At 63.2% G+C, this 112760-nt stretch carries 104 protein-coding genes (2 of these 104 running past the window's edge); 35 read left to right on the top strand and 69 right to left on the bottom strand.

The window, feature by feature from the left end; genetic code table 11:
* Positions 1 to 716 carry the 3' portion of an O-succinylhomoserine sulfhydrylase gene (locus AC1D05_RS13535; RefSeq protein WP_477441187.1) on the top strand. It extends 475 nt beyond the left edge of the window, so the window shows 716 of its 1191 coding nt (coding positions 476-1191); its start codon lies beyond the left edge, outside the window; it ends in the stop codon at positions 714 to 716.
* Between the two features lie 15 nt (positions 717 to 731).
* On the opposite strand, the gene AC1D05_RS13530 is transcribed toward AC1D05_RS13535, so the two are convergent.
* Positions 732 to 1883, bottom strand: coding sequence for a ceramide glucosyltransferase (locus AC1D05_RS13530; RefSeq protein WP_477441186.1), 1152 nt, complete (start codon positions 1881 to 1883; stop codon positions 732 to 734).
* Positions 1884 to 2104: 221 nt separating this feature from the next.
* Here AC1D05_RS13530 and apaG point away from each other — a divergent pair, with 221 nt between their 5' ends.
* Positions 2105 to 2497 carry a Co2+/Mg2+ efflux protein ApaG gene (gene apaG, locus AC1D05_RS13525; protein ID WP_027146773.1) on the top strand — a complete coding sequence of 131 codons (393 nt, stop codon included), beginning with the start codon at positions 2105 to 2107 and terminating at the stop codon, positions 2495 to 2497.
* An 86-nt stretch (positions 2498 to 2583) separates the two neighbouring features.
* Here apaG and AC1D05_RS13520 read toward each other — a convergent pair whose 3' ends face one another.
* The 3 genes from AC1D05_RS13520 to AC1D05_RS13510 all read right to left on the bottom strand — a co-directional run bounded on the left by AC1D05_RS13520 (position 2584) and on the right by AC1D05_RS13510 (position 5889).
* A complete protein-coding gene (locus tag AC1D05_RS13520; protein ID WP_477441185.1) occupies positions 2584 to 3615 on the bottom strand; it encodes an Hsp33 family molecular chaperone in 1032 nt (343 codons plus the stop codon).
* Positions 3616 to 3761: 146 nt separating this feature from the next.
* On the bottom strand, positions 3762 to 4673 hold the full coding sequence (gene argF, locus AC1D05_RS13515; protein WP_477441184.1) for an ornithine carbamoyltransferase: 912 nt from the start codon (positions 4671 to 4673) through the stop codon (positions 3762 to 3764).
* Between the two features lie 16 nt (positions 4674 to 4689).
* Entirely contained in the window at positions 4690 to 5889 is a 1200-nt protein-coding gene (locus tag AC1D05_RS13510) for an acetylornithine transaminase (RefSeq protein ID WP_477441183.1), read from the bottom strand.
* Between the two features lie 357 nt (positions 5890 to 6246).
* On the opposite strand from AC1D05_RS13510, the gene AC1D05_RS13505 reads away from it, so the two are divergent.
* On the top strand, positions 6247 to 6768 hold the full coding sequence (locus tag AC1D05_RS13505; RefSeq protein WP_027043472.1) for a GcrA family cell cycle regulator: 522 nt from the start codon (positions 6247 to 6249) through the stop codon (positions 6766 to 6768).
* Between the two features lie 91 nt (positions 6769 to 6859).
* Here AC1D05_RS13505 and AC1D05_RS13500 read toward each other — a convergent pair whose 3' ends face one another.
* From AC1D05_RS13500 to AC1D05_RS13490, 3 genes are all read right to left on the bottom strand, one after another.
* Positions 6860 to 7867 (bottom strand): magnesium and cobalt transport protein CorA, encoded by a 1008-nt coding sequence (locus AC1D05_RS13500; protein ID WP_477441182.1) that lies wholly within the window; start codon positions 7865 to 7867, stop codon positions 6860 to 6862.
* Positions 7868 to 7961: 94 nt separating this feature from the next.
* Positions 7962 to 8687, bottom strand: coding sequence for a phosphate signaling complex protein PhoU (gene phoU, locus AC1D05_RS13495; protein ID WP_477441181.1), 726 nt, complete (start codon positions 8685 to 8687; stop codon positions 7962 to 7964).
* A gap of 113 nt (positions 8688 to 8800) precedes the next feature.
* Positions 8801 to 10066 carry an ATP-binding protein gene (locus AC1D05_RS13490; protein ID WP_477441180.1) on the bottom strand — a complete coding sequence of 422 codons (1266 nt, stop codon included), beginning with the start codon at positions 10064 to 10066 and terminating at the stop codon, positions 8801 to 8803.
* Between the two features lie 120 nt (positions 10067 to 10186).
* Between AC1D05_RS13490 and ppk2 the strand changes: the two genes are divergently transcribed.
* Complete coding sequence (gene ppk2, locus AC1D05_RS13485) at positions 10187 to 11095, top strand: polyphosphate kinase 2 (RefSeq protein WP_477441179.1); 909 nt, start codon at positions 10187 to 10189, stop codon at positions 11093 to 11095.
* Between the two features lie 54 nt (positions 11096 to 11149).
* Here the strand turns inward: ppk2 and AC1D05_RS13480 are convergent, their stop codons facing one another.
* The 3 genes from AC1D05_RS13480 to AC1D05_RS13470 all read right to left on the bottom strand — a co-directional run bounded on the left by AC1D05_RS13480 (position 11150) and on the right by AC1D05_RS13470 (position 13373).
* The gene (locus AC1D05_RS13480; protein ID WP_477441196.1) at positions 11150 to 11896 is read right to left on the bottom strand and encodes an enoyl-CoA hydratase-related protein; all 747 of its coding nucleotides are present in this window, start codon (positions 11894 to 11896) and stop codon (positions 11150 to 11152) included.
* An 8-nt stretch (positions 11897 to 11904) separates the two neighbouring features.
* Complete coding sequence (locus tag AC1D05_RS13475) at positions 11905 to 12543, bottom strand: acyl-homoserine-lactone synthase (RefSeq protein ID WP_477441178.1); 639 nt, start codon at positions 12541 to 12543, stop codon at positions 11905 to 11907.
* A 98-nt stretch (positions 12544 to 12641) separates the two neighbouring features.
* Positions 12642 to 13373, bottom strand: coding sequence for a helix-turn-helix transcriptional regulator (locus AC1D05_RS13470; RefSeq protein WP_172234531.1), 732 nt, complete (start codon positions 13371 to 13373; stop codon positions 12642 to 12644).
* Between the two features lie 260 nt (positions 13374 to 13633).
* On the opposite strand from AC1D05_RS13470, the gene AC1D05_RS13465 reads away from it, so the two are divergent.
* Positions 13634 to 14482, top strand: a complete 849-nt coding sequence (locus tag AC1D05_RS13465; RefSeq protein WP_477441177.1) for a transporter substrate-binding domain-containing protein — start codon at positions 13634 to 13636, stop codon at positions 14480 to 14482.
* 43 nt (positions 14483 to 14525) lie between these two features.
* Here AC1D05_RS13465 and AC1D05_RS13460 read toward each other — a convergent pair whose 3' ends face one another.
* Positions 14526 to 14939, bottom strand: a complete 414-nt coding sequence (locus tag AC1D05_RS13460) for a tellurite resistance TerB family protein (RefSeq protein ID WP_477222971.1) — start codon at positions 14937 to 14939, stop codon at positions 14526 to 14528.
* Between the two features lie 169 nt (positions 14940 to 15108).
* Here AC1D05_RS13460 and AC1D05_RS13455 point away from each other — a divergent pair, with 169 nt between their 5' ends.
* Positions 15109 to 16755, top strand: a complete 1647-nt coding sequence (locus AC1D05_RS13455) for a lysine--tRNA ligase (protein ID WP_477441176.1) — start codon at positions 15109 to 15111, stop codon at positions 16753 to 16755.
* Here AC1D05_RS13455 and AC1D05_RS13450 read toward each other — a convergent pair.
* From AC1D05_RS13450 to AC1D05_RS13410, 9 genes are all read right to left on the bottom strand, one after another.
* The gene (locus AC1D05_RS13450; protein WP_477441175.1) at positions 16721 to 17596 is read right to left on the bottom strand and encodes a thermonuclease family protein; all 876 of its coding nucleotides are present in this window, start codon (positions 17594 to 17596) and stop codon (positions 16721 to 16723) included. The genes AC1D05_RS13455 and AC1D05_RS13450 overlap by 35 nt on opposite strands.
* Positions 17597 to 18235: a S24 family peptidase gene (locus AC1D05_RS13445; RefSeq protein WP_477441174.1), complete on the bottom strand. Its 639-nt coding sequence runs from the start codon at positions 18233 to 18235 to the stop codon at positions 17597 to 17599.
* Between the two features lie 124 nt (positions 18236 to 18359).
* Positions 18360 to 18905 carry a thioesterase family protein gene (locus tag AC1D05_RS13440; RefSeq protein WP_477441173.1) on the bottom strand — a complete coding sequence of 182 codons (546 nt, stop codon included), beginning with the start codon at positions 18903 to 18905 and terminating at the stop codon, positions 18360 to 18362.
* A 9-nt stretch (positions 18906 to 18914) separates the two neighbouring features.
* The gene (locus AC1D05_RS13435) at positions 18915 to 21134 is read right to left on the bottom strand and encodes a 3-hydroxyacyl-CoA dehydrogenase NAD-binding domain-containing protein (RefSeq protein ID WP_477441172.1); all 2220 of its coding nucleotides are present in this window, start codon (positions 21132 to 21134) and stop codon (positions 18915 to 18917) included.
* Between the two features lie 14 nt (positions 21135 to 21148).
* On the bottom strand, positions 21149 to 22357 hold the full coding sequence (locus tag AC1D05_RS13430; RefSeq protein WP_477441171.1) for an acetyl-CoA C-acetyltransferase: 1209 nt from the start codon (positions 22355 to 22357) through the stop codon (positions 21149 to 21151).
* Positions 22358 to 22395: 38 nt separating this feature from the next.
* On the bottom strand, positions 22396 to 22797 hold the full coding sequence (locus AC1D05_RS13425) for a DUF4259 domain-containing protein (RefSeq protein ID WP_477441170.1): 402 nt from the start codon (positions 22795 to 22797) through the stop codon (positions 22396 to 22398).
* A 10-nt stretch (positions 22798 to 22807) separates the two neighbouring features.
* Positions 22808 to 23980: an acyl-CoA dehydrogenase family protein gene (locus tag AC1D05_RS13420; protein WP_477441169.1), complete on the bottom strand. Its 1173-nt coding sequence runs from the start codon at positions 23978 to 23980 to the stop codon at positions 22808 to 22810.
* A gap of 51 nt (positions 23981 to 24031) precedes the next feature.
* Entirely contained in the window at positions 24032 to 25822 is a 1791-nt protein-coding gene (locus AC1D05_RS13415; RefSeq protein ID WP_477441168.1) for an acyl-CoA dehydrogenase, read from the bottom strand.
* 292 nt (positions 25823 to 26114) lie between these two features.
* The gene (locus AC1D05_RS13410; protein WP_172234990.1) at positions 26115 to 26576 is read right to left on the bottom strand and encodes a MerR family transcriptional regulator; all 462 of its coding nucleotides are present in this window, start codon (positions 26574 to 26576) and stop codon (positions 26115 to 26117) included.
* A 458-nt stretch (positions 26577 to 27034) separates the two neighbouring features.
* Between AC1D05_RS13410 and AC1D05_RS13405 the strand changes: the two genes are divergently transcribed.
* The 4 genes from AC1D05_RS13405 to AC1D05_RS13390 all read left to right on the top strand — a co-directional run bounded on the left by AC1D05_RS13405 (position 27035) and on the right by AC1D05_RS13390 (position 34520).
* Entirely contained in the window at positions 27035 to 31183 is a 4149-nt protein-coding gene (locus AC1D05_RS13405) for a peptidoglycan-binding protein (protein ID WP_477441167.1), read from the top strand.
* Between the two features lie 191 nt (positions 31184 to 31374).
* Entirely contained in the window at positions 31375 to 32298 is a 924-nt protein-coding gene (locus tag AC1D05_RS13400) for a sulfite exporter TauE/SafE family protein (RefSeq protein WP_027043492.1), read from the top strand.
* On the top strand, positions 32298 to 33089 hold the full coding sequence (locus AC1D05_RS13395) for a TIGR02186 family protein (RefSeq protein ID WP_477441166.1): 792 nt from the start codon (positions 32298 to 32300) through the stop codon (positions 33087 to 33089). The genes AC1D05_RS13400 and AC1D05_RS13395 overlap by 1 nt, the downstream gene beginning before the upstream one ends.
* Positions 33090 to 33263: 174 nt before the next feature.
* Positions 33264 to 34520 (top strand): Hsp70 family protein, encoded by a 1257-nt coding sequence (locus tag AC1D05_RS13390; protein ID WP_477441165.1) that lies wholly within the window; start codon positions 33264 to 33266, stop codon positions 34518 to 34520.
* Here the strand turns inward: AC1D05_RS13390 and AC1D05_RS13385 are convergent, their stop codons facing one another.
* Entirely contained in the window at positions 34521 to 35423 is a 903-nt protein-coding gene (locus AC1D05_RS13385; RefSeq protein ID WP_477441164.1) for a LysR substrate-binding domain-containing protein, read from the bottom strand.
* A 278-nt stretch (positions 35424 to 35701) separates the two neighbouring features.
* Between AC1D05_RS13385 and AC1D05_RS13380 the strand changes: the two genes are divergently transcribed.
* From AC1D05_RS13380 to AC1D05_RS13370, 3 genes are read left to right on the top strand one after another with little or no spacing between them, the layout of a single operon-like run.
* Positions 35702 to 38632: a molybdopterin oxidoreductase family protein gene (locus AC1D05_RS13380; protein ID WP_477441163.1), complete on the top strand. Its 2931-nt coding sequence runs from the start codon at positions 35702 to 35704 to the stop codon at positions 38630 to 38632.
* Entirely contained in the window at positions 38629 to 39363 is a 735-nt protein-coding gene (locus AC1D05_RS13375; RefSeq protein ID WP_027043497.1) for a 4Fe-4S dicluster domain-containing protein, read from the top strand. Before AC1D05_RS13380 ends, AC1D05_RS13375 begins: the two co-directional genes overlap by 4 nt.
* Positions 39364 to 39366: 3 nt before the next feature.
* Positions 39367 to 40302, top strand: coding sequence for a dimethyl sulfoxide reductase anchor subunit family protein (locus AC1D05_RS13370; RefSeq protein WP_477441162.1), 936 nt, complete (start codon positions 39367 to 39369; stop codon positions 40300 to 40302).
* A gap of 6 nt (positions 40303 to 40308) precedes the next feature.
* Here AC1D05_RS13370 and pdeM read toward each other — a convergent pair whose 3' ends face one another.
* The 5 genes from pdeM to AC1D05_RS13345 form a co-directional block, all read right to left on the bottom strand.
* Positions 40309 to 41025 (bottom strand): ligase-associated DNA damage response endonuclease PdeM, encoded by a 717-nt coding sequence (gene pdeM, locus AC1D05_RS13365; RefSeq protein WP_477441161.1) that lies wholly within the window; start codon positions 41023 to 41025, stop codon positions 40309 to 40311.
* A gap of 17 nt (positions 41026 to 41042) precedes the next feature.
* Positions 41043 to 43577 carry a ligase-associated DNA damage response DEXH box helicase gene (locus AC1D05_RS13360; RefSeq protein ID WP_477441160.1) on the bottom strand — a complete coding sequence of 845 codons (2535 nt, stop codon included), beginning with the start codon at positions 43575 to 43577 and terminating at the stop codon, positions 41043 to 41045.
* Positions 43578 to 43687: 110 nt separating this feature from the next.
* Complete coding sequence (locus AC1D05_RS13355; protein WP_477441159.1) at positions 43688 to 44548, bottom strand: C40 family peptidase; 861 nt, start codon at positions 44546 to 44548, stop codon at positions 43688 to 43690.
* A 29-nt stretch (positions 44549 to 44577) separates the two neighbouring features.
* The gene (locus AC1D05_RS13350) at positions 44578 to 44928 is read right to left on the bottom strand and encodes a MarR family winged helix-turn-helix transcriptional regulator (RefSeq protein WP_010913361.1); all 351 of its coding nucleotides are present in this window, start codon (positions 44926 to 44928) and stop codon (positions 44578 to 44580) included.
* 75 nt (positions 44929 to 45003) lie between these two features.
* Positions 45004 to 46368, bottom strand: a complete 1365-nt coding sequence (locus AC1D05_RS13345; protein WP_477441158.1) for a leucyl aminopeptidase family protein — start codon at positions 46366 to 46368, stop codon at positions 45004 to 45006.
* Between the two features lie 130 nt (positions 46369 to 46498).
* Between AC1D05_RS13345 and AC1D05_RS13340 the strand changes: the two genes are divergently transcribed.
* Positions 46499 to 47320 carry a tetratricopeptide repeat protein gene (locus AC1D05_RS13340; RefSeq protein ID WP_477441157.1) on the top strand — a complete coding sequence of 274 codons (822 nt, stop codon included), beginning with the start codon at positions 46499 to 46501 and terminating at the stop codon, positions 47318 to 47320.
* Positions 47321 to 47399: 79 nt separating this feature from the next.
* Here AC1D05_RS13340 and AC1D05_RS13335 read toward each other — a convergent pair whose 3' ends face one another.
* From AC1D05_RS13335 to AC1D05_RS13295, 9 genes are all read right to left on the bottom strand, one after another.
* Complete coding sequence (locus tag AC1D05_RS13335) at positions 47400 to 48425, bottom strand: type II secretion system F family protein (RefSeq protein ID WP_477441156.1); 1026 nt, start codon at positions 48423 to 48425, stop codon at positions 47400 to 47402.
* 9 nt (positions 48426 to 48434) lie between these two features.
* The gene (locus AC1D05_RS13330) at positions 48435 to 49448 is read right to left on the bottom strand and encodes a type II secretion system F family protein (RefSeq protein ID WP_477441155.1); all 1014 of its coding nucleotides are present in this window, start codon (positions 49446 to 49448) and stop codon (positions 48435 to 48437) included.
* A 29-nt stretch (positions 49449 to 49477) separates the two neighbouring features.
* Positions 49478 to 50986 (bottom strand): CpaF family protein, encoded by a 1509-nt coding sequence (locus tag AC1D05_RS13325; RefSeq protein ID WP_477441154.1) that lies wholly within the window; start codon positions 50984 to 50986, stop codon positions 49478 to 49480.
* Between the two features lie 23 nt (positions 50987 to 51009).
* On the bottom strand, positions 51010 to 52299 hold the full coding sequence (locus tag AC1D05_RS13320) for a CpaE/TadZ family protein (RefSeq protein WP_477441153.1): 1290 nt from the start codon (positions 52297 to 52299) through the stop codon (positions 51010 to 51012).
* A gap of 35 nt (positions 52300 to 52334) precedes the next feature.
* On the bottom strand, positions 52335 to 53045 hold the full coding sequence (locus tag AC1D05_RS13315) for a CpaD family pilus assembly protein (RefSeq protein WP_477441152.1): 711 nt from the start codon (positions 53043 to 53045) through the stop codon (positions 52335 to 52337).
* A gap of 14 nt (positions 53046 to 53059) precedes the next feature.
* Positions 53060 to 54577, bottom strand: a complete 1518-nt coding sequence (locus tag AC1D05_RS13310; RefSeq protein WP_477441151.1) for a type II and III secretion system protein family protein — start codon at positions 54575 to 54577, stop codon at positions 53060 to 53062.
* Positions 54574 to 55389 carry a Flp pilus assembly protein CpaB gene (gene cpaB, locus AC1D05_RS13305; protein ID WP_477441150.1) on the bottom strand — a complete coding sequence of 272 codons (816 nt, stop codon included), beginning with the start codon at positions 55387 to 55389 and terminating at the stop codon, positions 54574 to 54576. Before cpaB ends, AC1D05_RS13310 begins: the two co-directional genes overlap by 4 nt.
* Before the next feature lie 217 nt (positions 55390 to 55606).
* Positions 55607 to 56125, bottom strand: a complete 519-nt coding sequence (locus AC1D05_RS13300) for an A24 family peptidase (RefSeq protein WP_475453607.1) — start codon at positions 56123 to 56125, stop codon at positions 55607 to 55609.
* A 183-nt stretch (positions 56126 to 56308) separates the two neighbouring features.
* Positions 56309 to 56485, bottom strand: a complete 177-nt coding sequence (locus AC1D05_RS13295; RefSeq protein WP_208697455.1) for a Flp family type IVb pilin — start codon at positions 56483 to 56485, stop codon at positions 56309 to 56311.
* Between the two features lie 357 nt (positions 56486 to 56842).
* On the opposite strand from AC1D05_RS13295, the gene AC1D05_RS13290 reads away from it, so the two are divergent.
* From AC1D05_RS13290 to AC1D05_RS13280, 3 genes are all read left to right on the top strand, one after another.
* The gene (locus AC1D05_RS13290) at positions 56843 to 57265 is read left to right on the top strand and encodes a pilus assembly protein N-terminal domain-containing protein (RefSeq protein ID WP_477441149.1); all 423 of its coding nucleotides are present in this window, start codon (positions 56843 to 56845) and stop codon (positions 57263 to 57265) included.
* Positions 57266 to 57404: 139 nt separating this feature from the next.
* On the top strand, positions 57405 to 57995 hold the full coding sequence (locus tag AC1D05_RS13285) for a TadE/TadG family type IV pilus assembly protein (RefSeq protein WP_477441195.1): 591 nt from the start codon (positions 57405 to 57407) through the stop codon (positions 57993 to 57995).
* 34 nt (positions 57996 to 58029) lie between these two features.
* Positions 58030 to 58653: a TadE/TadG family type IV pilus assembly protein gene (locus AC1D05_RS13280; protein ID WP_477441148.1), complete on the top strand. Its 624-nt coding sequence runs from the start codon at positions 58030 to 58032 to the stop codon at positions 58651 to 58653.
* A gap of 6 nt (positions 58654 to 58659) precedes the next feature.
* Here AC1D05_RS13280 and AC1D05_RS13275 read toward each other — a convergent pair whose 3' ends face one another.
* A complete protein-coding gene (locus tag AC1D05_RS13275) occupies positions 58660 to 59583 on the bottom strand; it encodes a phosphate/phosphite/phosphonate ABC transporter substrate-binding protein (protein ID WP_477441147.1) in 924 nt (307 codons plus the stop codon).
* A gap of 130 nt (positions 59584 to 59713) precedes the next feature.
* Here AC1D05_RS13275 and AC1D05_RS13270 point away from each other — a divergent pair, with 130 nt between their 5' ends.
* The 5 genes from AC1D05_RS13270 (at position 59714) to dnaA (ending at position 65495) form a co-directional block, all read left to right on the top strand.
* The gene (locus AC1D05_RS13270; protein ID WP_477441146.1) at positions 59714 to 60955 is read left to right on the top strand and encodes a phosphopentomutase; all 1242 of its coding nucleotides are present in this window, start codon (positions 59714 to 59716) and stop codon (positions 60953 to 60955) included.
* The gene (mutM, locus tag AC1D05_RS13265) at positions 60948 to 61838 is read left to right on the top strand and encodes a bifunctional DNA-formamidopyrimidine glycosylase/DNA-(apurinic or apyrimidinic site) lyase (RefSeq protein ID WP_477441145.1); all 891 of its coding nucleotides are present in this window, start codon (positions 60948 to 60950) and stop codon (positions 61836 to 61838) included. Before AC1D05_RS13270 ends, mutM begins: the two co-directional genes overlap by 8 nt.
* A 32-nt stretch (positions 61839 to 61870) precedes the next feature.
* Positions 61871 to 62644 carry an enoyl-CoA hydratase gene (locus AC1D05_RS13260; protein ID WP_477441144.1) on the top strand — a complete coding sequence of 258 codons (774 nt, stop codon included), beginning with the start codon at positions 61871 to 61873 and terminating at the stop codon, positions 62642 to 62644.
* Between the two features lie 181 nt (positions 62645 to 62825).
* Positions 62826 to 63092 (top strand): 30S ribosomal protein S20, encoded by a 267-nt coding sequence (gene rpsT / locus AC1D05_RS13255; RefSeq protein WP_027043520.1) that lies wholly within the window; start codon positions 62826 to 62828, stop codon positions 63090 to 63092.
* A gap of 858 nt (positions 63093 to 63950) precedes the next feature.
* A complete protein-coding gene (dnaA, locus tag AC1D05_RS13250) occupies positions 63951 to 65495 on the top strand; it encodes a chromosomal replication initiator protein DnaA (RefSeq protein WP_477441143.1) in 1545 nt (514 codons plus the stop codon).
* 5 nt (positions 65496 to 65500) lie between these two features.
* Here the strand turns inward: dnaA and AC1D05_RS13245 are convergent, their stop codons facing one another.
* Positions 65501 to 65710 (bottom strand): hypothetical protein, encoded by a 210-nt coding sequence (locus AC1D05_RS13245; protein ID WP_477441142.1) that lies wholly within the window; start codon positions 65708 to 65710, stop codon positions 65501 to 65503.
* Between the two features lie 170 nt (positions 65711 to 65880).
* Between AC1D05_RS13245 and dnaN the strand changes: the two genes are divergently transcribed.
* From dnaN to AC1D05_RS13225, 4 genes are all read left to right on the top strand, one after another.
* Positions 65881 to 66999, top strand: a complete 1119-nt coding sequence (gene dnaN / locus AC1D05_RS13240) for a DNA polymerase III subunit beta (RefSeq protein WP_477441141.1) — start codon at positions 65881 to 65883, stop codon at positions 66997 to 66999.
* A 79-nt stretch (positions 67000 to 67078) separates the two neighbouring features.
* Entirely contained in the window at positions 67079 to 68218 is a 1140-nt protein-coding gene (gene recF / locus AC1D05_RS13235; protein WP_477441140.1) for a DNA replication/repair protein RecF, read from the top strand.
* A gap of 31 nt (positions 68219 to 68249) precedes the next feature.
* Positions 68250 to 69002 (top strand): molybdopterin-synthase adenylyltransferase MoeB, encoded by a 753-nt coding sequence (locus AC1D05_RS13230; RefSeq protein WP_477441139.1) that lies wholly within the window; start codon positions 68250 to 68252, stop codon positions 69000 to 69002.
* Between the two features lie 14 nt (positions 69003 to 69016).
* Complete coding sequence (locus AC1D05_RS13225) at positions 69017 to 69493, top strand: GNAT family N-acetyltransferase (RefSeq protein WP_477441138.1); 477 nt, start codon at positions 69017 to 69019, stop codon at positions 69491 to 69493.
* Between the two features lie 27 nt (positions 69494 to 69520).
* Here AC1D05_RS13225 and AC1D05_RS13220 read toward each other — a convergent pair whose 3' ends face one another.
* Positions 69521 to 70522: a 2-hydroxyacid dehydrogenase gene (locus AC1D05_RS13220; protein WP_019863085.1), complete on the bottom strand. Its 1002-nt coding sequence runs from the start codon at positions 70520 to 70522 to the stop codon at positions 69521 to 69523.
* A gap of 148 nt (positions 70523 to 70670) precedes the next feature.
* Between AC1D05_RS13220 and AC1D05_RS13215 the strand changes: the two genes are divergently transcribed.
* Positions 70671 to 71231, top strand: coding sequence for an SH3 domain-containing protein (locus AC1D05_RS13215; protein WP_477441137.1), 561 nt, complete (start codon positions 70671 to 70673; stop codon positions 71229 to 71231).
* Here the strand turns inward: AC1D05_RS13215 and AC1D05_RS13210 are convergent.
* On the bottom strand, positions 71221 to 71601 hold the full coding sequence (locus tag AC1D05_RS13210) for a DUF4260 domain-containing protein (protein ID WP_477441136.1): 381 nt from the start codon (positions 71599 to 71601) through the stop codon (positions 71221 to 71223). The genes AC1D05_RS13215 and AC1D05_RS13210 overlap by 11 nt on opposite strands.
* A 10-nt stretch (positions 71602 to 71611) precedes the next feature.
* Positions 71612 to 72061 (bottom strand): iron response transcriptional regulator IrrA, encoded by a 450-nt coding sequence (gene irrA, locus AC1D05_RS13205; RefSeq protein WP_477441135.1) that lies wholly within the window; start codon positions 72059 to 72061, stop codon positions 71612 to 71614.
* Between the two features lie 242 nt (positions 72062 to 72303).
* On the opposite strand from irrA, the gene fabA reads away from it, so the two are divergent.
* From fabA to AC1D05_RS13185, 4 genes are all read left to right on the top strand, one after another.
* Complete coding sequence (gene fabA, locus AC1D05_RS13200) at positions 72304 to 72819, top strand: 3-hydroxyacyl-[acyl-carrier-protein] dehydratase FabA (RefSeq protein WP_477441134.1); 516 nt, start codon at positions 72304 to 72306, stop codon at positions 72817 to 72819.
* Between the two features lie 49 nt (positions 72820 to 72868).
* Positions 72869 to 74089 carry a beta-ketoacyl-ACP synthase I gene (fabB, locus tag AC1D05_RS13195; RefSeq protein ID WP_477441133.1) on the top strand — a complete coding sequence of 407 codons (1221 nt, stop codon included), beginning with the start codon at positions 72869 to 72871 and terminating at the stop codon, positions 74087 to 74089.
* A 32-nt stretch (positions 74090 to 74121) separates the two neighbouring features.
* Positions 74122 to 74925 carry an enoyl-ACP reductase FabI gene (fabI, locus tag AC1D05_RS13190; RefSeq protein ID WP_477441132.1) on the top strand — a complete coding sequence of 268 codons (804 nt, stop codon included), beginning with the start codon at positions 74122 to 74124 and terminating at the stop codon, positions 74923 to 74925.
* A 164-nt stretch (positions 74926 to 75089) separates the two neighbouring features.
* A complete protein-coding gene (locus AC1D05_RS13185) occupies positions 75090 to 76634 on the top strand; it encodes a putative bifunctional diguanylate cyclase/phosphodiesterase (protein ID WP_477441131.1) in 1545 nt (514 codons plus the stop codon).
* A 17-nt stretch (positions 76635 to 76651) separates the two neighbouring features.
* On the opposite strand, the gene AC1D05_RS13180 is transcribed toward AC1D05_RS13185, so the two are convergent.
* From AC1D05_RS13180 to rimP, 10 genes are all read right to left on the bottom strand, one after another.
* A complete protein-coding gene (locus AC1D05_RS13180) occupies positions 76652 to 77662 on the bottom strand; it encodes a class I SAM-dependent methyltransferase (protein ID WP_477441130.1) in 1011 nt (336 codons plus the stop codon).
* Between the two features lie 69 nt (positions 77663 to 77731).
* Complete coding sequence (gene pnp / locus AC1D05_RS13175; protein WP_172219814.1) at positions 77732 to 79879, bottom strand: polyribonucleotide nucleotidyltransferase; 2148 nt, start codon at positions 79877 to 79879, stop codon at positions 77732 to 77734.
* A 408-nt stretch (positions 79880 to 80287) separates the two neighbouring features.
* Positions 80288 to 80662 carry a 30S ribosomal protein S15 gene (gene rpsO / locus AC1D05_RS13170; protein WP_272481095.1) on the bottom strand — a complete coding sequence of 125 codons (375 nt, stop codon included), beginning with the start codon at positions 80660 to 80662 and terminating at the stop codon, positions 80288 to 80290.
* A 77-nt stretch (positions 80663 to 80739) separates the two neighbouring features.
* Complete coding sequence (corA, locus tag AC1D05_RS13165) at positions 80740 to 81834, bottom strand: magnesium/cobalt transporter CorA (protein ID WP_477441129.1); 1095 nt, start codon at positions 81832 to 81834, stop codon at positions 80740 to 80742.
* Between the two features lie 44 nt (positions 81835 to 81878).
* The gene (gene truB / locus AC1D05_RS13160) at positions 81879 to 82856 is read right to left on the bottom strand and encodes a tRNA pseudouridine(55) synthase TruB (protein WP_477441128.1); all 978 of its coding nucleotides are present in this window, start codon (positions 82854 to 82856) and stop codon (positions 81879 to 81881) included.
* The gene (gene rbfA, locus AC1D05_RS13155) at positions 82856 to 83308 is read right to left on the bottom strand and encodes a 30S ribosome-binding factor RbfA (protein ID WP_477441127.1); all 453 of its coding nucleotides are present in this window, start codon (positions 83306 to 83308) and stop codon (positions 82856 to 82858) included. The genes truB and rbfA overlap by 1 nt, the downstream gene beginning before the upstream one ends.
* A 110-nt stretch (positions 83309 to 83418) precedes the next feature.
* Complete coding sequence (gene infB / locus AC1D05_RS13150) at positions 83419 to 86001, bottom strand: translation initiation factor IF-2 (RefSeq protein ID WP_477441126.1); 2583 nt, start codon at positions 85999 to 86001, stop codon at positions 83419 to 83421.
* Positions 85998 to 86648 carry an RNA-binding protein gene (locus AC1D05_RS13145; protein WP_027043540.1) on the bottom strand — a complete coding sequence of 217 codons (651 nt, stop codon included), beginning with the start codon at positions 86646 to 86648 and terminating at the stop codon, positions 85998 to 86000. The genes infB and AC1D05_RS13145 overlap by 4 nt, the downstream gene beginning before the upstream one ends.
* 38 nt (positions 86649 to 86686) lie before the next feature.
* Positions 86687 to 88282, bottom strand: coding sequence for a transcription termination factor NusA (gene nusA / locus AC1D05_RS13140; protein ID WP_477441125.1), 1596 nt, complete (start codon positions 88280 to 88282; stop codon positions 86687 to 86689).
* A gap of 48 nt (positions 88283 to 88330) precedes the next feature.
* The gene (gene rimP, locus AC1D05_RS13135) at positions 88331 to 88975 is read right to left on the bottom strand and encodes a ribosome maturation factor RimP (RefSeq protein ID WP_477441124.1); all 645 of its coding nucleotides are present in this window, start codon (positions 88973 to 88975) and stop codon (positions 88331 to 88333) included.
* A gap of 290 nt (positions 88976 to 89265) precedes the next feature.
* Here rimP and AC1D05_RS13130 point away from each other — a divergent pair, with 290 nt between their 5' ends.
* Positions 89266 to 89430, top strand: a complete 165-nt coding sequence (locus AC1D05_RS13130; protein WP_477441123.1) for a hypothetical protein — start codon at positions 89266 to 89268, stop codon at positions 89428 to 89430.
* Between the two features lie 28 nt (positions 89431 to 89458).
* On the opposite strand, the gene trmB is transcribed toward AC1D05_RS13130, so the two are convergent.
* The 18 genes from trmB to AC1D05_RS13040 all read right to left on the bottom strand — a co-directional run bounded on the left by trmB (position 89459) and on the right by AC1D05_RS13040 (position 106720).
* Entirely contained in the window at positions 89459 to 90160 is a 702-nt protein-coding gene (gene trmB / locus AC1D05_RS13125) for a tRNA (guanine(46)-N(7))-methyltransferase TrmB (protein ID WP_477441122.1), read from the bottom strand.
* Positions 90161 to 90184: 24 nt separating this feature from the next.
* Positions 90185 to 91450 carry a methionine adenosyltransferase gene (gene metK, locus AC1D05_RS13120; protein ID WP_477223028.1) on the bottom strand — a complete coding sequence of 422 codons (1266 nt, stop codon included), beginning with the start codon at positions 91448 to 91450 and terminating at the stop codon, positions 90185 to 90187.
* Positions 91451 to 91618: 168 nt separating this feature from the next.
* The gene (locus AC1D05_RS13115) at positions 91619 to 92038 is read right to left on the bottom strand and encodes a helix-turn-helix domain-containing protein (RefSeq protein WP_027032979.1); all 420 of its coding nucleotides are present in this window, start codon (positions 92036 to 92038) and stop codon (positions 91619 to 91621) included.
* A 138-nt stretch (positions 92039 to 92176) separates the two neighbouring features.
* The gene (gene lnt / locus AC1D05_RS13110; protein WP_477441121.1) at positions 92177 to 93766 is read right to left on the bottom strand and encodes an apolipoprotein N-acyltransferase; all 1590 of its coding nucleotides are present in this window, start codon (positions 93764 to 93766) and stop codon (positions 92177 to 92179) included.
* Positions 93767 to 93851: 85 nt separating this feature from the next.
* Positions 93852 to 94322 carry a VOC family protein gene (locus AC1D05_RS13105; protein ID WP_477441120.1) on the bottom strand — a complete coding sequence of 157 codons (471 nt, stop codon included), beginning with the start codon at positions 94320 to 94322 and terminating at the stop codon, positions 93852 to 93854.
* Positions 94323 to 94338: 16 nt separating this feature from the next.
* Entirely contained in the window at positions 94339 to 95433 is a 1095-nt protein-coding gene (locus AC1D05_RS13100; protein WP_477441119.1) for a hemolysin family protein, read from the bottom strand.
* Positions 95434 to 95460: 27 nt separating this feature from the next.
* Positions 95461 to 95961 (bottom strand): rRNA maturation RNase YbeY, encoded by a 501-nt coding sequence (ybeY, locus tag AC1D05_RS13095; protein WP_477441118.1) that lies wholly within the window; start codon positions 95959 to 95961, stop codon positions 95461 to 95463.
* Between the two features lie 18 nt (positions 95962 to 95979).
* On the bottom strand, positions 95980 to 96972 hold the full coding sequence (locus AC1D05_RS13090) for a PhoH family protein (RefSeq protein ID WP_023766987.1): 993 nt from the start codon (positions 96970 to 96972) through the stop codon (positions 95980 to 95982).
* 83 nt (positions 96973 to 97055) lie between these two features.
* Entirely contained in the window at positions 97056 to 98465 is a 1410-nt protein-coding gene (gene miaB, locus AC1D05_RS13085; RefSeq protein ID WP_477441117.1) for a tRNA (N6-isopentenyl adenosine(37)-C2)-methylthiotransferase MiaB, read from the bottom strand.
* A 74-nt stretch (positions 98466 to 98539) separates the two neighbouring features.
* The gene (olsA, locus tag AC1D05_RS13080) at positions 98540 to 99340 is read right to left on the bottom strand and encodes a lyso-ornithine lipid O-acyltransferase (protein ID WP_477441116.1); all 801 of its coding nucleotides are present in this window, start codon (positions 99338 to 99340) and stop codon (positions 98540 to 98542) included.
* 27 nt (positions 99341 to 99367) lie between these two features.
* Positions 99368 to 99862, bottom strand: a complete 495-nt coding sequence (gene rimI, locus AC1D05_RS13075; RefSeq protein WP_172219864.1) for a ribosomal protein S18-alanine N-acetyltransferase — start codon at positions 99860 to 99862, stop codon at positions 99368 to 99370.
* A 61-nt stretch (positions 99863 to 99923) separates the two neighbouring features.
* Positions 99924 to 100601: a tRNA (adenosine(37)-N6)-threonylcarbamoyltransferase complex dimerization subunit type 1 TsaB gene (tsaB, locus tag AC1D05_RS13070; RefSeq protein ID WP_477441115.1), complete on the bottom strand. Its 678-nt coding sequence runs from the start codon at positions 100599 to 100601 to the stop codon at positions 99924 to 99926.
* A gap of 94 nt (positions 100602 to 100695) precedes the next feature.
* Positions 100696 to 101799 carry a DUF1513 domain-containing protein gene (locus tag AC1D05_RS13065; RefSeq protein ID WP_477441114.1) on the bottom strand — a complete coding sequence of 368 codons (1104 nt, stop codon included), beginning with the start codon at positions 101797 to 101799 and terminating at the stop codon, positions 100696 to 100698.
* A 62-nt stretch (positions 101800 to 101861) separates the two neighbouring features.
* Complete coding sequence (locus tag AC1D05_RS13060) at positions 101862 to 102941, bottom strand: imelysin family protein (protein ID WP_477441113.1); 1080 nt, start codon at positions 102939 to 102941, stop codon at positions 101862 to 101864.
* Entirely contained in the window at positions 102941 to 104542 is a 1602-nt protein-coding gene (locus AC1D05_RS13055) for a di-heme oxidoreductase family protein (RefSeq protein ID WP_477441112.1), read from the bottom strand. Before AC1D05_RS13055 ends, AC1D05_RS13060 begins: the two co-directional genes overlap by 1 nt.
* A 12-nt stretch (positions 104543 to 104554) precedes the next feature.
* Entirely contained in the window at positions 104555 to 105040 is a 486-nt protein-coding gene (gene bfr, locus AC1D05_RS13050) for a bacterioferritin (protein ID WP_477441111.1), read from the bottom strand.
* Entirely contained in the window at positions 105006 to 105317 is a 312-nt protein-coding gene (locus AC1D05_RS13045) for a (2Fe-2S)-binding protein (RefSeq protein ID WP_477441110.1), read from the bottom strand. The genes bfr and AC1D05_RS13045 overlap by 35 nt, the downstream gene beginning before the upstream one ends.
* Before the next feature lie 113 nt (positions 105318 to 105430).
* Entirely contained in the window at positions 105431 to 106720 is a 1290-nt protein-coding gene (locus AC1D05_RS13040; protein WP_477441109.1) for an imelysin family protein, read from the bottom strand.
* A gap of 434 nt (positions 106721 to 107154) precedes the next feature.
* Here AC1D05_RS13040 and AC1D05_RS13035 point away from each other — a divergent pair, with 434 nt between their 5' ends.
* A complete protein-coding gene (locus tag AC1D05_RS13035) occupies positions 107155 to 108408 on the top strand; it encodes an NAD(P)/FAD-dependent oxidoreductase (protein ID WP_477441108.1) in 1254 nt (417 codons plus the stop codon).
* Between the two features lie 805 nt (positions 108409 to 109213).
* Here AC1D05_RS13035 and AC1D05_RS13030 read toward each other — a convergent pair.
* On the bottom strand, positions 109214 to 110491 hold the full coding sequence (locus AC1D05_RS13030; RefSeq protein WP_027043559.1) for a 4-aminobutyrate--2-oxoglutarate transaminase: 1278 nt from the start codon (positions 110489 to 110491) through the stop codon (positions 109214 to 109216).
* Between the two features lie 226 nt (positions 110492 to 110717).
* On the opposite strand from AC1D05_RS13030, the gene AC1D05_RS13025 reads away from it, so the two are divergent.
* Both AC1D05_RS13025 and AC1D05_RS13020 read left to right on the top strand, forming a co-directional pair.
* On the top strand, positions 110718 to 111857 hold the full coding sequence (locus tag AC1D05_RS13025; protein WP_477441107.1) for an efflux RND transporter periplasmic adaptor subunit: 1140 nt from the start codon (positions 110718 to 110720) through the stop codon (positions 111855 to 111857).
* A protein-coding gene (locus AC1D05_RS13020) for an efflux RND transporter periplasmic adaptor subunit (RefSeq protein ID WP_477441106.1) crosses the window boundary here: on the top strand, positions 111854 to 112760 show its 5' portion. 170 nt of this gene lie beyond the right edge of the window; the window shows 907 of its 1077 coding nt (coding positions 1-907); it begins with the start codon at positions 111854 to 111856; its stop codon lies beyond the right edge, outside the window. Before AC1D05_RS13025 ends, AC1D05_RS13020 begins: the two co-directional genes overlap by 4 nt.

The following is a 112760-nucleotide window of genomic DNA, read 5'->3' as shown; positions in this document are numbered from 1 at the left end:
CCAACCCGACGCTGGAAGTGGTCGATATCGCCGCCGTCGCTTCGCTTGCCAACTCGATCGGCGCACGGCTTGTCGTCGACAATGTCTTCGCCACGCCGCTGCAGCAGAAGCCGCTGCAGCTCGGTGCCCACATCGTCGTCTATTCGGCGACCAAACACATCGACGGCCAGGGCCGTTGTCTCGGCGGCGTCATCCTGTCGGACAAGAAGTGGATCGACGAGAATTTGCACGACTATTTCCGCCACACCGGCCCCAGCCTGTCGCCGTTCAATGCCTGGACGCTGCTGAAGGGCCTGGAGACGCTGCCGCTGCGCGTGCGCCAGCAGACGGAAAGCGCCGGCAAGATCGCCGACTTCCTCGCCGAACAGCCGCAGATCGCCCGCATCATCTATCCCGGCCGCGCCGACCACCCGCAGGCCGATATCGTCAAGAAGCAGATGTCGGGCGGCTCGACGCTGATCTGCCTCGACGTCAAGGGCGGCAAGCAGGCGGCCTTCGCCCTGCAGAACGCGCTCGACATCGTGCTGATCTCGAACAATCTCGGCGATGCCAAGAGCCTGATCACCCATCCGGCAACGACGACGCATAAGAATTTGAGCGACGAGGCCCGCGCCGAACTCGGCATCGGACCTGGCACGCTCAGGCTGTCGGTCGGTCTGGAGGATACCGACGATCTTCTGGAAGACATTGCCCAGGCGCTGAAGGCCACGAAATAGCGAGCCTCGGCGGGATCAGGCGCGCGACGGCGTCTCTTCCAGTTCGGCGGCCTTGGTACCGATGATCATGGCGTTGCCGCGCCAGTCGACGGCGCCGCCGAGCCAGCCGCGTGCCCACATCGCTGGAAGCATCAAGTCCCGCGCAATCATCGCCGCGACTGTTCGCGGCGACAGGTGCCAGCCCTTGGACCAGGCCAGGGCGCATTCCGGAAGGTAGAAGGCCGCCAGCACGGCGATGGCCGTAAGCGGCAGGCTGAAGCCGGCACTTGCCGCCGCAACCAGTGCAAGCAGCAGCGGCACCACCGCGCCGGTCAGGATTTCGGGCGCGAAGAACAACGGGAAGGTGACGCGGCGCAGACGCGCCCAGCGGGCCTGGCGCGACCAGATCTCGCCAAGCCTGCGCCGGCCGAGCGGCTGCTCGAAGGGTGCCGCGACGAGATTGACGCGCAGGCCAAGGCTGTTCACCAGCTTGGTCGCGGCGGCGTCCTCGGCGATTTCGGCGGCCAGAGCGCGGATGCCGCCATTGGCATCCAGCATCGGCTTGTTCCACAGCATGCTCTTGCCCTGGGCAAAGCCGAGGCCAAGCGCCTCGCCGGCATACTGCCAGCGGGCCTGCAGCGTGTTGAGGAAGGCGCATTCGACCTCGGCCCAGAAGCCATCCGGCCGCGAACCGATCGGCGTCGAGCAGACAAGGCCGGTATCCGTCCGCCACGCCGCCATCAGATGCTGGATGTAGTCCCTCGGCATCAGCACGTTGGAGTCGGCCAGGACGACCCAGTTGTGCCGCGCGGCTTCCCAGCCCTTGACGCAATTGTTGAGCTTGGGATTGGAACTGACGCGGTCGTCACCGATCAACAGCCGGGCGGGCACTTTTGGAAAGCGGCCGATGGCGGCACGGATCAGCCTGACCACCGGATCGTCGGCATGGGCGACACAGAAGATCAACTCGTAGCGCGGCCAGTCGAGCGAGAAGGCGCGCTCCAGCGTCTCCTGCGTGAACGGCTCGACACCGCGCGACGGTACGATAATCGACACCGGCGGCGATTTGCCGGCTGGCCGTGCGATCGTGGTGCGCCGTTTCAGCTGTGAAGCGGCGAGCAGGATGCTGGCAGCGTTTGACAGGATAAGAGCAGTCGAAAGCGAGGCGGCTATGAGAGTGAGTTCCATCGAGATCTGGTCACTCCAGAAGAGACGGCCCGCAACGTGGCCGTTTTCAACAGTTCGACAGAGCGCCGAGTCGCCCGGTGCGTGCACACCACCATTGTCGTGTGTCACTTAAATGACATTCTTTGCCGGCACCTGCGTTTCAAAGTCAGGCGCGACAAGACGCGCACGTTGACCTGCTCGCCGGGAGCGCCGAAAGGTATCGGATTGTTTTGGAGCCGCTTATGTACCGCGCCGTCACGCGCAACATCGAAGTGCAAGTCAGGCCGTTCTACCTCGAGGACCGCTCTGATCCTTCCGAGAACCGCTATGTCTGGGGCTATCAGATAACGATCGACAACCAGTCGGACGAATTCGTGCAGCTTCTGTCGCGTTATTGGCACATCACCGACGGTGCCGGCCGGGTCGAGGAAGTGCGCGGCCCCGGCGTCGTCGGCGACCAGCCCGAACTCAATCCTGGCGACAGCTATCAATACACGTCCGGCTGTCCGCTCTCGACCCCGTCAGGGATCATGGTCGGGCGCTACACGATGCGCAACAAGCGGGGCGAGACTTTTGATATCGCCATCCCGGCGTTTTCGCTGGACCTGCCGGGGACGAGGCGGACGGTGAACTGAACGGGCAGTAATCGCGGAAAGTTCGTGCTGCCCCTCATCCGCCCTTCGGGCACCTTCTCCCCGTGAACGGGGAGAAGGAAGCTTTGTCATTGCGCCGCGAATTCCGCCGGGTCGAAGTCGTACTGCGTCGAGCAGAATTCGCAGGCGACATGGATGCCGCCATCCTCGGTGCTGTCCTTGATCTCCTGCGCGGAAAAACCCTCGAGGATACCGCGGATCTTGTCGCGCGAGCATGAGCACTGGTCGGCGACAGGAACGCCACCGAAGACGCGCACGCCATGCTCATGGAACAGGCGATAGAGCAGCCGTTCGGCGCCGATCGTCGGATCGATCAGTTCGGTCGGCTCGATGGTGCCGAGCAACGCCAGCAACTCCTGCCAAGAATTGTCGGCCGGATCGTGGATCTCCTCGCGCGGATCGCCATCGCCGCCGGGCAGGTCCGGAATGCGCATGCGCTCAGGCGACTGTGGCAGGAACTGCGCCAGGATGCCACCGGCGCGCCACTGTTCGCGCGCGCCGCCAGGACCCGGCGTCAACAGCTTGGCAACCGAGAGCCGGATATCGGTCGGGATCTGTTCCGACTGGCGGAAATAGGTGCGCGCCGCGTCCTCCAGCGTTTCGCCGTCGAGCTGGACGATGCCCTGATAGCGTTGCGTATGGGCGCCCTGGTCGATGGTCAGCGCCAGCACGCCGCTGCCGAGCAGTGTCTGCTGGGACGTTTCGCCCGCCGCGACCAAAGCCTCCAGCCGGTCGGCGTCAAAGCGCGCATAAGCGCGCAATGCCGAGGGCGTGGAGAAATCCGCCACCAGCATGTCGACCGGCCCGTCGGTGCGGGTCTGTAGGATGAACTTGCCCTCGAATTTGAGCGAGGTGCCGAGCAGCACCGTCAGCACGCAGGCTTCCGCCAGCAGGCGGGCAACCGGCTCGGGATAGTCGTGGCGGCTGAGGATGGCGTCGAGCATCGGCCCGAGCTGCACGGTGCGACCGCGCACGTCGAGCGGGCCGACCTCGAACGGCACGACATGATCGTCGCCGGCATAGCCGAACTCGCCGAGTTTGGGGTGATGTTCAGTCACTTGATGCGTTTCCAACATGACAAAGCTCCAGGGCGCGGCCATGCGACCCGGAGAGGCACATGCGTCCAAACGCGCTTGATTTGCGTGATGCGGCGCAGATAGGCATCGCGCCCCCGCAGATCAAGCGCCCAGACACTTCAAGCGCCCAGACATCTCAAGTACCAAGACATCTCAAGCCCCAAGACATCTCAAGCACCAAGACACCAGGCAAGCACCGCCTTCTGGGCGTGGAGCCGGTTCTCGGCCTCGTCGAAGACCACCGAATGCGGGCCGTCGATGACTTCGTCCGTCACTTCCTCACCGCGATGCGCCGGCAGGCAGTGCATGAACAGCGCATCAGGCTTGGCATGCGCCATCAGCTTGGCATTGACCTGGTAGGGCGAAAACACGTTGTGGCCGCGGGCGCGATGCTCCTGGCCCATCGACACCCAGCAATCGGTGACGATGCAGTCGGCCTGGTCGACGGCTTCCTCGGGCGAGCGGGTGAAATGCAGCTTGCCGCCATTCGCCTTGGACCAGTCGATATGCTTCTGCGCCGGCTCGCTGCCTTCGGGCACGGCGACGTTGAGGTTGAAACGGAACCGCGCCGAGGCCTCGAGCAGCGAATGCAGCACATTGTTGCCGTCGCCGGTCCAGGCGATGGTCTTGCCGGCCACCGGACCGCGATGCTCCTCGAAGGTCATGATGTCGGCCATCAGCTGGCAAGGATGGGTGTCATCCGTCAGTCCGTTGATCACCGGAACGGTGGCATTCTCGGTCAGCTCCAGCAGCCGCTCATGCGAGGTGGTGCGGATCATGATGGCATCGACATAGCGTGACAGCACCTTGGCGGTGTCGGCGATGGTTTCGGAGCGGCCGAGCTGCATTTCGGTGCCGGTCAGCATGATGGTCTCGCCGCCAAGCTGGCGCATGCCGACGTCGAAGGAGACGCGCGTGCGCGTCGACGGCTTGTCGAAGATCATCGCCAGCACCTTGCCTTCGAGCGGCTTGGTCCGCTCGCCGGCTTTGAGGCGTGCCTTTCGCACCACCGCGTCGTCCAGCATGAAGCGCAGGTCGCCCTCGGAAACGGTGGAGAGGTCGGTGAAATGGCGAACTGACATCAGCAATATTCCGGAATTACTTCGCGGCGGCCGCGGCGATGGCGTCCGCCAGGCCTTTGGCACCAGCGCGGATGCGGTTGAGCGCTTCGTGGATCTCGGCGTCGGTGACGGTGAGCGGCGGTAAAAGGCGAATGACGTTGTCGCCGGCCGGAACCGTCAGCAAATGCTGGTCGCGCAGCGCCATGTTCACCTTGGTGTTGGGCATGGCGCATTTGAGGCCAAGCATCAGGCCGGTACCCCTGATGCCTTCGATGACATCGGGAAACTCGTCGGCGACCGCCGCCAAGCCCTGCTTCATCAGCAGCGCCTTGCGCTGGACGTCTTCGAGGAAGCCGTCTTCCAGCACCACATCCAGCACGGCGTTGCCGACCGCCATCGCCAGCGGGTTGCCGCCAAAGGTGGTGCCGTGCACGCCCGACGTCATGCCGACCACGGCCTCGTCGGTGGCCAGGCAGGCGCCCATCGGGAAGCCGCCGCCAATGCCCTTGGCAATCGCCATGATGTCGGGCGTCACGCCCGTCCACTCATGCGCGAACAGCTTGCCGGTGCGGCCGATGCCGCACTGGACCTCGTCGAAGATCAACAGCAGGCCGTGCTGGTCGCAGAGCTGGCGCAGCCGCTTCAGGGACTGCGTCGGCACCGGGCGGATGCCGCCCTCGCCCTGCACCGGCTCGATCAGGATCGCGGCGGTTTCCGGCGTGATCGCCTTTTCGGCGGAATCGATGTCGTCGAAGCCGACCTGGTCGAAGCCTTCGACCTTGGGTCCGAAGCCTTCGAGGTACTTGTACTGGCCGCCGGCCGCGATGGTCGCCAGCGTGCGGCCATGGAAGGCGCCTTCGAAGGTGATGACGCGGAAGCGCTCGGGATGACCTTTGACGAAGTGGTAGCGCCGCGCCGTCTTGATCGCGCATTCCAGCGCCTCGGCGCCGGAATTGGTGAAGAACACCTTGTCGGCGAAGGTGGCGTCGGCCAGACGCTCGCCAAGCCGGCTCTGCCCCGGAATCTCGTAGAGATTGGAGACGTGCCAGAGTTTTCCCGCCTGCTCGGTGAGAGCTGCGACCAGATGCGGATGGCTGTGGCCGAGCGAATTGACCGCGATGCCGCCGGCGAAATCGAGATATCGCTCGCCCTTGTCGGTAACCAGCCAGGTGCCTTCCCCGTGGTCGAAAGCCAGGGGAGCGCGAGCAAAGGTCTCGTAAAGCGCCGAACCGCTCATTATATGCGTCTCCGGTACCGGAAAATCAAAAAAGCCGCCAAAGCGGCGGCCTTGTGCGGCTTATCGTGTTTTTCGGCCATGAAGTCAACGAAAACGTCACGTAGTGGCGCGCGATAAGCCCCCTAACTTGACGCCGGCTCATGAGCGACCGGGCAAGTTGGGGAAAACCGAAAAAACCGATTCGTGTTGCACTTCGGACTCTTGTCACCGAGTCAGCGCATAAGGTAATTGTAGTCGAGAAATAACTAGATTTCGTGCGGCGGACCTAATCACCAGATATATGTGGTGTCTGCCCCAGCAAGGTTGCTGGGTCGGGAAGGGATTCCGATTGCGCACGCTTAGCAGGAGCGCGGTCTCATGAACTGGACTGACGAGCGGGTTGAACTTCTCAGGAAACTGTGGTCGGAGGGTCTGAGCGCAAGCCAGATTGCTGCCCAGCTTGGAGGGGTGAGCCGCAATGCCGTCATCGGCAAGGTGCACCGGCTGAAGCTGTCGGGCCGTGGGCGCGCAACGGCGACGCCGGCACGCCAGAAGAAGACGGCACAGGGATCGACCGTTCAGAAATCGGTGGCGCGCGCCGCAAGCACGGCACGCCACGTCACGACTTCGATCGGCGCAACGGCCCTGCAGACCCAGTTTGATGCCGAGCCAGTTGCACGCCATCATTACATCCGTCCGGTCGAAAATGTCGTGGTACCGATCTCACGGCATCTGCAGCTCGTCGAATTGACCGAGCGCACCTGCAAATGGCCGAACGGCGATCCGCTGTCAGAGGACTTCAATTTCTGCGGCAACGAGGCCGCCGAAACCGGTCCGTATTGCAAATATCACGCCCGTGTGGCTTTCCAGCCGGCAGCGGAGCGGAGGCGCAATCGCTGATGGGGAATAGGGCAGTAAGGCAGTAGGGCAATATGTTTTGAGCTGCGCTGATGAGCGCCTTGTCTTTGCCCTACTGCCCTACTGCCTTCCCTCACAGCCATCCATTCTTGCGGAATCGCCAGTAGAGAAACGAGCAGATCAGCGCGATCGCGGTCAGCACAATCGGGTAGCCATACTCCATCTTCAGTTCGGGCATGTCGGTGAAGTTCATGCCATAGATGCCGGCAAATGCTGTCGGCACCGCCAGGATGGCCGCCCAGGAGGCGAGTTTCTTCGAGATTGCCGTTTCCTGGCTCTGACCGACCAGCAGGCTGGCCTCGAAGGCGAATGCCAGCACTTCGCGCAAACTGTCGATCTTTTCCTGGACGGTGCGGATGTGGTCGGTCACATCACGAAACAGCGGATGCATGGCGGTGTGGATCTGCGGCAGGTCGGCGCTGGTCAGCCGGCGGCAGACCTCCACCAGCGGAAGTGCCGCATTGCGTAGGCGCAGGAGATCGCGGCGCAGCATATAGAGCCGCTCGATGTCGGGACCGGTCATCGGCTTCAAAAGGACCTTGTCCTCGATCGCCTCGACCTCGTCCTCGATCTGTTCGAGCACGGGCATGTAATTGTCGACGATGAAGTCGAGAATGGCATAGAGGACGAAATCCTCGCCCTTGGCCAGCGAATGCGGGCAGCTTTCCCAATGCTGGCGCACCGCGGCGTAGGAGGTCGACGGGCCATGCCTGACGCTGACGATGTAGCCCGAGCCAACGAACAGATGTGTTTCGCCGAAAGTGACGCGGCCCTCGATCAGCTGCGCGGTGCGGGCGACGATGAACAGCGCGTCGCCATATTGCTCGATCTTCGGCCGCTGGTGCGGATGCTCGGCGTCCTCGATCGCCAGTTCATGCAGATGGAACTGCGCCTGGACGCGCAGCAGAAGCTCGCGGTCGGGTTCGAGCAGCCCGATCCAGACGACATGTCCCGATTTCTTGGCCCATTCGCCGGCTTCCTCGATCGGAATGTCGGCGATACGCTTGCCGGCCGTATAGACACTGGAGGCAATGATGCCTGATGTCGGCGCCGCGGGCTTGAACTCTCGGACATATTCCATCGCAGCCTCCGGAAAGCAGGGCCTTTATCAAGGCCTGAGAAGCTTAACGCCTGGATAGTTTAGCGCAATATGATCTGGCGTTCGAGAGGAACGTTCATTTCGCCGTCAGCGTCGCCGACACGCTGATTTTGTCCGTCTTGTCGCCTTTCGGCCGGTCGGCCGGCATCTGGTCGCCGGTGACGATGTAATAGATGGTCTCGGCGATGTTGGTGGCATGATCGCCGATGCGCTCGATGTTCTTGGCGCAGAACAGAAGGTGAGTGCACGGCGTGATGTTGCGCGGATCTTCCATCATGTAGGTCAGCAATTCGCGAAACAGCGACGTGTACATGGCATCGATCTGGTCGTCGCGGTCGCGCACGAAGCCGATCTTGTCGACCGAGCGCGACGCGTAGACGTCGAGCACTTCCTTGAGCTGGGTCAGCGCCAGATTGGCCAGAGCCTCCAGGCCGCGGAACAGGCTGATCGGCTGGCGGCCGTCGGTGACGGCGACCACCCGCTTGGCGACGTTCTTGCCGAGGTCGCCGACCCGTTCGAGGTCGGCGGAAATACGGATGGCGCCGACGATCTCGCGCAGATCCGTTGCCATCGGCTGGCGCTTGGCAATGATGATGATCGCCTTGTCGTCGATCTCGCGCTGCCCTTCGTCGAGCACGGCGTCGTCGCGGATGACCTTCTGGGCCAGTCCCGGATCGGCATTGACGAGAGCCGCGACCGCCTGCTCGACCATGCGCTCGGCATGACCGCCCATCGCGGCGATGCGCTTGGACAGATACTTCAGCTCCTCGTCATAGGCGCTCATGATGTGCACGGACTGCATGGATGAATGCCTTCCCACGGGTTCTTGATCTTGAGTCGTTTCCTCGAATCCCCGCTGATACGCTAGCCGGATGACAGAAAAAAGAAACGGTCCCGTGAAAAACTAGGGCGATATCAGTGCGTCGGCAAATGAACCGAGAAGGCGGCGCCCTTGCCGACCTCCGACTTGATCGTCAGCCTGGCATTGTGACGCGTCAGGATGTGCTTGACGATCGACAGGCCAAGGCCGGTGCCTTTCTGGGTCCGGCTGGTTTCGACGTCGATGCGATAGAAGCGCTCGGTGATGCGCGGAATATGCTCCTCGGGAATGCCGGGGCCGAAATCCCTGATGGTCACGTCGATGCCGGGTTCGGAACCGTCATCGGCGTGCGCGATCGACACCAGGACGCGGCCGCCGGACTGGCCGTATTTGCAGGCGTTTTCCAGAAGGTTCTCGAAAACCTGGAACAGCTCGTCGCGATCGCCCGGCACATTGACAGGCCCCTTGGCGAAATCGCGCTCGATGGCGACGCTGTTTTCGCGGGCAAGCGGGGCCAGCGAGTCGATGACGCTGTCGACGGTCTGGCGCAGATCGACCTCTGTCCCGGGCTTCAGATAGGGCTTCATCTCGAGCCGAGACAGCGACAGCAGATCGTCGATCAGGCGCGCCATGCGGCCGGTCTGGTTCTGCATGATCTGCAGGAATTGCTCGCGCGCCGCCGGATCGTTGCGGGCCGGTCCGCGCAGTGTTTCGATGAAACCGGCGATCGAGGCGAGCGGGGTGCGCAATTCATGGCTGGCATTGGCGATGAAGTCGGCGCGCATGCGGTCGATGCGCCGCGTCTCGCTCTGGTCCTTGAACACCAGCACATAGAGGTCGGTGTCGTGCCCGACCGAGGACGCGCTGACCCGGTAAGCCCGTTCGACCGGCAGCTTCTCGGTATAGTCGACGACATCCGAGGCGATCATGCCGGACAGCACGCTGTCGAGCAGGGTCTGCATTTCCGGCGCCCGGAATTTCAGCGGCAGCGACAGGCCCGGCGCTATCCCGCCAAAGGCGGCAAAGGCGGCGGCGTTGGCGTGGACGATGGTGGCGGCATGGTCGAAGATGATGAGCGGGTCGGCAACAGCCGCCGCCAGATATTCGCCCGACAGGCGCTGCAGGCCGATCGCCTCGATCGCGGCAGCACCCTCGGTGGACTGGCGCAAGCCCGTGGCCGGCAGCATTGCCGCTGCAAGCAACAGGAGCAGCGCCGGCACCAGCACGTAGGCGGAAATACCCGCGAAGGCAAAAGCGATCAGAACCGCGACGACCCCGGCCGCAAGCAGCCAGCGGCTGTTCCAAAGCCGGTTGGCCAAGGCTTGCGCCATGCCATTCTGTTCTGCGTCCAGGTCGGTCATTCGCTTGCGCGCTCGCGTCCCATGCCTTCGCATCCGCCGCCACGGCAACGGAAACTTCCGCTGGACCGCTCCGGAGGCTCCCAATAGCATGAGTCCGCAAGCTGAAAAGGGTTCGTCTCGATGAAAAAAACCAAGGAAAAGTCTGCCGCGCCGACTTCAGGTCCGCTGAAGATCAGGATCGACGGCAAGGAACGGGAGTTCGATATCGAGAATCCCGAGCTTCCGGACTGGGTCGAGGACAACAAGCTGACCGCGGGCGGCTATCCCTACGACAAGAAGATGAAGAGCGAGGAGTATGACGAGACGCTCGAGAAATTGCAGATCGAGCTGGTCAAGGCGCAGGCATGGCTGCAGGCGACCGGCAAGCGGGTGATGGCGCTGTTCGAAGGCCGCGATGCCGCAGGCAAGGGTGGTACGATCTTCGTGCTGCGCCAGTATCTCAACCCGCGCACCGCACGCAACGTGGCGCTGACCAAGCCGACCCCCACCGAACAGGGACAATGGTACTATCAGCGCTATGTCGACCAGTTCCCGACGTCGGGCGAGTTCGTCACCTTCGACCGTTCCTGGTATAACCGCGCCGGCGTCGAACCGGTGATGGGTTTCTGCACGCCCGAACAGCATGAGAAGTTTCTCGACGAGACGCCGCATTTCGAACGGATGATCGTCAACGACGACATCCACTTCTTCAAATTCTGGCTGAACATCGGCCAGGAAACACAGCTCGAGCGCTTTCACGATCGCCGCTACAGCCCGCTGAAGAGCTGGAAGTTCTCGCCGATCGATGTCGCCGGCATCACCAAATGGGACGATTACACAGAGGTGCGCGACACCATGTTCGAGCGCACCCACAAGGAGTTCGCGCCATGGATCATCGTGCGGGCCAATGACAAGCGCCGGTCGCGACTGGCGGTGATGCGTCGCATCCTGTTGTCGCTGCCCTATGACGGGCGCGATCTCGATATCGTCGGCAAGGAAGACAAGAAGATCATCGGCGAAGGGCCGTCATTCCTCGGCAAGGAAGGTTGATGCTTCCGCGCCGCGCGGCCATGGGGCTGCGCGGCGCGGTATCTTCCTAGTTACTCAAGCCGCCAGCCTGGCAATGCGCTGCAGGCGGCGCAGCGTGGTGTCGTCCTGCAGCGCCTGCTGGAACAGCGATATCTCCTGGTCGATGCGGTCGCACAGCGCGCCGGTGTTGCCCTTGAGCAGGCCGCGGGTCTGCAGCAGGGCGGCGACGGGCTTCTTGACGAGCTGCCTGGCCCGGCCGAGCGTCGCCTCCTCGACGCCTTCATGCACGATCTCGGCGACGAGGCCGAGCGCCCTGGCGTCCTCGGCGCGAAGCGTGTCGCCGAGGCAGAAGAAGCGGAAGGCGCCGGCATAGCCGAGCTTCTGCGGTGCCAGGATGCTGGTCGCCGCGTCCGGCACAAGGCCGAAATCGACGAACGGCACCCGGAACGTGCTTTTGTTGGAAGCGATCACCATGTCGCAGTGGAACAGGATGGTGCAGCCGACGCCGACGGCATCGCCATCGACGCAGGCCAGGATGGGCTTGGGGAACGTCGCCAGCGTGCGGAACATGTCGGTGACGGCGGCGATCAGCTTCTGATGCTTGGTGGCGTCGAGGAATTCGGAAAAGTCGCCGCCAAGGCAGAAGCAGCCCGCCAGGCCACGCAGAACGACGACACGCACCTCGTCATTGTCGGCGGCCTCATGGAAGGTCCTGGCCAGGCTTTCATAGGCCCTTCTGTCGAGCACCGGGCGGCCGTCATTCGACGACACGGTAACGATCAGCGTGTGGTTGCGCAGTTCGGGTTGCGGGTGCGCGCCCATCGGCGATCTCATGACGCCCTCCTTTGACCGAACATGTCGGGATATCCCCTGGCCAGAACGGGAGCATGATGATTGCGGCGCGACCGCACCACGTCCAGCGTGTGCTCGTTGAAGGAGAGCAGCGTCGCCACGACCTGCTGGTTGCCGTAGGTGCGCTGATAGCCCAGCGGCGTCGCCAGGAAATGCAGCTGCAAGGCGCGCAACACCCACATCGGTTCGAACTCGATGATCACCTTGTCGACGCCGCGCTTCAGCCCCCACTCGACGAAGCCGGCGATCAATTCGGTACCGACGGTCGAAACGCCGCGACGGCCGTCGCGAAAACCGGCAGCCACCGCATAGCGGGTCAATTCCCAGATGTTTGGGCCTGATGGCGGCGTCCCTTCGGAAAGGTCGGTCAAAACCTCGGTCAAAAGATGGGGCCGCGTGGTCGGCAACATCCTTTGATAGCCCGCGACTTCGTTGCCTCTGATGACGATCTGATGCACGGCCTCGTCATGGTCGAACTGATCGACTTCATATCCGTCCGGGCGCCGCAGGTCCTCCCACCCCATCTCCTCGACAAATATCTGGTAGCGCAGACGATGGACGGCCTCCCAAAGGTCGGGACGTTCCATCAATTCTTGAGTTGTAAGACAAAAAAGCATTCCGTCGTCTCCTGGGTTTAAGAGGAAGATACGGCCGTGCTTTCTTGAGAAAATTGCGTGATCACGTAGGCAAGAAGTTCTAGGTCGGCACGGCCGACCTAACTAATGTAGCCGCGCCTTATCGCTTCGGCGACAGCCTGGACCCGGTTGACGGCACCGAGTTTGCTTTTGGCGTTAAGAAGATGTTTCTCCGACGTGTGCTCGGAGATGCCGAGGATTTGAGAAATCTCCCATTCCGACTTGCCGACGGCGGCCCATTGCAGGCATTCGCGTTCGCGCGGCGTCAATTCGATATGGTCGATGGTCTTGGTCGCCATCGTGTGGAGTTGCATAGCGCGGCCGACTGCATAGGTCGAGACCAGCGACACCAGGCCGAACTCGGCGGCCGACAGTTCCACGGCCTCGCCACCCAGCGACACCATGACGATCTGGCCATCGAGCGTGATCAGCGGAAAGGCTAGCCCGTCGCGCAGCTTGAACGCGCCGGCGTCGCCCATCACTTCGCCGCTGCTCTTGTCGATGCGAATGCCCTGAGCGGCTTCGCGCCACTGGAACGGCGCCTGCAGCTGCTTCATGTGGCTGACCACGGGGTCGTGATCGACATAGTTGCGCGCCACGTAGCGCTCCAGCCATTCGACAGGCCAGTCGCACAACAGCACATGCTGCTTTTGCTGCCCGGTCGGCGTGCCCGGCTGGGGAACGGTTCCGGCCATCAGCGCGGTCAGACCGTAATCCGACGTTATGCCCAACAGCTTGTCGCAAACCGCCGCCGCCGTTCCGGCGTGCTGCAGTTGGTCTATGTATTCCAGCGTGCGATCGAACTGACCCATCGCAACATCAACCCCATGTTGCCTTATGCATTGAGATCAATGGTCCATGCATTGTCTGCACTTTGCCACCGACCGCGGATTGTAACGCGCTCATTTCCGGTTGTGGTTCTCGACCCTGATCCCCCAACCAGAGTGGCCACCGCTGTTTGCAAACGCGCTAAAGCATACCCTGAAATCGGCGCGTTGAAATCAAAAACCATTGTGCCTGTACCATTTTCGTACCAAAACCTGTGCGAATACGAGTGCGGCGGAGTTCTATCTTGGCGTTCCAATGGAGGTCCCTGGTGCTGGCGTCGCTGCTGATCGCGGCGCTGCCATTGGCTGGCGGGCGCGCCGCGGAGCCGCAGGTGCCGGTGTTGTGGGACGCCAAGGAACGGTTGCCGAAGCCCGATCTTTCGGCGCTGCCACGCCTGCGCTTCCTGACGACCACGGATTTTCCGCCCTTCAATTTCCTCGACGGCGCGGGAAAGCTGTCCGGTTTCCACATCGACCTGGCGCGCGCCATCTGCGCCGAACTCGGCATCGTCGACAAATGCCAGATCCAGGCATTGCCCTGGGGCGAGCTCGAAGGGGCACTCGAGAAAGGTGAAGGCGAAGCCATCATCGCCGGCATCGCCGCGACGCCGCAATCGCGCCAGACATACGCCTTTTCGCGCTCCTATCTGCAGTTTCCGGCGCGTTTCATCATGCCGAAGAGCAAGGCGTTTGCAGAACCGATTTTCGACAAGCTACGCAGCAAGCGCGTCGGCGTGCTCGCCGGCTCGGCGCATGAGCGCATGCTGCGCGACTATTTCAACACGGTCCAGATCGTCTCCTTCGACGGACCGGAAGCCCTCTACAGCGATCTCAAGGCGGGCAAGATCGACGCCGCCTTCGGTGACGGCATGCGCTTCGCCTTCTGGTTGGGCGGCTCGGATGCGGGCGGCTGCTGCCGCTTTGCCGGCGGTCCCTACCTGGCGCCCGAATATCTGGGCACGGGCATGGCCATCGCCACAAGGGCGGACAATCCCACGCTGGCCGCCGCGATCGATTACGCGCTGCAGGAGATTTCGATGAAAGGCACCTTCGCGGAATTCTACCTGCGCTATTTCCCGGTCAGTTTCTTCTGATCTGGTTCCGGTCAGCTTTTTCTAGGGCCCCGCCCGCAGGGACTCAGGTCAGCGTGCGCAGCCGCGCTTTGGCCGCGCGGCCGATGGCGGCGACGGTCAGCGTGTCGAGATCGAGCTCACGCCGGATCAGCTGCAGCACCCGAACTTCTTCCAGGCGCATTTCGAGGTCGACGGCGGCCACTTCGAAGGCAGCGGCATAGGCGGTGTCGCGCAGGCGCTCCGGCAGGGCTTCGGCGACCTGCGCCAGCACACCCTCCAGGCCATCCTTTTCATGCAACAGCTTCTGACAAGCCTGGGCGACGGGAACCAGCCGGTCCTGCTTGAAATCCTCGAACACCGGCCATGAACGGACAACGTCGCCGATCCGCGCCAGTTCGACATCGGTCATGTCACGGTCGGAGGCCGAGGTGATGACCATCAGGTAGATCAGGGCTTCATGCGGGGTCGGCGACGGCATTCTCTACTCCTTGAACGGGCCTCGAACGTAGGTAGACGCCGTCTGCGCCGCAAGGAAAAAGCGCCCCCCTCGTTGACGCTCCGGCCACGCACGCCTAGAGACCGGTTGAAAATCGACACTGCGGCCATATCAGGCGAATTTGGCCGGCGCATAATTGGAAAACGTTGACATGGCGGGATCAAACATCATCGATCTCAACCCCGAACTGCTGGCGGCCGCGACCGAGAGCAAGGCGTGGCCGTTCGAGGAAGCCAAAAAGATCATCGAGCGCTACAAGGGCGCCGACTTTCCCGAAACGATCCTGTTCGAGACCGGTTATGGTCCGTCGGGCCTGCCGCATATCGGTACGTTCGGCGAAGTGGCGCGCACCTCGATGGTGCGCCATGCCTTCCGCGTGCTGACACAAGACAAGGTCGCGACCAAGCTCTTATGCTTTTCCGACGACATGGACGGCATGCGCAAGATCCCCGACAGCGTGCCGGATCGCGCCGCGCTCGAGCCGCATCTGCACAAGCCGCTGTCATCGGTTCCCAATCCGTTCGGCGGCGACTATGCGAGCTTCGCCGACCATAACAATGCGATGCTCTGCCGCTTCCTCGACACGTTCGGCTTCGACTACGAATTCGCCAGCGCGACGCAGTACTACAAGTCAGGCCGTTTCGACGCCATGCTGCTGCGCGCCGCCGAACGCTACGACCAGATCATGGCGGTGATGCTGCCGACGCTCGGGCCGGAGCGGCAGGCGACCTACAGCCCGTTCCTGCCGATTTCCCCGAAGAGCGGCCGCGTGCTTTACGTGCCGATGAAGCATGTCGACGCCAAGGCCGGCACCATCACCTTCGACGACGAAGGCACCGAGACCACGCTTTCGATCACCGGCGGCCGCGTGAAGCTGCAGTGGAAGCCCGACTTCGGCATGCGCTGGGCGGCGCTTGGCGTCGATTTCGAGATGTTCGGCAAGGACCACCAGACCAACGCCGTGGTCTATGACCGCATCTGCAACATTCTGGGCGGACGCGCGCCGGAGCATTTCGTCTACGAGCTGTTCCTCGATGAGAACGGCCAGAAGATCTCGAAGTCGAAGGGCAACGGCCTGACCATCGACGAGTGGCTGACCTATGCGCCGACCGAAAGCCTCGGGCTCTACATGTACCAGCGGCCACGGCAGGCCAAGAAGCTCTATTTCGACGTCATCCCGAGGGCGGTGGACGAATATTACACCTTCCTCGCAGCCTACCCCAGGCAGGACTGGAAGGAGCGGCTGGGCAATCCGGTCTGGCATATGCATGACGGCAATCCGCCCGCCATCGACATGCCGGTGCCGTTCTCTCTGCTGCTCAACCTGGTCAGTGCCTCCAACGCACAGAACAAGGATGTGCTGTGGGGCTTCATCTCGCGCCACACCAAGGATGTGACGCCAAAGACCCATCCAGAGCTCGACCAGCTGGTCGGCCATGCGATCCGCTATTTCGACGATTTCGTGCGACCGACGAAAACCTTCCGCCCGGCCGACGCGGTCGAGCGTGAGGCGCTGCAGGCCCTCGACAAGGCGCTCGGCGAATTGCCGGTGGACGCCGGCGGCGAGGCGATCCAGAACGCTTCGCTCAACGTGGCGCGCAAGATCGAACGCTATCAGGATCATTCCAAGCAGAGCCCGGAAGGCGGTCCGGGCGTGTCGGGCGCCTTCTTCCAGATGATCTACCAGGTGCTCATCGGCCAGGAGCGCGGACCGCGCTTCGGCTCGTTCGCCGCGCTCTACGGCGTCGCCGAGACCCGCGCACTCATTCAGCAGGCGCTGGCTGGTCAGCTGGTTTGAGGGCGCCGCCCTCCTCTTTCAGGATTGAGCCCTCTTCCAGGATCGAGCCTGGTGCCTGAGGCGCCGGGGCGGGCGCTGCCGGCACCGCCGAGATGCCGGCCAGATTCGGCGCCGATCCGAAAATGCCCTTCTTGGCGCTTTGTGCCTTTTCGCCGGCCTCGACATAGGGCCCACCCTTGGCGGCACGCGCCCAGCCGTTGTCGACCAGCCATTGGCCGACATCCTGCTTGCCGATCCGGCATTCCGCCGCGATCCGGTCGCGCCCGCCTTCGGGCGGCACCGTGCAGACCACCGCGCGGCCGCGCAGGAAGGCGCGGAATGCCGTGCGCGCACGAATGCCGCACGGCCAGGATTTGCCGTTCGAGGTGCAGCTCTCGTCCTGCCCGACGACATCGATGCCGGAAACCGCGACCGAATAGCCTTTCGCCTCGATCAAGCCGGCAGCCGTCGCGACTGGCTGGAACAGCTTTGTACCATTCCAGTCGTCAGGCATCTTCGGCTTGGGCGGCATGGCGAGCGCCAGCTTGCTCAATGGCTCACGCGGATCGACCCGCTCGAGTTCGCCTGCGGGCAGTTCCGGCGGCGCCACAACACCCGGATCGATCGCCCGCGAATGCACCGCCGGCTTTGGCTGCGCAGCGGCCGGCGCGGGAATGGCTGACGTGGCCGGCTCGTCAGGCCCGGCATCGGCGCCTGCCTGTGAGATCGTGTCCGCGCCGGGATCGATCTGATCCACAGCAACAGTGTTTTCGCTTCCTTTCAGCGCGCGGCCGCCGGCGACGACCAAAGCCGCCATCACCGGGACCATCACAACCGCCAGGACAAGATGAAGAAGCCTCATCTACTGGCTTGCCCAGACAATCCGCGCCACCCATTCGACATCGCGCATGGCAATGTCGCGGTCGGGATGATCGGGATTGAGCGAGACCAGCGCGATCGACTTGACGGTCTGGCGCTCTAGCACCTTGGCCATCACCTCGCCTGATGTGGTCTTGACGACGACGCGATCGCCCTTGCGGGTGACCGCGCCCGGCTCGACGATCAGGACGTCGCCATTGCGGTAGAGCGGCAGCATGGAATCGCCTTGCACCTGCAGCGCATAGGAGCTTTCGGTCGATTGCGCCGGCATTTCGACCAGATCCCAGCCCTGCCCCGCCGGAAAGCCGGCATCGTCGAAGAAGCCGCCGGCGCCGGCCTGGGCAAAGCCAAGCAGTGGCACGGATCGTCTGTGGGCAGGGGCGGCGTCCATGCGGCCTTCGATCAGGCCGGTGAATTCGTCGAGCGACGCACCCGTGGCCTCGATGATCTTGGCCAGTGATTCGGTCGAAGGCCAGCGCGGCCGCCCGTCCGACGACAGGCGTTTCGATTTGTTGAATGCGGTCGAATCGAGCCCCGCGCGCCTTGCCAGACCTGACGCCGAAAGCGAATAACGCTCGGCAAGAGCATCGATGGCGGCCCAGACGCGGTCGTGCGAGAGCATGTCACGCTCTCCTTCGAGACAGGAAAAAATGCCTTTTCCTTCTAGTCCGCGAATGTCGGTTTGTCCACCGGCCGCGCTCCCCTGGCGCACGTTTCCGCCGGTCGCGCAAATCCGATTCCCGGGATCAATCAGCTGCCTTGGCGAGGCTACGCAAACCCTGGTGCGAAGCCATGAAAAGCCGTTCCGCCTGCGTCGGCGGTCTCGGGTTTGCCGAGCGGCCAAGGGCCATGACCACCTCATCGATGTCGAGAAAGCGCCGCGCCTTGCGGTCGTAGACGCCAGCCGTCGTCAGGATCAAGGCAGCCGACTCGCCATTGTCGAGGACGAAGCGGTGCTTGCCGATGACCTGGCTGCCTTCCCAGGTTTCGATCGAGGACACCACTTCGAAGCGGCGCCACAGCCTGATCTCGCGCGCATAGACCGCCTGCAGCCCGCCCATCATCGGCGCCCAGCCGTTCTTGCGCGCCAGCGTGATCAGCCCGGCGCGGACAAACAGGTCGATGCGGCCGAGGTCGGCCAACATCATGTAGCGCGCATTGTTGAGATGGATGTTGAAGTCGATGTCGGTCGGCAGGCAGCGAAAGGCCAGGCGGCTTTCACCGCCCATCATATAGGGGCCACGGCTTCGCGCCGTGGCCAGCATGCGCGCCATACGCGCCCAGACGTACATAGCTCCGCGTCAAGCGGCCTGCTTCACGTCGCCTCTCGCATAGGGGTCGAAGCGCTGGTAGAAGGTTTCGCCCTTCTCGGCCATGTCGACGAGCAGCTTGGGCGCCTTGAACTCGGCCCCGTATTTCTTCTGCAGATCCTTGGCGATCTTGACGAAGCGCTTGGCGCCGATGCCGTCGATGTAGGACAGCGCGCCACCAGTGTAGGGCGCGAAGCCGAATGCCAGGATCGAGCCGACATCGGCCTCGCGCGGATCGGTGACGATGCCTTCTTCCATGACGCGTGCCGCCTCCAGCGCAATGGTGACCAGCAACCGCCGCTGCAGTTCCTCATAGTCGACCTTCTCGGCCGCGAGCTGCGGATAGAGGTCCTTCAACCCCGGCCACAGCTTCTTCTTGGCCGGTTTGGCCGGATAGTCATAGAAGCCCTTGCCGTTCTTGCGGCCGAAGCGGCCGTGGTCGTCGACCATGGTGTTGATCAGCGCCATCTGTTTGGGATCGACGGCCTTGTCGCCGAGATCCCTGATGGTCTGCTTCATGATCTTCTGGGCGAGGTCGATCGCCGTCTCGTCGGTCAGCGCCAAGGGGCCAACCGGCATGCCGGCAGCCTTGGCCGCATTCTCGATCATCGGCGCGGGCACGCCCTCGATCAGCATCTTGTAGGCTTCCGACATGTAGCGCAGCACGCAGCGGTTGACGTAGAAGCCGCGCGTGTCGTTGACGACGATCGGCGTCTTCTTGATGGCGCGGACGAAGTCGATCGCGGTCGCCAGCGCCTTGTCCCCTGTCTTCTTGCCCAAGATGATCTCGACCAGCATCATCTTGTCGACCGGCGAGAAGAAGTGGATGCCGATGAAGTTCTTCGGCCGCGTCGAATTCTTGGCCAGCGAGGTGATCGGAATGGTCGAGGTGTTCGACGCGAAGATCGCCGACGACTTCAGCGCGGCTTCCGCCTGTTCGGTGGCGGCCTTCTTCACGGCGGAGTCCTCGAACACAGCCTCGACGACGAGGTCGCAGCCGGCAAGATCGGCATAGTCTGCCGTCGGCGTGATCAGCGACAGGAGCTTGTCCCGCTCCTCGGGCTTGGCGCGGCCCTTCTTGACCTGATCCGAGACCAGGCTGTCGGAATGCGCCTTGCCCTTGGCGGCGGACTCGATATCGCGGTCAAGCAGAACCACCGGGATACCGGCCTTGGCTGTGACATAGGCGATGCCGGCGCCCATGAAGCCGGCGCCGAGAATGCCGATCTTCTTGAACTTGGTTTCCGGTACGCCGGCCGGGCGGCGGGCGCCCTTGTTCAGTTCCTGCAGCGACACGAACAGCGAGCGGATCATTGCCGCCGCTTCCTTGGTCTGCATGATCTCGGTGAAATAGCGCTGCTCGATCCTAAGGCCGGTATCGAACGGCACCAGCAGGCCTTCATAGACGCATTTCAGGATCGCCGCAGCGGCCGGATAGTTGCCATAGGTCTCGCGACGCAGAATGGCGATTGCCGGCGGCCACAGATTGAAGCCGGCGGGCGTATAGATCTGGCCACCGGGCAGCTTGAAGCCCTTCTCGTCCCAGGGCTGGACAGCTTTCAGACCATTTTTGATCATCGCCTTGGCGGCCTCGATCAGCTTGGCTGGTTCAGCAATCTCGTGGATAAGGCCCATGGCCTTCGCCTTCTGCGGCGACAGGTTCTGGCCCGAGGTCAGCATCTGCAGCGCCTGCTGCTGATCGGTCAGCCGCGGCACACGCTGGGTGCCGCCAGCGCCGGGGAAGATGCCGACCTTGACTTCAGGCAAGGCCATCTTGACCTTGTCGGAGTCAGCGGCGACGCGCCCATGGCAGGCCAGCGACAATTCAAAGGCGCCGCCCATGCAGGTGCCGTTGATCGCCGACACCCAGGGCTTGCCCGATGTTTCGAGCTTGCGCCACAGGCCGCCCATGCGGCCGGCATTGTCGAACAGCAGCTTTGCCGCCTTCTCCGGGTCCTTGCCTTTCTCCTTGGCAAAGACCGCCAGCATCTTCTGCAGCATGGTGAGATCGGCGCCACCGGAGAAGCTGTCCTTGCCCGAGGTGATCACCGCACCCTTGATGCCGGCGTCGGCCACCACCTGGTCGATGATCTTGTCGAGTTCGTTCATCACCTCTTCGGTGAACACGTTCATCGAGCGACCGGGCGTGTTCCAGGTGACCAGCGCAATGCCGTCGGCGTCGGTGTCGAGGGTGAAATTGGTGTAGCTCATGATTTTTCTCCCCGTCAGACGCGTTCGATGATCGTTGCGGTGCCCATGCCGGCGCCGATGCAGAGCGTCACCAGCGCGGTGTTGAGATCGCGGCGTTCGAGTTCGTCCAGCACCGTGCCGAAGATCATCGCACCGGTGGCGCCGAGCGGATGGCCCATGGCAATGGCGCCGCCATTGACGTTGATCTTGTCGTGATCGATGTCGAAAGCCTGCATGTAGCGCAGCACCACCGAAGCGAAGGCCTCGTTGAGCTCGAACAGGTCGATGTCCGACAGCTTCATCTTGGCGCGCTTCAGAAGCTTCTCGGTGACGTCGACCGGACCGGTCAGCATCAGCACCGGCTCGGAGCCGATATTGGCGAAGGTGCGGATGCGCGCGCGCGGCTTGAGGCCCATCGCCTTGCCGGCCTTCTTCGAGCCGAGCAGCACGGCCGCCGCGCCATCGACGATGCCCGACGAATTGCCGGCGTGGTGAACGTGGTTGACCTCTTCGACTTCCGGATGCTTCTGCACCGCGACGGCATCGAAGCCGCCCATTTCACCGGGCATGATGAAGGACGGGTTGAGCGAGGCCAGCGACTGCATGTCGGTCGACGGCCGCATATGCTCGTCATGATCGAGAATGGTGAGCCCGTTCTGGTCCTTGATCGGAATGACCGACTTCTTGAAGCGGCCGTCGGCCCACGATTTGGCGGCGCGCTTCTGGCTCTCGACCGCATAGGCGTCGACGTCGTCGCGGGAGAAGCCGTATTTGGTGGCGATCAGGTCGGCGGAGATGCCTTGCGGCACGAACCAGCCGGGCAGGCCCACAGATGGGTCCATGAACCAGGCGCCGCCCGAGGCGCCCATGCCGACGCGCGACATGGATTCGACGCCGCCGGCAATGACGATCTCGTCGGCGCCCTGCGCGATCTTGGCGGCGCCGAGATTGATGGCGTCGAGACCCGAGGCGCAGAAACGCGAGATCTGCATGCCGGGCGCCTTGGTGTCGTAGCCGGCCTCGAAGGCGGCGGCGCGAGGAATGACCGAACCCGCCTCGCCGACCGGATCGACGCAGCCGAAGATGATGTCGTCGACAGCGCCGGTGTCGAGCCCATTGCGGTCGCGCAGCGCTTCCAGCGTCTTGGCGGCAAGCCGCACCGCCGGCACTTCATGCAGCGATCCGTCTTTCTTGCCCTTGCCGCGCGGCGTGCGCACGGCATCGTAGACATAAGCTTCGGCCATTTTTCGGTTCCTTCCTTGTGGTGCCGTCTAAGGCTTGCTTAACGCAAAGCCGCACGCAGGCGATTCAGTTCGTTCTTGAAGTTGGCTGCATCAGGCGGAGCGGCTTCAGCCCAGAGTTCCATGAGTTCAGAATTAGGGCCGCTCACGCATTCGACTGCCTGGATTGCCTTGCCCTTCAAGCCAGTCAAAGCTTGCCAGTTCGAGACAGTTCGCAATGCTGTTTCTGCGGGTTCCGACAAAAACTCGGACTTCCCGTTAGCTGCGGCGACAATTGCGGCGGCGGCCAGTGCAACCGAGCCATCCGGAGTCTCGATGTAGTCCAGATTGTTGCAAGCCACATCGAGCGCGTCCGCAACAGCGACGGCGCCATTGTTCTCAAATTCCGCGACGAAATCGGCTGCGTCATCGTTTTCGAAAATCTTGAAACCCCATGCGCCCATAATTGCTATCCTAAAGGCTCCGCCCAATCAGCAATTTCATGATCTCGTTGGTGCCGCCGTAGATGCGCTGGACGCGGGCGTCGCGGAACATGCGAGCGATCGGATATTCATTCATGTAGCCATAGCCGCCATGCAATTGAAGGCATTCGTCGACGACTTTTCCCTGCAGGTCGCTGAGCCAGTATTTCGCCATCGACGCTGTCACCGGATCCAGGCCGCCATTGATGTGGCGGGTCACGCAATCATTGTAGAAGACACGGCCGATGGTGGCTTCGGTCTTCAGCTCGGCCAGCTTGAACTGGGTGTTCTGGAAATCGATGATCGCCTTGCCGAAGGCCTTGCGCTCCTTGACGTAGTCGATGGTCAGCGCCAGCGCCCGCTCGATCATGGCAATCGCCCCGGTGCCGATCTGCAGCCGCTCCTGCGGCAGTTGCTGCATCAGCTGGATGAAGCCCTGCCCTTCCTCATGGCCGAGCAGGTTGGAGGTCGGCACGCGCACGTCGTTGAAGAACAGTTCCGAGGTGTCGTTGGCCTTCAGGCCGATCTTGTCGAGGTTACGGCCGCGCTCGAAACCTTCGACCTCGTCGGTCTCGACGACGATCAGCGAGGTGCCCTTGGCGCCCTTTTCCGGATCGGTCTTGGTGACGACGATGATGAGATTGGCGAGCTGGCCGTTGGTGATGAAGGTCTTGGAGCCGTTGATCTTGTACTGGTTGCCGTCCTTCTGCGCCCGCGTCTTGACGCCCTGCAGGTCGGAACCGGCACCCGGTTCGGTCATCGCGATGGCGCCGATCAGCTCACCGGTGGCGAGCTTCGGCAGCCACTTCTTCTTCTGCTCCTCGGAGCCGTAATGGAGGACGTAAGGTGCGACGATCGAATTGTGCAGGCCGATGCCAAAACCGTCGACACCGACATGGCCAATGGCTTCGATGATGGCACTCTCGTGCGCGAAGGTGCCGCCGGAGCCGCCATATTCCTCCGGCATCGAGGCGCAGAGCAGGCCGGCGGAACCGGCCTTCAGCCAGCTCTCGCGGTCGACCATTTCGTTCTTCTCGAACTCGTCGTAGCGCGGCGCTATCTCCTCCGCCATGAAGCGGGTTGCCATGTCGTAGAGCATGCCGACCTCGTCCGCCGCCCAGGCGGGCTTCGGCAAAGAGAGCACTTCGGCTGGATTTGTCGCCACGATTTCCTCCGCGTTCCGACATTGTGGGCCGGCGCTGCCGGCCCCCCGAACCTAGAACGCTTCAGCAGGCAGCGCCATCAGCGTGTCCGCACCACTCGAAATACGGGCGAGGTGCGCCGAGGTCTCCGGCATGATCCGCTCCATGAAGAAGCGCGCCGTCACCACCTTGTTGTCATAGAAGGACTGGGAGCCGTTGGCGCCCGTCTTGCCCTGCGCCGCCTTGGCCATCTGCGCCCACATATAACCCAGCGCCACAAGGCCGAAGAGATGCATATAGTCGGTCGAGGCCGCACCGGCATTATCAGGCTTGGCCATGCCGTTCTGCACCAGCCACATGGTCGCCGCCTGCAGATCGTTGAGGCCCTTCTTCAACCCCTTTGTGAACGGCGCCATCTTCTCGTCGGCGCGGTTCTCCTCGCAGAATTCGCCGACCTCCTTGAAGAAGGCCTGGATGGCGCGGCCGCCATTCAAGCCGAGCTTGCGGCCGACGAGGTCGAGCGCCTGGATGCCGTTGGCGCCTTCATAGATCATGGCGATGCGGGCATCGCGCACGAACTGGCTCATGCCGTGCTCTTCGATGTAGCCGTGGCCGCCGAAAACCTGCTGCGCCATGACAGCGTGATCAAAACCCTTGTCGGTGAGCACGCCCTTGACCACCGGCGTCATCAGCCCGGTGTAGTCGTCGGCTGCCTGGCGATCCTTGTCGTCGGCGGAGCGGTGGGCGATGTCGGACTTGATGGCTGTCCACAGCGCCAGCGCGCGGCCGGCCTCGTTGAAGGCCCTCATGGTCATCAGCGAGCGGCGGATGTCGGGATGGACGATGATCGGGTCGGCCTTCTTGTCCGGCGCCTTGGCGCCCGAGAGCGAGCGCCCCTGCAAGCGGTCCTTGGCGTAGGCGACGGCGTTCTGGTAGGCGATCTCCGACAGCGAAAGCCCCTGCAGGCCGACGCCGAGCCGCGCCTCGTTCATCATCGTGAACATTGCCTTGAGGCCGCCATTGGCCTCGCCAAGCAGCGTGCCTTGCGCCTCGTCATAGTTCATGACGCAGGTCGAATTGCCGTGGATGCCCATCTTCTCCTCGATCGAGCCGCAGGAGAGCGTGTTTCTTGTCCCCGGATTGCCCGATGCGTCGAGATTGAGTTTCGGCACGATGAACAGCGAGATGCCCTTGACGCCTTCCGGCGCGCCCTCGATGCGGGCCAGCACCAGATGGACGATGTTGTCCGACATGTCGTGCTCGCCGGCCGAGATGAAGATCTTCTGGCCCGAAATTTTGTAGGTGCCGTCGCCGTTCGGCACCGCCTTGGTGCGCAGCAGGCCGAGATCGGTGCCGCAATGCGGCTCGGTCAGGTTCATGGTGCCGGTCCAGGCACCCTCGACCATCTTCGGCAGCCATTTGGCCTTCTGCTCGTCGGTGCCGTGGGTGATGATCGCCGCGATCGCGCCCTGGGTCAGGCCCGGATACATCATCAGCGACATGTTGGCCGACACCATGTATTCGGCGACGGCGGTGTGCACGGCATAGGGCAGGCCCTGGCCGCCGAACTCGACCGGTGCCGCCAGCCCCATCCAGCCGCCCTCGCGATACTGGTCGAAAGCTTCCTTGAAGCCCTTGGGCGTCGTCACCGAGCCGTCTTCGTGGCGCACGCAGCCTTCCGTGTCGCCGACACGGTTCAGCGGATGCATGACGTTTTCGGCGAGCTTGGCGCCCTCGGCGAGGATCGCCTCCAGCACGTCGGGCGTGGCGTCGGCAAATCCGGGAAGGTTCGAATAGCGCTGATAGCCCAGCACCTCGTTGAGGACGAACAGCGTATCCTGGACCGGAGCCCTGTATGTCGGCATGCTTTTTCTCCACCCTGCGGACCTGGTCCGAAAGCCCCCGAATTCATGTCAGGGCAGCATGCGGACCCGTGTTGAGGCGGAGATAGCAAAAATTGACGTTTGCGTAAACGTCAATTTTTCGATGCGACAAGATTTCCGCCCCGCCCATGCTTGATGAGCCTAGCGGCGCAACGTCGCGCGGGCCAGTGCCGAGGGCCCAGAGAAAGGCAGATTCAGAAACGAAAAAGCCGCGCGGCAGAGCCACGCGGCTTTGATGGGCAAGACTCCGACAGAGTCGGAACCGGCGGTTCGCTTAGCTCGCGACGCTCGCCTGCGGCGCCGTGCGCTCGGTCAACATCTGGCGCACCGCCGACATCGAGCCGGAGAGCTCGTTGATGGCGTCGTCGATCAGCGCCCGCTGCTTCTGCAGGCGGGCGAGTTGCTTTTCCGACTTGTCCAGCGCCAGCCGCAGCTGCTTGGTGTTGGAACCGGTCGGATCGTAGAGATCCATCATCTGCTTGACGTCGCGCAGCGAGAACCCGACCTTGCGGCCGAGCAGGATCAGCTTCAGCCGGGCCTTGTCGCGGCGCGTGTAGAGACGGGTCGAACCGTCGCGCTGCGGGTTGAGCAGGCCCTTGTCTTCGTAGAAACGCAGCGTGCGCAGCGTCACGCCGTATTTCTTGGCCATTTCGCCGATGCGGACGAGATCCTCACCGGCTTCGATAGATGCATTGTTGGTATTGGCCGCGGTCTCGCCGGCCGAGATAAGCTTCATGGTCACTGGCTTTCCCCGTCTGGTGGCGTCGCGGTCCTGGACCATGCGTCGCCTGACTGGAAGCGGGGGCGTGCTTCCGGCCGTGGTTTCGACAAACAAAATCGCAAACAGCACACTCAAATGCGCCTTTTACGTTTACGTCAATTCTATACCGATAGCCGCCTCATGACGCAAGGGGCGTTCTGAGAAGGTGCTTTATGCCGCAGCGCGGACAGCGAAGCCAACTTCCTTGCAACTTCTTAAGCTTGGTTAACGCGTTGTTTACCACGTTGGGGGAAATGTGGGCGCGTCGGCTACCCGTGTTTATCCTGTATCGAATTTTTCACGGTTTTTCGGAGCGCGGGTGAACCCCCGGGAAGCTTGTCTTCCACCGTGGCATGGAAGCGCGGTCGCCTTCGTTCCGGCAGGGACTTGGGGAGCTGGTCGCAAGCCGGCCAATCTGAAAGACGGACGCACCGATGAACAGCAAGCGGTCCTATCTCGATACACTCAACGCCGGCAGGCAGCGCAGGCCGCAGACCACGCTCGAGCAACTGAACCGCTCGCTGGAGACGCTGGAACAGCGACTGGGGCAGACGCGCGAGGAGGTGACGGCGCGTCCGGCTCCACGCCAATACGGCGCCGACCCGCGCTATCAAATCAGCGATCCGCGCGCTCCCGCCACCGAGCCGCGTTATCCCGCCACGCAACCAACCGCCCAGCAGCGCTGGTACGAGGACCCGCAGCCGGCGCCGCGCCCGCAGAACCCGGCGCCCGCCCCCGCCTTCGACCAGAACTACCAGGCTATCGCCCGCGACATCGACCGCGTGCGCGGCCAGGAAGACAGCGTCGCCATGGTTGGCAAGATCGCCGGCGAACTGCGCGGCATGCGCGAGGAACTGCGCCACCAGATGACAGCAGGCCTGCAGCGCGAATTCGACGCGCTACGCAAGGATATCGACCGCGCCTTCCAGGCGAACGCCAAGCCCGGCGCGGCAGGCAAGGGCAGCGCCGAACTCGGCGTCGAATTCGAACGGCTTTCCGGCGCCATCAAAACGCTATCGGAAAAGAGCGACGACAGAAGCGTCAACCTGCTGCGACTGGAACTCGAGCAGGTCAAGGCCGCGCTCGACACGCTGGCGCGCGAAGAGAGCGTGCAGAAGGTCGACCGCCGCTGGGACGACTTCGACCGCCGCTGGACAGCTTTCGAGGACCGCGTCGACGCCGACCAGCGCAAACGTTCCGACGATCCCGCCCTTGCGGCCCTGACCGACCGGCTGGAGCAGATCAGCAACGCCGTCAACAATCTGCCGGAATCGCTGTCGCTGCGCTCGCTCGAGGAAAAGGTCCGTACGCTCGCCGGCGCCGTCGAACACTTCGCGGGCCAGCAGGACAATCGCGGCAGCGACACGCTTGCAATGATCGACGAGCGGCTGGACGAGATTTCTCGCGCCATCGTTGCCTCGACCGTCGCGGCACAGGCCAATTCGGTCGACCACGAAGCCTTTGAACGCATCGAGAAGCGGATCGACTCGCTCGCCCGGCAGATCGAGGAAGTGGCGCAGGACCACCCCGGCAATGCGGTCATGGATCGCCTGGGCACGCTGTCGAGCCGGGTCGACGAACTCGCCGGCCGCGCCAATTTGCCCGAACAGGCGATGGAACGGCTGGCCAAGCAGATCACCCTCATCGCCGACAAGATTGACCAGGCGCCGGCCATGCCCGATGCCGACTATATCTTCCAGGGGCTTGAGCAGCGCTTCGACGTTCTGTCCAGCATGATGGAACGCCGCCAGGGCGACGCCATCGAACAAGGCAACATGCTGTTTCGCGATCTCGAGCGCCGCCTGGACGAAGTTGCCGACCGGCTCGACCAGCGCATCGCGCCGCAAGTCGACAGCGCCGGCATCATGGAAGCCATCGACGCCCGCTTCACCGCACTCGCCACGCGCATGGAGACGCGCGCTCCCGATCCTGCCGGCGAAGCGGCGATCCGCGGACTGGAAAGCCGGCTCGAGGACATCTCCAGCCGGCTCGACGCATCGGCGGCCCAGGTGGCCGGCATCGATCCGGCGCTGATCCGCAGCCTGGAGGCGCAGGTCGCCGGCCTGTCCGCCCATCTGTCCAGACCCAGCACCCCGCTGCCGGAATTCGAGGACATCAGCCCGCGCCTCAACGATATCGAGAAGACACTCGCCGGGACCCGCGATTCCATCCTCGGCGCGGCACGCGAGGCGGCCGAGAACGCTGTGCGTTCGCTGGCTGGGTCGAACGCCAACGCGTCGGCAGTTTCCGGGCTCGCCCAGGACCTGAAGACGCTGGAAACACTGACGCGGCGTTCCGACGAGCGCAATTCGCGAACTTTCGAGGCCATCCACGACACGCTGCTCAAGATCGTCGACAGGCTGGGGTCGCTGGAGACCAGCGAACCGTCCGAGGCGGTAAGCGAGCTTCTGGACACGCGCCAGGACGAGGCGGTCGGCAAGCGCCGTACAAGGACCGCCAAGATGGCTGTCGAGGCGCCGTCCCTGGATATCGACGAGCCGATGCCGCTGACCGGCGACATGGCCGATCTCGACGGCCGCGCCGCCGCCATATTGGGCAACGACCCGGGTTCGCGTAGCGACCCGGGCCCGCGTGGCGATTTCGGTACGCGTAGCGACCCGGGTACGCGCAGCGACCCGGGCACACGCAGCGACCCGCGTGGTGATTTAAGCACTCGCTCGCCGGCGGAAGCCGCCGCTGCCGCAGCCATCGCCGCACTCGGCTCCGACACCATCGCCGAGAAGGATCAGCCGGCAGGCCGCAAATCGATGTTCGGCGGGCTGGCACGCGCCTTCAAGGGCAAGAAGGCGGCGGATGTTCCGCCGCTGGCCGGCTCGGCGCCAAGCGCCGACATACCGAGTGTCGATCTCGACGAGCCGCTCGATCCGAAAGTGGCCAACCGACCGCTGGAACCCGGCTCCGGCGCGCCCGACCTCAATGCGATCATGAAGCGGGTGCGCGACGAGCGTGGGCAGCCGGCAAAGCCCAGCGAAAGCGACGCCGCGAAATCGGATTTCATCGCTGCCGCCCGGCGCGCGGCGCAGGCCGCCGCCGCAGAGGCCGACGCCTTGAAGCGCCAGTCGACGGTGAAGGGGCCGGTGAAAGCACTTAGGATCGGCGACCTGCTCAAGGCGCGGCGCAAGCCGATCCTGATGGCGGCGGCGGCGATCATGCTGGCGCTTGCCGGCCTGCAGCTCGGCAAGGCGTTTCTCTCGGATCCGGCCCAGGTAGCCAGCAACGACGCGGCACCAATCGTTGCCGCGCAGCCGGTGCAAACGGCATCCGTCGACACGGCTAGCCCGCCGAAGGCGGAAGCCCAGCCGGCAGCGACGAACAACGCACCGGCCCGTGCCGTCAGGCAGGCCGAACCGTCGGTGCCGGCAAGCAAGGACGAGATGGCGGCGCAGAACGCCGTGGCGATGCCGTCGGACACGGATGCAATGGCGAATTCAGCGCCGGTTGCAGAGCCCGCGGCTTCGGCCGCCTCTTCCAGCCCGAGCACTGACGCGATGGCTTCGGTCGCTCCGGCGCCAGCTGCGCCGATTGCTACGACGCCGATGGATGCGACGGCTTCAGAGCCGGCCGCTGTCACCAGCGGTGCGCAAGCGACGGATGCGGATGCCCAGCCAGCCGCGGTCGCGCCAACGGCGGCCAACGACGCCACCGCCAAGGACACAACCGGTGCGGTTGCGCCGACGGATGCTCCTGCGACAGCAGCCGCGGCCAAGTTCGACATTCCGGCCGATGCCGGCCCGGCCGCGCTGCGCGATGCCGCCGCCGGTGGCGACGCCAAGGCGCTGTTCGAGATCGGCTCGCGCTACGCCGAGTCGCGCGGCGTCAAGGAAGACATGGCGACAGCCGCCAAATGGTACGAGAAATCGGCGGAACTCGGCTTTGCACCGGCCGAATACCGCATCGGCAATTTCTACGAGAAGGGCATCGGCGTCGCGCGCGACATCAAGAAGTCGAAGACCTGGTACCAACTCGCCGCCGAGCAGGGCAATGCCAGCGCCATGCACAATCTGGCCGTGCTCTTCGCCATGGCCGCGGACGGCGTGACCGACAATGAATCGGCCGCGCACTGGTTCCAGGAGGCCGCCGACCTCGGCGTCAAGGACAGCCAGTTCAATCTCGGCATCCTCGCCGCCAAGGGCGTCGGCATGAAGCAGAACCTCGAGGAATCTTACAAATGGTTCGCGCTCGTCGCCAAGACCGGCGACAAGGATGCGGCCGCCAAGCGCGACGAGATCGCCAACGCGCTGCGGCCCGAGCAGCTCGAGCGGGCTCGTGCCGCGACCGAGTTGTGGAAGGCCAAGCCGCTCAACGCGGCGACCAATTCGGCCGACATTCCCGAGTCCTGGCAGGAAGGCACGCCGCAGACGACAGCCGGCATCGACATGAAGAAGGCGGTCAAGAACATCCAGCTCATCCTCAACAAGAACGGCTATGATGCCGGCGGCGCCGATGGCGTCATGGGCGAGAAGACCAAGAACGCGATCATCGCTTTCCAGACCGACAACAAGCTGCCGGCAACCGGCGCCGTCGATGAAAAACTGGTCCGGGCTCTGCTGACGCGCAAATAACAGAGAAGCGTCGTTTCCACGACGCTCTTGCCACACATTTGCCTGTTAACTGATTGAGATATTTTTTGTTTCGGCGCGGCGACGGGGTTTGGCCCCGCCGCCGCGTCGGCGCAAGGAAAAATTGGCTTTTCGGTGCGAGACTGCCGACAACGGCTGTATTCGCCGACAGGCAAACTGATCGAGACTGACGGGTGGGCATCTATCTCCCGATTGCGGAAATTTCCGTCAACGTCTTCGTGCTGCTGGCCATGGGTGCGGCGGTGGGCTTCCTGTCGGGCATGTTCGGCGTCGGCGGCGGCTTCCTCATCACGCCGCTCTTGATCTTCTACAACATCCCGCCGGCGATCGCGGTTGCCACCGGCGCCAACCAGGTCATCGCCTCTTCCGTCTCCGGCGTGCTTTCGCACATGAAGCGAGGCACCCTCGACTTCAAGCTCGGCGGGGTGCTGCTGGCCGGCGGCATCGTCGGCTCCACCGCCGGCATCTATGTCTTCGCCTTCCTGCGCCGGCTCGGCCAGCTCGACCTGTTCATCTCGCTGCTTTATGTCGTGCTGCTCGGCACGGTCGGCGGCCTGATGCTGGTCGAAAGCATCAATGCGCTGCGTGCCACACGCAGTGGCGCCGCTCCGGTGCTGAAGAAATCCGGCCAGCACAACTGGATCCACCGGCTGCCGCTGAAGATGCGCTTCCGGGCGTCAAAACTGTTCGTCAGCGTCATCCCGGTGCTTGGCCTTGGCGCCGGCATCGGCTTCCTGTCGTCGATCATGGGCGTCGGCGGCGGCTTCATCATGGTGCCGGCGCTGATCTATCTGCTCAAGGTACCGACCAATGTCGTTATCGGCACCTCGCTGTTCCAGATCATCTTCACGTCCGCCTACACCACACTGGTCCACGCCACCACCAACCAGACGGTCGATGTCGTGCTGGCCTTCATTTTGATGGCGGGTGGCGTGGCCGGCGCGCAATATGGCGCCAAGGCCGGCCAGAGGCTGCGCGGCGAGCAGCTCAGGGCATTGCTGGCCTTGCTGGTGCTGGCTGTAGCGATCAGACTTGCCATCGATCTTTTCGTCACCCCGCCCAATCTCTATTCGCTGTCTGCCTTGGGCCTCAACTGATGACGGGCCGCAAAGCGTTCGCAACCGCCATTTTCCTGTCACTGCTTGCGGTCGTCGCACCTGCCAAGGCACAGACGCCGCTGCCGGAAGGCATCCAGATCGGCCTCTCCACCGACAATGTGTCGATCACCGCCGGCTTTTCCGGTGCCGACCTGACGATTTTCGGCTCGCTGGAAAACCCCGACCCGCTGGTCGCCCGACAGGGCCGCTACGACGTCATCGTCGTGCTCGAAGGGCCACCCAAGCCGGTGGTGGTGCGCCGCAAGGACCGGGTGCTCGGCGTATGGGTCAATCTGGACTCCGAAACCTTCGAGAACGTGCCTATGTCCTATTCGGTGGCGACGACGCGGCCGCTGCAGGACATCACCGAACCGAACAGCTACAAGCAGCTGTCGCTGGGCGCCTCCAACCTCTACATGCAGCCGGCTGACGCCGGCGACAGCCCGGCGACGATCGAGGAGTTCACGACAGCCTTGCGCGAACGCAAGGCCGCCACCGGCCTCTACAGCGAGAATGTCGGCGGCGTGCAGTTCCTGTCACAGAACCTGTTCCGCGCCACTGTCAGGCTGGCGCCGAATGTTCCCGTTGGAACCCATAAAGCCCGCGCGTTCCTGTTCAAGAGCGGCCTGTTCATCAAGGAGAGTTCGGCCCAACTCGAAATCCGCAAATCCGGTTTCGAACAGTCGATCTTCCGGGTCGCTCACAACTACTCCTTCCTCTATGGCGTCTTCGCCATATCGCTGGCCATGCTGACGGGCTGGCTCGGCAGGCTGATCTTCCGCAAGGACTGAGGCATCCAAAAGGGGTTTCCCTTTTCCGCGTCATGCTATAGACCGCACCTCCCCGCCAGACGGGCAAGCACGCACAATTCAATTCGGCAGAGTGGTTCGGTCGCCCGAGACCGCAGCGCACGCTTCTCCTGCGAGCGCCGAACCGCTGCCTGGCGCCAATGACAGGAGGCTGCTTTGCGACCAGCATTCGCCGGTATCGACTTCGGCACTTCGAACTCCACGGTCGGCGTGGTCCGCAACGGGCAGCCTCACCTCGTTGCGCTTGAAGACGGCCAGGTCACGCTGCCCAGTGCGGTATTCTTCAACTTCGAGGATGGCCGCATCTGTTTTGGCCGCCAGGCCATCGCCAACTACACCGACAGTGTGGAGGGCCGGCTGATGCGCTCGCTGAAGAGCGTGCTCGGCAGCTCGCTGGCGCATGAAAAGACGCGCATCAAGGCGCGCTCTATCGGCTTCATGGAGATCATCGGCCTGTTCCTCGGGCATCTCAGGAAAAGGCTGGAGGAAGATGGCGGCGATCTGGTCGAGACCGTGGTGCTCGGCCGCCCGGTGCAGTTCGTCGATGACGATGCGCAGGCCGACGCGAACGCACAGAGCGACCTGGAAAAGGCAGCGCATGCCCAGGGCTTCAAGCACATCGCCTTCCAATTCGAGCCGATCGCCGCGGCACTCGACTACGAGCAGAGGGTGACGCGCGAGGAGCTGGCGCTGATCATCGACATGGGCGGCGGCACGTCTGACTTTTCGGTCGTGCGCGTCTCGCCGGAGCGTGCCCGATCCCTGGACCGCAAGGACGACATCCTGGCCAGCCGGGGTGTCCATATTGGCGGTACGGATTTTGACCGGCTGCTCAGCATCGCCCATATCATGCCGCAGCTCGGCTATTTGACCCCGACCAAGGACGGCAAGCGCAATCTGCCGGCCAGCTATTTCATCGATCTGGCGACGTGGCAGCGCATCAACCTGGTCTACACCGCCAAGGCGATGACGCATTTGCGCCAGATCCGCTACGAGGCCGCGCGCGCCGATCTCGTCGATCGCTTCATCCACATCGTCGAACACCGCTATGGGCACGCGCTGGCGGCATTGGTCGAAAGGGCCAAGATCGAGCTGACCGACCAATCATCGGCCGAAGTCGCGGTGAGGCTATCTGACGTGGAGTTCGCCGCCAGGATCACACGCGACGGGCTGGACGCCACCATCGCCAGGGACATTGAGCGGGTGACCCAAACGGTCGGGCAAACCATCCGCGACGCGCAGGTCAAGCCATCCGACATCACCGCCGTGTTCCTGACCGGCGGCTCGACCGCGATCCCGCTGGCGAGACAACAAATCCTGTCGCTGGTGCCACAGGCTTCCGTCATCGACGGCGACATGTTCGGCTCGGTCGGGCTTGGCCTGGCGCTGGATGCCCAGCGGAAGTTCGCTTAACTACGCTGAGCCGCTCCCAGCGGATTCGGTACCCAGATGCGCCTTGAGCGCCATCTGGGCCAGACTTGCCTGGCGATCGCGGTGCGTGATCATGGCGAAGTCGCGTTTCGGCAGTTCGATCGGCACGGACCGCAGACTGCCTTCGGCGACAGCGCGTCCGACGACGAGTTCCGAAATGATGGTGGCGCCGGCACCCGCCTCGACCGCCTGGCGGACCGCCTCGTTGCTGGGCAGCACCAGGAACACCTGCAGGTCGGCAAGCGAAATCCCCTCACGTCGAGCCAGATCCTCCAGCACCTCGCGCGTGCCCGAACCGCCTTCGCGGATGATCCAGCGCAGGCCCTTGATATCGGGCCGGCCCGGGGCGGTTTCAGCGATCTCGGGATGGGAGTTGGCGACGACCAGCATCAACCGATCGGTGTCGACCTTGGCGCGGCGCAATATGTCGGATTCGGTGCGCCCCTCGACCAGGCCGAGATCGGCGGTCCCATCCAACACGCTGGCCTCGACCTGCCTCGTGTTGCCGATGCTGACGCTCAACCGCACCGCCGGATAGGCCTCGTGGAAGGACGCCAGCCGGCGCGGCAGCCAGTAGCTGGCGATGGTCAGGCTGGCGGCGATGGAGAGGCTGCCCGCGACCGTCTGGGAAACGTGTTCCAGCACATTGCGGGCGGCGGCGGCTCGCTCCAGCACGGCCTTGGCCTCCGGCAGGAACCGGTGACCGGTCTGGGCCAGTTCGATATTGCGGCCGACGCGGTTGAACAAATGGACGCCGTGCTGCTCTTCAAGCGCGCGGATGGCGGCCGATGCCGCCGACTGGGAAATGCCCAGAAGCTCCGCCGCCTTGGTCATGTGGCCGCGCTCGGCGACGGCGACGAAAATGCGCAACTGGTCCAGGGTCATGCGCGCATTAAGAACCAATATCGATCGAATTTACAAGAACAACTGATTAGACGGATCGATAGCTTTATTCTACTTTTTTAGCTGAAGTTAGAAAAAATTGGCCTTCAGGTCGCAGCACATAAAATGATCGGGCGGTTCAGATCCCTGCTTGCCCATTGGGCCCGTGGCATAAGGCGGCGGATGGCCGGTGATCGCTATCACCCTGAAGAGCATTACATGCGCGGCCCCGGGCCGAAGACCCGGGCCAAGTCCGCCGGCCGCGCGGGCACAACCAGTCCATGATTCACGGACCGCGCCGGGGCGCAAATTCGGCATCATCGCAACGCCCGCTTGCCGACACGCGCGCACCCGATGAGGGCGACGGCGTCGACACCTCGCCTGATGTTTCCGACAGCATCGCCAAGACGACCTGCTACATGTGCGCCTGCCGCTGTGGCATCGACGTGCACATCAAGGATGGCAAGGTCCGCTACATCAACGGCAACAAGGACCATCCGGTCAATCGCGGCGTGATCTGCGGCAAGGGCAGTTCCGGCATCATGCAGCACTACAGCCCGGCCCGGCTGAAGAAGCCCTTGCTGCGCACCGGCCCGCGCGGCTCCGGCGAGTTCCGCGAGATCGAGTGGGAAGAAGCATTCGCGATCGCCACTGAACGGCTCTCGGCCATCCGCCGAACTGATCCGAAAAAACTCGCCTTCTTCACCGGGCGCGACCAGTCGCAGTCGCTTACCGGCTGGTGGGCGAGCCAGTTCGGCACGCCGAACTTCGCCGCCCATGGCGGCTTCTGCTCGGTCAACATGGCGGCGGGCGGGCTCTACTCGATCGGCGGTTCGTTCTGGGAGTTCGGCGAGCCCGACTGGGACAACACAAGATATTTCATGCTGTTCGGCGTCGCCGAGGATCACGATTCCAACCCGATCAAGATCGGGTTGGGCAAGCTCAAGGCACGCGGCGCCAAGGTGGTGTCGATCAATCCGTGCCGCACCGGCTACAATGCGATTGCCGACGACTGGATCGGCATCCGGCCAGGTACCGACGGCCTATTCGTGTTTGCGCTCATCCACGAACTGCTGAAAGCCGGCTGCGTCGATCTCGATTATCTGCTGCTCTACACCAACGCCCATGTCCTCGTCGTGCAGGAGTCCGGTGCCTCCGACGATGGGCTGTTCGTGCGCGACGCCGATGGCAATCCGCTCGCCTGGGACAGGGTGGCGAAGACCTCCGTCAACGCAACCGACCCGGAGGCGAAGCCGGCACTGACCGGCAGCTTCGAAGTCGGCGGCCGCCATTGCACGCCGGTGTTCCAGCTGATCGCCGACCGCTACCTCGATGGGAGCTACGCGCCGGATGCAGTCGCCGAGCGTTGCGGCATTGCCGCCGATACGATCCGCCGGATCGCCGCCGAACTTGCCCATGTCGCCTTCGAGCAGACGATCGAGCTGCCCATCGCCTGGACCGACTGGGCCGGGCGCCGGCACGGGACGATCAAGGGCCGGCCGGTTTCGATGCATGCCATGCGCGGCATCTCAGCCCATTCGAACGGCTTTCACACCTGCCGCGCCATCCATCTGCTGCAGGTGCTTCTGGGCACGGTGGATGTCCCCGGCGGCTTCCGCTTCAAGCCGCCCTACCCCAGATCCGCGCCGCCGGGCCCGAAACCCTCCGGCAAGAGCGTCAAGCCGATGACGCCGCTGGACGGCATGCCGCTCGGCTTCGTCTGCGGGCCTGACGATCTGCTGATTGATGAAGCCGGAACGCCGACCCGCATCGACAAGGCCTATTCCTGGGACGCGCCGCTGGCCGCACACGGCCTGATGCACACCGTCATCCGCAATGCCTGGGCCGGCGACCCGTACCCGATCGACACGCTGATGATGTACATGTCGAACATGGCCTGGAATTCCTCGATGAATACCGTCGAGACCATTGCCATGCTGACCGACCATGACGAGGAGGGCCGCTACAAGATCCCTTTCATCATCTATTCCGACGCCTATTACTCCGAGACCGTGCCGTTCGCCGATCTCGTGCTGCCGGACACCACCTATCTCGAGCGCCATGATTGCATCAGCCTGCTTGATCGGCCGATCAGCCATGCGGATGGGCCGGGCGACGCCATCCGCCATCCCGTCGTCGAGCCGGACCGCGACGTCCGGCCGTTCCAGTCGGTGCTGATCGAACTGGGCGCGCGGCTTGGCCTGCCCGGCTTCGTCGATGAGGACGGTTCGGCCAAATACAGCGACTATGCCGATTACATCGTCAATCATGAGCGCACGCCGGGCATCGGCCCTCTGGCCGGTTGGCGCGGCAAGGATGGGACAGCGATCGGCAAGGGCGACGCCAATCCGGACCAGTTGCAGCGCTACATCGACAATGGCGGCTTCTGGCATCACGATTTTGCGGAAGACCAGCGCTACTACAAGATGGCCAACCGCTCCTATCTCGAGTTCGCCGAGCAGATGGGTTTTATCCCGAAAGCCGAGCCGATCGTCTTCCAACTCTATTCCGAGCCGTTGCAGCGCTTTCGGCTGGCCGCGCGCGGCCACGGTCGCGTCTTGCCGCCCGAGGGCGAACGCCAGCGCATCGAAACCTATATGGACCCGCTGCCGTTCTGGTACATGCCGTTCGAGGAAGCGGCCGTCGACTTGCGGAAATACCCACTGCACGCGCTGACACAGCGGCCGATGCACATGTACCATTCCTGGGGTTCGCAGAATGCGTGGCTGCGGCAGATCACCAGCCAGAACCGGCTGTTCGTGCATCACCGGACCGGCGCCGGCCTCGGTCTGGTAGACGACGACTGGGTCTGGATCGAAAGCATCAATGGCAGAGTGAAGGGGCAGATCAAGCTGATCGACGGGGTGAACGAAAGCACCGTCTGGACCTGGAACGCGATCGGCAAGCGGCGCGGCAGCTGGGGACTCAGGGATGATGCCGCTGAGAGCAATCGCGGCTTCCTGCTCAACCACATCATCGGCGACCAGACCTCGGCCGACGGGCAGGGCAAACGCTATTCGAATTCCGATCCGGTGACCGGCCAGGCGGCATGGTTCGACCTGCGCGTGCGCATCGTCAAATGTGCTGATGAGGAAGCCGGTTTTACCGAGCCGCAATTCGAGCGTTTCCACCAGCCGCCGCATTTCGAACCCGCGCCTGACACGCTCCGTTTCGGTGCCGAGTTTCGGCGAGCAAGAGAGGCGGCAAAATGACCTGCCTGCCAAGTCAAACCGGCAAGAAGCTTGGCCTGGTCATCGATCTCGATACCTGCGTCGGCTGCCAGGCCTGCGTCACCGCCTGCAAGGAATGGAACACCGGCGGCCACATGGCGCCGCTGACCGACATCGATCCTTATGGTGGCCATGTCGACGGCGTCTGGTTCAACCGCGTGCACAGCTATGAGCACACCACCGAGATGGGCGGACGAACGGTGAATTTCCCGCGCTCTTGCCTGCATTGCGAAACGCCGGCCTGTGTCACCGTCTGCCCGACCGGTGCCTCCTACAAGCGGGCCTCGGACGGCATCGTACTGATCGACGAGGACAAGTGCATCGGCTGCAAATTGTGCAGCTGGGCCTGTCCCTATGGCGCGCGCGAATTCGACAGTGATGTCGGCGTGATGAAGAAATGCACGCTGTGCGTCGACCGCATCTACAATGACAATCTGGCCGAAGAAGACCGCGTGCCGGCCTGCGTCGCCGCCTGCCCGACCAGCGCGCGGCATTTCGGCGATCTCGGCGATCCCCAGTCGGCTGTCTCGCAACTGGTGGCGGAGCGTGGCGGCGTCGACCTGATGCCGGAACTCGGCTATCACCCGACCAACAAATATCTGCCGCCGCGCGCCCACACCCAACGCGCCGCATCGGTGCCCGCGAAGGCGCTGGAGCCGGTGCGGGCCGAAGGCGGCTTCCTCGGCTGGGTCGACCGCATGCTTTCGAACTAGCCCATGCATCCCGCCTTCTCCGTCGTCTTCTTCACCACCGCCACCGGCGCCGGCTATGGGCTGCTCGCGCTGCTTGGCGTGCTCGGCGGGTCCCAAATCATCCCGCCCGATTTCTGGCTGGGCCTCGTCGGCCTGGGGCTGGCGCTCAGCCTGATCGCGGCGGGCCTGTTGTCTTCAACCGGCCATCTCGGCAGACCGGAACGCGCCTGGCGGGCGTTCTCGCAGTGGCGCAGCTCATGGCTGTCACGCGAAGGCGTTGCTTCGGTCATCACCCTCATCCCCGCGGGACTGTTCGGCATCGGCTGGGTGTTTTTCGGCCGGACTGACGGCTGGGTGGCCGTTGCCGGATTGCTGACAGCTATAGGTGCGATCGTCACTGTCTGCACGACCGGCATGATCTATGCGTCGCTAAAGCCGATCGCCCAGTGGCACAGCCGCTTTACGCTGCCGGCCTACCTCATCTTCTCGACGATGATCGGCAGCGTGGTGTTGAATGCGCTGCTGCAGGGTTTTGCTCTCGGTTCAAAAATGCTTGTGGCAGCTTCGATGCTGCTCACCTTGCTCGGCTGGGGCTGGAAGCTGGCGACCTGGCGCTACAACGACACGCTTGAAATCCCAACCAATGCCAACACCGCGACCGGGCTGGCCGGCGGCACGGTGCGGTCGCTGGAATGGCCGCATACCGAGGAAAATTATCTGCTCAAGGAAATGGGTTTCCGCATCGCGCGCAAGCATAGCGCGCGCCTGCGCCAGATCACGCAGGCACTGGCCTTTGCCCTGCCCGTCCTGTTGTTGATCGCGGCTTTCGCCTTGCCATGGCCGTTCACGGCAGTGGTTTCGGCGCTCGCCGCGACCATCCAGTTCGTCGGGATGCTGGTCGAGCGCTGGCTGTTCTTCGCCGAGGCGAAGCACACGGTTACCCTGTATTACGGCAGATAAGGCTGCTCAGCCGGGCCGCAGCATCGAGCGGGAGATGGCGAAGATGCGGTCGCTGCCAAGCATATAGGCCATCAGCGAATCCAGGCGAAACAGCCCGGCATAGGCGCGGTCGAGCACGTTGAGCGAACCGGTATAGGCGCCGAAGGCCGGCATGATCATGCGCCCGCCATCGCCGGCGAAGCAGCGCCGACGCACCGAACGGCCGCGCTGGACGATGCGAGCACAGGGATGGAGATGGCCTGCGATCTCGCCTTCGACGCGCACCTTGGATGGCTCATGCCGGAACAACAGTGAGCCTATGGCGAGTTCCCGCACGGTCTCACCAGGCAGATCGGCCGGCGCTTCGGGATCATGGTTGCCGGCGACCCAGAACCAGTCGCGGCCTGCCATCAGCGCTTCCAGCCGCTCGCGAAAACTCGCATGCATGCGCTCGGCGCCGCCGCCATCGTGGAAGCTGTCGCCCAGGCTGATGACGATCGATGGCTGATAGTCCGAGATCACCGCTTGCAGCCGCAGCAAGGTCGCGCCGGTGTCATAGGGTGGGATCAGCGTGCCGCGCCTTGCCAGCGACGAGCCTTTTTCCAGATGCAAGTCGGATACCGCCAGAAGCCTGAGTTCCGGAAAATAGAGCACGCCGCGCGGATCGCAGACCGCACGTTCGCCGGCGATGCCGACAAGATCGGCCTCACCAATCAGCGATGTGCGCGCCAGCGAAAAATTCATCCCTCTACCTTTGTTCGTCAGCTTCTGCCCATGGCCTCTTCGACCAGGTCGGCGGCTTCCATGAGCAAGGATTCATTGGCGCCGCCATTCACCGATTCCTTGCCGATCTCCAGCATGATCGGCACAGCCAGCGGCGAAATCTGCTCAAGATGCTTATGCATGATTCGACCGCGAACACGCGAGAGCATCTCGGCAAGTCTGCTGACATCCAGCAAACCCGCCGACGCATCGGTGCGCGTCGCCTGCAGCAATATATGGTCCGGCTCGTGGCTGCGCAGCACGTCATAGATCAGGTCGGCCGAGACCGTGACCTGGCGGCCGCTCTTCTCCTGGCCCGGAAAGCGTTTTTCGATCAGCCCAGCAATGACGGCGCAGGTGCGAAAAGTGCGTTTCAGCATCCAGCTGTCGTTCAGCCAGGCTTCGAGATCGTCGCCCAGCATGTCCTCGTCGAACAGGGCCGCCAGCGACGGCTTCTTGGCCTTGAACAAAGCGGCCATGTCGTCCAGCGCCCAGACGGCCAGCGAATAATCGGTGGCGACGAAGCCGAGCGGCCGGGCGTTGGCGCGCTCCAGCCGCCGTGTCAGCAGCATGCCGAGCGTCTGGTGCGCCAGCCTGCCTTCAAAGGGATAGGCAACCATGTAGTGGCGGTTGCCGCGCGGAAAGGTCTCGACCAGAAGGTCGCCGCGCTTGGGCAGCACCGACTTTTCCTTCTGCAGCCGCAGCCAGTCGGCGACTTGTTCGGGCAACGCCTGCCAGCGGTCGCTGTCGGCCAGCATGCCGCGCACCTGGTCGGCCAGATAGGTCGAGAGCGGAAACTTGCCGCCGGCATAGGACGGCACGATGATGTTGGCGCCGGCACCGTTGGAGACGACGCATTCGTTCTCGCGGATGCCTTCGAAGCGCAGCACCTTGCCGGCGAAGAGAAAGTTGTCACCTGGGCGCAGCGTCTCGGCGAAATACTCCTCGATCTTGCCCAGCACCGGACCGCCGCGCCCGGCCATGCCGCGGCCCTGCCTGACATAACGGACATTGAGCTCCGGCATCTCGACGATGGTGCCGACGTTCAGGCGGTACTGCTGCGCGATGCGCGGATGCGAGACGCGCCACAGACCCTCCTTGGTCTTGCGGATACGCGCGTAACGCTCGTAGTTCTTCAGCGCGTAGCCACCGGTGGCGACAAAATCGACGACCCGGTCGAAAGTCTCGCGTGCCAGCGCGGCATAGGGGGCGGCACTGCGCACTTCCTCGAACAGATAGTCAGCCTCGAAAGGCGCACCGCAGGCGACGCCCAGCACATGCTGCGACAGCACATCGAGCGAGCCGGTGATCAATGGCGGCGTGTCCTGCGCGCCGAGATAGTTGGCGTCGAGTGCTGCCCGGCATTCCAGCACTTCGAAACGGTTGGCCGGGATAAGGATCGCCTTGGACGGCTCGTCCATGCGGTGGTTGGCGCGGCCGATGCGCTGCGCCAGCCGGCTGGCGCCCTTCGGCGCGCCGACATGCACGACGAGGTCGACATCGCCCCAGTCGATGCCGAGATCGAGCGTCGATGTCGCGACAATGGCGCGCAGCGCATTCTCACCCATCGCCTTTTCGACCCGTCGGCGCTGCCCGACATCGAGCGAGCCATGATGCAGCGCGATCGGCAGCGAATCCTCATTGGCCCGCCACAATTCCTGGAACAGCAGTTCGGCCTGGCTGCGGGTGTTGACGAACAGCAGCGTCATCCGATGCCGTTTGATCGCTTCATAGATCTCAGGAATGGCGTAGCGAGCGGAATGGCCCGACCACGGGACGCGTTCGCGCGAATCGAGGATCGAAATGTCCGGTTTCGCCCCACCCGCAACGGTGATCAGCCCGGCCATCGCGGGCCCCTTGGACCCTGGGGGCGGATTCTGGCTGACCAGCCAGCGCCGCAATTCGTCCGGCTCGGCCACTGTCGCCGACAGGCCGATGGTTTGCAGGTCGGGCACATAATTGCGCAGCCGCGCCAGCCCGAGCGACAGTAGATGGCCGCGTTTCGACGTCACCAGCGAATGCAATTCGTCGAGCACGACATAGCGCAGGTCCTCGAAGAACCGCCTGGCATCGGGGGCGGCGATCAGCAGCGCCAGTTGCTCGGGTGTGGTGAGCAGGATGTCGGGCGGCACCAGCTTCTGCCGCTGGCGCTTGTGGGCGGGGGTGTCGCCGGTGCGCGTCTCGATGGTGACGGGCAGACCGATCTCTTCGACCGGCTTGCCGAGATTGCGCTCGATGTCGACGGCCAATGCCTTGAGCGGCGAGATATAGAGCGTATGGATGCCGCGATGCGCCTGCCCCGGCCTTCGCCTCGGCCTGACCGCCAGTTCGGTCAGCGAAGGCAGGAAGCCGGCCAGAGTCTTGCCTGCCCCGGTCGGCGCGATCAGCAGCACCGATTGGCCGCTTTGAGCCTTCGCCAACAATTCGATCTGATGGGCGCGCGGCGACCAGCCTTTCTCGCCGAACCATCTGACGAATGGCTCGGGCAGGGCAATGGCGGCATTCTGCTCGGCAAGGCGCGGCTCAACTGTCACGCGCCAGAGGTAGCGCGGCCACGGGCAATCGCCAAGGAAAATCGGAACAAAAGGGGATCGAAGAGAGCGCCCTCTCCCCGTCACTATACGGGGAGAAGGAAGAAACTGCGCTACGGCCGCCGAAACCCCGTCGGCCCGCCGTAGAGATAGCCGATGCGAGCCACCGCTTCCTTTAGCCCTTCGCGCGAGACCAGCATGGTGTGGCCATTGGCGTGGATCATGGTCTCGGCGTCGGTCATGACGGCGACATGGCCTTTCCAGAAGACGAGGTCGCCGCGCCGCAATCCGGTATAGTCCGGGTCAGGCTCAAGGGGCTGGCCGATGCTTGCCGCCTGCATGTCGGAATCGCGCAGCACGTCCCTGCCGGCCATGCGCATCGCCAGTTGCACCAGACCCGAGCAATCGATGCCGAAGCCGGACGCGCCGCCCCAGAGATAGGGTGTGCCAAGAAATGTCTCGGCAACCGCGACATAGTCCGTGGCAACTTCGGCGATTGGCCTGAGGTGACCAGCGATGAGAGCCTCGCCGGAAGGCAGGACGGCATAGTGCGTGCCGCGCGTCTCGGCGGCACCCGTCACCGTCACCGTCGATCCCATCGACAGCTGTCCCGCGACTGGAAAGCGCAGATCCGGACCGGGATAGAGGAAGGTGCGCGGCACCGAAACAATATGGGTGGGCGCATGGTCCCGTCCGCCCAGCATGGTGTCGGCGACATAGCCGACATAGCCGTCGCGTTCGGCCTGGATCCAGGCCCAGCCTTCGGCGACCTCGAAGACGAGGACATCATCGCCGAACAGGAGCTGCGTGTTGACGCCGGCATCCGGCCGCGGCGCCTTGCGGACATCGGCAACCGGCGCGGTGATCCGCGCCGAACGGCCGCTGACAAAACGGTCGGCGGTAACCTCACCTTTCAATCTTGCGTCGGCAAGATCGGAACGAAAGGCGTGAAGGCGGGCATCCCTGGCGGTCAAATCACTAACTCGGTCTAATAGCTAATTGGTCAGATGGGCAGTTCGTGCGCCCTGGCGATGATACCATCGCCGAAGCGCTCGACAAAGAGCGCGCCCTCGACCGTGCGCTTGATCAGCACGTTGCGCTTGTCGAGTTCGTCGCGATGGCGCGACACCAGCTTCAGCGCGCCCATCGTGTCGAGCGCACGGGTGATGACCGGCTTGGTGACGTTGAGGCGGGCGGCGAGCCCGCGCACGGTGTGCGGCGGCGGATCGAGATAGATGGTGAACAGGATGGCCGTCTGGCGCATGGTCAGGTCGGGCGCGTCGTCGCGTACCTGCGACAGCATCACCTGCTGCCACAGTCGCAAGGCCTGGCTCGGGCGCATCGCAATCGACATCGCGCCAGCATGACGGGAAATTGTTTCGGTTCCGTTTCAGTTTCACCGATTTGCCGGCTCTGCTTGCGGCCCAAATCAGCCATAGCGCGTCGAAATGATCCGCTCCAGCGCCCGAATGCCTTGCGCCTCGCCACCGGAAGGACCGTATGGCCGGTCTGCGGGATTCCAGGCGAAAATGTCGAAATGCGCCCAGCTCGCCGTCTTCTCGACAAAGCGCCTGAGGAACAGCGCCGCCGTGATCGATCCGGCGAATCCGTCCGTGGTGACATTGTTGATGTCGGCGATCTTCGACGACAGTTTCGCATCGTAAGGCCGCCACAGCGGCATGCGCCACAGCGGATCCTCGACCGCCAGCGATGCCGCCGCCAGATCCGAGGCCAGTGCGTCGTCACCGGTGTAGAACGGCGGCAGATCAGGGCCAAGCGCGACACGGGCGGCTCCAGTCAGCGTCGCCATGTCCACCAGCAGCTGCGGCCCCTCGTCGTCGGCCAGTGCCAGCGCGTCGCCGAGCACGAGCCTGCCTTCAGCGTCGGTGTTGCCGATCTCGACAGAGATGCCCTTGCGGCTCGTCAGCACGTCACCCGGCCTGAAGGCATTGCCAGCAATCGAATTCTCGACCGCGGGGATCAGCACGCGCAGCCGAACGTTCAGCCCGGCGGCCATGATCATCGAGGCCAGGCCAAGCACGTTGGCCGCACCGCCCATATCCTTCTTCATCAGCAGCATGCTGGACGACGGCTTGATGTCGAGACCACCGGTGTCGAAGCAGACACCCTTGCCGACCAGCGTCACCTTCGGCGCGCCCGGTTGCCCCCAAATCATGTCGATCAGCCGCGGCGCGCCTGATGAGGCACGGCCGACGGCATGGATCATCGGGAAATTCTGCGTGAGCAGATCGTCGCCCTTGATGACGGAGATTTCGGCCTTGTGAGTCGCCGCCAAAGTCCGCACCGCCTTCTCCAGATCGTCCGGCCCCATGTCGCTGGTCGGCGTGTTGACCAGGTCGCGTGTCAGGAAGACGCCATCGGCGATGCGGCGAACGCGGGCCGCGTCGACACCGGCCGGCAGGTCGAAGCGCAGCACCTTGCCCGACTTCTTGCCGTAACGGGTAAAGACATAGCCGCCGAGCGCCAATGCGATTGCCGCGAGTTCCGGCTCGACAGGCGTCGAGGCGAAATGCCAGTCACCTTCCGGCAGGGTTTTCGACAATGCGCCGAGAGCAAGCGCGCACTCGCCGTCGCCAATACCGAACAGCGCGCCGGCAAGCGCACCGTTTTCGCCGGGCACGGCCAGCGTCCTGCCTGCCTCGCCGGAAAACCCGTTGGCCCTGGCCCAGCTGACAACAGATGGTGCAAGGCCCGCGGCCTCCAGACCGTCCCGGGCCACCAGATGCACCGGCAACGCGCCTTGCAATTTCTTCTCGACGAGTTCGACAGGCATTCGATGTTCTCCTGCCGACCCCAAGCCGAGTCGGCGTTTCTTAACCATCCGTTAGGGTTAACAGAATATTTCTGCGAGAGGGAAGATGGCTACGCAATGGCCGCGCGCATGAATGGAGGCTTAGGGTGTGATGCCGACCAACCGGACACTGAATTCCAGGGGAAAACGGCTCGTCACCACGGCCCTCATGCTGGCGCTGGCGGCGGGCGTCGCCGGTTGCGGAACCAGCAGAATGACCACCGGCTCGATCGGCCGCACCGGCGGCAAGCCGCTGGAGACCATGTCGGCGGGAGAAGTGCACAATGCCACGGCCGCGCTTGGCCAGTCCTACTCCAAGAACCCCAACGACAAGCGTATAGCGACCAACTTCGCGGCCGCTCTGCAGATGGACGGCGATGCCGACCAGTCGCTTGCCGTCATGCGCAAGCTGGCCATCGCCTACCCCAAGGACCGCGACGTGCTGGCCGCCTATGGCAAGGCGCTGGCCGCCAATGGCCAGTTCGAGGCGGCGCTCGACGCCGTGCGCCGCGCACAGACGCCCGAATATCCCGACTGGAAGCTGGTGTCGGCAGAAGCGGCCATCCTCGATCAAACCGGCCAGAAGGACCAAGCCCGGCAGCTCTACCGCAAGGCCCTCGAACTCAAGCCGAACGAGCCCTCGGTGCTCTCCAATCTCGGCATGTCCTATGTGCTGGAGGGGGATCTGCGCACCGCCGAGACCTACATGCGTTCGGCCGCCCAGCAGCCCGGCGCCGACAGCCGCGTGCGCCAGAACCTGGCATTGGTCGTCGGCCTGCAGGGGCGCTTCGACGAAGCCGAGAAGATCGCCTCGCAGGAACTGTCGCCCGAACAGGCACAGGCCAATGTCGCCTATCTCAGGCAGATGCTGGCCCAGCAGAATGCCTGGAGCCAGCTCAAGGATCAGGACAAGTCGAAGCCGGCAACCAACTGACACAGCGATTTCGCCAACAGAAGAAAGCCGCGCTGGATGCAGCGCGGCTTTCGCATTTGTGCAGGGATTGCCCTGTCTCCTACTGGCTGGACGGTGCAGCCGCCCCGGAATGATCGCCGAAGATGCCGCGCTGGCTGACCTGGATGCCGGCAGGGCCCAGGATGATGGCGAAAAGCACCGGCAGGAAGAACAGGATCATCGGCACGGTGAGCTTGGGCGGCAAGGCGGCGGCCTTCTTCTCGGCGGCGTTCATGCGCATGTCGCGGCTTTCGGCGGCGAGCACGCGCAGCGCGTGCGCCACGGGCGTGCCGTAGCGCTCGGCCTGGACGAGCGCCTGCGACACCGATTTAACCGATTCCAGACCGGTACGGCTTGCAAGATTCTCATAGGCCTGCTTGCGCTCCTGCAGATAGGAGAGCTCGGCGTTGGTCAGGATGAATTCTTCCGCCAGAGCCACCGACTGCGCGCCGATCTCGTCGGCGACCTTGCGCAGTGCCGCCTCCACCGACATGCCCGACTCCACGCAGATCAGCATCAGGTCGAGCGCATCCGGCCAGGCCATCTGGATCGACTGCTTGCGCTTGGTGGCGCGGTTGTTGACATAGATGACCGGTGCGTAGAAGCCGCCATAGGCAACGAGGACGCAGACGAACAGCCGGATGACCAATGGTTTGTCCGGCAACCCGCCGAGCACGAATATGTAGACCAGAGCCAGTGCGAAGCCGACAAAAGGCAGCACCAGACGGAAGAAGAGAAAACGCGTCAGCGGGTTCTGTCCCCGGAAGCCGGCGACCTTCAGCTTCTGCAAGGTGCTCTCGTCGGCCAGGGCGCGCCGCAGGTCGAGCCGGTCGACGATGTTGCGCATGCCGACCGACTGTTGCTCGCGCAGACCCTTGCGGCGGCGATCGGCCTCGGTCGCAAGCCGCGCGCGCTGCTTGGCGCGAAGCTCATCGCGCTCCAGCGCGACCGATTTCATGCGCGCCTTGAGCTGGTTGCCGCCAAACGCCGGCAGCAGCGTGAAGACGGTCGCGAACACGGCAATGCCAACCAGCAGTGCGATCAGCAGCGTCGGATCAGTCAGCGATTTGATGACTTGTTCGGTCATGCCGTGGTCCTAGACTTCGAAGTTCATCATCTTGCGCATCACGAGAATGCCGATCGACATCCAAACGCCAGCGCAACCGAGAATGAGGTTGCCGACACTCGTGTTGAACAGCGGCAACATGTAATTCGGGCTTGAGAGATAGACGAGAAAAGCGACGATGAAGGGCAACGCACCGATGATGGCGGCGGACGCCTTCGCCTCCATGGACAGTGCCTGGACCTTGGCTTTCATCTTCTTGCGATCGCGAAGCACACGTGAAAGGTTGCCCAGCGCCTCGGACAGATTGCCGCCGGCCTGCGACTGGATCTGAATGACGATGCCGAAGAAACTCGCCTCGGTGCAGGGCATGGTTTCGGGCATGCGCAAGGTCGCATCGGGAATCGACAGGCCCATCTGCTGCGAATCGACGATGCGGCGAAACTCGGTCTTCACCGGCTCGGGGGATTCGTTGGCGATCAGGCGTATGGCATCGTTCAGCGGCAGGCCGGACTTGACCGCGCGCACGATGATGTCGAGGGCGTTTGGAAATTCGTTGAGGAATGCCTTGACCCGGCGCGTGCGGCGAAACGAGACGAACCAGCGCGGCAGGCCGAGCGCGCCGGCCAAAAGCACGCCTGGTACAACAATCAGCGGCGCCCCGGCCACGAAGGCGACCACCGCCAACGCTATGCCGCATATGGCGGAATAGATGTAGAAACGTTCGATCGAAACCTTCATGCCGGCCTGGCGAAGCTGGGCTTTCAGTGGCGGTTTCTTGACGGCGTTGTCCTTGGTTTTCTGCTTCTCGTCGAGGTCCTTCAGCGAATCCTGCACCGATTTACGGCGCTTGGCCGCGTCCGCCGCACGGTCGCGCGTGGCCTTGACGATGGAACGGTCCGTCTCCGCGGCCTTGATCGTTTCAAGCCGCTTGCCTGCCTGTTTCTCATTGCTGATCTGGGTGAACAGGAATGCATAGGCGACCGCGCCGGCGCTGAAGCCGGCGAGCACGACAAACGCCAATACGGTGCCGTCAATTCCAAACATCGACCAGAACCTTCACGCCAGCGCATACCTCAGTCAGCACGTTTCTCCATCGCCTCGAGCGCGGTGGCGAGGCGCTGTTCCTCGCCGTAGTAGCGAGCCCGGTCCCAGAAATGCGGGCGGCCGATACCGGTCGAAACGTGTTCGCCCAGCAGCCTGCCATTGGCGTCCTCTCCCTTGATGTTGTAGAGGACGAGATCCTGGGTGATGACGACGTCGCCTTCCATCCCGATAACCTCGGTGATGTGGGTGATGCGGCGCGATCCGTCGCGCAGACGCGCCGCCTGGATGATCACGTCGATGGAGCCGACGACGATTTCGCGCACCGTTTTCTGTGGCAGCGAATAACCGCCCATGGCGATCATGGATTCGATGCGGTTCAGGCATTCGCGCGGACTGTTCGAGTGGATCGTTCCCATCGAGCCGTCATGGCCGGTGTTCATCGCCTGCAGAAGATCGAACACTTCGGGTCCGCGCACTTCGCCGACGATGATGCGCTCGGGCCGCATGCGCAGGCAGTTCTTGACCAGGTCGCGCATCGTCACTTCGCCTTCGCCTTCGAGGTTGGGCGGGCGGGTTTCCAGGCGCACGACATGCGGCTGCTGCAGTTGCAGTTCGGCCGAGTCCTCGCAGGTGATGACACGCTCCTCGCGGTCGATGTAGTTGGTCAGGCAGTTGAGCAGTGTCGTCTTGCCCGAGCCGGTGCCGCCCGAGATGACGATGTTGCAGCGAACGCGGCTGATGATCTTGAGGACCTCGGCTCCCTGCGGGGAAATGGCGCCGAACTTGACCAGCTGATCGAGCGTCAGCTTGTCCTTCTTGAATTTTCGGATGGTAAGCGCGGCTCCATCGATGGAGAGCGGAGGGGCGATGACGTTGACCCGGGAGCCGTCGGGAAGGCGTGCGTCGCAGATCGGGCTGGATTCATCGACACGGCGGCCGACCTGGCTGACGATGCGCTGGCAGATGTTGAGAAGCTGCTGGTTGTCGCGAAAGCGAATGCCGGTCTGCTCGACCTTGCCGTTGACTTCGATGTAGACGTTCTTCGACCCGTTGACCATGATGTCGGCGATGTCGTCGCGGGCGAGCAATGGCTCGAGCGGCCCATAGCCAAGCACATCGTTGCAGATGTCATCGAGCAGTTCCTCCTGCTCGGCAATCGACATCGCGAAGTTCTTGATCGCGATGATGTCGTTGACGATGTCGCGGATTTCCTCGCGCGCGTTTTCGGGTTCGAGCTTGGCGAGCTGCGACAGGTCGATCGTGTCGATGAGCGCGGAGAAAACCTGGCTCTTGGTGTCGTAGTAGGTTTCGCTCTTTTCGCGACCCCGCCTCGCCTCCGGCGCGATGGGCGGCGCCTCGACCGCGCGGCGCGCGGGCGGCGCGACAGGTGCGCTTGGCTGCGGCGGTGCCACGGGCCGGGCGGCCACAACCGCCGTGTCCGCCGAACCCGCGGGCGGCGGGGCGACCGGCGCCGGTGCTGGCTGGCGGAATTCCGGCGTGAACCGGTTGCCGTCGTCGTTGCCTCTTTTACCGAACATGATCGACTACCGACCCCACTGCGTCACTTCTTGTTTCGCGAGAGCTTGCCGAGCAGACTGCCCAGGCCAGCCTTCTTTTTCGTCCGGATCTCGCTGCGGCCGGTCAGCACATGAGCAATCTCATTGATCATGGCCACGATCGGATTCTTGGCATCCATCTCGCCGAGCATGCGACCGTTGTTGGCGGCATTGCCGAACAGCAACGGATCGAAGCCGATGACCGACATCGGCGTCAGGCCGAGCGGCTCGGCGAAATCGCTCGGTGAAATTTCCGGCCGTTTGGGGACGCCGGCCTGGTTGATGATCAGCTTCGGTGGTGGATCGTTGGGGCGAAGCCGCTTCAGCATGTCGACCAGGTTCTTGGTGTTGCGCAGATTGGCCAGTTCCGGCGTCGCCGTGATCACGATCTCGTCGGCCTTGACCAGCGTGTTCTTGGCCCAGCCCGTCCAGATATGGGGCACGTCCAGCACCAGAAGTGGCACGCTGCGCTGCGCGGTATCGACAAGTTGCGCAAAGGCATCGGGATCGAAGTCGTAGACGCGTTCCAGCGTCGAGGGCGCCGCGAGCAACGACAGGTGCTCGGCGCATTGGGTCAGCAGCCGGTCGAGATAGACTTCGTCGATGCGTTCAGGCGAGAATACCGCTTCAGCGATGCCTTGTGCCGGATCCTGGTCGAAATTGATGTTGGCCGTGCCGAAGGCGAGGTCGAGGTCGGCAACAACGACCTCGGACTTGAACAGGGTGGACATTGCCCAGGCTACATTGTGGGCGATGGTGGAAGAGCCGACGCCGCCCTTGGCGCCTACGAAGGCGACCGAACGGCCGAGCGGTTCGGCCTCCGGATCGACGAAAATCGACGACACGACACTGACGATGTCGGCCATCGACACTGGTGCGATGACATATTCGGAGATGCCGGAGCGGATGAGCTCGCGATAGAGACCGACATCATTGTAGTGGCCTATCACCACCACTTTCGAGGATGGATCACAGTATTCCGAGAGCTGGGCGAGTTGCTCCAGCAATTGCTTGGGTTCGCTGCGTGACTCCAGCAGGATCAGGTTCGGCGTCGGCGCCGACTGATAGAACTCGATGGCCGTGGGAACGCCTCCCATATGGACCTTGAGATGCGCCTTGGTCATGCGGCGGTCCTCGCCGGCGCGCTCGACCGGATTGGCAACGCCTTCGGTCTCGCAGAATGCCTGGATCGAGATGCGCGGAACCGGGCGCAACGCCTGCATCGCTGCGATGTCCTGCGGCGATGTATCACCGCCGTCCACGGTGGCGTCATAGGCAAGGTTGCTCATGGTCATGCTCTTTCCGTGGCTTCTTTCCTCGAGGGCTCGGCTCAGTACGTCACTTCCGAATTGCCGAGGAATTCATCCGAAATACCTCTGCTGCGGTAGACATCGATCACTGCACCACGATTTTCCGCGTCGATTGTGGTCTGCTTGCGCGGCCCGAGCAGGTCGGCCGGGTTTGCCATCTGGGCCGCGAGATTGTTCTGATAGGAGCAGCCGAAGTCGGCATAGTGCTTGTTTTCCGACGTATCGACCAGATCGTCGGGCCAGCGTCCGCATTTGTCGGTCTGGGCTCTCACCGCGATAAAGGAGACGCGAACCGGGGCCGATATCTCGCTCGATCCAGCCTGATAGGAGACCACGACGATGCGGTTGCGCTTGACGCCGCTGGCGACCGCGAGCCTGGCGAAATCACGGCCGGCCGCCGACGCCGCCATCTCATTGGCCGATCCTCTGGGAATCTGGATCGTCAGTGTCGGCGCGGCACTCTTGTCGTAGCCGTCGAGGAAACCCAGCAGTGTGTCGCGTTGCGAGCCGGTCATGCCGCGGTCGCCGGCACCGACGGCTAGGTCGATCTTCTGGTTCTTCTCGGCAATGACGATCGGGTGGTTGGTGCGATAGTCGTCCGGAATGGCGCCGACGGTGATGCTGTCGCGCTGGGCGCAACCGGCTAGCAAAGCCGTCATCGCCACCGCCAGGATCGGCAGCGCTCGCATCGTCGAGGCGATGGTCCTGGTCTTCAACGCTGACTGAGACATGTCCGCTTCCTCATTCACTTGTAGATGAAGCCGACAACGCCGTGGTACCGGCCGTTGGGCTTGTCGGTCTGCATGGTGCCGTAGACGCGATTGACCTTGCCAAGGAACATGCCGGCGCCGTCGCTCGGAGGGTTGAAATTGTCGTCCGGCTTGGCGAGATCGTTGCGTGCCACCGGCTTCACCAGATAGGGGGTTATGATAATCACCAACTCGGTCTCGTTGCGCACGAAGTCCTTGCTGCGGAAAAGCGCGCCGAGCACTGGGATTTTTGTCAGCCCGGGCAAGCCGGTGACGGCTTGTCTGACATCGTCGCGCACCAGGCCTGCGATCATCATGGAGCCGCCCGAGGGCAGTTCAACCGTGGTATCCGCGAGACGCTTGCGCAGTGACAGGGCGTTCATGCCGATACTCTTATTGTCCGTGGAGGCCGACACGGACGCCTCGGTCGTCGGTTCGGAAACCGAGGTTCTGACTTTCAGGCTTATGCGACCGGGCGACAGAACCACCGGCTGGAATTCGAGGCCGATGCCGTACTCGACCTTTTCGACAGTGTAGGTTTTCAGGCCGGTCTGGTTGTCCTGCGATACGTTGGCGCTGACATTGGTCACCATGTTGTATTCGCCACCGACCTTGAAGGTGGCCTTCTCACCGGATACCGCCGTCAACGTCGGCTCCGCCAACGTTTTCATGACCCCGGACTCCTCCATGGCATTGATATAGGCCTGCAGCGCCGAGCTGCCGATGCTTAAGCCCGCGTTCGACAGCGGCTTGCCAAGACCAGTGAAAGGGTCACTGAGTGCGCCGTAGCTGATGCCGTTGCTGCCGCCGCTGCCTATCATGTTGACGCCGAGCTGCTTCATGACCGAGCGGCTGACTTCGGCGACGGTAACCTTCAGGGTAACCTGGTCGTCACCGATGATCTGCAACAGATTAACGATCTTGCTGGTACGGCGTTCCTGGTCGGGATTGTTGATGTCGACGCCACTCTGGGCCGAGCCGCCAGCCGCGGTCTGCGAATACTGACCCGTCGTCGCTTCACCGCCCGAGACAAAGATCGTCGCCAGGTCGACCGCTCGCTTCGCGTCCAGCGGCGTATCGACGGTTCCTGTCAAAACGACGTTGTCGTTCAGCAGTTCCACCTTGATGGCCGAGGTCGGAATGAAGCGCTTGATGTAGTCTTCCAGGCCCGCGACGTCGCGTTCGACGGCCAGATCCAGGCTGGCGATCTGTTCGCCGTTCGGACCGAAGACGAAAATGTTGGTCTCGCCGACCGCCTTGCCGAACAGGTAGATACGCCTTGCAGTGCGGGTCACCGCATCGGCTACGGTCGGATTGGCGACAAGAATGTCGTAGGCATCGCTCGGCAGGTCTATGACCACCGATTTGTTGAGGCCGAGCTTGACCCGCTGGCTGGCGGTCGTGGCCGTCACATGCGTGCTCTTCGCCTCGACAACGCCCTGCACATTCGTTCCGACGAGCAGCAGGCCGAATGCCGCGGCTGCGATTGCCGGCAGTTTATCGCTTAGCCTCATTTCCTTGCCCCTACTTCGGAAACTTCACCCGACTTGATCAATCTCACCGTTCCCTTGCGGCCATTGCCGGAAACGAGATAGTCGGCCTCGTCCACATTCTTTTCCTGCGTGTCCGTGATCGCCCGCAGCGCCAGCGTCAGGCGATCCGCCATCTGCTGGGCGACGGTGATGATCTCCGCCTGTTTGGGCGTCAGCTCCAGCGTGGCGGTCTGGCCAACCCTGGTCTTCTTGCCCTCTTCGTCCTCCTGGATGGTCTGGTCGATTGCCAGGACGCGGATGTTCTTGAGGATGGTTTCGGTGTTGAAACCGGTGCCGCCGCCGCTGGCATCCGCCCTGCGGGTCATGATGACGTCGACGAAATCGTTTGGAAGGATGAAACCGCCGGCCGAAGTGTCGGCCGATATGGTTGTGGCGACCGCCCGCATTCCGGAAGGCAGGATGGACGACATGAAGCTTTGCCCCTCGCCGATCAGCTTGGAGCGCCGCACGGGCTCGCCCGCGTACATCGGCACACGGGCAATCGACCCCTTCAATTTCTCCAGGGCGTCGGGAGCATTGGCCTTGGTGATGAAATTCGCGTTGACGCCGTCGGCCGGCCAGGATTGCCACGAGATGTTGTTCTGAAGCGCGTTGCCCATCGAGACATCCCCCGAGAGCACAAGAACGTCCTGCAGGGCCACGGCGGGAGCCTGCGGGCCGGAATCGACGACGATCTGCGGCGGCGGGGCGGCGACCATATTTTTTGCGACATAGCCAGCGCCACCCGCCGCGGCCACCGCCACGCTCAGAATAATCAGTCGGGATGCTGGCATCTGTCCGAACCCTCGCCCTTGGCAAACCACGTAGCCAAGCCGGACTTTGCAGCGGCAATCGTCAAAACAAGGTTAATGTAATGCTTACGATCGTGATTAATTTAAGGTTTACATAAATTAGCTCGATCGCCCCGCCACGAACGCAAAGAGCCTAGCCACGGCTCTTTTTCAAAGGGGTCGGGCAACGCGGTCCGGGGTAACGGAAATCAGATGGCGTTCAGCTCGCAAGCCTTGCCAGCGCCCACACCATCAAGGGCGAATCCGGATAGGTCAGCAGCCCGCCAAGGCCGAGCGCGATCCCATAGGGAACCCCGGTGGTGTCATCCGCGAAATGACGCAGGAATGCATTGCGGCCGGTAATAACCGCCAGCGGCGACTTCCGGTAAAGCAGGATGGCGAGCGTCAGCAGGCCACCGATCATTGTCGAGACCACCAGGTATTCGACGAGATGGATGTTCAACCCCATCCACACGGCCGTTGCGGCCAGCAGCTTGGCGTCGCCTCCACCCATGCCACCCATCGCGAACAGGCCGAACGTCACGGCAAGGACCAGGGCGCCGGCGGCGAAATGCCAACCATAGGCTGCCCATTCCATACCCGTCAGCGGTGCAACCAGCGCGAAGACGACGACAAGCAGCACCGACACGCGGTTGGCAATCGTCATCGACAGCATGTCGGAGATCGCGGCAAACAGCATGCAGAACGGAAAGACGACGAAGATCAGGGCTTCAAGCATCGGTGTCGCGCCTAAGGTTCAATTCCAATGAGCCAAGCCTAGTTTTTTTCGATTAACGATTGATGAGGCGGTTCCCTAAAAATCGGGACCAGAACTGGCTCTGCAGCAGGTAAAACGAAGCAAGGGCCGCCAGTTGGCGGCCCTTGCTGCAAGAAACGAGCTGATTGTCAGCAGTACCGCAGATCAGCTACCGCTGGAGTTCAGCGTGGTACCGATCGCGGTGAACTTGGCGTTGATTGCATTGCCAAGGGCGCCGGCGCCGGTGATGATGGCGAGCGCGATGAGAGCGGCGATCAGACCATATTCAATAGCGGTCGCGCCGGATTCGTCCTTCACGAAACGTGCAAAAAGGTTAGACATTTGAGAGCTCCTACTCCACGTGTTACAGCACTTCCGTCAACTTCTGTGATGGTTGATCGGATGCTTGCCAATCTAGGGAGAAGCTCTTTCGATCGGCTTAATAAACAGCCTTACCGATTCCTTTCCCGGCGCGATCAGAGTGCGTGGTTAACTCCATGCTAAGCGCCGGCTAAAGTACCGTTCCCCAAGGCCAACGCCGCAAACGGCAAGGGCTTGAGGAAGCTTGTAACCCGGCGTGGATCTGGCCATGCGAGCAACCATGCCGGTCGCCAGATCCGGCACCAGCAAGCCGACTTAACCGTTGGTTCACCAATCTCGTTCATGTTCCGTTGAACAGTTTGCTTGTGGAGCGCCTCGATGGCCGTGCAGAGATCCTCAATCCTGATTGCCGTGCTTCTTGCCGCCACGAGCTTGATCACGCCCGCCAAAGCCGCTGCCGATATAGAAGTCACCATGAATCAGGCCAAGATCGTGAAACTGTCGCGCCCCGCCGACACGATCGTCGTCGGCAACCCGGCAATCGCCGACGCCTCGGTCCAGGACGCCTCGACGATCGTGCTCACCGGCAAGGGTTTCGGTGTCACCAATCTCGTCGTTCTCGACCAGGAGGGCAGCCCGATCGTCGACGCACAGGTTACCGTCGTGCGGCAGGCAGCCTCGTCGGTTCGCATTTACCGGCGTGCCGAGGTCCAGACCATGTCTTGCACGCCCTATTGCGAAAGCTCCTACAAGAGCGAGGCTGAAAAATCCTCCGAAGCCGAGATGAACGTCGGCAAATAGGCTGCGCGGTCGCAGCATGCGCCCGGGTTACCGGCCGGTTAAGACACTCGCGCCGACTTTAACAATCATTCAAACCGGACCTCAATTGGTTTGCGCTAATACACCTGTCGGAACCGTCCAGGGGTGGCAGGAACAAGGTATGGGCAACGAATTCGGCTCGACAGGTCAGCACAAGGTGGAGCGCGCCGGGTTTTTGAAGCGCTTCGTTCGCAACCGCCGTGGAAGCACGGCCATCGAATTCGCAATTCTTGCATTGCCGTTCGCGCTGCTTGTCTTTGGCATCCTTGAAAGCTGCATCTCTTTTGCCGGCCAGGAAGTGATGGCCAACATCACCGACGATGTTGCGCGCCAGTTGCGCACGGGCCAGTTAAAACCGGCCGATGTCGCCGGGACCAAATTGACGACCCTGATCTGCGACAGGTTGCAGATCATCGTCTCCACGGATTGCCCGCAACAGCTGCTCGTGGACCTTCGCGAGTATCCGACTTTCGCGGACGCGGCCACCGCGGGCTTCAAGATCCAGAACGGCGATGTCGTGCTGATGCAAGGCACGAACTCACAGACTTTCGCCAACACGCCTGGCCTGGCGGAATCCAAGAACATGCTGCGGGTCTTCTACAAATGGCCTGTCGTGACCGATCTGATGGCCAGGTCGATGGCCAATCTGAATGGTGGCAGGACGCTGCATTTTGCGTCGGTGACCTGGCAGAACGAGCCGTTCGACAATTGAGTACGGAAGCACCAACAAGAAAAAAGGCAATGGCATGATGCGTGCGGGGGCACATCCGGGAATTGCCGGACTCTGGAGCAAGGCAGTCGGATTCTGCTCCAATCGCCGTGGGGTGGCGGCGGTCGAATTCGCTCTTATCGTGCCGATCCTGCTGGTCATGTACTTCATGACCATGGAGGCTTCGCAGGCCATCGAGACCAGCAAGAAGGTCAGCCGCATCGGCAGCATGGTCGCCGACCTCGTCACGCAGCAGTCGACCATCGTCAAGGCGGACCTCGACGCCATCATGAAAATCGGCACCTCGACCATCCAGCCCTACAACCGTTCGACACCGAACATCACCATCACGGCAATACAGGTCACCACCGATGCGACGCCCAGGGTCCTGGTGGTGTGGTCACGCAAGGTTGCCAGTGGCGTTTATAGCGTCGGGGCCGCCGCAGGCACAGCCACCACGGTTCCGACAACGCTCAGGGTGGCCGGCACCTTCCTGATCCGCGTCGACAGCAATCTGAGCTATGCGCCTATTATCGGCTGGACGACGGACACCCAGACAAAGCTTGGATTGACCCAGTCCCTCACCACGACGATCCCGATGGGCGAGACCTACTATCTGCGCCCGCGCAGAAGCCTGACGATCCCCTGCGGCGATTGCTGAAGACTTCTACTGCTGCCCACCATCGGTCGACACCAGGCGCACGATGGCTTGCGCCGTCGCATAATCCTTTGGGGCCACGGTCAGGAAGCCGCCGGCGTGTTTCGATTCCAGGAGATCGTATACATCCGGCGTCGTCGATTTGAGGTTGGTCAGGAACACGGTCAGCCGACGCTTGGCTTCCGGGTCGAGATCGCTGCGTACGGCATGGGGACCGTATCTCAGCAGACCCGACATCCACACGACCTGGAGAGCCGACGACGAAAGGCCGGCTGCTTCGAGCCTTGCCTGCGTGCCACCAGATAGCAGCGGCTGGCCGTCGGCTGCCGCCCTCACCCAGCCGAACGAGGCGTCGGCCTGGCCGTCGACAAGCATGGTTTCGGCCGCGGACGTCGAATCGGCATGGATCAGAAACGGGGCATCCTCGGCGATCTTGACGTGTTCGGCGGCCAGCTCCGCCAGCGGCAAAAGCGAGCCCCCGACGCCGTCCGGCGGCGGCATGGCGATCCTGTGCTTCACCATCGCCGCCAGGTCAGACAGCTTGCCGTCCCTGGTCAGCAGCACGGAGCGGATGCCCGCCGCACCGTCGGAATCGACCGGCGCCACAAGCGGCTCGATGCATCCACAACGCTGCAGCGCCGTAGCGTAGGCCGTCGCCGAATAGATGGCGTACTCGATCCGGGCGTTGGCTTGCGCCTCGATCAGTGCCGCATAATCGCGCGCAACGACGAACTCCACCTTCATGCCAAGCGCGTTGGTAAAGGATTGCGTCAACAGCGCCAGCCCCGGAACAGTGTTGCCGGCGCCAGACTCGGCGACGATGCCGATGCGAAATGTGCCGATATCATCACGCCAGTCGGCCCACGCCGGACCACACCAAAGGGCGCCATGCACGACCATGAGAGCGGTGCACGCCTTCAGCGCAGCGTTCATGACAAGACGGCCCTGCGTTTTATTCGATCCATGCCCACTATCGCGCCAAGCCCTTGCCGTTTGGTTTCCGAATTGCCAATGCCGCCGTGGAACCCTATGTCTGGGCGTCCACACTGGCAACAATGACCCGATGGCGCGTGCTTTTCTCTTTGTCCTGGATTCCGTCGGCGTCGGCGGCGCGGCCGACGCCGAACGCTATGGCGACGCCGGCGCCAACACGCTCGCGCACATCGCCGAAGCTTGCGCCGAAGGGCGCGCGGATCGCGAGGGGCTTCGACAAGGGCCGCTGTTTGTCCCGCACATGGCATCGCTCGGGCTTGGCAAGGCGGCCGAGACGGCGACAGGATTGGGTTTTGCCCATTTCGGGACGGATCTGCTCGCCAATGCGTTCCATGGCGCGGCGCAGGAAGTTTCGAGCGGCAAGGACACGCCCTCCGGACACTGGGAGATCGCGGCCCTGCCGGTGCGATTCGACTGGGGTTATTTCCCGGACACGGTTCCCGCCTTTCCGGCTGATCTGACCGCGGCGATGATCCGCGAGGGCGAGGTTTCAGGCATTCTCGGCAACTGCCATGCGCCGGGCACAGAGATCATCGAACGGTTCGGCGAGGAACACATCCGCACCGGCAAGCCGATCTGTTACACCTCAGTCGACTCGGTCCTGCAGATCGCCGCGCATGAAGTCCATTTCGGCTTGGAGCGGCTTTATGAATTCTGCCAGGTGGTGCGCCGGCTGGTCGATCCGCTCAGGATCGGACGCGTGATCGCGCGGCCATTCGTCGGCGAGACCGCCGCCACCTTCCAGCGGACCTACAACCGCCATGACTACGCCGTGCCGCCGCCGGAGCCGACCTTGCTCGACCGGCTGACGGCGCGGGGAAGCCGCGTTATCGCCGTCGGCAAGATCGGCGACATCTTCGCTCATCGCGGTATTTCGGAAGTGCGCAAGGCCGCTGGCAACATGGCCATGTTCGACAAGGCGCTCGGTGCGATGGATGATGCTGGTGACGGCGATCTCGTTTTCGCCAATTTCGTCGATTTCGACACCGAATTCGGCCATCGCCGCGATGTCGCCGGCTATGCCGCCGCGCTCGAGGCCTTCGACCGGCGGCTGCCGGAAGCACTCGTAAAGCTGCGGCAGGGCGACCTTCTCATCCTGACGGCCGACCATGGCAATGATCCGACCTGGCGAGGGACAGATCATACGCGCGAACGCATCCCGGTGATCGGCACGGGACCCGGTTTGACAGGTGGCGACATCGGACTGAGAACGACATTCGCCGATATCGGCGAGACCGTCGCCGAACACCTCGGGCTGGCGCCTGGCCGCCACGGCACTTCTTTCCATGCGATGATTGGCGGCCATGCCTGAATTGCCCGAAGTCGAAACAGTCCGGCGTGGCCTGCAGCCAGTCCTTGAAGGTGCCCGTCTGACCAAGGTCGAGGCGCGACGGCCGGATCTGCGGTTTCCCTTTCCCGAACGGTTTTCGGAACGGCTGACCGGCAGGACCATCACGGCGCTTGGTCGCCGGGCCAAATATCTGACCATGCATGTCCAGGACGGCCCGGTGCTGATCTGCCATCTCGGCATGTCGGGCTCCTTTCGCATCGAGACCGACGACGACGGCGAGACACCCGGCGTGTTCCACCACGAACGCTCGAAAAGCACGGCGCACGACCATGTCGTGTTCGATGTCGTCGCCGCCAACGGCGCCCGATCCCGTGTGATCTTCAACGACCCGCGCCGCTTCGGTTTCATGTTGTTTGCGGAAGGATCGCCGGAGACGCATCCGATGCTGGCGGGACTGGGCGTCGAGCCCACGGGCAATGCGCTGGACGGCGTGCTGCTCGCCTCGTTGCTGAAAGGCCGCAGATCGCCGCTGAAGGCAGCGCTTCTTGACCAGAAGCTGATCGCGGGACTTGGCAATATTTACGTCTCGGAGGCGCTCTGGCGTGCCGGCCTGTCGCCCTTGCGCGAGGCGGGCACCATCGCCAAGCCGGGCAAGAAGGCCGGGGGACAAAGCGAACGCCTGGCCGAGGCGATCCGCTCGGTCATATCGGATGCCATCGCCGCCGGCGGGTCGTCGCTGCGCGACTATGTGCACACCGACGGATCACTGGGCTATTTCCAGCATTCCTTCGCCGTCTACGACCGCGAGGGTGAGCCTTGCCCGAAGCCCGGCTGCGGCGGCCACATCGAGCGCATCGTGCAGAGCGGACGCTCGACCTTCTATTGCCGGACGTGTCAGAGCTGAGTTAGACCGGGGTCTAGCGAGGAGAAGCAGCCATGGCCTATGAAACGATCATCACCGAGACGCGCGGCAAGGTCGGACTGATCACGCTGAACCGGCCAAAGGCGCTCAATGCTCTGAATTCCCAGATCCTTGCTGAACTCGTCGCAGCCGTGAACGGTTTCGGCGCCGATCCTGGCATCGGCGCCATCGTTCTTACCGGTTCCGACAAGGCCTTTGCTGCTGGTGCCGACATCAAGGAGATGCAGGCGATCTCCTATGTGGACGCCTACAGCCAGGACTTCTTCGCAGGTTGGGAAGAGTTCACGCGGACGCGCAAGCCGATCATTGCGGCAGTGGCCGGCTATGCGCTCGGCGGCGGCTGCGAGTTGGCAATGATGTGCGACTTCATCATTGCCGCCGACACCGCCAAATTCGGCCAGCCCGAAATCACGCTCGGCGTCATTCCCGGCATGGGCGGGTCGCAACGCCTGACCCGGTTCGTCGGCAAGTCGAAGGCGATGGACATGTGCCTGACCGGACGGATGATGGATGCAGCGGAGGCCGAGCGCTCAGGCCTGGTGTCGCGGGTCGTACTCGCAGCCGACCTTGTCGAGGAGGCGGTCAAGGCGGCGGCCAAGATCGCTGATTTCTCGCTGCCGTCGGTGATGATGGCGAAGGAAGCCGTCAACCGTTCCTATGAGACGACGCTGGCCGAGGGATTGCGGTTCGAACGCCGCCTGTTCCACTCGCTTTTCGCGCTCGAAGACCAGAAGGAAGGCATGGCCGCCTTCGCCGAAAAGCGGAAGCCGAATTTCACCAATCGGTAGAGCGTTGCCGGCTAGCGATCGAAACCCTGTGGCGTCGGCCAAAAAGAACGCCAGGCAGCGTTGACGCGCCGGAAAAGCTGAACTATAAGCTGCACCAACCGAGGCGGCCCTGTGGCTGCCCGTTTGTTTTTTGCGCCCTGCGGCATGCCGCGCGCGCCGACCAGATCAGAAGAGAGGCATCATGGCCAACACATCCTCGGCCAAAAAGGCAACGCGCAAGATCGTCCGCCGCGCAGCGATCAACAAGAACCGCCGCTCGCGCGTGCGCACCTACGTCCGCCAGGTCGAGGAGGCACTCGCCTCCGGTGACAAGGCTGCCGCACAGGCCGCTTTCAAGGTCGCCGAGCCGGAATTGATGCGTGCCGCGACCAAGGGCGTGATCCACAAGAACACCGCGTCCCGCAAGGTGTCGCGTCTGGCCGCGCGCCTCAAGGTGCTGTCCGCCTGACATCGCCTTTACAGATTAAGCTTCTTTGAAACCCGGCCGGTCGTGCCGGGTTTTTTCGTTTGCCGGCAAGTACTTAAAAAGAATGCTCGGAAACGGTGCCCAAAGCGGATTCCAGTCTTCGAAATGCTTTGCCGGCACATACATGCCTGCTGATCGTTGACATGCTTGAAAAACGGCGGCTTGAAAATTCTTAACTATCAAAAATAAGCTATATTTTTCAGATATTTAGCCATGGTCATCCACAGCTTGTCCACAGCGTCCCAAGGGGACGGGAGGACAACTGGCTGTCAAGCGAATTATTTCAGAATATTTCGCGCCGGCCCGGCTTTTTCATATTCGCCGGAAAAGGGTTTGAATCACAATGGCTTTGTCAAAATATGGCGTTGCGGCATGCGGCTCGAACCAGCCCGAGGTAACCAGATTCCTTAAAAATCAGTTAGGGGTGGCCTTGCCCTATCCACAGCGATTTCGGTAATGTTGGGTCATCAAGAGGGACGGGCCTGTGGCCCTTAACCCAGTCCGAATCAGCCAGCGTAAATTGGCCGGATTTGCAACGCGGATCAAGTCCGTGAACGGGATTGGTTTGTCTTTTTTGATGTGGGTAAGGGGACTGGCGTAACTAGACATGGCAGGTAGACGACGCGCCGGCGCTCTTTCGCCGGACGGTGTTGTATTGCCCTGACATACCCAACGCGGACTGGCTTCCATGGGCCGGCACCGGTTCCCTCCGAATAGTGGGCGACGTTCATTGCCGGCGGCGGCAACGGGCATCGTAGCGAAGACATAGTCGCTGGAAAAACGGATGCAGGAGGCGCATCCCCAGCGGAAAACAGGTACAGAAAAGCAAGGAACTCGATCATGCAGAGCGGCATCGAAAGGGAGCTTACGGGCGACCTCCCATTTCCTGGAACTTTGATCGGAGCAAACGAGATGGCGGTCTCCAGCGACGCGGAACAGAAGTTCGACCGGGTCAAGACCCAGTTGAAGGCGCGTCTGGGGGCTGAAGTCTATTCGAGCTGGTTCGGCCGCATGAAGGTCGCGGAGGCGTCCAAGGGCATTGTCCGCATCTCGGTGCCCACCGCGTTCCTGCGCTCGTGGATCAACGGCCACTATCTCGACCTCATCTCCGAACTGTGGAAGCAGGAGGATGCCGATCTCCTCAAAATCGAGATCGTGGTGCGCACGGCCACCCGCCAGGGGCGCAGCCCTGTCGAACCGGAATTGGCGCCGGCACGCAAGATGACACGACAGACGCAGACGGCGCTTGCCGCCGGTACTGTGAGCCCCGGCAGGGTGGAACGGCCTCCCGTGCCGCGCCCAGGTGCTGCGGTCGAGACCGAGTTCCGCCACAACGTGCTGGGATCCCCGCTTGATCCGCGTTACACGTTCGGTTCCTTCATCGAGGGCCCGTCGAACCGGGTGGCCTTCGCCGCCGCAAAGGCCGTGGCGGAATCGCAGTCGAGCGCCGTGCGCTTCAACCCGCTTTTCCTGCACGCGACCGTAGGGCTCGGCAAGACCCACCTGCTGCAGGCCATCGCGGCGGAATCGCTGAAGCAGAACCCGAAATCCCGCGTCGTCTATCTCACCGCGGAATATTTCATGTGGCGCTTCGCCACCGCGATCCGCGACAACAATGCACTGACGCTCAAGGAGCAGCTGCGCGACATCGACCTCTTGATCATCGACGACATGCAGTTCCTGCAGGGCAAGTCGATCCAGCACGAATTCTGCCATTTGATCAACATGCTGCTCGACAGCGCCAAGCAGGTCGTTGTCGCCGCCGACCGGCCGCCGTCCGAGCTGGAATCGCTCGAACCGCGCGTCCGCTCGCGCCTCAATGGCGGCGTCGCGCTCGAAATGTCGGCGCCCGATTTCGCCATGCGCCTCGGCATGCTCAAACTGCGCCTGGCAACGGCCAGGGTCGACGACGCGTCGCTCGATATTTCCGAAGAAATCCTCAACCACGTCGCCCGCACCGTGACCGGCAGCGGACGCGAACTGGAGGGCGCGTTCAATCAGCTGTTGTTTCGCCAGTCGTTCGAGCCGCAGATCACCATCGACCGCATCGACGAGATCCTCGGCCACATCTATCGCACGGGCGAGCCGAAGCGGGTCCGCATCGAGGATATCCAGCGCATCGTGGCGCGCCATTACAACGTGTCGAAGACCGAATTGCTGTCCAACCGACGCACGCGCACGATCGTCAAGCCACGGCAGGTCGCCATGTACCTGTCGAAGGTGATGACGCCGCGCTCCCTGCCCGAAATCGGACGGCGCTTCGGTGGCCGCGATCACACCACGGTGCTGCACGCCGTGCGCAAGATCGAGGACCTTTCCGGCAACGACAACACGCTGGCACAGGAACTCGAGCTGCTGCGGCGGCTGATCAACGACCAGGCCTGACCGGCTCAGGACAGGCAAGCCGGAACCGCACTGGAATTCAATGGCTTGCCTGCCTGGCCGCGCCCCTGAAATGGGCTCGAGGCCCAGAGCAATTCCAGGAAAAGTGTGAACGGTTTTCCCGGGAAAGGCGCGTAGCGCTTTCCCTTGGGAATTGCGTCAAAACAGAGCTTGGCGACGATCTGGATTCGGGATTCAGCACACTGGCCGGCGGTCATCTGAGTCTTTATCCCCAGAAAGCCCGTGCAGCCGGCCGTAACCGGTGGCGCGGGCTTGCGTTTGCTGGCTTTTTCCTGTCAGTTTACGCAGATTCTGAGCCTGTTCAGACCTTTCGCGGGGCGCCGCCAGCCGGAGACCCGCTCATCCTTTCAAGCGAGCCTGTTTCGTCATGCGTGTTATCCTGGAACGGTCAAATCTCCTGAAGTCGCTCAACCACGTCCACCGTGTGGTCGAACGGCGCAACACGATACCGATCCTGTCCAACGTGCTGCTGAACGCCGAGGGCGCCAGCCTCGAAATGAAGGCCACCGATCTCGACCTGGAGGTGACGGAAGCGACGCCCGCCAAGGTGGAGCGCGGCGGGGCGACGACGGTTCCGGCGCACCTGCTCTACGACATCGTGCGCAAACTCGCGGACGGCGCCGAGGTGATGCTGAAGACGGACGAGGACGGCAACGCCATGACGGTGACGTCGGGCCGCTCGAGCTTCCGGCTGCAGTGCCTGCCGCAATCCGACTTTCCCGAACTTTCGGCCGGATCCTTCTCGCATATCTTCCGGCTCGACTCGGTTGCCCTGAGGGGGCTGATCGAGAAGACGCAGTTCGCCATTTCCACCGAAGAGACGCGCTATTATCTCAACGGCATCTACCTGCACACGCATGACGTCGGCGGCAAGCTGAAGCTGCGCTCGGTGGCCACTGACGGCCACCGCCTGGCGCGCGCCGAAATCGACGCGCCGGCGGGGTCCGAGGGCATGCCGGGCATCATCATTCCGCGCAAGACGGTGAGCGAGCTGCAGAAGCTGGTCGACGACCCTGATGTCGCCGTGACCACCGAGCTGTCGGACACCAAGATCCGCTTCACCATCGGCAGCGTGGTCCTGACCTCGAAGCTGATCGACGGCACCTTCCCCGATTATCAGCGGGTCATTCCGACCGGCAACGACAAGAAGCTGATCATCGACCGCCAGAGCTTTGCCGCCGCGGTCGACCGTGTCTCGACCATTTCCTCCGAACGCGGCCGCGCGGTGAAGCTTTCGATCAGCGAAGGCCAGGTGACGCTTGCGGTCAACAACCCGGATTCGGGCAGCGCTACCGAGGAACTGGCGGCCGACTATTCTTCCGACCCGATCGAGATCGGCTTCAACGCCAAATATCTGCTCGATGTCGCCGCGCAGCTGACCGGCACGGAAGCCAAATTCATGCTGGCCGATGCCGGTTCGCCGACGCTGATCCACGACATGGCCGACGAGACCGCGCTTTACGTGCTGATGCCGATGCGGGTATAGCCCGGCACGGCATCATCGATCCGGCTCTGCTACGGGACCGGCAGCGGAAACAATGGCGACTTCTACAGGCGGATAGCGGTTGCCGGCACAAACCCATATAAGTAAGCTTACACTTACTAATTTCCGCAACTATGCGACGCTGACGATCGATCTCGCACCGGGCGCCGTGGTGTTTTCCGGCGACAATGGTGCCGGCAAGACCAACCTCCTCGAAGCAATTTCCTTGCTAACGCCCGGGCGCGGCCTACGCCGTGCGCCTTACGCCGATGTCGCACGCGAAGGCGGCGACGGCGGCTTTGCCCTGCACGCCCGGCTCGACGGACCCGACGGCCAGATCGAGATCGGCACGGGCATTTCGATTGGCGAGGGCGAAGGCGGCAGGCGGGTTCGCATCAATGGTGCGACGGCCCGATCGGCCGAAGACATGCTGGAATGGCTGCGCGTGGTGTGGCTGACGCCGGCCATGGATGCACTGTTCACCGGACCGGCCGCTGACCGCCGGCGCTTTCTCGACCGGCTGGTGCTGGCGATCGACCCAGGCCACGGCCAGCGGGCGCTCGACTACGAAAAGGCGATGCGCGGCCGTAATCGCCTGCTTACCGAAGGCTCTCGTGACGACCGCTGGTTCGAAGCAATCGAGACACAGATGGCCGAAACCGGCGTCGCCATTGCGGCAGCGCGCGCCGAACTGGTGCGCCTGCTCGCCGCGATGATCGACAGGTTGCCCGACACGGGACCATTCCCACAGGCCGATATCAGCCTTTCAGGCGATCTGGAAACCGAGGTTTCCACCGCGCCGGCGGTCGATGTCGAGGAGCGGTTCCGCCGGGCGCTTGCCGGTGGCCGTGATCGCGATCGCGCCGCGGGACGAACGCTCGAAGGCCCGCACCGTTCCGACCTCCTGGTGAGGCACAGGCCCAAGGCAATGCCGGCCGAGCTCTGTTCGACCGGCGAGCAGAAGGCATTGCTGGTCGGCATCGTCCTGTCGCATGCCCGGCTGACCGGCGAGATGTCGGGCATGACGCCGATCCTGCTGCTCGACGAGATCGCCGCTCATCTCGACGGCGGACGGCGGGCGGCGCTGTTTTCGATCCTGGAGGAGTTGAACTGCCAGGCTTTCATGACGGGAACCGATGCCGCGCTGTTTTCCAGCCTCAAGGGGCGTGCGCAGTTCCTGACCGTCGACCACGGCACGGTTGGGCCAACCGAAGACGCCTGACAAGGTTTTTCAGCCGCTATATGGTCCTGACATGACCACCGCGCTCACCGCTGACGAGATCGAACGCTATGCCCGCCACATCGTGCTGCCCGAGGTCGGCGGCGCGGGCCAGCAGAAGCTCAAGCAAGCGCGGGTCCTGGTGATCGGCGCCGGCGGACTGGGCGCGCCGGTACTCGAATATCTTGCGGCGGCCGGCGTCGGCACGCTCGGCATCGTCGACGACGACACCGTGTCGCTCTCCAATTTGCAACGCCAGGTCATCCACGGCACCGATACGGTCGGCATGCTGAAAACCCTCAGCGCCAAGGCGGCAATCGCCCGCATCAATCCCAACACCACGGTCGAGACGCACACAGTCCGGCTGAACACAGACAACGCCCCTGCCTTGATCGCCGGCTATGACATCACCGTCGACGGTTCCGACAATTTCGAGACCCGTTATACGGTGGCTGACGCCTGTGCGAACGAGCGCAAACCGCTGGTGCATGCCGCCGTCGGCCGCTTCGACGGTTCAGTGACGGTGCTGATGCCTTTCGAAGACAGCAAGGATGGCAAGCCGAACCCTGGCTATCGCGATCTCTTTCCCGAAGCCCCACCGCCGGGCCTGGTGCCATCCTGCGCCGAGGCCGGCGTGCTTGGCGCGCTGACCGGCGTCGTCGGCACGCTGCAGGCAATGGAGGCGATCAAGCTGATCACCGGTATCGGCGAGCCGCTGGTCGGCCGGCTGCTGTTGTACGATGCGCTCTCCGCCCGCTTCGAAACGATCCGCTACGCCAGGCGCTGATCTTGGAGCGGACCATGCCCCTCTCCATCGACCGCATCCCGGCCGATTTCGTCCGCTGGGACGAGGTGCTTGCCCTGATCATGCGTGCTTTCGCCTTCATGGACGGCGTCATCGACCCGCCGTCCTCGGCCCATCTGCTCACCGTCGATGGACTGCGCGACAAGGCCGGGCGCGAGACCGGCTTCGTGGCCCTCGACGGCGACAGGATCGTCGGCTGCGTCTTTGCCCTTGAAAGGGCCGACGATCTCTATGTCGGCAAGCTCGCCGTCGCGCCGGACTGCCAGGGGCTAGGCATTGGCCGGCGGCTGATGCGGGCGGTCGAAGATCTCGCGCTCGACCGCGGCAAGGCGGCGCTGGAGCTTCAGACGAGGATTGAGCTCACCGCCAATCATGCCGCCTTTGCCCGCCTCGGCTTTCACGAAGCCGAGCGGACGGCGCATGAGGGCTACGCCAGGCCGACCTCGATCACCATGCGCAAGCTCATTTCGTAAGATTTGACTTACTCTTGAGCAGGATCGTCAGGTTCTGAGCGGCAGCACACGATCCGGTGGGCGGTGACCGTCAACGAATGCCCGGATGTTGATGATGACCTTCTCGCCCATGTCGATGCGGCCCTCGAGCGTTGCCGAGCCCATATGCGGCAAGAGCACGACCTTGTGCCTGGCGGCGAGCTTGAGCAGCTTGGCATTGAGCGCCGGCTCATGCTCGTAGACATCGAGGCCAGCACCGGCGATCTTGCCGTCCTGGATCAGCTTGACCAGCGCTTCCTCGTCGATGATGTCGCCACGCGCGGTGTTGACGACATAGGCCGTGGGCTGCAGCAGCGCCAGCCGCCGCGCCGACAGGAGATGGAAGGTCGCGGGCGTCGACGGGCAATTGACCGAGATGATGTCCATGCGGGCCAGCATCTGGTCGAGGCTCTCCCAATAGGTCGCTTCCAGCCCGTCCTCGACCGCCGGCAGCACGCGATGGCGGTTGTGGTAGTGGATGGAAAGGCCGAAGGCCTTGGCCCGCCTGGCAACGGCGGTGCCGATGCGGCCCATGCCGACAATGCCCAGCCGCTTGCCCCAGATGCGCCGGCCTAGCATCCAGGTCGGCGACCAGCCGGCCCATTTCTTGTCGCCGGTGAGCACATTGGCGCCTTCGGCCAGGCGGCGCGGTACGGCCAGCATCAGCGCCATGGTCATGTCGGCGGTGTCTTCGGTGAGCACATTGGGCGTGTTGGTGACCGTAATGCCCCTCTTGGCCGCCGCCGCCACGTCGATCTTGTCGACGCCATTGCCGAAATTGGCGATCAGCTTGAGGTTGTCGCCGGCCTGGGCGATCAGCGCCGCATCGATCTGGTCGGTCACTGTCGGCACCAGCACGTCGGCTTCCTTGACTGCGGCAACCAGCTCCGGCTGCGTCATCGGCCTGTCCTCGACATTCAGCCTAGCGTCGAACAGCTCGCGCATGCGGGTCTCGACCGGGTCGGGCAGCTTTCGCGTGATGACCACGAGAGGCTTCTTTTTGCCTACCATTGTTTCCCTCGTTGAGACCTCTTTAACCAAGACCGGCGAAACTGAAAGCCGGTCGCGGTAGCCGATTTACCCATGTAACAAGCGGTGCCGCCGAAGACAAAGAAAAAGGGGCGCCGAGGCCGAGAGGCAAGCGCCGAAAGGAACGAAAGTGTCTGGTTTCGCGTCGCTTCGCCTGACCCTCAGCGCAGCATTTCTCGGTGCTCTCCTCTATTCCCCGCTGGCCGCAGCGCAGAGCGCGGCCGCACCCGCCCAGAGCGCCGTCACGCTCGGGCCGAGCGGCCTGCCGCTGCCGCGATTCGTCAGCCTGAAATCCGGCCGCGTCAACTCGCGGGTCGGCCCGGGCGCCAACTATTCGGTCGACTGGATGTATATGAAGGCCGGCCTACCAATGGAAATCATCCAGGAATTCGACACGTGGCGCCGCGTGCGCGATGCCGACGGTTCCGAAGGCTGGATCAACCAGTCGCTGCTGTCGGGCCGGCGCACCGCGATCATCGCGCCATGGCAGCGCGGCAAGGGCGCCCAGATCAATATGCTCAGAAGCCCCGACAAGGATGCCAGTGTGGTGGCGATCGTCGAACCGGGCGTCATGGGCACGATCAAAGCCTGCGACGGCCAGTGGTGCGAAATGACGCTCGACGGCCATACCGGCTGGCTCGCCCAGTCGGCGGTGTGGGGGGCCTATCCCGGCGAGCGGGTCAAGGACTGAGGTCGTTCGCTTTGCGCCCGATTCGGCCAAGGTGGGTGTCCTGAAAACCGGTTGACAGCTTCAGGCCGTAGCCCAACGCACGGTCGATGGCGATGTGGGCGATCCAGATCAGCGCGACCGCGATTGCCGCCGCATGGCCGGACAGGTACCCGACGAGCAGCAGCAGCACCGGTAGTATCAGGACGTGCAGGGCGTTGTAGGCGATGGCACCGATGCGCGGCCCGCCGAGGTAGCCAAACATCGACAGATCCGGCGCCAGGATAAGCACTGCGAAGAGCCACCAGGAAACGCCTGACCAAGTGTAGAAGACAACAGCGGCGACCGCCACAGCAGCCCATTCGAGCCTGATTATCAGGTCGAGGGGTTTCATTTCTGGCCGATTATTCTGACTCCGCCGGTCGTTCCTGGCGCTTCGGCCTCAGCCTCACCACGATGTCGACATTGGCGATTTCCATGCCCTCGGGCGGCTCCGGCAGGTTGGTGACCGTCACAGGGCCATTGGCGATGTCGAAAATCCGATTTTCGCCTTCGATGTAGAAATGGTGGTGGTCGGAGATGTTGGTGTCGAAATAAGTCTTGGCACCCTCGACGGCGAGGATGCGCAGCAGCCCCGCCTGGGTGAACTGGTGGAGCGCGTTGTAGACGGTGGCCAGCGACACCGGCACGCCGGCGGCAAGCGCCTCCTCGTGCAATTCCTCGGCCGAGAGATGGCGATCGCCTTTGGCAAAAAGCAGGTCGGCCAGCGCGATGCGCTGCCGCGTCGGCCTCAGGCCGGCTTCACGTACCCGCTTGTCCACAGCGACATTTTCCTTCCGGCAGCCCCGGTCCATCTGGTCTTCCAAGCTCACAGTCCCGCTTCAAGACACGCCCTGAATGGCAAAAAAATGAACGTCTGCCGAAACGGGACCCCTGTTGACATATATTCTGTCGTCCGAATGCGATCAATAGCGCGCATTGACCCGGGCAGACTGGCGGGTTAAGCGCAAACGCCGGTTTCCGGCCTGAAACAGATTGTGTTAGGACACCAACGACAAGGGCGCGCTACCGCCCGGACGATATGGGGACGAGATTGATGGCGGGTAAATCCAGCTACGACTACGAAGAATTGCTGGCCTGCGCCCGCGGCGAGCTGTTCGGAGAGGGCAATGCCCAGCTGCCCTACCCGCCCATGCTGATGTTCGACCGCATCACCCAGATCAGCGAGACCGGCGGCGCCTTCGACAAGGGCTTCATCCGCGCGGAGTTCGACATCAAGCCGGACCTGTGGTTCTTTGCCTGCCATTTCATCGGCAATCCGATCATGCCAGGATGCCTCGGTCTGGACGCCTTGTGGCAGTTGACCGGATTCTACCTCGGCTGGCTCGGCGAACCCGGCAAGGGAATGGCGTTGTCGACCGGTGAGGTCAAGTTCAAGGGCATGGTCACACCATCGGTCAAGAAGGTCGAGTATGGCGTGGATTTCAAGCGCGTGATGCGCGGCCGGCTGGTTCTGGGCATCGCCGATGGCTGGATGAAGGCGGATGGCGAGCCCATATATGCGGCGACGGACCTGAAGGTCGGTCTGTCCAAGCAGTCGGCGGTCGCTTGACCGCAGTTCTGGCCGACCCACTGGCCAGCATCCCTGGAAGGAGTTGCGAATGAGACGTGTCGTAGTCACAGGCCTCGGCATCGTGTCGTCGATCGGCAACAATGCCAACGAGGTGCAGACCTCGCTGCATGACGCCAGATCCGGCATCAGCTTTTCCGATTCCTTCGCCGAGCACGGCTTCCGTTGCCAGGTCTGGGGCGCTCCGACACTCGACCCGTCCGCCATGATCGATCGCCGCGCGATGCGCTTCCTGAGCCAAGGTGCTGCCTGGAACCATGTCGCCATGGATCAGGCGATCGCCGATGCGGGCCTCGGCGAAAGCGACATCACCAATGAGCGCACCGGCATCGTCATGGGCTCGGGTGGCCCTTCCACCCGCACCATCGTCGAGGCGGCCGAAACGACGCTGAAGAACGGCAGCCCCAAGCGTATCGGCCCCTTTGCCGTGCCGAAGGCGATGTCGTCGACCGCGTCGGCAACGCTGGCCACATGGTTCAAGATCCACGGCGTCAACTATTCGATCTCGTCGGCCTGCTCGACCTCGGCGCATTGCATCGGCAACGCCTATGAGCTCATCCAGTGGGGCAAGCAGGATGTAATGTTTGCCGGCGGCCACGAGGATCTCGACTGGACGATGTCGGACCTGTTCGACGCCATGGGCGCCATGTCGTCCAAGTTCAACGACAGGGCTTCCGCCGCTTCCCGCGCCTATGACGCCAATCGCGACGGCTTCGTCATTGCTGGCGGCGCGGGTGTGCTCATCCTGGAAGAACTTGAACACGCCAAGGCGCGCGGCGCCAAGATTTACGCCGAGATCGTCGGCTACGGAGCGACCTCGGACGGCTACGACATGGTTGCGCCCTCCGGCGAAGGCGCGGTCCGCTGCATGCGCCAGGCGCTGGCGACGGTCTCCACGCCGATCGATTACATCAACACCCATGGCACCTCGACGCCAGTGGGGGATTCCAAGGAAATGGGCGCCATCCGCGAGGTGTTCGGCGAGAAGATGCCGTTCATCACCTCGACGAAATCGCTGACCGGCCATTCGTTGGGCGCGGCCGGCGTGCAGGAGTCGATCTATTCGATCCTGATGATGCAAGGCGGCTTCATCGGCGAAAGCGCCCATATCGAGACCCTCGACCCCGAATTCGAGGGCATGCCGATCGTGCGCCAGCGCATCGACAACGCCAAGATCGACACCGTCCTGTCAAATTCCTTCGGTTTCGGTGGCACCAACGCAACGCTCGTTTTCCAGCGCTACTCCGCATAGGCCAGCGTTTTTTCTAAAAGGATTTGCCAGCCATGGACGGACTGATGAAGGGCAAGCGCGGGCTTGTCATGGGTGTCGCCAACGATCATTCGATCGCCTGGGGCATCGCCCAGAAATTGTCCGAACATGGGGCGGAGCTCGCCTTCACCTACCAGGGCGAGGCTTTCGGCCGCCGGGTCAAGCCGCTCGCCGACAGACTGGGCGCCTCGCTGGTCGTGCCCTGCGATGTCGAGGACAGCGCTTCGATCGCCGCCACGTTCGAGACGCTTGGGCAGGCCTGGGGCGGACTGGACTTCGTCGTCCATGCCATCGGCTTTTCCGACAAGAATGAGCTGAAGGGCCTTTACGCCGACACCAGCCGGGACAATTTCGTCCGCACCATGGTCATCTCCTGCTACTCCTTCACCGAAGTGGCCCGCAATGCAGCGGCACTGATGACGCAGGGCGGCTCGATGATCACGCTGACCTATGCCGGTTCGGTCCGCGTCATGCCGAACTACAATGTCATGGGCGTCGCCAAGGCCGGCCTCGAGGCCAGCGTTCGCTACCTTGCCAACGACTACGGACCGCGCGGCATCCGGGTGAACGGCATCTCGGCAGGCCCGGTGCGCACGCTGGCCGGCGCCGGCATTTCGGACGCCCGCCACATGTTCTCCTACCAGCAGCGCAACTCGCCGCTGCGCCGTACCGTCACCATCGACGAGGTCGGCGGCTCGGCGCTCTATTTGCTGTCCGACCTCGCCTCCGGCGTGACCGGCGAAATCCACTATGTCGATTCCGGCTATCACATCGTGTCGATGCCGACGCTCGATGAGTTGAAGCAGACGGATGGCTAACCAGCCCTGAAACGGCTCAAGGCGACACGCTTTGGGCAACCGTTTCGCAAAAATAGCCCATTTCCAGTAAAAAAATAATCTTCTCCAGTAAAATTGGATGCATTCGCAGAAACTCATTTTAAGGGGATTCCCGCTATAGAGACCGGCAATCTGGGGACCTTTGAATGTCTGCCGTCAGCAACCCGAAGCGAACACCGGTGTTCCGACTGCTCACGATAGCGAGCTCGGGCATTGGCAGTTTCATCCTCGGTATCTGGGGTTTGAAGCTTGGTCTCGGTAATGGTTTTGCCGGCATATCAGCGGACATGATGGTCGCCATCATGGCTGCGCTTTGCGCGCTGGCGGCGTCGGTGGCGGCAATGTCCTTCTTCGCCGGCGTCGATGAATCGGCGGATTTCGTCTTCAACGAAACCCATTTCGACAAGCTGACCGGACTGCTGGCGCGCCCGGCAATGGTCGGCAAGATCGCCGAGGCGGCGTGCGCGACAAGCCGAACCGGGGAACCGATGTTCCTGATCGACATCGACATCGACCGTTTCAAGCACATCAACGACGCGATCGGCTACAGCCAGGGCGATGAGCTGATCCGCGCCTTCACCAAACGGCTGCAGGGCTGTGTGCCCGCACGCGCCCTGATCGGGCGCATAGGCGCCGGCGAGTTTGCCGTGCTGCTCCCGGATCATCAGATCCAGGGAACGCTGGAAAGCATGGTCGAAAGGCTCATCGACGAGATGATGGAGCCCTATGAACTCAGCAGCCATCAGCAATCGGTGGGTCTGTCGGTGGGTATCGTGGCCATGCCCAAGGACGGCGTCGATCCAGTCCTTCTCCTGCGCCGCTCCAACCTGGCGCTGCAGAATGCGCGCGCCAGCGGCGTCGGCAACTGGTCGGTGTTCGACAGCGAGATGGGGCGTGTCGCCGATTATCGCCAATGGGTCGAATCCGAACTGCACACCGCTTTCGAACGCGGAGACTTCGACCTGCACTATCAGCCGCAGCTCGACCTGCCGACCGGCCGTATCATCGGCTACGAGGCGCTGATCCGCTGGAACCATCCCGAACGCGGCATGATCCCGCCCATGGAGTTCATCCAGATCGCCGAGGAAACCGGGATGATCAACCCGATCGGCGAATGGGTGCTGCGCAAGGCCTGCAGCGATGCCAGCCATTTGCCGGAAGACTGTTTCGTCGCCGTCAACATCTCGCCGGTTCAGTTCATGACCAAGGATTTCGTCGGCATCGTGCGTGACACAATGCGGGTCACCGGCATCAAGCCATCGCGGCTGGAGCTGGAAGTCACCGAGACGGCGATGATGCAGGACCGCGACCGCGCGGCCGCTATCCTGAAAGAGCTTGCCGACATGGGCATCTCCGTTGCCGTCGACGATTTCGGCACCGGCTATTCCAATCTGAGCTACCTGATCGATTTTTCGTTCGGCAAGCTGAAGATCGACCGCTCCTTCGTCAGCCGCATCGATACCGATTCCAGCTCCGGCGCCGTCGTTTCGACCATTGTCGGGCTTTCGCGTGCACTTGGCGTCAGCATCATTGCCGAAGGCGTCGAGACCGAGAACCAGGCGACTTTGCTGCGCGCCGCCGGCTGCGAGGTGGTGCAGGGCTACCTGTTCGGCCGTCCGGCACCGCTCAAGTTCAGCGCTGGCGACGGATATGCCACCGACGAAGTCCGGCGCGTCGCCAATCTGCACTGAACGCGATACGCATCGTTTCAGCGCCGCGCAGAAAACACCTTGAACATACCGTCGCGGGCGAGTTCCGCATGGCCGGCAAAGGCGGCCGACAGCACGGGCTCGTAGGGAAGCTGGCGGTTGGCGACCATAAACAGCCTGCCACCGGGCTTCAACGCCTTGGCTGCCGCGCGGATCATGCCGGCGCCGATCTCCGGCTCCGCCGCACGGCTGCGGTGGAAGGGCGGGTTCATGGCGATGACGTCGTAGCGGCGCTCGACCGGCTCGGCGAGCAGATCCGTCCAGAAGAAGCCTTGCGCCACTGTGTTGGCGAGATTGCCCTTGGCCGCCTCCAACGCATCGAAATCGGCCTCGTAAAGATCGAGCGCCGACAGGCCTGACGAACGGGCGGCCATCTCGGCCGCCACATAGCCCCAGCCGGCGCAGAAATCGGCCGCACTGCCGCGCAGGTCACCGGGCAGGTTGTCGACCAGCAGTTTCGACCCTGCATCGACGCGATCGAAGGAGAACATGCCGGGTGCGGTGTGGAACCGGCCATCGACCAGTTGCCCGGGATTGGCGGCGCGAAGTGCCGCGGCAGCATGCATGTCCACCGGGCGCCGCAGCCAGAAGGCGATGCCGTGATATTTCGGCATATGGCCGTCGAGCGACACAAGTTCGTCGACGCGCTTGCGCAGACTGGCAATGCCGTCATCCTTGCCACCCGCAATGACAACCAGTCCGCCTGGCGCCACACCCTCGAGGGCCTCGGCGATACGCAGCTCGTTCTGGCCACGATGACGGCCAGCAAACACAAGCACCAAATCAAAGCTGCCGCCTTCCACCTGCGGCGTGACGGCGGAACCAGAAGCCTGCAGCGCGCGAAAATACGGTCGGAAGCCTTGTACGAGGTGGAGCTCGGCCTCGAAGCCTTCCGGCAGGCGAAAGCCTGGCTCGGCGCCGAGGAAAAGGATGCGCTCGCCCTTTCGCGGCAAGGCAAGAGCCTCGGCCTCGAACGGATGGAAAAGCGTCTTCAGCGCCTCAGCGGACATTCTCTCTACCTTCCAAACGAAAACGGGCGCGACCTAAGCCGCGCCCGCTCCGATTTCCTGTCAGACCGCTCAGGCGGCGTTTTCTTCGCCTTCGGTCTTCTTGTCGCGAGCGAGTTCCTTGCCGGTGGCCTGATCGACGACCTTCATCGACAGGCGGACCTTGCCGCGCTCGTCGAAGCCCATCAGCTTGACCCAGACCTTGTCGCCTTCCTTGACGACATCAGAGGTCTTGGCGACCCGGTCGTTGGCAAGCTGCGAGATGTGGACGAGGCCGTCGCGAGGACCGAAGAAGTTGACGAAGGCGCCGAAGTCGGCGGTCTTGACGACCGTGCCCTCGTAGATTTCGCCGACTTCCGGCTCGGCGACGATGGTGTGGATCCACTTCTTGGCCGCCTCGATCTCCTTGGCGTTCGAGGAAGCGATCTTGACCGTGCCGTCGTCCTCGATGTTGATCTTGGCGCCGGTCTTCTCGACGATCTCGCGGATGACCTTGCCGCCCGAACCGATGACGTCGCGGATCTTGTCGGTCGGGATGTGCATGACCTCGATGCGCGGTGCGAACTCACCGAGTTCAGGGCGGGCGCCGGTCAGAGCATGCGCCATTTCACCGAGGATATGGAGACGACCGTCCTTGGCCTGGCCAAGCGCGATCTTCATGATCTCCTCGGTGATGCCATCGATCTTGATGTCCATCTGCAGCGAGGTGATGCCACCTTCGGTGCCGGCGACCTTGAAGTCCATATCGCCGAGGTGATCCTCGTCGCCAAGGATGTCGGAGAGCACGGCGAAGCGCTCGCCTTCCTTGATCAGGCCCATGGCGATACCGGCAACGGGCTTCGCCAGCGGCACGCCGGCATCCATCAGCGCCAGCGAGGTGCCGCAGACGGTAGCCATCGACGACGAACCGTTGGACTCGGTGATCTCCGAGACGACGCGCAGCGTGTAGGGGAACTGGTCGGCGCTCGGCAGCATCGGACGGATAGCGCGCCAGGCGAGCTTGCCGTGGCCGATTTCGCGGCGGCCCGGCGAACCCATGCGGCCGGTCTCACCGACTGAGTAGGGAGGGAAGTTGTAGTGAAGGAGGAACTTCTCCTTGTACATGCCGGTCAGCGAATCGACATACTGCTCGTCTTCGCCGGTGCCTAGCGTGGCAACGACCAGCGCCTGGGTCTCGCCGCGGGTGAACAGCGCCGAACCATGGGTGCGCGGCAGAACGCCGACTTCGGAGACGATCTTGCGGACCGTGCTCAGGTCGCGACCATCGATGCGCGAGCCGGTGTCGAGGATGTTCCAGCGCACGACCTTGGCCTGCAGTTCCTTGAACACGGAGCCAATCTGTTCGGAGGTGTACTTGGCGTCTTCGCCTTCGGCCGGAGCGAACGCGGCCTTGACCTTCGCCTTGACGGCGTCGACGGCGGCGTAGCGCTTCTGCTTGTCGACGTTCTTGTAGGCAGCGCTGAGTTCGTCGCCGACGATCTTCAGCATCTCGGCTTCAAGCGCGGAATAGTCAGGCGCAGTGAAGTCGCGAGGCTCCTTGGCGGCAACTTCAGCCAGCTTGATGATGGCGTCGATCACCGGCTGGAAGCCCCTGTGGCCGAACATGACGGCGCCGAGCATCAGCTCTTCGCCAAGTTCCTTGGCTTCGGACTCGACCATCAGCACGGCGTCGGCGGTGCCGGCGACGACGAGGTCGAGCTTGGATTCCTGCATCTCGTCGACATGCGGGTTGAGCACGTATTCGCCGTTGATGTAGCCGACGCGCGCGCCGCCGATCGGGCCCATGAAGGGAACGCCCGACAGGGTCAAAGCGGCCGAGGTGGCAACGATCGACAGGATGTCCGGATCGTTCTCAAGATCGTGCTGGACGACGGTGACGACGATCTGGGTGTCGTTCTTGTAGCCAGCGGCGAAGAGCGGACGGATCGGGCGGTCGATGAGACGCGAAACCAGCGTTTCCTTTTCGCTCGGACGGCCTTCGCGCTTGAAATAGCCGCCCGGGATCTTGCCGGCGGCGTAGGTCTTTTCCTGGTAGTTGACGGTCAGCGGAAAGAAATCGAGGCCGGGCTTGGGCTCCTTCATCGAAACGACGGTGGCCAGAACCTTGGTCTCGCCGTAGGTGGCGAGCACCGCGCCGTCAGCCTGACGCGCGATCTTGCCGGTTTCGAGGATGAGCGGGCGACCGCCCCATTCGATTTCCACTTTGTGCTGATTGAACATGTCTTGTCCTTTATATGAGGAAGGGCCGCGCCGTTTCAGCGTGCGCGGGTGCCCTTTCCTCTGGCTTCCTTTCTCGGGCAGCCACGGGCAAGACAACGGGAGGCTCGGGTTTCATCGGCACTATGGCCATACGAGCGTCCTGCAATCCTGCCCCATGACCGTCCATGGGTGGCTTAGAGTGGCCCTCTGCACGCTCTAAGCCGGATATGGCCAATCGATCGACTGGCCTGCACATGACCCCGAAACCCACGGCTTACGGAACGCGTCATGCGCAAATTCACCTGTTTGAGCGTCCGTCCGGCATCCGGATGGGTGCGCGGCGCTCCAGTCCTGCATTCGAGATCGGATTGGTCCGGGGCTCGAATGCGCGACCGGCGGACTCCCTGTGGGAGCCCGCCGGTCAATTCGTCAACGGCGCAGACCGAGCTTCTCGATCAGTGTCTGATAGCGCGCGTCGTCCTTGCGCTTGAGATAATCAAGCAGGCTGCGGCGCTGGGACACGAGAGCGAGCAGACCACGGCGGGAATGGTTATCCTTCTTGTGGTCCTTGAAATGATCGGTCAGGTTCTTGATGCGCTCGGAAAGGATGGCCACCTGGACTTCCGGAGACCCGGTATCGCCCTTGGCGGTTGCGAATTCACCCATCAATTCCTGTTTGCGCTCGGCAGTAATCGACATCGTGTTTTTCCTTATCTGTTTGAGGAAACGGGTCGCCCTCAGCCGGGATGTCGTCCAGCAGGGGCCGGTGCAGGCAAAGCGTCGTGGCGCTATGCTGCGGCGCATATAGTGCAATTCCCCAGAAAACACCAGCCCAATTCACGAAGCCGGCTTTTCACGCCAGAACGGCAAGTTTTCCGCTTTTAAAGCCACTTCTTCCGTTTGAAGAAGACGATCAGCCCGACAGCAACGGCCAGCATGAACAGCAGCGAAGCCGGATAGCCATAATAGGCCTTCAGTTCCGGCATATTCCACGGCGAACTCTCGGGGTCGAAATTCATGCCCCATATGCCAACCAGGAAGGTGAGCGGCATGAAGATCACCGAGACGATGGTCAGGTAGGAGATAACGTCGTTGGTGCGCGCCTGGCTCAGCGAAAGATGCATTTCGATCAGGCCGGTCAGCATGTCGCGCTGGTTCTCGACCAGTTCGATCAGCCGCAGGGCATGGTCGAGCGTGTCGTTGAAGAAGATTTTGGTTTCCGCCTTCACATAGGGCACGTCGTTGCGGATCAGCGTCGCCAGCGTATCGCGCATCGGCCACAGCACGCCTTTCAACACATTGGCGTCGCGCCGCAATTCATGCAGCTGCCGCATCTGATGCTTGTGCGTCGTGTTCAGCATCTCGTCCTCGATGCTGTCGACCTCATCGCTCGCCGTCTCGATCGGCGGGAAATAGCTGTCGACGATGGCATCGATCAGCGCGTACGCAAGATAATCGGCACCGCGCGAACGCAACCGGTTGGGAAGGGAGGCGGCAATGCGCTTGCGCACGGGATCGAAGGGATCGCCTTCGCGCTCCTGGAAGGTGACGACGAAGTTCTTGCCGAAGAACACCGCGATCTGCTCATAGCGATGCACCTTGACGTCGTCGATCATACGCATGACGACGAAGGCGTGGTCCTCGAAGAAATCGACCTTCGGCCGCTGGCCGGTGTTGACGACATCTTCCAGCGCCAGCGGATGCAGGCTGAAGATCCGTCCGATCTCCTCGATCAGCTGGATGTTGGCGAGGCCCGTGCAATCCAGCCAGACGACCGGCCACCTGTCACAATGGGCGTTGAGATCATCAATGCTGGCATTGTCGATGGTCTTGAATTTCTCCGGCGAGATCAGCGTCAGCCTGAGCTCGCTGCGCCGCGCCGCCGGATCGGCGATCAGCGTACCCGGCGAAGCGCCGACCGGCGGCCGCCGCGTTTTCACCGGCGCCCGCTTCTTCACCGCCTCGGCCTTTGCCATGTGTCCCTCAAGCGTAGAGTCGACGTGAAGTTAGCCGAGAGCTGTCAGCCGGCAAAGACCCGCTTCGGCTTGAACATGCCTTGTTCGATGGCACCAATGGCAACCAGCTTGCCGCGTGCCGTCGCGCAGGCTTCCTCGGCCTCCACGGGCGCGTCGCGACCACGGATAATGACCGGATTGCCAAGCCGGATCTTTGTCGCCGCATCATCGCTGATGGCGATCTGCGGCAGGCAGTCGAGAGCCGCTGAGGTATCGACGAGAAGCGCGTCGATCGCGCCGAAGTCTACCGGCACTTCAATTGCATCGGCATCGTCGGCAGGCTCCGGCTTGTCCTCACCTTGCACGCCGAAGCGAGCCGCCTCGAGTTCCGCGATGGTGACGAAATCCTCCGGCGTGAACGGCTCGACCTCGACCCGGCGCAGGTTGGAAATATGGCCGAAGCAGCCGAGGTCGCGGCCCATGTCGCGGGCCAGCGAGCGCACATAGGTGCCCTTGCCGCATTCGACCTCGAAAATAGTGTGGTCAGCGTGGTGCTCGATGATGTCCAGACGCCCGATCTCGATCTCGCGCGCGGGAATGTCGACCGTCTCGCCTTCGCGGGCGAGGTCATAGGCGCGTTCGCCCGCGATCTTGATGGCCGAGAATTGCGGCGGCGTCTGCATGATGACGCCGGTGTATTTCGGCAGCAGCGCCTTGACCTCGGCTTCCGCCGGACGCAGGTCGGAACTCTTCGTCACCGGCCCTTCAAGATCGTCGGTGGAGCGCTCCTGGCCCCAGGCAACGGTGAAGCGATAGATCTTGGCGCCGTCCTGCACGTAAGGCACGGTCTTGGTCGCTTCGCCGAGCGCGATCGGCAGCATGCCGGACGCCAGCGGATCGAGCGTACCGGCATGGCCGGCCTTTTCCGCCTGGAACAGCCATTTGATCTTGGAGACGGCCTCGGTCGAGCCCATGCCGACCGGCTTGTCCAGCACCACCCAGCCCGAGATCGGCCGGCCCTTTTTCTTGCCGCGACGCCCCATTATTCGTCGTCCTTGATGTCTTTGGCCTTGTCGTCTTGGGCCTTGTCGTCGTTGTTCTGGCCTTCGGCACCCAGATCACGCGCCACTTCGGGCGACTTCAGGAGATCGTTGATCCTGGCGAAATTGTCGAAGGATGTGTCGAGCTTGAAGCGGAACTCCGGCATGAACTTCATCTGCCGCAGTGCACCGGAGACACGGCCGCGGACGAATTTCGCGTGCTTGTTCAGCGCGTCGATCACCGCATCGGCGTCCTTGGCACCAAGCGGCGAGACGAAAGCGGTGGCGACCCTCAGATCGGGCGACATGCGCACTTCCGAGACCGAAACCACGGTGTTCTCGATCAGCGGATCGATGATCTCGCCGCGCTGCAAGGTTTCGGAGAGCGCATGGCGCACCTGTTCGGCGACGCGCAGCATACGCTGGGATGGGCTGGATGTGGTTGGACGGGGCATTTTTCTCAATCCTGAAAGCGTGGGGCGCGGGATGGGACCGTGCCGCATGTCTCAAATGTGATGGGCGGCGGTCTTTCGACCACCGCCCGAGACAGACAAGTTACTCGAACTCAGAGCGTCCGGGTCACCATCTCGACGCGGAAGCACTCGATGACGTCGCCGACGCGCATGTCCTCGTAGTTCTGGAAGGCCATGCCGCACTCCTGGCCGCCGGGGACTTCCGAAACCTCGTCCTTGAAGCGCTTCAGCGTCTTCAGCGTGCCTTCGTGGATGACGACGTTATCGCGGATCAGGCGTACGCCCGCGCCACGTTCGACCTTGCCTTCGGTGACACGGCAGCCGGCGATCTTGCCGACCTTGGTGATGTCGAAGATCTCGAGGATCTCGGCATTGCCGATGAAGGTCTCGCGACGCTCCGGCGACAGCAGGCCCGACAGAGCCGCCTTCACATCATCCACGAGGTTGTAGATGATCGAGTAATAGCGGATTTCGATGCCCGCGGCCGCGGCCGCGGCACGTGCCTGCACATTGGCACGGACGTTGAAGCCGATGATCGCCGCACCAGACGTTTCCGCCAGGGACACATCGCTTTCGGTGATGGCGCCGGCGCCGGCATGGACGATGCGCGCACGCACCTCGTCGGTGCCGAGCTTGTCCAACGCGGCGTTGATGGCTTCGATCGAACCCTGCACGTCGCCCTTGATGACCAGCGGGAATTCCTTCAGTCCGCTCGTCTGCAGCTGCGACATCATCTGTTCGAGCGAGCCGCGCTGGCCGGCATGCTTGGCCACTGCCTTCTCACGCGCCAGACGCTGGCGATATTCGGTGATCTCGCGAGCGCGGGCCTCGTTGTTGACCACGGCGAAGCGGTCACCGGCCTGCGGCGTGCCCTGAAGGCCGAGCACCTCGACCGGCATCGCCGGCGGCGCTTCCTTGATCTGTTCGCCGCGATCGTTGACCAGCGCGCGCACCCGGCCCCATTCGTTGCCGGCAACGAGGATGTCGCCGGGCATCAAGGTGCCGGTCTGCACCAGCACGGTGGCAACGGGGCCACGGCCCTTGTCGAGTTGCGCCTCGATGACGACGCCCTCTGCGGTACGGTCCGGATTGGCCTTCAGGTCGAGGATTTCGGCCTGCAGCAGGATCGCCTCGAGCAGCTTGTCGAGATTGGTGCCCTTGGTCGCCGACACTTCGACGTCCAGCACCTCGCCGCCCATGGATTCGACGAAGACCTCATGACGCAGCAGTTCGGAGCGCACCTTCTGCGGATCGGCATCATGCTTGTCGATCTTGTTGATCGCCACGATGATCGGAACGCCGGCCGCCTTGGCATGGCTGATCGATTCGATCGTCTGCGGCATGACGCTGTCATCGGCCGCCACCACCAGAATGGCGATGTCGGTGGCCTGGGCGCCACGGGCGCGCATCGCCGTGAAGGCGGCGTGGCCGGGCGTGTCGATGAAGGTGATCTTGTGACCATTCTTCTCGACCTGATAGGCACCGATATGCTGGGTGATGCCGCCGGCTTCACCGGAGACGACGTTGGCATTGCGGATCGCGTCGAGCAGCGAGGTCTTGCCGTGATCGACATGGCCCATGATGGTCACGACCGGCGGACGCGACACCAGGTCCTCGGTATTGTCGGCGATGTTGAACAGGCCTTCCTCGATGTCGGACTCGGCAACGCGGCGGACCGTATGGCCGAATTCGGTGGCGACCAGTTCGGCGGTGTCGGCGTCGATGACGTCGCCCGGCTTCAGGATCTGGCCCTGCTTCATGAAGTACTTCACCAGATCGACCGCACGTTCGGACATGCGCTGCGCCAGTTCCTGAATGGTGATGGTCTCCGGCAGGATCACTTCGCGCATGACTTTCTCGCGCGGCTCATTGTGCATCGCGCGTTTGAATTTTTCCTGGCGACGACGCATCGACGACAGCGAACGGGCCCGCGCATCCTCGTCGGATAGCGCGGAATTCAGCGTCAGCTTGCCACGGCGGCGGTCTTCCTCGCTCTTGGTCGGCTTGGCCGGACGCGCCACTTCGGGTGTGACCAGGCGGCGCACTGGCGCACCGGCTACCGCCCGCTTCGGCTTGACCTCTTCCTCGTCATCGGCGGTTGCCAATTCAGCGGCTTGCGGCGCGCGGCGGCGCGCCTCTTCCTCGGCGCGGCGGCGGGATTCGGCCTCGGTCTGCAACCGTGCCTCTTCCTCGGCCTGCCGGCGCGCGGATTCTTCGCGTTCGCGCTTGCGGCGCTCTTCGTCATCGGCGCGGCGCTTGGCATCTTCGGCAGCGCGCTGGCGGTCTTCGACCTCGCGGACCTTCGAGCCCTCAAGCGCCCTGCGGCGCGCTTCCATTTCGCTGCGCGACAGCTCGTTCAGCACCATACCGCCGCGTTCGACGGGAGCTGGTGCTGGCCGCGGCGGAGGAGGAGGTGGCGCCTTTGGCGCTTCCTGTACGACAGGCGCGGCCACAACCGCCGGCTTCGGTGTGAAGACGGGAGCGGCGACCGGCTCCGGCTTGTCGCCGGGCATCGAAAATTTGCGCTTCTTGGTTTCGACGACGACCTGCTTGGTGCGGCCGTGCGAGAAGTTCTGACGCACAGTGCCCTGCTCCATGCCGGGGCGCTTCAGCGTCAAGGTCTTCTTCGGCGTCACACTCAGCGTATTGTCGTCGCCCGATTTCGTATCGCTCATTCCATATCCTCTGCGGGCTCATCTTCGTCAGCAACGGCCGCAAGCATTGCCAGATCGTCCGGGGTACCGCCCCGATATCGGTCGAGCGCAACCATGCGCTTCTGCACCGCCTTACCCGCGTCTCCCGCGAGGACGGCAGCATGTATCACATTTGTGCCCCCCAATGCCAAGCTCAACTCGGCTTCGGAGAAAAGTTTGTAGGCAAGGATGGAAGGGCCGCCGAGATGGACGGTCGCCCGTCGCGCCTGGCTGATCTTGCGCACGCCGTCGTCGGACGCTTCGGTTGCGTGGAGCACGAAAAGCGCCAGCCCGCCGCGCACCGCACTCTCGACCTTGGTGGCACCAAGAGAAATTGCGCCTGCCTTGCGGGCGAGCCCCAGCATGCCCAGAGCGGATCTGGAAAGCAGCCCATCGACCATGCCGCCAAGATCGGGCGGCACGACCACCTGTGCCTTGAAGGCGCGGGCAAAAAGGTTCTTGGCCGCCGCCTTGTCGATATGTAGGCGGTCGGCGCTCACCCAGCAACCACGGCCGGGCAGATTTCTCTTGAGATCAGGAACGACGGCCGAATCCGGGCCGACGACGAACCGGATCAGCTCATCCGGTTCGGCCTGCTTGCGGGTGACGATGCAGGTGCGATCGTTCATCTCGTCCAGGGGCGGGTTCTGTGCGATGCGGTTTCACCTCACGCACCAACGGCTTCGTCAGCCGTGACTTCTTCGGCTGCAAGCTCGTCTTCGGTGATCCAGCCGGCCTTGAGGCGGGCATTGAGAACCATCTGCTCGGCATCGGCGCGCGACACGCCGTGATTGGCGAGCACGCCTGGGAATACCTTGGTCTCGCCGTCCTTGCGTTCCTTCCAGCCGGTCAGGTCGTCGGCGGCATAGCCGGCGAAATCCTCGATGGTCTTCACGCCGTCCTCGCCGAGCGTGACCATCATGGCGGTGGTGATGCCGGGGATCTCGCGCAATTCGTCCGTCACGCCCAGTGCCTTGCGCTTGTCGTCATGCTCGGCCTCGATCTTCTCCAGATACTCGCGGGCGCGGGTCTGGATTTCCGAAGCCGTGTCTTCATCGAAGCCGTCGATCGAGGCGATTTCGCCAGCGTCGACATAGGCGACTTCCTCGACGCTGGTGAAGCCTTCGGAGGCCAGCACCTGGCCGACCATCTCGTCGACATCAAGGGCTTCCATGAACAGCGCCGAGCGCTCGACGAATTCTTTCTGGCGACGCTCGGATTCCTCGGCCTCGGTCAGGATGTCGATGTCCCAGCCGGTGAGCTGCGAGGCGAGACGCACGTTCTGGCCGCGGCGGCCGATGGCCAGCGACAGCTGATCGTCGGGAACCACGACTTCGATGCGCTCGGCGTCCTCGTCGAGCACGACCTTGGCGACTTCCGCCGGCTGCAGCGCATTGACGATGAAGGAAGCCGCCGAAGGCGACCACGGAATGATGTCGATCTTTTCGCCTTGCAATTCGCCGACGACGGCCTGGACGCGGCTGCCGCGCATACCGACGCAGGCGCCGACCGGATCGATCGAACTATCACGCGAGATGACGGCGATCTTGGCGCGCGAGCCCGGGTCGCGGGCCACCGACTTGATCTCGATGATGCCGTCATAGATCTCCGGCACTTCCATGGTGAAGAGCTTGGCCATGAACTGCGGATGGGTGCGCGACAGGAATATCTGCGGGCCGCGCTGCTCGCGGCGCACGTCGTAGACATAGGCGCGGACGCGGTCGCCATACTTGTAGTTCTCGCGCGGAATCAGCTCGTCGCGGCGGATGATGGCCTCGCCACGGCCGAGATCGACGATGACGTTGCCGTATTCGACGCGCTTGACCGTGCCGTTGACGATCTCGCCGATGCGGTCCTTGTATTCGTCGTACTGGCGGTCACGCTCGGCCTCGCGCACCTTCTGCACAATGACCTGCTTGGCCGACTGGGCGGCAATGCGGCCGAAATCCATCGGCGGCAGCTGTTCGGCGATGAAGTCGCCGAGCTGGGCGTCGGGATTGCGCTCGCGGGCCGAGGAAATGGCGATCTGCGTGGCGTAATCGTCGACCTTTTCGACCACTTCCATCAGCCGCTGCAGCTTCATCTCGCCGGTGTTCGGGTTGATGTCGGCGCGGATGTTGGTCTCCTGGCCATAACGCGAGCGCGCCGCCTTCTGGATCGCATCGGCCATGGCGGCGATGACGATCGACTTGTCGATCGACTTTTCACGCGCGACCGCGTCGGCAATCTGCAGCAGTTCAAGTCTGTTGGCGCTAACAACCATCTTATTTCTCCCGAGCTTGTTACCGAGCTGTTACGCCCGGACGCTCAATCATAGTTCCTGTTCGATTTCGTCTTCCGCGCCGCCTTCAGCACCCTCGGGTGCATCATCAGGCTCGCCGCGGCGTTTCTTGGCTTCCTTGCGTTCCCGGTTGTCCTTAGACAACGCCTCACGGATGAGGTCGTCGGTAAGGATCAGCCGCACATCGGCGATCGCGTCATAGGGAACGCGCACCGTCGGCTCCTCGCCATAGGCCGCCTTGTCGCGCTCGATCAGCACGTCGTTTTCACCGGCCTCGGCGATCTTACCCTTGAAGCGCTTGCGATCGGCGACGATGACCGATGTTTCCATCTTCACCAGGTGACCGGTCCAGGTGACGAAATCTGATTTGCGCACCAGTGGCCGGTCGATGCCGGGCGAAGAGACTTCGAGATGATAGGCCTTCTCGATCGGATCATCGACGTCGAGCGCCGGCGACACCGCGCGGCTGACCTCTTCGCAATCCTCGACGGTCATGGTGCCGTCCTCGCGTTCGGCCATGATCTGCAGCGTCAGCCCGTTCTGCCCGGACAGATGCACGCGCACAAGGCGAAAGCCGATGCCGCGCAGCACCGGTTGGACGATCAGCGCAATGCGCGCATCGATGCCGCTTTCGCGGATGATGCGGTCGTCACCTTCGCTTGCCGTTGCAGTCATCAAGTACCTGTCGTTCGTTTCGAACCTATCGGCAGGTAATAAAAAAGAGCGGGACCGGGTGGACCCACTCTTCGTCATACCGACCAAGAATTTGAGGCTGATATAAACGAACACGGCCGTTGTTTCAAGCCCGCCGTGCCGCGCCGGCAAAAGCCCTGACAGCATCAGCATTGCTCCAGGTGCATGGCCGCCATGCGGCAATCCCCCTGTGAGAGCCGGCGGGGCGCTCTTATTTGTTAGCCACGACACGAATTGCACGGGCACGCAGTGGCGTGCGAAAGGACAAGATCATGAGCAACCGCAGACTATTTTCCGCCTTGGGCGATCTCTTCACCACATTCGGCAGCGCGGTCGCAGCGTCGCGCGCCGTGGAAGCCGGCCGTAAGCCGCGCGCCGACGATTTGCGCACGCTCGGCATGGATCCGGCTATTTTCAACAGGATCGGCCGTTTCTGAAGATCTGCAGATAGGCGGCGTGAGGTGCTTATTTCCTGACAAAGGTTAGATAGGCGGGCCGCCGGCCCTCGCGAATGGCCTTCGCCTCGTAGCGTGTGCCGGGCCAGCCATCGTAGGGACGGTGCCAGTCCGCCGCTTCCGCGGCCTGCCATGCGAAGGCGCCATGCGCCTGGCAATGCAGCAAGGTCCAGTTCACGTACGTGTCGATATCGGACGCAAAGCGGAATTTTGAACCCGGCTTCAGGACGCGCGCGAAACGGTCGAGATTGACCGGGCTGACGAAACGCCGCTTCCAGTGCTTCTTTTTCGGCCAGGGATCGGGGTAGAGAAGGTCAATGCCGTCAAGCGAGGCCGGCGGCAGCCAATCGAGCAGCCGGGTGGCGTCGTCGTCATGGACCCTGAGATTGGCCAGTGGCCTTGCCCGCACCGCCATCATCATCTTGGCCATGCCGTTGACGAAGGGCTCGACGCCGATGAAGCCGATCGCCGGCGCCTCGATCGCCCGGTGCAGAAGATGCTCGCCGCCGCCAAAGCCGATCTCGAGCCGGACAGTCGAAACATCAGTTTCAAACAGCGTGCGCAGATCCGACGGCGCTTCTGCCGTCAGATCGAGCCGGTAGGCGCCGAGCCCGCTTTCCAGGGCCGCTGCCTGCTGCGGGCGAACGGGCTTGCCGCGCCGGCGACCGAAAAAAGCTTCGGTCGTACGGCTCGGCCTGTCTTGCGGGCTCATCTGGTCGCAGGTCTGTCGTGGCGCTCAGGCCGCGACAGCATCCTTGAGCGCCTTGGCGAGATCGGTCTTTTCCCAGGAGAAAGATCCGTCACGGCCTGCCTTGCGGCCGAAATGGCCGTAAGACGACGTCTTGGCGTAGATCGGCTTGTTGAGGTCGAGATGGCGGCGGATGCCTGACGGCGACAAGTCCATCACGGTGCGCAGCGCGTCCTCGAGCTTTGCCTCGTCGACCTTGCCGGTGCCGTGCAGGTCGACATAGACCGACAGAGGCTGAGCGACGCCGATGGCGTAGGAAAGCTGAATGGTGCAGCGGTCGGCGAGTTTCGCCGCCACGACGTTCTTGGCCAGATAGCGCGCCGCATAGGCCGCCGAACGGTCGACCTTGGTGGTGTCCTTGCCAGAGAAAGCGCCGCCGCCATGCGGCGCCGCGCCACCATAGGTGTCGACGATGATCTTGCGGCCGGTGAGGCCGGCATCGCCGTCCGGACCGCCGATGACGAACTTGCCGGTCGGGTTGATGTACCACATGCAATCGTCGGCAATCTTGAGGTCGCCCAATGCCTCGCGGATATAGGGCTCCACGACCTTGCGGACCTTGTTCGAATCCCAGGTCGCGTCGAGATGCTGGGTCGACAGCACGATCTGCGTTGCCTCGGCGGCCTTGCCGTCAATGTAGCGGACGGTGACCTGGCTCTTGGCGTCCGGGCCGAGCTTGCCAGCCTCGCCGTTGTTTTCGTGACGGGCGGCGGCCAGCAGTTCGAGGATCTTGTGGCTGTAATAGATCGGCGCCGGCATCAGGTCCGGCGTCTCGCGGCAGGCATAGCCGAACATGATACCCTGGTCGCCGGCACCTTCTTCGCCCTGACGGTCGGCGGCGTTGTCGACACCCTGGCCGATGTCGGGCGACTGGCCATGCAGCAGGACTTCGATCTTGGCGGTCTTCCAGTGGAAACCGGCCTGTTCATAGCCGATCTCGCGAATCGCCTTGCGGGCGACCGACTTGAACTTGGCTGGGTTGATGATCGAATGTCCGGCCGCATCCTTGAGGATATTGCCGGCCTTGTCCTTCTTCAGCAGCGTCTCGGGGACGCGCACTTCGCCGGCGATGACGACACGGTTGGTGGTCGCCAAGGTCTCGCAGGCGACACGGACTTTCCATGGGTCCATGCCGGTCTTCTTGGCTTCGCGGTAGACCAGATCGACAATCTCGTCGGAGATCCGGTCACAGACTTTGTCGGGATGGCCCTCGGCAACGGATTCCGAGGTAAAGAAGTAGTTCTGCCGCGTCACGGGTGTCCCCTCTTGAAAAACGATCGGCAGGCTGCCGATTTTGGCGCGCCACGTGTTAGCGGGGCAAAGCGCCGCTCGTCAAGCGTTGCCGCCATTCTGGCACGACTGTCGATGTCGATATCTTGTGCCACCGGCGACGAATGCCGCCGGTTCGAGGCGCGTTGAGGGTCAGTCGAGATCGTCCGCGGCGAGCGACTTCACCAGGTCGATGATCCTGCGACGCACCTTGACGTCGGCGATCTTGACGAAGGCCCTGTTGAGCTGAAGGCCTTCGGGACTGCCGCAGAACTCAACGGCGAAAGCCATCGATGCGTCCTCCGAAAAGCCACGGCCGGCCACCGCTTCCTGGCCAGGCGCATCCTCGAAGAAGAAGGCGACGGGCACGCCGAGTATGGAGGCTATCGCCTGCAGCCGGCTGGCGCCGACGCGGTTGGTGCCCTTTTCATATTTCTGGATCTGTTGAAATGTGATGCCGAGATTCTCGCCCAGCTTTTCCTGGCTCATTCCGAGCATATTGCGGCGAAGCCGGACGCGACTGCCAACGTGGATGTCGATGGGATTCGGTTTCTTCTTGTTTTCTTCTGTCATTTTTTCCTCGCCGAATTTTTTCGGCTTTGTGATTTTTTCTCGCCCAAAAAAGGCCGGAGGCGACTGCCCCAACAGTACGATCCACCGGCTTCGAGAAATTTTCAGGCGATACAGTATGAGTTTCTAATGTGTCGACTGTCAATTCACCCGTAGCCTTTGCCTTACGTTCAACAGCGCGCCCACAAGCGCAAACAGCAACATGATCAGCATTCCGTTAATGCGCCGCTGGCCCGAGGAAACGACCGTCTGTCCGGCAATCGGCACCTTCACGTCGATGGCTCCGCGCGCGTCGATCGCCAGCGCATCGACGATGCGTCCGTGTGGATCGACGACGGCCGAGATGCCGTTGTTGGCAGCACGCAGCAAGGGCAATCCGTTCTCCACCGCACGAATCTGGGCCTGCCTGAAATGCTGATACGGTCCCGGCGTGTCCCCGAACCAGGCATCATTGGTAACGTTCACAATAAGCTGCGCTGACGTAGCGTCAACTGCCACGAGATCGGGAAAGATCACCTCATAACAGATAAATGGCAGGGCACGGATGCCGCCCGGCAGCGCAATGGCGTGGCGCTCATTGCCGGCGGCGAAGGTCACCGGACCGGCGACAAGCTGTGCGATGCCGAAACGGTTGAGCAGGTCGGCGAAAGGCAGGTATTCGCCGAACGGCACCAGATGGACCTTGTCGACCGCGTCAGCGATTTCGCCCTTGTCGTTGATCGCCACCACGGAATTGTAATAGCGGCTGTCGGCGGCCGCGGAGCCGCCTTCCTCGCGAACGACGCCGGCGATCAGCATCTGGCCGTCGGCCAGCATGTCGCCCAGCGCCGTCAACGCGTCCGGGCGCTCGGTGAAGAGGAACGGTACCGAGGTTTCCGGCCAGAGAATGAGTTGTGGCTTGCCGTGACCGGGGTCCGGCGCCTTGGCCGACAGGCCGAGCAAAGTGGCGAAGATGCGGTCGCGCACCGAGGCGTCCCATTTTTCACTGAGATCGACGGCAGGCTGGACGATACGGACATCCAGGCTGCGCTCCGCCGGCTTTTCAGGGGCGGTGAGCCTGACATAGCCGAAGCCGACATGGGCTGATGCAATCGCGACGAACAGCGCCGCGCCCAGGCGAAGGTGCCGGCGCGCCGCCAGCAGCGCCGGCAGCGAAAAGAGGAACACGGCAAGCACGTTCATGCCGATCATACCGGTCACCGAGACGCTCTGCATCATCAGAGGCACCGGCATTGCCGCGTAGCCGATGGCATTCCAGGGAAAGCCGGTGAACAGGAAACCGCGTAGCCACTCGGTCAGCCCGAAGCCGAAGGCAAGGGCGGCGATGCGGCCGATATCGCTGCTCCACAGCAGCCGGGCGACCATCGTTGCGAAGCCGTAGAAAAAGGCGAGCGCGAAGGGAATGCCGATCACGGCGAAGGGAAGCGCCCAGGCAAAGTCGTCGGCCTCGACCAGCAGCGCCGAGCCGATCCACCAGAGACCGGCGAGAAAATAGCCGAAACCGAACCACCAGCCGACGGCGAAGGCCGGCCGCAGGCGCCGAAACAGGCTGCCGGAGGCCTCGCCGGTCGCTCCGTCGAGCAGCCAGACCAGCAGCGGAAACGAGATGAAACAGGCGGCGAAAAAATCGTAGGGCGCCTGGCCAAGCACCGCCAGGGCGCCTGCAAGAAACGCCACGAGCGCGCGCCGCCAACCCCAAAGCAGAATTATCCGGCCGGCCAGGCGCTCCATGCATACTTCCGAGTCGCGCGAATCAGGACGCAAGATTTATCAGGCCGCGGCCCGCGCTCCAAACGCCGGCCTGTCAGCCGCCGCGCTAAAAGTGCCAGCCCTCAATGCGCAGACCGCTCAGCCGCTCAGCCTCTTCGCGGGAAACGGAGCGGATGGGCTGGGTGAAGGTCCAGACATGGCCTTCGGGGTCGCGGGCCCGGTACTGGCGTTCGCCGTAGAACTGGTCAGCCGGTTCTTGGATTATGTCAGCGCCCGCCGCCCTCGCCTGTTCGCAATGCGCATCCAGGCCATCCTTGAGCCTGACATAGACCGATTGCGTGTTCTTGCCCAAGACCGAAGCCGGGCTCGCGACATACTCACTCCATTCGGAATCGACGATGATATAGCACTCGCCGAACCGCATCTCGGCATGGACGAGCGTTCCGTCGGCATCGCTGACCACCATACTGCGCTCGAAGCCGAAAGCGGCCTCCAGCCACGCCAGCGCGGCAAGAGGATCCCTGTAGAAGACACCGGAACCCAGACTGGCGTGCTTGAACGGGTCGTCGATCGTCATCGGTCCAGCGGAAAACTCACGCCTGCTCGGTGCGCGCCGTGACGCGCCGGCGGCGTTCGCCCTTCTGGCTCTGTACGATGCGCACGCGCTTGACGCGGCGCGGATCGGCGTCGAGGACATGGAACTCGAAGCCTGGAATGGCCTGCACCACCTCGCCGCGCGCCGGCACCCGGCCGAGCGTGTTGAAGATCATGCCGCCGATAGTGTCGACATATTCGCCATGTTCGCCGGCAGCGAAGTCCTCGCCGATCATCTTGGCGACCTCGTCGATCTCGGCCTTGCCGTCGACGATGAAGACGCCGTCACCGGCCTGGGTGATCATCGGCTCGTCATCGTCATGCTCGTCCTCGATATCGCCGACGACCATCTCGACAATATCCTCGAGCGACACAAGCCCGTCCGTGCCGCCATATTCATCGATAACCAGCGCCATCTGCGTGCGCGTCGTCTGCATGCGGCCCATCAGGTCGGAGGCAAGCATCGATGGCGGCACGAACAGAACCTGACGGATCAGATTGAGCTCGCCGATGGTGCGTGCGAGGTCGACCTGGGCGAGATCCAGTTGCGTGGCGACGGGGGTCTTCCTGGTCGTGCGGCCCTTCTTGACGCGCGCGAGCTTGGTGATGTGGGCCAGCACGTCGCGGATATGGACCATGCCGCGCGGATCGTCGAGCGTCTCGGAATAGACCGGCATGCGGGAATGGCCGGACTGCTCGAAGGTGCCCAAGAGGTCGCCTAGCGTCGTGGTGATCTCGACCGCCTCGATGTCGGCACGCGGCACCATGACGTCCTCAACGCGCACCTCGCGCAGCCGCAGGATATTGTTGAGCATGGCGCGCTCGCCAGGCGAGAAGGATTCGGCGTCACTGGCCGCCTCGGCCAACGCGCCGGCGATTTCCTCACGCAGGCTGGTGCCGTTGCGTTGCCTGAACAGGCCCAAAACACGGTCGAACAGGGAAGGTCCAGCAGGCGAATGCTCGCTGGCAGCGCTGCCGGTGCTGGCAGCACCAGGGGTAACGGTACTCGGACTTGACCCCTCTTCCGACGTATCGGAAGCCTTGGGCACACTGCCGGCGTCGGGGCGGGCGGCAGTTTCTGGTTTGTCGTTCATCGTCGTCCGGTCAATTGTCAGATGTAGTTACGCGTAGGGATCGGGAATGGCAAGCCTTGCAAGGGCTGCGCGTTCGATGGCTTCCATCTCCTCGGCCTCGGCGTCGGTCTCGTGATCATGGCCCAGCAAATGCAGCAGGCCGTGGATGACGAGATGGGTGATATGGTTCTGCACCGGCTTGTCTTCCAGTGCCGCTTCGCGTGAAACCGTCTCGGCGGCGAGCACGATATCGCCCAGCATCGGCGGCAGCGGGCCGCCTTGTACAAACGGAAAAGCCGGGAAAGACAAGACGTTGGTGGGTTTGTCCTTGCCGCGCCAGTCGGCATTGAGGGTCCGGATATGGGCGTCGTCGGAAAAAACGATGCTGAGTTCGGAACGGCCCGTGACGCCGGTCTCGGCAAAAGCAGCCTCAACCGCGCGATCGACCAGTCGCGTCAGGCTGGCCTCATCTGGCCAGTCGCCCGCTTCGACCGATATATCGATGTCGACGGGGAGATTCCCGTCGACGAATATTTTGTCCTCAGGCATGAGGCCGCATCGTCAAGATCAATTCTCGGCGCCCAGGCCGCGCGCCAGTTTGGCGTCGCGGTCATAGGCCCTGACGATTTCCGCCACCAGCGGATGGCGAACGACGTCGATATCGTTGAAGCGCACGGTGACCGCGCCGGCCACGCCGTCGAGGACACGCAAGGCTTCGACCAGGCCCGATTTGGTGCTCGGAGGAAGGTCGATCTGGGTCGGATCGCCGGTGACGATCATGCGCGAGTTCTCGCCGAGACGGGTGAGAAACATCTTCATCTGCATCGGCGTGGTGTTCTGCGCCTCGTCGAGGATGACCGCAGCATGCGCCAGCGTACGGCCGCGCATGAAGGCGAGCGGCGCGATCTCGATCACCTCGGCGGCAATGGCGCGCTCGACCTTGTCGGCCGGCATCATGTCGTAGAGCGCGTCATAGAGCGGCCGCAGATACGGATCGACCTTTTCCTTCATGTCGCCCGGCAGGAAGCCCAGCCGTTCGCCGGCCTCGACAGCCGGCCGCGACAGAATGATGCGTTCGACCATGCCACGTTCAAGCAGCATCGCCGCATGCGCCACCGCCAGATAGGTCTTGCCGGTACCGGCCGGACCGATGCCGAACACCAGTTCCGACCGTTCCAGCGCCCGCATATAGGCGTCCTGGTTCAGCGAACGGGCATAGATCGTCTTCTTGCGGGTGGCGATCTGGGCAGCGGAAACCTTGCCCTTGCGCTCCAGCGTCGGCAGCGTCAGCTGATCGTCGGCGGCGACCGCCATGCGCACGGCGCCATCGACGTCGGACTGGCCGATATCGACGCCCTTCTGCAGAATCCCGTAGAGATTGTCCAAGGCGCGGCGCGCCTGTTCGGCGGCAGAAGCGGACCCTTTGATGGTCAGCTGGTTGCCGCGCGAGCGGATATCGACGCCAAGCTTCTGCTCAAGCCGGGCGAGGTTCTCGTCGAACTGACCGTAAAGGGCGCTGGCAAGCTTGTTGTTGTCGAAAGTCAGAACGATGTGCGCCATGTCAGAAGCCCCAGATGCCGGTACCGGGGGCAGGTTCTTCAGCTCTGCTGCGCTCAACCGTCTCTCCTCATCTGCCGAGACCATCAGGCCAATTCGGCGAACAGGCTATTGTAGCCCGTCTTCGTGATTCGCACCTGGATAATGTCACCGATTTCGCCGGCCTTTTCATCAACAATAACCGGCTGCAGCCAAGGTGAGCGGCCGACCTTCTGCCCGGCCTGCCGTCCGGGCTTCTCAATCAGCGTGTCGATGGTGCTGCCGACAAGGCTCAAGCCGAAATCCTGCTGTTGTTTCAAGAGCAATGCCTGCAGGCGCTGCAGGCGCTCGTCCTTGACCGTTTCGGACACATGATCGGGCATGTCGGCGCCCGGCGTGCCGGGGCGAGGCGAATATTTGAACGAAAAGGCCGAGGCGTAGTTCACCTGGCGCACCAGTTCCATGGTCGCTTCGAAATCGGCTTCGGTCTCGCCGGGGAAGCCGACGATGAAGTCCCCGGAGAGTGCGATATCGGGCCGGGCAGTGCGGATGCGGTTTAGCAGCGCCAGATAATCGCTGGCCGTATGCCTGCGGTTCATCGCTTTCAGGATGCGATCGGACCCCGATTGCACCGGCAGATGCAGGTATGGCATCAGCGCCGGCAGGTCGCGGTGGGCAGCGATCAGTTCGTCGTCCATGTCGCGCGGATGGCTGGTGGTATAGCGCAGCCGCGCCAGCCCGGGGATTTCGGCCAGCCGGAACAGCAGGCGGCCAAGGCCCCATTCCTCGCCGTTTTCGCCCTGGCCGTGCCAGGCATTGACGTTCTGGCCAAGCAGCGTCACCTCGCGCACGCCGGCATCGGCCAGACGTCCGGCCTCAGCGACGATCTGCGCCACCGATCGCGACACTTCCGAACCCCTGGTATAGGGCACCACACAGAAGGTGCAGAACTTGTCGCAGCCTTCCTGCACGGTGAGGAAGGCGGTGACGCCGCGCTTGATCACCTCGGCCCGCTTGGGCTGCGGCAGATGCTCGAACTTGTCTTCTATGGCGTAGTCGGTCTCGACAATCTTTTCACCGCCGCGCACTCGCGCCAGCACATCGGGCAGACGGTGATAAGTCTGCGGGCCGATGACCAGATCGACGGCCGGCGAACGGCGGATGATCTCCGCACCCTCGGCCTGCGCGACGCAGCCGGCGACGCCGATCAGCAGTTCGCGGCCGGCAATGGCGCGCTCCGCTTTCATGTCGCGGATGCGGCCGAGCTCGGAATAGACCTTTTCCGCCGCCTTCTCCCTGATGTGGCAGGTGTTGAGCAGCACCAGATCGGCCTCGTCGATGGCATCGGTCGCGGTATAGCCGTCGGCGGCCAGCGCATCGCCCATGCGCTGTGAATCATAGACGTTCATCTGGCAGCCATAGGTCTTGATGAAGACCTTTTTCGCTGCCGTGGCGCGCACAGCCGGCTGCCCGGCCACGGTGCCGATGTCGTCGCTTTCAATCGTGTTCAAGTCCATGCGGCGGCTTCTAACGCCTTTCCGTGACAAAAAACAGACGATTCTCGGTATGCAATCGTAGGCGCACGCCTGCGCTAGCGGCTCGGGCGCGGATCAGCGAGTGCCGCCTGCATCATCTCGCGCACCTGGCTTTCCATCAACTTCGACGTTTCCTTGCGGTTCGAGCCCTTGGCAAAGGCGATCGGCTCGCCGAAATGCACCTCAACGTCGAGCGCGCCTTCGGCCATCAGCACCTTGAGATGCGGCATCAAATCCTCGTCACCGATCCAGGCCGAGATCGGCCGGTGGCGGCGGCCGAGCGGCACGCCGTGCAGGCGCGTGTAGGCGATCGCCACCGGCTGGATGAACACCTGCTCGGCAGCACCCTCGGAAATCGCCATCGAGGCGGCGCCGAACAGCGTGCTTTTGAAGGGCAGGACGGCATTGCCGTCACCGGTCGAGCCCTCGGCAAACAGCACCATGGCATCGCCCTTGGCCATGCGGCTGGCGATCTCGCTCGCCTGGTCGCCCGAGGACCGCTTGCGTTCGCGCTCGATGAAAACGGTGCGCTGCAACTTGGACAGCATGCCGATCAGCGGCCAGCCTTCCATATCGGCCCTGGCGATGAATTTCACATCGGCAAAAGAGCCCAGCACCATGATGTCGGTCCAGGAGATGTGGTTTGCGGCAACCAGCAAGGGCCGTCTGTTGGACAGCGTCCCCTTGACATGAACGCGCATGCCAAGCGCCCTGAGGATCATCCTGTGCCAGATCTTGAGGATGACGGTCTCCGGCCACCAGCCGGTCTTCATCGACAGGATCTGCAATGGCACGAGGACCAGCGACCCGGCGACGACGAGGCCCAGGGCCAGGAAAATCCTGATTTTTCCGATCATACTGTCCTGGTCCTACCCGATCTCTCGCTAGCGAAGATCGCGGCGCATGACAAGCGCGCCGGTCGGCCCGCGATCGGGCGACTTGTAGTAGTCCGGGCGCTTGCCGACTTCGCGGAAGCCCAGCCGGCGATAGAGGGCAATCGCGGCGACATTGGTCTCGTCGACCTCGAGAAACAGCGCTTCGGCGCGCTGCACATGCAGTTCGCGCAGCACCGCATCCATCAACTGCCAGCCCAGCCCCTGGCGACGATGCGATCGCGCCACCGCGACGGTCAGGATTTCGCCTTCGCCGGCGGCCAGCCTCGCCAGCACGAAGCCGACAGGCGGTTTGGCGCCCTGCCCGGTCTCGCGCGCGGCGTAACCGAACACGGTGTCCTGCTCGAGCAAGGCGGCGAACTCGCCATCGGTCCACGGGCGGACGAAGTCCTCGCGGTGCAGCACCGAGACCGCGGGGCTGTCGGTGATCCTGAGCGGCTCGAGCGCATAATCCCGGCGCCGCGATTGGAGAAAAGGTATGCGCATTAATTTTCGTTTTCTTGTTTGACCATGATCTTTTCCGAAAACCGGCTTCCACTTTTCGGGATCATGGTCTGAGCCTTGAAAGAATAAATCCGGCTTGCGGCTTGGCATCCGCGCCGCGCAAATAAAGTGGTTTCGGCCTTTCGCCCTCGCCTTTGGCGGCGGCTAGGCGAGCGTAGGTGACAATGTCGGCTGTGGCTGTCCGAGGCCCGATATCGAAACCACACCCAGCCGAAGCAGCGATCTGCACCGCCGCGGTACCGGCAAGCACCGCAGAGTTCTCCATCGCCAAGGCGGTGGCTTCCGGCAATATGGTCACCGCTGGTCCGTAAGTCAAAACTAACGCTTTGTCGTAAAGCGCGGCATGGATTTCCTCACGCCCGGCATCGAGCGCCGCCAGGACTGCACGGCCGGGAAATGCCGCCGCCGCTTCAGCCGCCAGCGCTTCGAGCGTCGTCACACCGATCGCCGGAATTTTCAACGCCAGCGCCAGGCCACGCGCTGTCGACACACCGACGCGCAGGCCGGTGAAGGAACCGGGACCGACGGAGACGGCAATGGCGCCAAGGCCGGCATAGTCGGTTTCGGCCGCCGTCAGCGCCTCGGCGATGACGGCCATCAGGTGCTCGGCATGGCCCTTGCCGAGATCGAGCACCGAGCGGCCAAGCTCCAGCCCAGCCGCCGCGTCGTAGACGCAGGCGGCGCAGAGGCTGGCGGCACAGTCGATGGCAAGCACTTTCATGAAACGACCGGTTCCGAGAAACACCTCCCTGTGCCTGCCACGGCGCGCCACCGCAAGCACAATTTGTTAAGCGGCTTCGCTTCCCAGCGCGCTATCAGACCTGTTCGATGCGCAGCATGTGGTTGTCCCAGACATAGTCCGGTTCTACCCGTGTCGCGCCGCTGCCCTCGATGATCTCGCCGGCGCCCGTGGTGGCCATGAAGCCCGATCCGTCTGCTGCGAGGCCGCAGACCTCGACCAGCGCGCTGGACGAGACGACGCGGCCATTGGCGGCATCGATCACCACAAGCGAATTGCCTTCCGGCGACGAGACGGCGACGGTGCCAGCTGTCGGATTGGCAGCGACCGAACCGATATAGTTGCGAAAGCCCGACAATACGTCCTGCGGCATGTCGAGAAGCTGCAACTCCTTGCCGCGCGCGGCGCGGCCGACCAGCAGCGGACGATCGGTGCCCGGCCCCCGGTACTGGCAGCCAAACCAGACGGTGCCCGACGGGTCGGTGTCCATGTGACGGATCGACAGCTGGTGCAGTGTCGCCGGCAATTCATGCTTTTCGATCAAGTCGCCAGAGACGCGGTCGATGAGCACATAGGACGGTTTCATGGTCGCGATGTTGAGCTCGGCGCGGCCGTAGTCCGGATGGGTCTCGATGCCGCCATTGGCAACCGCGATCGTCCTGCCGTCGCCCAGCAGCAGGAGCTCGTGCGGCCCCATGCCGTAGGTCGGGAATTCACCGATGCGGCTGAATTTCGCCCGCGCATCATAGACGCCGACGACGCCGGCGGCGTTGTCGAAATCGTTCTCGGTGGCATAGAGCAAGGCGCCGTCGGGTGAGAACACACCGTGGCCGAAGAAATGCCTGCCGGTGACGCTGGCGATGGTCAGCGGGGCGTCGCGCCCGGTGTGATCGAAAACGACGGCAAAGGTGCCGGGCTGGCGGGCGAAGACCACCGAACGCTTCGACAGCGGATCGAAAGTGACATCATGGCCGCGATCGGGCAAATCGATCGCATGCAGCAGCTTGCCGGCCTCGGACAGAACGGCGGCGCCAAAACTGCCGTCGCGCTTGACGAAGGCAGTGGCGAAGACGGCATCCGCCGCAAGTGTCTTTGCCCAGGCCGGCGGCGTCATCGCGGCAGCAAAGCCGATGCCTGCGGCTTTCAGAAAGTCGCGACGGTCAATGAGCGGCGTGCGCATTCTCCATTTCTCCTTTCGAGCATGATCCTGTCCGAAAAGTCTGCAACTTTTCGGGATCATGCTCAGTCCCCATCCAGCGACGAGAAGCCAGCGGTCAGGCCGAATTCGGCGGTCAGCCTGGTGCCGATCAGGGTCGACAGGCTGGAGGTGATCAGCGCGAAATGTTCGAGTTTTTCGCGCAGCGTCGGGTCCGCCAACGTCTTGTTGATCGGACCCTGAATGGACTTCGCGGTGGCGACACCGTTGACCAGCTGGATGTGGATCGACTCTGCCATCCAGAGCGCATCCGGCGGCAGCGCATCACCAAGCTTCGAAGCCTGGAACAACGCATCGATGCCGGCGAGATTTCCCGCCAGCGAATTGGCGGTGTTTTGCGAACGCCAGTAGATCGCCTGTTTCGGCTTGTCCGCCTCGGGCTTGCCGCCGAAAAAGCCTTTCAGACGCACATCCCTCACCATCTCCAGCTCGTTGATGAAGACGCCGACCAGTTCGGTCACCGCCTCGTTGCCGTCGCGGTAGAGGGCGTTCTGCGGTCCCGGATTGGCCCAGAGTGCGGCAAAACCATCTGGCTTGTTCCAGGCTGCGCTGACTTCACCGGCCATGGTTTCGATGTTGCCGGCAACCGCAGCACCGTAGGCGCACCGATAGGGAGCATCCTTTCCCGCCAGCGCGTCGGCGCCATCGCCGTAAAGCACGAATTCCAACGCGCCGAGCCCCTGCATGGCAATGCTCTTGCCTGCCAGCTGTGCCGGATCAATGGCGGTCGGGTCCTTGGCTGACAATACCGCCTGCACCTGTTTCAGGCCGAGGCCCTTGCGATCGGGCCAATAGAGGATGCGCTCCAGCCGGTTGTTCTCCTTGATCGGCCCGAAGCCAATGATTTCTGCTGATGACCAGGCATAGACAGTGGCGGAAAATTCAGCCCGCGCGGCTCCAAGTTCGTCTTGCGAGGGCGCTTCGCAGAGTTTGTGCATCGCCTTCATCAGGGCTTCCGCATGCTGGTGCAGGCCGGCATAGGCCGGCCTGACAAAGCCGTCGATCGCCCGCTGGATGATATCGGAGGCTCTCACGGCCGCTGATGCGGGGAAAGCAGCCAGCAGAGCCAACGGCAGAACGAAAACCAGTGCGGAACGCTTCATCATCAGAGTGACTCCAGGAATTTGAGCAGCGCATCGCGCTCGGTCGCGTTGGCGGCGGCAAAACGGTCGCGCGCCCTTTGCGCCTCGCCACCATGCCACAGGATCGCCTCGGTCAGGCTGCGCGCGCGCCCATCGTGCAGAAAGAAGGAATTGCCGTTGACGGTCTCGGTGAGGCCAATACCCCACAGCGGCGGGGTGCGCCATTCGCTTCCCGTCGCATCGCCCACAGTCTGGCCGTCGGCCAGATCGGGACCCATGTCGTGCAGCAGGAAGTCGGAATAGGGCCAGATCAGCTGGAAGGCCTGCGCCTTGTTGGGCGCGTCGCGACGGGTGACGAATTTCGGCGTATGGCAGGCAACACAGCCGATTTCATAGAAGACCCTCTTGCCGGCGAGCACGTCAGGCGCGGCGAGATCGCGGCGTGCCGGCACGGCGAGGTTCTGCGAATAAAAGGTGACGAGGTCCATCACCGGCTGCGGTGCCTCGACCGAGCCGAGCCGAGCCTGCACGCCATTCGGCATTGCGAGGCATTTTGCTTCGGCGGCGGTGCAGTCGCCCCAATGTTTTGGTTCTTCCGGCGTCGAGATGCCGATGTCGCCGGCAAAGGCGTCCGCCGCCTGCTGGCGGATCGATGCGGTCTGCGCCTTCCAGCCGAAACGGCCAAGCGTCAGTTCCCCGCTCAGGCCGTCGCGCACGATGTTCGGCCTGCCGGAAATGCCGTCGCCGTTGCGGTCGTCCGGGTCGGCGTTGGCGAGGATGTCCGCCGGCGCAATCTGTTCGATCAGGCCAAGGCCGATCATCGGCGGGGTCAGGCGCGGCGACAGCGTGGTGCGCGGATCGAGCGGCCCATAGGCGGGATCAGTGACCGAATAGGTTGGTTTGCGCAAGGGAATCACGGTGCCGTCCGCCAGCGTCACCTGCCGTTCCTGATAGTCGACATGCATCCTGCCTTCGCCACGCAGGCCGGGCACGGCCAGTTCCTGCAACTGCGTGCCGTAGACCGGGTCGGGGAAATTGGGCACCTTGTGGTCGGCAAGCGCGGCTTTCTCCTGCGCGCTGCTCGCCTCGCGCGCCAGTCGCAGAAGCATCGACGTGGTGCCGGCGTCGCCTTCCGGCGGATGGCCGCGGCCATCCTTCAGATGGCAGTTCTGGCAGGCGCGTTCGTTGAACAGCGGACCAAGGCCGTCCGATGCCTGCGTCGAGGATGGCGACGACACCCAATTCTTGCGGAACAAAGCATTGCCGAGCTTGAAAGCGCCCTCTTCCTCGAAGCTGATGTTGGCTGAGGATTGCGAGAAGGCGTCTCGGTCGACGTCCTTCTTCGAGGTGCCAGCGCCACCTTGCATCAACTCGAACGGCTCAGGTTTGGAGAAATTCGTGGTCGGCCTGGTGACGGCGATAACGCGCGCCTGATCCTTTGGATTGACGTCGCTGCGCGTGGTGGCGAGCCCGGCGGGTGGAAGGTCGCCAGCCATCGCTGAAGTGGTCAGCGCCAGCATGAGAATAGAGCAGCACCGACGAGCCAATCCGGCTGGTCTTTTCAGGAGAAGTGGCGAGCCGGCGGCCCGCCGGGAGCGGCGCAGGAATTCTAGCAGGCGCCGCATTCCCGCATGCCTTTACTCCGCCTCGTTGGCCGCGTCGGCGTTGAGCTGGCCGTACTTCTCCTCGCCGATCGAGGCGAGCAGGTCGAGCTGCGTCTCGAGGAAGTCGATGTGACCTTCCTCGTCAGCCAGCAGATCCTCGAACAGTTTCATCGTCACGTAGTCGCCCACCTCGTGGCAGATCTCGCGCGAACGCTTGTAGGCAGTGCGCGCGTCATATTCGCCGGCAAGATCGGATTCGAGCACTTCCTTGACGTTCTGCCCGATGCGCAGCGGCGCCACGGACTGCAGGTTCGGATGGCCTTCAAGGAAGATGATGCGGGCGATGAGCTTATCGGCGTGGTGCATCTCCTCGATCGATTCGGCCCGCTCCTTCTTGGCCAGCTTGGTGTATCCCCAATCCTCCAGCAGACGGAAATGCACCCAATACTGATTGACGGCTCCAAGCTCCAGAAAAAGAGCCTCGTTAAGCCGCTCGATGATCTGCTTTTCGCCTTTCATGGGTTCTGCTCCCGTATTGGACGCGCAGGCCTCTGACGCGATCCAGGTGTGAAACGACATCCACGCCGCTCGCCTCCGAGCGGGCGTGGTAATTTTCGGTGACCCGAATGATCGTTTCGACCACATTTGGAAAGCAGCCGCAACAACGACCGCGCTTCTGCATGGCATGATAGACCTTGGCCGGCACAATCAGTTGCCAGGGGTCCTGATCCAGCAGCCCGACGATCGTCTGCTCGATCTCCTTCTCGGTGATGATGTTGCAATGGCAGATCAGCATAACAGCGCTCGGATGGCTGACGGCGCCTCCCGCGCCGTGTTGTGGCTTCGTTTTCTTACCGGATCCCCATTCCGAAGGCTATCCATCGGCTCCGGATCAGGGCCTTCATGATCTTACTTGAACACCTTGTCGGGTGCGTCGAGGCTGTCGGAGCCCTCGAAGGCAATGGCGTTGAGCTTGAGGGTGCCAACGGCGCGTTCGATCGACTTGGTCTGGTCGATCAGTGCGTCGATTGCCGCCTGCACGGTGGCATTGCCTGCCGTGTTGCCCTCGGCGATCTGCTGGTCATAGGCCTCACCGGCCAATGCTCTCGCCTTGATCGCCTCCATCTTGGCGACGGTGACATCGAGCTTTCCCGACAGCTCGTTGTCGATTGCCGGATCGGCCGCCTTCACCATATCCGCCACAGACGGTCCCGAAACGACGGTGCCGTCGAGCCTGACATAGTTGGCATGATAGGCGGCGCGGATGCCGATGGCGTCATAGAGATGCGAATTGTAGGTGTTGTCGGAGAAGCAGTCCTGCTCCTCTTCCGGGTCGTGCAGCAACAGGCCGAGCTTCATGCGCTCACCCGCCAGTTCGCCATAGGACAGCGAACCCATGCCTGTGAAGATGATCGAGATCGCGGTGTTCGGCTCGCCGTCGACGAGGTTCTTGCGCGCCGCGCCGTCTTCCTTCCAGTCGTTCACCATCTTCTGCAGGTCGGAGACCAGAAGGTCAGTCGCCGATTTCAGGTACTGCGCGCGGCGGTCGCAATTACCGCCAGTGCAGTTCTTGAGATCGTAGTCGGTATAGGGGCGCTCGCCGGCGCCAGGCCCAGTGCCGTGCAGGTCCTGGCCCCAGAGCAAGAATTCGATGGCGTGATAGCCGGTGGCGACATTGGCTTCGATACCGCCGGCTTGCTGCAAGGTGCCGGAGAGGAATTCCGGCGAAAGCTTCGAAGCATCGACCTTCTTGCCGTTGATCTCGATCTCCTTGTTGGCGATCACATTGGCCGTATAGAGCGAATTCGCGTCCGATTCTGTGCCGTAGCTCTTGGCTACGTAGTCGATCAGGCCTTCGTCCAGCGGCCAGGAGTTCACCTCGCCTTCCCAGTCGTCGACAATCTTGTTGCCGAAGCGGTAGACCTCGGTCTGCTGGTAGGGAACGCGCGATGCCTTCCAGGCGTCGCGGGCGGCATTGAGCGTCTCCGCCGAAGGCTTGGCGAGCAGGGCGTCGACCGCTTTGTCGAGCGCCTGAGCCGTGGTCAGCGAATCCTCGTATTTGGCGAGTCCGATATCGGCATAGGTCTTGACGACCGCCTTCGCATCGGTATCCGCCTTGGCAGGCAGCACAAACACCGCTGCCGTCAGCAGCGCCGTGGCGCCGACCGCGGCAAGCCTGCCGCCATATCGTGCTGTCATTATCGCTCTCCAGTTTCTCGGAAATTCTATAAACGGCGCGCGCGCCGGCAGGCGCCAGGCCAGGTCGATGCCAAATGCGCCAAGATTTGCCGCGCCATCGCGCGGTTCGGGGAAGAAAGACACCAAAATGCCTCCAATCGAACGGGTTCAAGGCCCATACATCAAAGGGATGCGCATGTGCGCGAGCGTTCATAAAGCGTCGGCGTCGCTGGAAGTCAACTGGCAGAAGCGATAAAATGCAATTGAAACAACAGTTTAGAATTATTCTAAACTACAACAGTCAACTTTATGCCCCACCTGCACCGGCATTGCCATCGAACTGTACGATTGACAGCCGCCGTTCCGGGTGCGACCCGCAAACGCTCTCTTGCGGCGGTGCCAGACAATTGTCACCTGGCGAGAGATCCTAGGATCGAGCCAGGATTTGGGACACGATGAAGAACGGCGTGGTCATTGTCGGTGCGGGTCATGCGGGCGTGCAGGCGGCCGCCAGTCTGCGCGAGGACGGCTATGACGAGCCGGTGATCCTCATCAGTGACGAGAACGAACTGCCCTACCACAAGCCGCCGCTGTCGAAGACCTTCATCAAGGATGCCGGGGCCAAACCGCAACCTTTGCGGGGCGAGGCGTTTTATACCGGCAGCGCGATCGACTACCGGCCGGGCATCCGGATCGACCGCATCGATGCCGGCGGACGCCGCCTCGACATTGCCGGCGGCGGTACGCTTGCCTTCGACCATCTGATCCTGGCGACAGGTTCGCGCCCGCGTGTCCTGCCGCTGCCGGGCTCGGATCTGCCCGGTGTTTTGTCGTTGCGGTCGCTGGCCGATGCGCGGCGGATCCGCGAGCTGAGCGCGCAAAGCGAAGATGTCGTCATCCTCGGTGGCGGCTTCATCGGGCTGGAGATCGCCGCGACGCTGCGCGCGGCCGGCCGCACGGTGACGGTGGTGGAAGCGGTCGACCGGCTGCTCGGCCGCGCCGTGGCGCCGGTGGTGGCGAGCCATGTCCGGCAAAGGCTGGAAGCGACGGGCGCGCGCATCCTGACTGGCACCTCGATTTCAAAACTCGAAGGCGAAAACGGCCATGTCGTCGCCGCGATCACCTCGTCAGGCGAAAGGCTGCCGGCGCGCATGGTCATTGTCGGCATCGGCGCCGTGCCCAATATCGAACTGGCGCAGGACGCCGGCCTCACCATCGCCAACGGCATCCGCGTCGATCATCAGATGCACAGTTCGATGCCGGAAATCCTGGCCATCGGCGACGCCGCCTCCTACCGGCACTGGTTCACCGGCGGCGACGTGCGGCTGGAATCGGTGCAGAACGCCACCGACCAGGCGCGGCTTGCGGCCCGCACCATAACCGGCCATGCCGATGCCTATTCGGCGGTGCCATGGTTCTGGTCCGACATTGGCGACATTAAGCTGCAGATGGTCGGGCTGACCGCTGGCGCTGACAGCCATGTCGTGCTGGGCGACCTGCCCGACAACAAGTTTTCGATCTACCACTATGCCGGCGACCGGCTGCTCGGCATCGAATCCGTCAACCGCCCTGGCGACCACATGCTCGGCCGCAAGATGCTCGGCGCCGGCTTCTCGCCGACGCCGCAGACAATCGCAGCTGGTCCCGAGGGGCTGAAAGCGGCGCTGGCAGCGTTTCAAACCGCCGAGCCGGCGAAGGCTGTCGGCTAGTTTTGAAAGATTTTGTTCGAGCAATCACCAATCGGAGCCATGTCGTGAGCAGCGAATATTTCCGTGAATTGATCCGCCGCGATCAAGACCGCCATCTGCTTCGACGTCTCCTCCTTGAGGGCGCGTCATCCGAGCCGGGCGCTCCGGTTGATGATGGCTATTTCGCAGCACTGCGAAAACGAGCGCAGGGCCAATAAATTCGCGGCCTCAACGCCCCCGCTTTGCGCTACGCATGCACACATCTTCTGTGACTGGCGTGACTGATCGGCCCGAGGCTTGATTGCCTCGTGGTTCCCCCAATCCGTCGCTGCTTCGCAGCGCCACCTTTCCCCCCTCCGGAGGGAAAGGAAGGGAGCGTTGCTGGACGAGCGTTGACGGCAAAAAGCGTGGCGCCTTTCCTCTACCCCGTCGATCGGGGGATCCGAAGGACGGGCGAGACCCGTGGCTCGCCCCGGCAGGTGGCTCGGCGAAGCCGAGACGGAGTGGGGGTCGACCAGCGCTGCAAGCTGCCATGCACGCTATCGCCAAGACCAGCGGCTTGGAAATGAGTGCATGCCGTAGCCACGTTGTAGGGGCGAGGAACCCAAGTCTTCGGAGGGCGCGACATCCGTGATTAGCGTTTCTTCGCTCCCATGAAATGGGGAGAGGTGGCCGCGAAGCGGACAGAGAGGGGGCGGGCGCCGCCATATGCGATTACCCTCCCCCTTGTGGCGAGGGTCGCTGCAAAGCAGCGGGGTGGGGGTCAGCGCCAAGCCCCCCACCCGGACCTTCGGTCCGACCTCCCCACAAGGGGGAGGTAGAACGCTCAGGCAGCGCAGACTTCGCGGATCGAGCTTTCCAGGATATCGAGCGCCTCGTTCATGATCTCGTCCTGGATGGTGATCGGTGCCAGGAAGCGGATGACGTTGCCGTAGACGCCGCAGGTCAGCAGGATCAAACCCTTGTCGAGCGCCTTCAGCCGGATCGCATTGGCGATCTCGGCCGACGGCAAGCCCTTCTTGACGTCGTTGAATTCGACCGCGTTCATGAAGCCGAGACCCCTTATGTCGACGATCTCGGGCACGTCGTCGCGGATCGACTGCAGGCGCTGCTTCAGTCGTGCGCCCAGCGTGTTGGCGCGGTCGCAGAGCTTTTCGTCCTCGATCACGTCGAGCACCGCGTGCGCGGCGGCAACGCCGATCGGGCTGCCGCCATAGGTTCCGCCGAGGCCGCCGGGGCCGGGCGCATCCATGATCTCGGCGCGGCCGGTGACCGCCGCCAGCGGGAAGCCGCCGGCCAGGCTCTTGGCCATGGTGGTGATGTCGGCCGCGACTTCATGATGGTCCATCGCGAACATCTTGCCGGTGCGGGCAAAGCCGGTCTGCACCTCGTCGGCGATCAGCAGCATGCCGTGCTGGTCGCAGAGCTTGCGCAGTGCCGTCAGGAATTCGCGAGGCGCGTCGTAGAAGCCGCCCTCGCCCTGGACCGGCTCGATGATGATGGCAGCGACGCGGGCTGGATCGACATCGGCCTTGAACAGCCGGTCGAGCGCGGCCAGCGAGTCTGCCACCGATACGCCGTGCAGCGGCACCGGGAACGGCGCGTGGTAGACGTCGCCCGGCATGGCGCCGAAGCCGACCTTGTAGGGCACGACCTTGCCGGTCAGCGCCATGCCCATGAAGGTGCGGCCGTGGAAGCCGCCGGCGAAAGCGATGACGGCCTGGCGGCCAGTGGCGTTGCGGGCGATCTTGATGGCGTTCTCGACCGCCTCGGCGCCGGTGGTGACGAAGATCGTCTTCTTCTCGAACTTGCCGGGCAGCATGGCGTTCAGCCGTTCGGCCAATCGCACATAGCTCTCATAGGGCACGACCTGGTGGCAGGTGTGGGTGAAGCGATCGAGCTGCGCCTTGACGGCCTCGATGACCCTGGGATGGCGATGGCCGGTGTTGACGACGGCGATGCCCGAGGAGAAGTCGATGTAGCGGCGGCCTTCGACATCCCAGATTTCCGAATTTTCAGCCCGGTCGGCGTAGATTTGCGTGGTCATGCCGACGCCGCGCGAGATCGACTGGTTCTTGCGTTCGGAAATGGCTGAATTCTTCATGATATCCCTCATCGGGCCGGCGCCCGTTCTCGTTGATCAAATGTCTTCTGACCTTATTTCACGTTTTCCTCAAGTCGGCACCATCGGCTGGCGATTGGGCCTGCGACGGGCAGATCCCAGCCTTAACCAGTCGGGCGATACGCGTACGAGACCGGTTTCCTTTTTCCGGAGATCGATTATCCTCAAGATATCCGCGAGGCATCGCGATCAGCGGCTGGGGGAGCCCATGAGCAGGAACGCGACATCGTCCGTCTCGCTACCATCCGTCAGAACCTCCAGCGTTTTGTCTTTTCCAGCCGTGTCGGCAGTGTGCGTCTGCACAGCCGCATTGCTGCTGGCCGGCTGCCAGAAGCAGGAAGCGGCGGACAAGAAACTGCCGGTCATGGTGCGCACCGAAACGGTGGCGATGGCCGACTATGCGCCGCGAACCTCGCTGACCGGGGTGATCGCGGCGCGCACGCTGAACAATCTGTCGTTCCGGGTCGGCGGCCGCGTGGCCGAGCGGCTTGTCGATGTCGGCCAGCATGTCGACCAGGGCGCGGTGCTTGCCCGCATCGATCCGCAGGAGCAGCAATCCGATTTGCGATCGGCACGGGCCGATCTTGACGCTGCACAAGCGCAACTGACCCAGTCCGCCGCCGCCTTCGAGCGGCAGAAGACGCTGCTTGCCCAGGGCTTCACCACCAGGCGCGACTATGACGCCGCCGACCAGGCGCTGAAGGTGGCGCAAGGCAGCGTCGACGCCGCGCAGAGCGCATTCGCCAATGCCCAGCAAAACCTGTCCTTCACCGAGCTCAAGGCCGGCGCCCCCGGCGTCATCACCGCCCGCCAGGTCGAAACCGGCCAGGTGGTGCAAGCGGCGCAAACCGTCTTCACCGTCGCCGAAGACGGCGACCGCGACGCGGTGTTCAACGTCCAGGAGACGCTGGTTGCCAAGACGCCGCCCTCGCCGGCAGTGACGATCACACTGTTGTCCGACCCGCAGGTCCGGGCAAAAGGCACGGTGCGCGAAATCGCGCCGGCGGTCGACCAGGCCTCCGGTTCGATCCGCGTCAAGATCGGCATTCCCGATACACCTGCCGGCATGCCGTTGGGGGCGGCCGTCATCGGCTCGGTCAGCGCCAAGCCGGCGAAGGCGATCCTGCTGCCCTGGCAGGCGCTGACGTCCAGCGCCGGCAAACCGGCGGTCTGGATCGTCGATCCGTCGACCAAGGCGGTGGCGACGACGCCGGTCGAGGTGCTGGCCTACGATTCGGGCACGGTCGTCATTGCCAGCGGGCTGAACGAGGGCCAAAGCGTCGTCACCGCAGGCGGGCAGTTGCTCAGTCCCGGGCAGACGGTCGAGATATCGGGGGCGGGCCAATGAACCGGCTGTCGCAGATGCTGCTTGGCCTGTTAGCGCTTGGCGCGCTCGCCGCCTGCTCGAAATCCGAGGAAAAGCCGCCGGAGATCATCCGGCCGGTGCTGTCGGTGGTGATCCAGCCACGGACCACCCAGATCTATGGCTTTGCCGGCTCGGTCGAGCCGCAGGTCAGCGCCGACCTCGCCTTCCGCCTGCTCGGCCGGGTCGTCTCGCGCGACGTCAAGGTCGGCGACATCGTCAGCAAGGGCACGACGATCGCCGCACTCGACCCGACCGCGCTGGAACTGGCGGTGCAAGCGGCCACCGCCGAGCTCTCCAATGCCGAGGCACAGTTCGCCAACGCCGCCGCCAGCGAAGAGCGCCAGCGCCAGCTGCTTGCCTCCGCCAACACCACGCAGGCCGTCTTCGATACCGCCCAGCAGGCACGCAAAGCCGCAGAAGCCAGCGTCGAGCGGGCCAAGGCCGCGCTTGCCAAATCACAGGAGCAGCTTGGCTATGCCAGGTTGTTTTCGGATTTCGACGGCGTCGTCACCGCTGTCGGCGCCGAGGTCGGGCAGACCGTTTCGGCCGGCCAGACGGTCGTCACCGTGGCGCGCTCGGATCTGCGCGAAGCGGTGGTCGACATTCCCGACCAGCTAACCGGCGATCTCACCGCCGGCACGCCGTTCCAGGTCATCCTGCAATCGCTGCCGACGATCGAGACCCAGGCCAAGCTGCGCGAAATCGCGCCGCAAGCCGAGGGCTCGACCCGCACACGGCGCGTCAAGCTGACGCTTACCGATCCGCCGCAGGCCTTCCGGCTCGGCTCGACGGTGACGGCGACCCGCGTGACCAAGGTGGCGCCGACGATCGAACTGCCCATCTCCGCGCTGCTCGAAAAGAACGGGGCCGACAAGGTGTGGATCG

This window comes from Mesorhizobium sp. P2_E9, from assembly GCF_056403815.1.
This window is presented reverse-complemented; position numbering and strand designations above follow the sequence as displayed.

Excerpts from the sequence above, each read along its gene's own strand:
- AC1D05_RS13530 (WP_477441186.1), bottom strand. The coding sequence starts at position 1,883 with ATGGAACTCACTCTCATAGCCGCCTCGCTTTCGACTGCTCTTATCCTG.
- apaG (WP_027146773.1), top strand. The coding sequence starts at position 2,105 with ATGTACCGCGCCGTCACGCGCAACATCGAAGTGCAAGTCAGGCCGTTC.
- AC1D05_RS13520 (WP_477441185.1), bottom strand. The coding sequence starts at position 3,615 with ATGGCCGCGCCCTGGAGCTTTGTCATGTTGGAAACGCATCAAGTGACT.
- argF (WP_477441184.1), bottom strand. The coding sequence starts at position 4,673 with ATGTCAGTTCGCCATTTCACCGACCTCTCCACCGTTTCCGAGGGCGAC.
- AC1D05_RS13510 (WP_477441183.1), bottom strand. The coding sequence starts at position 5,889 with ATGAGCGGTTCGGCGCTTTACGAGACCTTTGCTCGCGCTCCCCTGGCT.
- AC1D05_RS13505 (WP_027043472.1), top strand. The coding sequence starts at position 6,247 with ATGAACTGGACTGACGAGCGGGTTGAACTTCTCAGGAAACTGTGGTCG.
- AC1D05_RS13500 (WP_477441182.1), bottom strand. The coding sequence starts at position 7,867 with ATGGAATATGTCCGAGAGTTCAAGCCCGCGGCGCCGACATCAGGCATC.
- phoU (WP_477441181.1), bottom strand. The coding sequence starts at position 8,687 with ATGCAGTCCGTGCACATCATGAGCGCCTATGACGAGGAGCTGAAGTAT.
- AC1D05_RS13490 (WP_477441180.1), bottom strand. The coding sequence starts at position 10,066 with ATGACCGACCTGGACGCAGAACAGAATGGCATGGCGCAAGCCTTGGCC.
- ppk2 (WP_477441179.1), top strand. The coding sequence starts at position 10,187 with ATGAAAAAAACCAAGGAAAAGTCTGCCGCGCCGACTTCAGGTCCGCTG.
- AC1D05_RS13480 (WP_477441196.1), bottom strand. The coding sequence starts at position 11,896 with ATGGGCGCGCACCCGCAACCCGAACTGCGCAACCACACGCTGATCGTT.
- AC1D05_RS13475 (WP_477441178.1), bottom strand. The coding sequence starts at position 12,543 with ATGCTTTTTTGTCTTACAACTCAAGAATTGATGGAACGTCCCGACCTT.
- AC1D05_RS13470 (WP_172234531.1), bottom strand. The coding sequence starts at position 13,373 with ATGGGTCAGTTCGATCGCACGCTGGAATACATAGACCAACTGCAGCAC.
- AC1D05_RS13460 (WP_477222971.1), bottom strand. The coding sequence starts at position 14,939 with ATGCCGTCGCCGACCCCGCATGAAGCCCTGATCTACCTGATGGTCATC.
- AC1D05_RS13455 (WP_477441176.1), top strand. The coding sequence starts at position 15,109 with ATGGCGGGATCAAACATCATCGATCTCAACCCCGAACTGCTGGCGGCC.
- AC1D05_RS13450 (WP_477441175.1), bottom strand. The coding sequence starts at position 17,596 with ATGAGGCTTCTTCATCTTGTCCTGGCGGTTGTGATGGTCCCGGTGATG.
- AC1D05_RS13445 (WP_477441174.1), bottom strand. The coding sequence starts at position 18,235 with ATGCTCTCGCACGACCGCGTCTGGGCCGCCATCGATGCTCTTGCCGAG.
- AC1D05_RS13440 (WP_477441173.1), bottom strand. The coding sequence starts at position 18,905 with ATGTACGTCTGGGCGCGTATGGCGCGCATGCTGGCCACGGCGCGAAGC.
- AC1D05_RS13435 (WP_477441172.1), bottom strand. The coding sequence starts at position 21,134 with ATGAGCTACACCAATTTCACCCTCGACACCGACGCCGACGGCATTGCG.
- AC1D05_RS13430 (WP_477441171.1), bottom strand. The coding sequence starts at position 22,357 with ATGGCCGAAGCTTATGTCTACGATGCCGTGCGCACGCCGCGCGGCAAG.
- AC1D05_RS13425 (WP_477441170.1), bottom strand. The coding sequence starts at position 22,797 with ATGGGCGCATGGGGTTTCAAGATTTTCGAAAACGATGACGCAGCCGAT.
- AC1D05_RS13415 (WP_477441168.1), bottom strand. The coding sequence starts at position 25,822 with ATGCCGACATACAGGGCTCCGGTCCAGGATACGCTGTTCGTCCTCAAC.
- AC1D05_RS13410 (WP_172234990.1), bottom strand. The coding sequence starts at position 26,576 with ATGAAGCTTATCTCGGCCGGCGAGACCGCGGCCAATACCAACAATGCA.
- AC1D05_RS13405 (WP_477441167.1), top strand. The coding sequence starts at position 27,035 with ATGAACAGCAAGCGGTCCTATCTCGATACACTCAACGCCGGCAGGCAG.
- AC1D05_RS13395 (WP_477441166.1), top strand. The coding sequence starts at position 32,298 with ATGACGGGCCGCAAAGCGTTCGCAACCGCCATTTTCCTGTCACTGCTT.
- AC1D05_RS13385 (WP_477441164.1), bottom strand. The coding sequence starts at position 35,423 with ATGACCCTGGACCAGTTGCGCATTTTCGTCGCCGTCGCCGAGCGCGGC.
- AC1D05_RS13380 (WP_477441163.1), top strand. The coding sequence starts at position 35,702 with ATGATTCACGGACCGCGCCGGGGCGCAAATTCGGCATCATCGCAACGC.
- AC1D05_RS13375 (WP_027043497.1), top strand. The coding sequence starts at position 38,629 with ATGACCTGCCTGCCAAGTCAAACCGGCAAGAAGCTTGGCCTGGTCATC.
- AC1D05_RS13370 (WP_477441162.1), top strand. The coding sequence starts at position 39,367 with ATGCATCCCGCCTTCTCCGTCGTCTTCTTCACCACCGCCACCGGCGCC.
- pdeM (WP_477441161.1), bottom strand. The coding sequence starts at position 41,025 with ATGAATTTTTCGCTGGCGCGCACATCGCTGATTGGTGAGGCCGATCTT.
- AC1D05_RS13350 (WP_010913361.1), bottom strand. The coding sequence starts at position 44,928 with ATGTCGATTGCGATGCGCCCGAGCCAGGCCTTGCGACTGTGGCAGCAG.
- AC1D05_RS13345 (WP_477441158.1), bottom strand. The coding sequence starts at position 46,368 with ATGCCTGTCGAACTCGTCGAGAAGAAATTGCAAGGCGCGTTGCCGGTG.
- AC1D05_RS13340 (WP_477441157.1), top strand. The coding sequence starts at position 46,499 with ATGCCGACCAACCGGACACTGAATTCCAGGGGAAAACGGCTCGTCACC.
- AC1D05_RS13335 (WP_477441156.1), bottom strand. The coding sequence starts at position 48,425 with ATGACCGAACAAGTCATCAAATCGCTGACTGATCCGACGCTGCTGATC.
- AC1D05_RS13330 (WP_477441155.1), bottom strand. The coding sequence starts at position 49,448 with ATGTTTGGAATTGACGGCACCGTATTGGCGTTTGTCGTGCTCGCCGGC.
- AC1D05_RS13325 (WP_477441154.1), bottom strand. The coding sequence starts at position 50,986 with ATGTTCGGTAAAAGAGGCAACGACGACGGCAACCGGTTCACGCCGGAA.
- AC1D05_RS13320 (WP_477441153.1), bottom strand. The coding sequence starts at position 52,299 with ATGACCATGAGCAACCTTGCCTATGACGCCACCGTGGACGGCGGTGAT.
- AC1D05_RS13315 (WP_477441152.1), bottom strand. The coding sequence starts at position 53,045 with ATGTCTCAGTCAGCGTTGAAGACCAGGACCATCGCCTCGACGATGCGA.
- AC1D05_RS13310 (WP_477441151.1), bottom strand. The coding sequence starts at position 54,577 with ATGAGGCTAAGCGATAAACTGCCGGCAATCGCAGCCGCGGCATTCGGC.
- cpaB (WP_477441150.1), bottom strand. The coding sequence starts at position 55,389 with ATGCCAGCATCCCGACTGATTATTCTGAGCGTGGCGGTGGCCGCGGCG.
- AC1D05_RS13300 (WP_475453607.1), bottom strand. The coding sequence starts at position 56,125 with ATGCTTGAAGCCCTGATCTTCGTCGTCTTTCCGTTCTGCATGCTGTTT.
- AC1D05_RS13295 (WP_208697455.1), bottom strand. The coding sequence starts at position 56,485 with ATGTCTAACCTTTTTGCACGTTTCGTGAAGGACGAATCCGGCGCGACC.
- AC1D05_RS13290 (WP_477441149.1), top strand. The coding sequence starts at position 56,843 with ATGGCCGTGCAGAGATCCTCAATCCTGATTGCCGTGCTTCTTGCCGCC.
- AC1D05_RS13285 (WP_477441195.1), top strand. The coding sequence starts at position 57,405 with ATGGGCAACGAATTCGGCTCGACAGGTCAGCACAAGGTGGAGCGCGCC.
- AC1D05_RS13280 (WP_477441148.1), top strand. The coding sequence starts at position 58,030 with ATGATGCGTGCGGGGGCACATCCGGGAATTGCCGGACTCTGGAGCAAG.
- AC1D05_RS13275 (WP_477441147.1), bottom strand. The coding sequence starts at position 59,583 with ATGAACGCTGCGCTGAAGGCGTGCACCGCTCTCATGGTCGTGCATGGC.
- AC1D05_RS13270 (WP_477441146.1), top strand. The coding sequence starts at position 59,714 with ATGGCGCGTGCTTTTCTCTTTGTCCTGGATTCCGTCGGCGTCGGCGGC.
- mutM (WP_477441145.1), top strand. The coding sequence starts at position 60,948 with ATGCCTGAATTGCCCGAAGTCGAAACAGTCCGGCGTGGCCTGCAGCCA.
- AC1D05_RS13260 (WP_477441144.1), top strand. The coding sequence starts at position 61,871 with ATGGCCTATGAAACGATCATCACCGAGACGCGCGGCAAGGTCGGACTG.
- rpsT (WP_027043520.1), top strand. The coding sequence starts at position 62,826 with ATGGCCAACACATCCTCGGCCAAAAAGGCAACGCGCAAGATCGTCCGC.
- dnaA (WP_477441143.1), top strand. The coding sequence starts at position 63,951 with ATGCAGAGCGGCATCGAAAGGGAGCTTACGGGCGACCTCCCATTTCCT.
- AC1D05_RS13245 (WP_477441142.1), bottom strand. The coding sequence starts at position 65,710 with ATGACCGCCGGCCAGTGTGCTGAATCCCGAATCCAGATCGTCGCCAAG.
- dnaN (WP_477441141.1), top strand. The coding sequence starts at position 65,881 with ATGCGTGTTATCCTGGAACGGTCAAATCTCCTGAAGTCGCTCAACCAC.
- AC1D05_RS13230 (WP_477441139.1), top strand. The coding sequence starts at position 68,250 with ATGACCACCGCGCTCACCGCTGACGAGATCGAACGCTATGCCCGCCAC.
- AC1D05_RS13225 (WP_477441138.1), top strand. The coding sequence starts at position 69,017 with ATGCCCCTCTCCATCGACCGCATCCCGGCCGATTTCGTCCGCTGGGAC.
- AC1D05_RS13220 (WP_019863085.1), bottom strand. The coding sequence starts at position 70,522 with ATGGTAGGCAAAAAGAAGCCTCTCGTGGTCATCACGCGAAAGCTGCCC.
- AC1D05_RS13210 (WP_477441136.1), bottom strand. The coding sequence starts at position 71,601 with ATGAAACCCCTCGACCTGATAATCAGGCTCGAATGGGCTGCTGTGGCG.
- irrA (WP_477441135.1), bottom strand. The coding sequence starts at position 72,061 with ATGGACCGGGGCTGCCGGAAGGAAAATGTCGCTGTGGACAAGCGGGTA.
- fabA (WP_477441134.1), top strand. The coding sequence starts at position 72,304 with ATGGCGGGTAAATCCAGCTACGACTACGAAGAATTGCTGGCCTGCGCC.
- fabB (WP_477441133.1), top strand. The coding sequence starts at position 72,869 with ATGAGACGTGTCGTAGTCACAGGCCTCGGCATCGTGTCGTCGATCGGC.
- fabI (WP_477441132.1), top strand. The coding sequence starts at position 74,122 with ATGGACGGACTGATGAAGGGCAAGCGCGGGCTTGTCATGGGTGTCGCC.
- AC1D05_RS13185 (WP_477441131.1), top strand. The coding sequence starts at position 75,090 with ATGTCTGCCGTCAGCAACCCGAAGCGAACACCGGTGTTCCGACTGCTC.
- AC1D05_RS13180 (WP_477441130.1), bottom strand. The coding sequence starts at position 77,662 with ATGTCCGCTGAGGCGCTGAAGACGCTTTTCCATCCGTTCGAGGCCGAG.
- pnp (WP_172219814.1), bottom strand. The coding sequence starts at position 79,879 with ATGTTCAATCAGCACAAAGTGGAAATCGAATGGGGCGGTCGCCCGCTC.
- rpsO (WP_272481095.1), bottom strand. The coding sequence starts at position 80,662 with ATGCGCCGCAGCATAGCGCCACGACGCTTTGCCTGCACCGGCCCCTGC.
- corA (WP_477441129.1), bottom strand. The coding sequence starts at position 81,834 with ATGGCAAAGGCCGAGGCGGTGAAGAAGCGGGCGCCGGTGAAAACGCGG.
- truB (WP_477441128.1), bottom strand. The coding sequence starts at position 82,856 with ATGGGGCGTCGCGGCAAGAAAAAGGGCCGGCCGATCTCGGGCTGGGTG.
- rbfA (WP_477441127.1), bottom strand. The coding sequence starts at position 83,308 with ATGCCCCGTCCAACCACATCCAGCCCATCCCAGCGTATGCTGCGCGTC.
- infB (WP_477441126.1), bottom strand. The coding sequence starts at position 86,001 with ATGAGCGATACGAAATCGGGCGACGACAATACGCTGAGTGTGACGCCG.
- AC1D05_RS13145 (WP_027043540.1), bottom strand. The coding sequence starts at position 86,648 with ATGAACGATCGCACCTGCATCGTCACCCGCAAGCAGGCCGAACCGGAT.
- nusA (WP_477441125.1), bottom strand. The coding sequence starts at position 88,282 with ATGGTTGTTAGCGCCAACAGACTTGAACTGCTGCAGATTGCCGACGCG.
- rimP (WP_477441124.1), bottom strand. The coding sequence starts at position 88,975 with ATGACTGCAACGGCAAGCGAAGGTGACGACCGCATCATCCGCGAAAGC.
- AC1D05_RS13130 (WP_477441123.1), top strand. The coding sequence starts at position 89,266 with ATGAGCAACCGCAGACTATTTTCCGCCTTGGGCGATCTCTTCACCACA.
- trmB (WP_477441122.1), bottom strand. The coding sequence starts at position 90,160 with ATGAGCCCGCAAGACAGGCCGAGCCGTACGACCGAAGCTTTTTTCGGT.
- AC1D05_RS13115 (WP_027032979.1), bottom strand. The coding sequence starts at position 92,038 with ATGACAGAAGAAAACAAGAAGAAACCGAATCCCATCGACATCCACGTT.
- lnt (WP_477441121.1), bottom strand. The coding sequence starts at position 93,766 with ATGGAGCGCCTGGCCGGCCGGATAATTCTGCTTTGGGGTTGGCGGCGC.
- AC1D05_RS13105 (WP_477441120.1), bottom strand. The coding sequence starts at position 94,322 with ATGACGATCGACGACCCGTTCAAGCACGCCAGTCTGGGTTCCGGTGTC.
- AC1D05_RS13100 (WP_477441119.1), bottom strand. The coding sequence starts at position 95,433 with ATGAACGACAAACCAGAAACTGCCGCCCGCCCCGACGCCGGCAGTGTG.
- ybeY (WP_477441118.1), bottom strand. The coding sequence starts at position 95,961 with ATGCCTGAGGACAAAATATTCGTCGACGGGAATCTCCCCGTCGACATC.
- AC1D05_RS13090 (WP_023766987.1), bottom strand. The coding sequence starts at position 96,972 with ATGGCGCACATCGTTCTGACTTTCGACAACAACAAGCTTGCCAGCGCC.
- miaB (WP_477441117.1), bottom strand. The coding sequence starts at position 98,465 with ATGGACTTGAACACGATTGAAAGCGACGACATCGGCACCGTGGCCGGG.
- olsA (WP_477441116.1), bottom strand. The coding sequence starts at position 99,340 with ATGATCGGAAAAATCAGGATTTTCCTGGCCCTGGGCCTCGTCGTCGCC.
- rimI (WP_172219864.1), bottom strand. The coding sequence starts at position 99,862 with ATGCGCATACCTTTTCTCCAATCGCGGCGCCGGGATTATGCGCTCGAG.
- tsaB (WP_477441115.1), bottom strand. The coding sequence starts at position 100,601 with ATGAAAGTGCTTGCCATCGACTGTGCCGCCAGCCTCTGCGCCGCCTGC.
- AC1D05_RS13065 (WP_477441114.1), bottom strand. The coding sequence starts at position 101,799 with ATGCGCACGCCGCTCATTGACCGTCGCGACTTTCTGAAAGCCGCAGGC.
- AC1D05_RS13060 (WP_477441113.1), bottom strand. The coding sequence starts at position 102,941 with ATGATGAAGCGTTCCGCACTGGTTTTCGTTCTGCCGTTGGCTCTGCTG.
- AC1D05_RS13055 (WP_477441112.1), bottom strand. The coding sequence starts at position 104,542 with ATGCGGCGCCTGCTAGAATTCCTGCGCCGCTCCCGGCGGGCCGCCGGC.
- bfr (WP_477441111.1), bottom strand. The coding sequence starts at position 105,040 with ATGAAAGGCGAAAAGCAGATCATCGAGCGGCTTAACGAGGCTCTTTTT.
- AC1D05_RS13045 (WP_477441110.1), bottom strand. The coding sequence starts at position 105,317 with ATGCTGATCTGCCATTGCAACATCATCACCGAGAAGGAGATCGAGCAG.
- AC1D05_RS13040 (WP_477441109.1), bottom strand. The coding sequence starts at position 106,720 with ATGACAGCACGATATGGCGGCAGGCTTGCCGCGGTCGGCGCCACGGCG.
- AC1D05_RS13035 (WP_477441108.1), top strand. The coding sequence starts at position 107,155 with ATGAAGAACGGCGTGGTCATTGTCGGTGCGGGTCATGCGGGCGTGCAG.
- AC1D05_RS13030 (WP_027043559.1), bottom strand. The coding sequence starts at position 110,491 with ATGAAGAATTCAGCCATTTCCGAACGCAAGAACCAGTCGATCTCGCGC.
- AC1D05_RS13025 (WP_477441107.1), top strand. The coding sequence starts at position 110,718 with ATGAGCAGGAACGCGACATCGTCCGTCTCGCTACCATCCGTCAGAACC.